This window comes from Pseudomonas sp. Soil_N_39 (assembly GCF_057655955.1).
The window spans coordinates 149830-263682 of the sequence record NZ_JBDGLI010000007.1 but is presented as its reverse complement, the minus strand read 5'-3'; the positions used below and the strand labels follow the sequence as shown (position 1 = coordinate 263682).

Genomic DNA, 113853 nt, shown 5'->3' with positions numbered 1-113853 from the left:
ATGGTCGCCGACGCCATCGGCCGCCAGCGCAGCTTACTCATCGTCTGTCAGAAGCATGCTGCGCTGGAGGTCGTGTACAAACGCCTGGTCGCCGAAGGCCTTGGCCAACGCATCGTCATGCTCAATGACGTCAACCGCGACCGCGAACCCGTCATTCGCAATATTCGCGAACAACTGGAAAGCCTGTTCACGAACGGCAGCCAGCCGCAGGGCTGGCAGCGCCAGCGCGAACAGGTCGCGGCCCGCATCGAGGCCCTGGAGGGCGAGCTCGACCGCTTCCACCAGAGTCTGCATCGCCTGGATGAAAATACCGGCCTCAGTTATCGCAGGCTGCTCGGCGAGTTGATTGAATTGGAATCCGGCCCGGCCCCGCTCGAGTTTCCGGCCCTGCGCCAACGCCTGGCCTCCCTGGACCTCGCTAGCCTGACCCGTTTGGAGGAAAGCTGCGCCCCTCTGATTCGCCTGTGGTTGCCCGCGCGCTACGAAGGCAGTCCATTGGCCCAGTTGCAGTCGTTCGCCGCCGACCGGGCGACCTTGCAGGCTTTCACCGACAATCTGCACAGCTTCACCCAAGCCGAACACAACCGTCAGGCCACGCTGCAAGCACACCCTGCCAGCTTCGAAATCGACGACCCGATGCCGTACCGTAACTGGATAGCGGCCCATGTCGCAGCCCTGCTCGACCTGAAGCAAGAGCAACGTCTGCGCCTTGCGCGGTGACTACCGCTTTTCCGCAGCCGCGAAGCGGGCCCACCCCCACGGGGAGAGTCGATTCTCGGCGAACTACAGCAACTGGACCAGCAACTCGGCCAACTGGATCAGGACCACTACGCCCCCGCCTTGTCACCGGCCCTCTGCCTGCTCGAAAACAAGGCCCTCAGGCATCTGGATCAAGACTGTACCAAGGTTATGGCTGCCCGGTCCTGGTTGGCGAACATCAATCCGCTGCATCTGCTGCGGCGCAAGCGACTGCGCAACTTCCTTCAGGACCAGGGGGAAAGCCGTGTTAGTGAAGCGCTACCAACCCTACAGGCAGCCATCCGCATTGAAAGCCAGTGGCGACCATTGCGCGCCGAGCTGAGCACCCTGCACCAGGCGTTGGAACTGGAAGCTGTGAGTCGGCAAGCCTGCCTGGAATTGATCAGCTTCGTGAAGAGCGACATCCGTCACCTGCTGGAAATCCAGGCGCTGGCCATGGCGTTGGCGCAATCGCCTCGCGCCCGGCAGGCCGACGAGGCCGCCCTCGCCGGCGACAAACAACATCTCGAGGCGTTGCTCAGCGATCTCGATGCTTCGCTGATGCGCCATGGCGTTCGCCAATCCAGCCTCGAGCAACTCAAGATCCTCGGCGACTGGCTGGGCGATGAGCTGGTGCAGCAACTGCAGCACGCCATCGAGCACAATCTGAGCAATCAACTGTCTCTTGATCGGCTGCATGAAGCGCTGCCCTTCCTGGCCGCCTACCAGGCATTCCGCGGGCGCGCCACTCAGTTGACAGCAGCCGACCTCGAGCTGCTCGCATTGCTGCGCCAACGCCAGGAACAGTTGGACAACATTGCGCCCGAGCAGCTTGAAGCCGCGGTGCGGCGCCTACTCAACCGCGAAGCTCGACTGGGTTGGAAACACCGCGTCGAGCAAACCAATCCCGAACTGCTGTTCAGCCAGGACGAAGCCCGTGCCAAAGTCGCCAGCCTCGCGCAAGCCGATGCGCAGATGCGGCTGCTCAATCGCGAGCTGCTGGCCAAAGCCATCAACCTTGATCACCTGGGTAACCGCAAACAATGGGAGGATGTCACTCGCCTGACTGGCAAACGCTCACGACGCCTGCGCGAATTCATTGAACTGGGCAGTAACTTAGGCCTGATGAGCCTACGCCCGGTGTGGTTGATGAACCCGGACGTCGCCAGCCGTGTGCTACCGCTCAAGGCAGGCCTGTTCGATACCGTTATCTACGACGAAGCCTCACAGATGCCGGTTGAGTTCGCCCTGCCAACCCTGTTCCGCGGCCAGGTCACTGTTGTCAGCGGCGACGAGAAGCAAATGCCGCCGACGGCATTCTTTTCCAGTCGCATCGAAAGCGACGAAGCCGAAGTGTTTGACGGCGACGAACCTGATGAAGATGCGGATGAGGAACAGCGCGAAGCGTTCGAAGATACTTGGAACCGTCGTGAGATCAAGGATTGCCCCGACCTGCTGCAGCTGGCGCGCAACGCCCTGCCCAGCACCACATTGCAAATCCACTACCGTTCGGCCTACCGTGAACTGATCGGATTTTCCAACGCCTCGTTCTATGGCAATCGCCTGAACGTTCCGGTCCGTCACCCGCTAGCGAGCATCCAGCGCATCAAGCCGCTGGAGCTGATCCAGGTCGGTGGGCTGTATCAGAACCAGAGTAACGCCCAAGAAGCCGAACGGGTCGTCGAGTACCTGAACGAATTGTGGCAGCAGCCTTACGACCAGCGACCCTCGGTGGGTGTCGTCACCTTCAACCGCAAGCAGGCCGACCTCATCGAGGAGCACTTGGAGCGGCGGGCTGAGCAGGATGAACTGTTCCGCGCCGCCTACACCCAGGAGCGCGAGCGCAGCGAAGACGGCGAGGACATGTCGGTGTTCGTCAAGAACGTGGAGAACGTGCAGGGGGATGAACGCGACATCATCGTCTTCTCCTCCACCTTCGGTCGCAACAGCCAAGGCACATTCCGCCGAAGTTTCGGCGTACTGGGGCAGACGGGTGGCGAACGACGCCTGAACGTGGCGGTGACCCGCGCGCGGCGTAAGGTGGTAATGATCACGTCGATGCCGATCGCCGATATCTCCGACATGCTCAACACGCACCGTGCCCCCAACAGCCCGCGAGACTATCTGCAAGGCTATCTGGAATATGCTCGCGCGCTCTCCTCGGGCGAGTTCAGCAACAGCACCAAGTTGCTGGAGCGCCTGCAGACCGACCGCAGCAGCCAGCATCGTGAGCAAGGTCAGCAACGTGATGGCTTTGTCAGGTTGGTCGGTGAATTCATTCATTCCCTGGGATGGCAGGCCGCTCCCGCCAGTGAAGGCGACGCTTTCGGTCTCGATTTCGCCATCGAGAATCCAGACACGGGCCTGTATGCAATCGGCATCGAGTGCGATGCGCCTTGCCACAATCTGCTGGAACGTGCCCGCGCCCGGGAAATTTGGCGCCCGTCCGTGCTGCACCGCGCCATCCCGCACATCCACCGTGTGTCGTCACAAGCCTGGTATCACAACGGCGACAGCGAACGCTCGCGGCTGCGTGAAGCAATCGAACACGCCATGCAAGTCGAGCAGCCGCTGCAACCCAGCCCTACTTCAGTTGATACGGAAATCTGCCAATGAGTGGTCCCAAGGTCGTTCGCATTGTTACCCGCGAAGAAATCATCGCCATTTGTGAAGGCCACCTGCAACGGCTGGAGCGCGCCGCGGACCGCTGGCAGACACAGGCTACAAGACTTGGAGAACTCAGCGAACAGGAGCGCTCCGCCTCCCTGGAGCGACACGCTCGCCTTCGCGCTCTGCTGGCGGAAGACCGATTGGCGGAACTGCAGAAGGCCGTGCCAGTAGAGATCGAGCACCTGCGCCGTGACCTGGAAGACCGCGAAGAACGCGCGATCATTCGCGCCGCTGAGCGACGCCAACGCGACCGACGCGTCCATGAAAACGCAAAAATCCTGCTTGATGCTTTGCAAGCCAACCCCGAAAGCGTCGATCAAGCCTTGCTGGAGTCCCTCTCACGATTGGCCAACGGTGCTAGTCAGGAAGATGCCGAGCGTCTGCTGGCCGAGGGTTTCGCCCACTTGAGCAAGGCAAGCGAGAAGCCAACACTGAGCGATACCCAACGCAGCCTGGCGCAGCAACTCAAGGTCGACGAACCCGAGGTTTCCCTGCGCGAATGGATTGCGGCCCGGGAACCGGATGCAACGCGCGACGTACGGCTGCTACGCATTGACCGCCACATAGTGGAGCTGCAACTGCTGCAAGGCGCTGAGTGTGCCGCGCCGTTCCTCTTGGCACTGGAAAGAGCTGAAACGGAAACCGATGCCAAGCGGCGTAACCTGCTGCTCGACAGCCTAGTACTCGACCTCGCCGCGTCCGCCCGAAACGTCCGACGCCAACGCGAGCGCCTCGAACAACTGCAGGATCTGGCTAGCGAAGTCAAAACCTACACAGGCATCGAACACGCGACCTTGCTCGGTCATATTGGCGCTTGTACAACCGACACCGAACTCTCGGTAACCACCGGACTGATCGCGCAGGGTAAAACGCTTATCGCGTCCCACTTACAGGACCAGGCCGCCCTCGCCCGCCGCGAAGCCGTGCTCGACGGCTTGGCCAGCCTCGGCTACGAAGTGCGCGAAGGCATGGCCACTGCCTGGGCAGAAAACGGCAAGGTCGTGCTGCGCAAAACAGCTATCCCCGGCTACGGAGTAGAAGTGGGTGGCAAAGCCGACAATGGCCGTCTGCAGGTTCGCGCCGTAGCCCTCAGCAGCGATCGTGACAAGGCGCGGGATCGCGACATAGAAACCATCTGGTGCGGCGAATTCCAGCGGTTACAGACCCTGTTGGAAGACAGGGGCAGCGAATTACTTATCGAGCGTGCGCTTTCGGTAGGTGAGGTCCCGCTTAAAGAAACGAACATCTCCCTGCCGGACGTGGGAACAATCACAGGTCAGCAAAAGACTCTTCATCAGTAAACCGCAAGCTGTTGTCGACGTGCTCTGCCGTTAGGCACTCAGAACCGTGTGAGCTTGCATCGGGTCTTGTAGCTACCACCTTAGGGCGTAGTTGAGCCCGCCTCATCGCTACAGATAAGTTATTTCTGAGCGCTACTTGCGTAGCACAACGACCAGAGCCAGCGGGTACGACCCTGCCGTATTCTGCGTAGCAAGTTCAACATACTGGTTTCCACATAGATCAAGCAGCACAACACCACATCTGGTGTCGATGAAAAAACATAAAGGACAACATCTAGCAACCTAAAAATAGAAATAGGGTCTTGCGAAGCCGAACGAAGCGGACTATGTTGTGCTTGCGAACGGCAAAAAACACTACATGATGTGTTTCGACCTGCCATTCCAATCCTGCATGTGTGATATACCCATATGACGTAGGAGATTTAACGATGACTGATCGACGCCCAATCAATAAAAACGTCAACGTTCCGAAGCCAGGAGGTGGAGAACAGCCTCGCTCCCGGAACCAGGATGGCCAAATCCGAGACAAGCGTAGCGACGCAGGCAAGTCTCGCAGCAAATAATCCTCTCACTTTAAGCGTCGCTTGGCTGCCTCTCTAACGTCAGGCGGCGCTCATACATGATTTCGAAGCGATGCTGAGGGATATGCGCCGTCAAAACTGCACATTGTCGATAAGAGGCCAAAAACAAGGTATCGCGTGGGACAACCTCGCGCGGCATCTCAGATTTGAGCAAGCTTGCTTTGTTCCATTGAACGAAAGGATCTGGAACGCCTTCCTGAGCGATTGAATGGGATAATTCCCCCGTACTGCTGGATATATCGACGCTTCCAAATTTCAAGCACAAAAAAAGCCACTCATCTGAGTGGCTTTTTTCTGAATCTTGGAGCGGGAAACGAGACTCGAACTCGCGACCCCGACCTTGGCAAGGTCGTGCTCTACCAACTGAGCTATTCCCGCGTCTTGGTGTGGCGCATTCTATAGATTCAGATTACGCCGTCAACCCTTTGATTCAAAAAAGTTTTATTTGGGCTCTACATCCGTCCGCAGATGCGGCCAGGCGGCGCGCAAGTATTGGACCATCGACCACAGCGTCAGCCCAGCGGAAACCAGCAGCAATGCATAGCCCAACAGCACCCAGAAGCTGAAGTCCGACGGGTTGGCCAGCAGGATCACCAGCGCCAGCATCTGCGCGGCGGTTTTCCATTTGCCCAGGTTCGACACCGCGACCTGGGCGCGGGCGCCCAGCTCGGCCATCCATTCACGGAGCGCCGAGACGACGATTTCGCGGCCGATGATCACCGCCGCCGGCAAGGTCAGCCAGAGGTTGCCGTGTTCCTGTACCAGCAGCACCAAGGCCACCGCGACCATCAGCTTGTCGGCCACCGGGTCGAGGAAGGCACCGAACGGCGTGCTCTGCTCCAGGCGTCGAGCCAGGTAACCATCCAGCCAGTCCGTCGCGGCGGCGAAGGCGAAGACCGAGGCGGAGGCCACGTAACTCCAGTGGTACGGCAAATAGAACAGCAATATGAAGATCGGAATGAGCAGGACGCGTAGAACGGTAATCAGATTTGGGATATTCATCGGCACAACTGGCTACAAGGTTGACGGGCATTCTACTCGCTGTGCAGGTTTGCATAAATCGACTCTGCGAGCTTTTTACTGATACCGGGTGCTTTGGCTATCTCCTCGATGCTGGCACGAGACAGTTCCTGCAATCCACCAAAATGTTTCAACAAGTCGCGACGGCGCGTCGGACCGACGCCTGCCACACCCTCCAGTGTAGACGTACGGCGCGTCTTGCCACGACGGGCACGGTGTCCGGTGATGGCGAAACGGTGGGCTTCGTCGCGGATCTGCTGGATCAGGTGCAGCGCCGGCGAATCGCCCTTGAGGGTGAACTCATGGGCGGCATCGTTCAGGTACAAGGTCTCGAAGCCGGCCTTGCGCGTCGCGCCCTTGGCCACGCCCAGCAGGATCAGGTCGGGGACCATCAGCTCATTGAGCACATCGCGGGCCATGGACAACTGGCCTTTGCCGCCGTCCACCAGAAGGATATCCGGCAACTTGCCCTCCCCGTCCTTCAGCTTGCCGAAGCGTCGCATCAATGCCTGGTGCATCGCCGCGTAGTCATCGCCGGGCGTGACGCCTTCGATGTTATAACGGCGGTAATCGGACTTGATCGGGCCTTCCGGACCGAACACCACGCAGGACGCCACGGTTGCCTCGCCACTGGAATGGCTGATGTCGTAGCACTCCAGCCGTTGCGGCGGCTCGTCCAGGTTAAGGACATCGGCCAGGGCATCGAACCGCGCCGCCACATGCTGACGGTTGGCCAGGCGCGCACCCAGGGCCTGTTCGGCGTTGGTCACGGCCAGTTGCTGCCAACGGGCACGGGTGCCGCGAACGCGGTGGCTGATGGTCAGTTCGCGACCGCGAAGCTTGTCGATGGCTTCGATCAGGGCCGGGAAATCTTCATGGACCACGTTGACGATCAACTCGGCAGGCAAGTCGCGTTCCGGACTGCTGATGTAGTACTGGCCCAGAAACGCCGCCATGACCTCGGCCACGTCTTCCTCGATACCCACTTGGGGGAAGAAGTTCTTGCTGCCCAACACGCGACCACCGCGCACGCTGATCAAATGCACGCAGGCGCCACCCGGGTTGATGAACGCGGCGATCACATCGACATCGCCGCTGCCACCTTCCATGCTTTGCTGGTCCTGCACCCGGCGCAGCAGGCCGATCTGGTCGCGCAGCTCGGCGGCCCGTTCAAACTCAAGGTTGACCGCCGCGTCCTCCATGGCTGCCGACAACTCGTCGGTCAGCGCATTGCTGCGCCCTTCCAGGAACATCACCGAATGACGCACGTCCTCGGCGTAGACCTGCGGCTCGACAAACCCCACGCAAGGCGCCTTGCAGCGCTTGATCTGGTACTGCAGGCAGGGCCGGGTGCGATTCTTGTAGTAGCTGTCTTCACACTGGCGAACGAAGAAGGTCTTCTGCAGCAGGCTAAGGCTTTCACGAATCGCGCCGGCGCTGGGGTAAGGGCCGAAATACCGCCCCTTGGCCTTCTTCGCCCCGCGATGAATGCTCAGGCGCGGAAAGGCCCCGTCGGACAGGAACACGTAAGGGTAGGATTTGTCGTCGCGCAGCAGGATGTTGTACGGCGGGCGCCATTCCTTGATCAGCGTCTGCTCGAGCAGCAGCGCCTCGGTTTCATTGGCGGTGATCGTCGTTTCGACTTGCGCGATGCGCCCCACCAGGGCGGCAGTCTTCGGCGCTAGGCCGGTTTTGCGGAAATAACTGGCCAGGCGTTTCTTGAGGTTCTTGGCCTTGCCGACATAAAGCAGGCGCGCGTCGCTGTCGAACATGCGGTACACGCCGGGGCGACCGCTGCAGGTGGAGAGGAACGCGCTGGGATCAAACAATTCAGTCATTTTCAGGCGCTGGCATCGACCATGCCGTGGCGCACGGCCAACAGTGTCAATTCGACGTCACTGCTGATCGAAAGCTTCTCGAAGATACGGTAACGGTAGGTGTTAACGGTTTTAGGCGACAGGCACAGCTTGTCGGAGATGATCTGCACCTTCTGGCAACCGACAATCATCAGGGCAATCTGGATTTCCCGCTCCGACAGTGCATCGAAGGGCGAATCGTTGGTCGGCTGGAACGACTTGATCGCCAATTGCTGGGCGATCTGCGGGCTGATGTAGCGTTGCCCGGCAAAAACCAGACGAATGGCCTGGACCATCTCGTTCAAGCCGGCGCCCTTGGTGAGGTAGCCCGCCGCGCCCGCTTGCAACAGCCGGGTGGGGAATGGGTCCTCTTCGCAGACGGTCACCGCAACCACCTTGATGTCCGGGTGACTGCGCAGCAGCTTGCGCGTGGCTTCAAGACCGCCGATGCCGGGCATCTTGACGTCCATCAACACCACGTCGGGTTTCAATTCACGCGCCTTGATCAGGGACTCTTCCCCGGATTCAGCCTGGCCAACTACCTGCAAGCCATCGATGTCAGCCAGCATTCGTGTAATGCCCGTACGGACGAGATCATGGTCATCGACCACTAACACCCTAATCAAGCAGACACCTCACGATTTGGTCTTATTTGGGTTGCACAACACCTTAGCAAAAAGCATCCGGCAGACCTAGCGCAAAGGGACAGATAAAAGTTACAACGCATCTTTATCGGCACGGCATCCGAGGCTTCAAGCACCGACGTCTCGCTGCATCCTCAGGAAACACTCGTCCTCGCCCACGACACGCAGCCCCATGCGTTCGTACAACGCCCTGGCCGGATTATCCTTGAACACCGTCAGGCGCAGCGCCGGCCGACGTTCCAGCGCCACCAGGTCCCAAACCTGTCCGATCGCCCAGGTCCCGGCGCCCTGCCCGCGGAACGCCTCGCTTATTTGCAACTCCCGGATATACAACGCCCGGGCATCACGACTGAGGCTCACAAAGCCCAGCGCCTGGCCTGCACGGCTGATTATCCAGTTCTGGCGAATGATCCAGGCCAGATCGAATGCTTCGTCCTGCCAGAGCAAATCATGCCTGAGGTAATAAGGAAGCATGTTGTCGCAGGTCAGTTGCCGGGCGAAGTCGATGTCCCCGTTCGTTGCAGCACGCCACTCAAAGCTCATGAGGACTTCATCCGCCGTTGGTCACCGGCACGACTTGCCCGGCCCAGCCGTTGGCGTCGCGGCGGGCAACCACCAACAGCTCGCCCGTGCCTGGCGCCGCTGCGAGCAGCGAGCCATCAGGGCCCCAGATGGCGCTGCGGCCAGCCGATTCCCAACCGCCAGTGACGCCGCCATGATTAGCCATCAGCACGGTCATGGCATGCTGTCGGGCATAGCCTTGCAACAACGTCGTATCGGCCACGTAGCCACCCTCGGTGATCAACACCCCCGCTGCATACAGCGTAGCGCCCTGCCCGGCTGCCGCGGCCGCATGGCTGGCGTGGGAAAAATCGGCACACACCGCCAGGGCGATGTGATCCTCCCCCATTGTCAGCATCGAGCCACCATGGCCCGGAGCGAAGGCGACTTCTTCCCCTGGGTGCAGATGTTGCTTGCTGTACACCCCGAGGGAGCCGTCAGCGCCGAGGACCAGCGCGCCGATCAACACCGGAGCATCGGCCGACAGTCGAATGGGCATGCCCACCACGGCGGTCAGGCCGAGTTCCCGCGCCAGGTCACGCAGCGGTTGCAGTACGGCATCCTGCGGCAGGATCGCCAGATCCGCCGCCAGGCCACGTTCGTAACCGGTGAGCGACAATTCCGGGAAGACCAGCAACTGCACGCCCTGCTCAGCGGCAGCCTGCATGAAACGCTGATGACACGCGAGGTTGGTGCGAATGTCTCCCGCGACGGAAATCGACTGGGCGGCGGCGAAGGCTGGAACGGTCATGGGTCATCCCTGGGAGGTGGTGCAAACCTGAAGTGTGTCATAAAGCCCGGCGGACTCAAGCCAGAGCGAACAATTGCATGCCCTCGATAGAATTTTCTGATTGAACCGCCGCCCCGCCCTCTAGTAAGCTCAGGGCCATTCATCGGAGACAGACCATGTTCAACGCCCTCTCACCGCTTAACACCGCCAGCGCCCCGCGCTCGGTTGCGGCTGCCCGGGCGAACAGTGTTCAAACTCCGGTCAGCTTTTATTTTGGGTATTGGTTTAGCCACTGGCGCGCCTGATACCCAACCGGCGCCCACTTTAAACGGGTCGCCTTCCAGAGTTTTCCAAACCCCCGGTCGGCCTCCCGACCGGGGGTTTTGTTTTTCCGGCCCCAGACATTCGCAACACCAGACAACTTGAGGATTGAGCCATGAACTACGCCACTTATTACCGTTACGACAGTTTTTCCGCCTGGCGATTTACCAGCCCCCGCTCGGGACAGCCTGCCGCCTCCGATCGGTCACCTACCGGTGGCAAGCCTCAATTTCGGGCCCATACGGCCAACTGTCGAACACCCCACTAGGACCGGCGCGGGAACGAACCCGCCGCCCGTCCAGGAAGCCAAAATCATGAATTCGTCCGTCTCTGCTTTGCCGCTGTCCACGCTCAACCCTGCCAACGAAGCCCTGACCCTGCGTCTGCCAAGCTCGTTGCAACTCAAGCATCAATTGCCGCTCAACACCGCGTTGAGCCACCAAGTGGACGCCCATCGCCAGGCGATCCGCGCGATCCTAGACGGTGAAGACTCCCGCCTGCTGGTCATCGTCGGCCCCTGCTCGATCCATGACCCCAAATCCGCCCTCGAATACGCCACCAACCTGGCTCGCCTGGCCCGCGAAGTGAGCGACAGCATGCTGCTGGTCATGCGCGCCTACGTGGAAAAGCCCCGCACGACTGTGGGTTGGAAAGGCCTGGCCTACGATCCAAGCCTGGATGGCAGCGACGATATGGCCGCCGGCCTGACCTTGTCCCGGGAGCTGATGCGCGAAATGCTGCAACTGGGCCTGCCCATCGCCACCGAACTGTTGCAACCCATGGCCGCCAGTTACTTCGATGACCTGCTCAGTTGGGTCGCCATTGGCGCTCGCACCACCGAATCACAGATTCACCGGGAAATGGCCAGCGGCCTGGGCATGCCGGTAGGGTTCAAGAACGGCACGGACGGCGGGGTTGGCATTGCTTGCGATGCGATGCGCTCTGCCGCCCACCCCCATCGGCATTTCGGCGTCGACAGCCAGGGACATCCGGCGATCATCCAGACACCGGGCAACCCCGACACCCACCTGGTGCTGCGCGGTGGCCATCGCGGGCCGAACTATGATCGCCAGAGCGTCACGCAGATACACAGTGACCTGACCCGCCTCAAGATACCGGCGCGGATCATGGTGGACTGCAGCCACGCCAACAGCGGCAAAGACCCGTTGCGCCAGCCGCAGGTGTTCAATGACGTGCTGGAACAACGGCTGCAAGGGAACCGCTCCCTGATCGGCATGATGCTCGAAAGCCACCTGTTCGAAGGCTGCCAGCCACTGGGTCCGTCGATGCGCTACGGCGTCTCGGTCACCGATGGCTGCCTGGGCTGGGAGTCCACCGAGCAGCTGTTGCGCGAGGCTCATCGCCGGTTGCAATTGCCCGCCTGAGTCCCGAACCCACCTTCCCCTGGGACCAGGGGTAAGCATGGGCCCCTTTGTGGGAGCGAGCTTGCTCGCGATGGCGTCAGTTCAGCCAGCATTGATGTTGCCTGACCCAATGTCATCGCGAGCAAGCTCGCTCCCACAAAGGCTGTGCAGGCCTTAGATCAGCGTCTTGGAACGCACCCGGACCGTCACCCACTCGGACCGCTGGCTGACGTCATCCAGGCGCTCGACCTGATAGAACACATTCACCGACCTGCCGCGCTGGTCCTGCCAGTAACTTGCAGGCATCACAAACACCACCGGTTTACCTGCCGTGGCCTCAGTGATTTCGCGCTCCAGGACATAAGCGGAGTTGCCGTTGCACTGCAACCAGACCAGCTCGCCCGCCTCAAGCCCGGGATCATCGATGACAATCGTTACCCCCTCTTGCAGCTCGTCGGCCTCCAGCCACCCTTCGTTCATCTCCCGAATCTGAAGGGCCTTCAGCGCAGGGCGCTGCAGCGGGCCGATATGCAACGACAAAGGCTCAGCCCGACGCACCGAGTGTCCACGCCTGACGACATAAGCCAAGGCCAGGTCGTGTCCCACATGGGGCGCGATCAGCGAATGATCGATCCAGAGCGATACCTCACGGCCAACCGCATGGGCTTCTATATCCAGTACATCGCGCCACAGCGCTTTGAAATCCTTGCTGGCAGTCAGGATCACGCGATCGCCGACCGCCATCCTGGCGTAGGGTCGAATGCTCACCCAGGTGCCTTCAGGCACCCGGTTCGGATCGAGGCTGCCTCCCACCGCATCGTTGGCAATGGCGGGCAGCAGTTGCGGCGATGCATCGCCGATCTCCAGTTGCAGGTGCTCCGAAACCAGCGCGGTCGGCAACCGCTTGCCCGTCACCTGGTAGGAGATCTCCAGCGAGCCGCCGTCCAACTCGGCGATATGCGGTTCGCGCACGACGAACACAACGTCTCGCCCCACCTGCCGCTCCGTGACGAACCCGGCCACGTCATGCCGGTAGGGTTCGCCATCGTTGTTGAGGCCATGCCAACGCAGCAACACCTCATCCCCACACGTCATCATGGGATAAGGCTTGACGGTCACCACGGTGTTGCGCCAAGCGGGGTTGATCACCCCGTCCCTGGCCGCTGCCAGGACCGGTGGCGGCAGCCTTGTTGCAGAGGTTGAACGGAATCGTTGAAGCGATGGATAGGTGATCATGTACAGGCTCCAGTCCTTGGATGAAGGCATCGTTTGCATAACGGTGCCCGGGGGAGCCATTAAAACCCGCTCGCGCCAAACCCGCTGCCAGACAAGACGACAACTGAAGTGGTCCTTGGCGTTCGAACCTGTAGCTGCAAACGACAGCGGCTATAGGAGACCTCCTACATCCTCAAGTAGCGGCGGATTACTTCGCTCTCTTCCCACTTTTTTTATGCCGGTTTCCTTGGATCAGGGCGGTTTCTTCCTACACCGCACAGGATGAGCCTGCTTTAGAGTGAAGTCGCAAACTCAAGGTGAACCTCTTCGAAAAAGGTACGAACATGCAACGGAATGCAACCACTCAATTTCCCATCCTGTTGGTCCATGGGTTGTTCGGGTTTGACAAGGTCGGCGGCGTCGAACTTTTCCATGGCATCAAACAGGCCCTACGCGCAGGCGGTGCTCGGGTGTTCATCCCGTACTTGTCGGCCATCCACTCCAACGAGGCCAGAGGCGAACAACTGCTGGCCCAGATCGATCGGGTGCTGGTCGGCACCGGCACCACCCGGGTCAACCTGATCGGCCACAGCCAGGGTGCGCTGGCCGCTCGCTATGCCGCCGCGCTGGCACCCGACAGGGTGGCCTCGGTCACGTCGGTCAGCGGCCCCAATCATGGTTCTGAACTGGCCGACTTCTTGCGCAAGGCCCTTACTCCCGGACGGCTGCCAGGGCATGTGGCGAGAGGCGTCGCCACGCTGTTCGCCGATTTCATTTCATTTTTGAACGACCAGGCGCAGCTATCGCCGGCCGCCGTCGCCGCGCTGGCGACGCTGACCACCGAGGGCGTGGGCGCCTTCAATGACAAATATCCCCAGGGCCTGCCGAAGCACTGGGGCGGGGACGGCCCGGCCAGGGTCAACGGCGTGCGCTACTACTCGTGGAGCGGCACGCTGCGAAAATCGACGGACGAAGAACAAGAGCCTTTGCAGGCTTTCTGCCGGGCCTTTTCCGAGTACTTCATCACCGAAGCCGGGCAGAACGACGGTCTGGTCGGGCGTTTCAGCTCGCACCTGGGCAAGGTCATTCGCTCCGACTATCCCATGGACCACCTGGAGGCTATCAGCCCGGGAGGCGGCAAGACATGCAAGGGGGTAGCCCCCACAGAGCTTTACCTGCGCCACGCCGAGCGCTTGCGCAAAGCCGGCCTTTGATCGCCAAGCCCAAGGTTTTGACGCAATTTTGACAACACCCCGCCAATGAATCCGGTAGGCTCAGCACCTTTAAATACATCGAAAGGAATTTGCCCCATGGCCAAAGCCACTGCCCGCCACATCCTGGTTTCCACCGAAGACAAGTGCAACGAACTCAAGGCCCAGATCGAGGCTGGCGCCGATTTCGCTGAAATTGCCAAGGCCAACTCCTCCTGCCCGTCCAGCCGTCAGGGCGGCGACCTGGGTTCGTTCGGCCCGGGCCAGATGGTCAAGGAATTCGACACCGTGGTGTTCAGCGCACCGCTCAACACCGTCCAAGGCCCGGTCAAGACTCAGTTCGGCTACCACCTGCTGGAAGTCACCAGCCGCCAGGATTGATGGTCCCTGTGGGAGCAAGGCTTGCCGCCGCGATGAACGATAACGCGGAACATCTGTTGGACCGCGGCGCAGCAATCGCGGGCAAGCCTTGCTCCTACAGGCATTGCTCCTACAGATAATCCCTCGCCACAAGGGCTGGCGATTCAGGCGCCGCTCGCGTACAAATCGTCTCATCGATCACCCGGCTCTAAGGCTGACAATGCGACTGGCGTTCCCTTCACTGCTATTGATTGCCGTGGTCCTGCTGACAGGCGCTGCCGCCGTCGATGCGGCACCGCAACATGCCCTGACCGTCTATGGCGAACCCGCCAAATATGCCGAAGGCTTCGGCCACTTCGCCTACGCCAACCCCCAGGCACCAAAGGGCGGGACCATGCGCCGCTCGGCTGTGGAGATTGGTCACTTCGACCACATCCTGCCCTACATCGACAAAGGCATCGGCGTCAGCCAGATCGACGGGATGCTGTATTCGCCCCTGGCCCAGCGCTCCCTGGACGAGCCCTATACCGTCTATGGCCTGGTGGCGCAGAAGATGGAGCGTGCCGACGATGGCCTGTCCCTGCGCTTCTACTTGAACCCCAAGGCCCGCTTCGCCGATGGCAAGCCCATCACCGCCCAGGATGTGCGCTACAGCTTCGAACTGTTGATGACCCAAGGCAGCCTGCGCTATCGCACCCAGTTCGCGGCGGTCAAGGACGTCGTGGTCGAGGACGAGCGCACCGCGCGCTTCAACTTCAAGAACAACGAAAGCCGCACCCTGCCCCTGGACATCGCCACCCTGCCGGTCTTTCCCGAACATTGGTGGAAGACCCGAGATTTCGCCAACGGCGGTGGCTACGAGGCGCCACTGGGCAGTGGCCCCTACCGGGTGAGCAAGGTGGATTCCGGGCGCAGCATCACGTTCGAGCGCAATGCCGATTGGTGGGGCAAGGACTTGCCGGTCAGTCGCGGGCTCTACAATTTCGACCACTTCAGCATCGAGTACTTTGGCGACACCGACGTCGCCCGCCAAGTGCTGCGCGGCGGCGCCTATGACTACAACCGCGAGTTTTCCGCCACCGGCTATTCCATCGGCTATGACGGCCCGGCCCTGCAGGACGGCCGTCTGCAAAAAGCCCACCTGGCCAAAGAGGCGCCCCAAACCGCCCAGGGTTTTGTCTTCAACCTGCAAAAACCGCAGTTCCAGGACCGCCGCGTGCGCCAGGCCCTGGCCATGCTCTGGGATTTCGAATGGAGCAACCGCCAGATGATGCGCAACGTCTATGTGCGTCAGCAGAGTTACTTTTCCAACACTGACCTCGCCGCCCGCAAACTGCCCGATGCCGGCGAGCTGGCAATTCTGGAGCCGTTGCGCGGGCAGATTCCCGACGAAGTCTTCACCCAGGTCTTCCAGGCCCCGAAAACCGACGGCAGCGGCGTGATCCGCGATAAGCAACTGCAAGCCCTGGCCTTGTTGGAACAGGCCGGCTGGAAACCCGACGGCGACCGTCTGGTGAATGCCGAGGGCGAACCGCTGAGCTTCACGTTCCTGAACAGCCAGAACGGTATCGACCGCCTGCTACTGCCCTACAAACGCACCCTGGCGCAAATCGGCATCGACATGAGCATCCGCCGCATCGACGCGTCCCAATACGTCAATCGCCTGATGAGTCGCGACTACGACATGATCATCACCGGCTACCCCGTCAGCACCTCGCCGGGCATGGAACTCTATAATTACTTCGGTTCGGCGGCCGCCAACGATCCGGGGGCCAACAACTACATGGCCTTGAAGAACCCGGCGGTGGACGCGCTGATCGACGGCTTGGTCAAGGCCACCACCCAAGCCGACATGCTGCGCCATGCCCATGCCCTGGACCGGGTGCTGCAATGGAATTACTACTGGATCCCCAACTATTACCCGCCGGGCAGCTCGACCGTGTGGTGGAACCGCTTCGGCATGCCAAAGGTTCAGGCCAGCAATGACGAGGCCATCGAAAGCTGGTGGGAAGTGAGCACCACACCGCTGACCAACGAGCAGATGCGCGCCGAACGCATCAGGCGCGGCACACCCGGAGGGCCGCATTGATGTGGGCTTATATCGCGCGACGCCTGTTGTTGATCATCCCCACCCTGGTAATCATCCTGCTGGTGAACTTCGTCATCGTGCAGGCCGCGCCCGGCGGGCCGGTGGAACAGGCCATCGCCCATCTGCAAGGCATCGGCGGCGGCAGTGTCGGCAGCTCGGGCAGTGAGATGAGCGGCAGTTCCCGCGCCAGTCGCGGCCTGGACCCGCAACTGATCAAGGACATCGAGAAACAGTACGGCTTCGATAAACCGGCCCACGAGCGCCTGTGGCTGATGCTCAGCAGTTACGCCCGCCTCGACTTCGGCAAGAGTTTCTTTCGCGGTGCCACGGTCACCGACCTGATCCTGGAAAAGATGCCGGTGACCATTTCCCTTGGGCTCTGGGCAACGCTGATCACCTACCTGGTGTCGATCCCCCTGGGTATCCGCAAGGCCGTGCGCCACGGCTCGGCATTCGATGTGTGGAGCAGCACGGCGATCATTATTGGCTACGCCATGCCGGCGTTCCTCTTCGCGATGTTCCTGATCGTGATGTTCGCCGGCGGCACCTCGCTGAACTGGTTTCCGGTGCGCGGGCTGGTCTCGGACAACTTCGAGTCGCTGTCGACGCTGGGCAAGATCGCCGATTACTTCTGGCACCTGGTGCTGCCGGTCACCTCGCTGGTGATCGGCGGCTTCGCCACCCTGACGATCCTGACCAAGAACTCGTTCCTCAATGAAATCACCCGCCAGTATGTGGTCACGGCGCGGGCCAAGGGCATGAGCGAACAGCGGGTGCTCTACGGTCACGTGTTCCGCAATGCGATGCTACTGGTGGTCTCTGGCATTCCCCAGGCGTTCATCAGCGTGTTCTTCGCCGGCTCCTTGCTGATCGAGGTGATCTTTTCCCTCGACGGCCTGGGACGCATGAGCTACGAGGCCGCGGTGTCCCGGGATTATCCGGTGGTGTTCGGCTCGCTGTTCATCTTCACGCTGTTCGGCCTGCTGATCAAACTCATCGGCGACCTCTGCTACACCCTGGTGGACCCGCGCATCGACTTCGCCGCGAGGAATGCCTGATGTTCAAGCTTTCTCCCTTGGGCCGTCGACGCTTCGAACGTTTCAAGAAAAACCGTCGGGGCTGGTGGTCGCTGTGGCTGTTCATCAGCCTGTTCATCCTGAGCCTGGGCGGCGAGTTGATCGCCAATGACAAGCCACTGGTGGTCAGCTATCAGGGCTCGCTGTATTTCCCGGTGTTCAAGCGCTACACCGAGCAGGAGTTTGGCGGGCAGTTGCCGTTCCAGGCCGACTACCGCAGCAGCTACGTGCAGAACCTGATTCACAAGGACGGCGGCTGGCTGTGGTTTCCACCGATCCCGTTCAGCGACGACACCCCCAACTACGACCTCAATCAACCGGCGCCGAGCCCACCCTCGACGGTGAACTGGCTGGGCACTGACGACCAGTCCCGGGATGTGCTGGCCCGGGTGATCTTCGGCGCGCGGGTGTCGATCCTGTTTGCCCTGGCCCTGACCGCCATCAGCGCGCTGATCGGTATCGCCGCCGGTGCGTTGCAGGGCTATTACGGCGGTTGGGTGGATCTGCTCGGGCAACGCCTGCTGGAAGTCTGGTCCGGACTACCGGTGCTCTACCTGTTGATCATACTGTCCGGTTTTGTGGAGCCGAATTTCTGGTGGCTGCTGGGGATCATGGCGCTGTTTTCCTGGCTGGCCCTGGTGGACGTGGTCCGCGCCGAGTTCCTGCGCGGGCGCAACCTGGAATACGTCAAAGCCGCCAGGGCTCTGGGCTTGTCCGACCGCAAGGTGATCGTGCGGCATATCCTGCCCAACGCGATGAACGCCACCTTGAGCTATCTGCCCTTCATCCTTACCGGGGCGATCTCCACCCTCACCGCCCTGGATTTTCTTGGCTTCGGCATGCCGGCCGGGAGCGCCTCTCTGGGGGAACTGATCGCCCAGGGCAAGCAAAACCTGCAAGCACCGTGGCTGGGACTGACGGCGTTTTTCACCTTGGCGCTGATTCTTTCCCTGCTGGTGTTTATCGGCGAGGCGCTGCGCGACGCCTTTGATCCACGCTCTTGAAAACAGCCATGAAGCGGAACCTTGAGATGAGCAAAAACCTGATCGAAATCCGCGACCTGAGCGTGGCCTTCAACGACCAGACGGTGGTGCGCAACCTGTGCTTGGATATCCGCCCCGGCGAATGCCTGGCCCTGGTGGGCGAGTCGGGCTCCGGCAAGTCGGTGACGGCCCATTCGATCCTGCAACTGCTACCCGAGACCGGCACCCGCACCACCGGCAGCATTCGCTATCGCGGCCAGGAACTGCTGGGCGCCGAGGCCAAGACCCTGCGGGAGTTGCGCGGCAACCGCATTGCCATGATCTTCCAGGAGCCGATGACCTCGCTGAACCCGCTGCACAGCGTCGAGAAACAGATCGGTGAAACCCTGATGCTGCACCGGGGCCTGGGCGGCAAGGCAGCGCGTCAGCGCATTCTGGAACTGCTGGCCCTGGTGGGCATCCAGAAACCCACCGAGCGACTCAAGGCTTACCCCCATCAACTGTCCGGCGGCCAGCGGCAACGGGTGATGATCGCCATGGCCCTGGCGTGCGAGCCGGAACTGTTGATTGCCGACGAACCGACCACGGCGCTGGACGTGACCGTGCAACGCAAGATCCTGCTGTTGCTCAAGTCCTTGCAGCAACGCCTCGGCATGTCCTTGCTGCTGATCAGTCACGACCTCAACCTGGTGCGCAGCATCGCCCAACGGGTGTGCGTGATGAAGGCCGGGGAAATCGTCGAGCAGGCGCCGTGCGAAACCCTGTTCAGCGCACCGAAACACCCCTACAGCTGCGAGTTGCTGCACGCCGAGCCGGAAGGCGAAGCCCTGCCCCGGGACGAACGCGAAGACGTGTTGCAGGTGCGGGACCTGCGCGTGAGCTTTGCCCTGGGTGGCGGGCTGTTCCGGCGCAAGGAATATTTGCGCGCCGTGGACGGTATCAGCCTGAGCATCCAGCGCGGCAAGACCTTGGGCATCGTCGGCGAATCCGGTTCCGGCAAGTCCACGCTCGGCCAAGCGATCCTGCGACTGATCGAGTCCGAAGGCAGCATCCACTTCCAGGGCCAAGCCCTTGAGCAGTTATCCCACAAGGCACTGCGGCCGTGGCGCAAGAAAATGCAGGTGGTGTTCCAGGACCCGTTCGGCAGCCTCAGCCCGCGCATGTCGGTGCAGCAGATCATCAGCGAGGGCCTCGAAGTCCACAGCCCGTCCAGCCCCAAGGAGTGTGAAGCACGGGTGATCCAGGCCCTTGAGGAAGTCGGCCTCGATCCGCAGAGCCGCCACCGCTACCCCCATGAATTTTCCGGTGGCCAGCGCCAACGCATCGCCATCGCCCGGGCCCTGGTACTCAAGCCGGCCCTGATCCTGTTGGACGAACCGACCTCGGCCCTGGACCGCACCGTGCAGAAACAAGTGGTCGCGCTGCTGCGCCAGCTCCAGGAAAAGCACGGCCTGACCTACCTGTTCATCAGCCATGACCTGGCGGTGGTCCGCGCCCTGGCCCACGACATGATCGTGATCAAGGACGGCAAAGTGGTCGAGCAAGGCGCCAGCCATGACGTGTTCGACGCGCCCCAGCATCCCTATACCAAGGAGTTGTTGGCGGCGGCGCAGCCGCAGTAATCCAGGGTTCGCTCAGGCGCCACGTCGTTGATCCAGCGCTTGAGCGAATTCTCCCATCACCTCCACAACCTGCTGCGCGCCTCGATGAATATCCAGAATGACAGTGCCGGCCTGGTTAGCCAGTTTCACCCCCTGCTCCGCCTTGAGCGTGCTCGATTGCATGCTGCTCACCGCTTGCCTGGCCAATTCACGGTTCTTGGCGACGACCTGAGTAATGGCCACAGTTGACTGGCTTGTACGTCGCGCCAGATTGCGCACCTCATCGGCCACCACCGCGAAGCCGCGTCCCTGCTCCCCGGCACGAGCCGCTTCGATGGCTGCATTGAGGGCAAGCAGATTGGTCTGTTCGGCGATGCCCCGGATGGCATCGACGATGCTACCGATTTCCTCGGACTGCGCGCTCAGGGCACCTATCCCGGCTGACACCTGTTGAAGCTCATCGGCGATGCTTTGCACCACCGTAACGGTTTGCTGAACCACACACGTGCCGATCCGGGTTTGCTCATCGGTCTGCCGGGACGTCTCGAAAGCAAGTCCGGCCGCTTTTGATTCACTTTGGCGCTGCTCGACTTCGCGAGTGCTGTCAGTGGCGAACTTGACCACGCCATACAAGCGCCCCCGTGCATCGTAGAGAGGGTTGTAGGTAGCCTGCAGCCAGACAGCCGCGCCTCGATTGTCGACGCGTTCGAAAAGGCCGGTCCTGTATTCACCGCGATTGAGCCCGGCCCAGAAGCCACGATAAGCCTCGCTCTGAGACTCGCTTGGTTTGCAGAAAATCCGGTGATGCTGGCCCCGAATCTCTTGCAGGCGGTACCCCATGACGTTCATGAAATTCTCGTTGGCATTCACGACCTGACCGCTCAGATCAAATTCGATAACCGCCATGGAGCGGTCGATCGCTTGCATGAAGCTGGTTTCGGCCTGGGCGCGCAACACCTGCTCATTGATATCGCGAACGATCAGGATGATGCGCTGCACCTTTGCATGTTGATCCAGCACAGGGACGTAACTTGCATGCACCCACAGCCAGCTTCCATCACGCCGCAAATGCAGAAACTGGCTGTCGGCAGAAGAGCCCTGCCCCAACTGCCGCCATAACGCCGAGCACTCGGCGCTGCGCGAATAGGCAGGCTCACAAAACATCGAATGATGCTGACCGAGGGTTTCGCTGAGTGAATACCCCATCATTTTCAAAAAAACCGGGCTGACGTCGAGCACCTCACCCGTCGGGGTGAACTCGATGATTGCCATGCATTGCTGCAAGGCCGTCCGTTCGGCTTCGAGAATAGCCTGCCTGGCCTGGATTTCGTGCAAGGCGTCCTGATGCTTGCGAGTACGAATGAACATGGGTGGCGCTCCCGGAGGCGGTGAATGCGTGGCTGTAGCCACACGAAGGCAGAGATACCCTCGCTAGATAGCCGCATTAAGCCACTACCGCAGGAAAACTTGTACAATTTTATTATTATGTATAACTATCGTCAGTCATACGGATCTCTATGGCACAGCCCAAGCCATTCAGCACCAGCCCATTTTCCAATGCTTGCTGTCGCGCAACTCGCGCCAGTCGAACACCGCTACACGAGCGCTGTACACAGCTTCAAGCTCAACCTGAATGGGTGTTCCCTCCTCATCACAGAGCAGCTTGGTGACGAGAAAATGCTTTTCCCGATCAGTCGGCGCACAGGCCGTCCATTTGGAGAGCTGCAGCTTGCGAGGGTTGAATTTATTCATGAGCGCTCTCAAAAATGTACAGAATAAGAATAACTGTACAATTTTCTCCAGCTGCCCACTACTGCGCAGACTTGCCGAGACCTCGTGTTGCCAGCGAGGCGCGCCACGCCACGGCAAAGAATGCGGGCGGAGTAGTGCTCGGCCAGCCGCTCCCGGCATAATGCCGCTCTTTGGCAACCCCTTTGATCGGAGGATGCCGGCAAATCCCACCTTCTGGAAATGCCCGATGAACCCCACCGAAAGCCTCAAGGATTACAAGCGCGTGCGCACGCTGGCGATCCGTTCGTTGTTCGAGATCATCGAGCAGTCCAGCGAAGGCACGGTGATTGTCGACCGTGACGCGAATATCGTCTGGATGAACGAACGCTACGCCCGGCGCTTCGGCCTGAACTCGGCGCAGGAAGCGATTGGTCGGGCGTGCGAGAGCGTGATTCCCGGCAGCCTGTTGCGCGAAGTGGTGCGCACCGGGCGGCCGATCCTGCTGGACATGCAGGACACCCCCAAGGAGCCGCTGGTGGTGATGCGCCTGCCGATCCACGACAGCGCGGGCGCGGTGATCGGTGCCATCGGCTTTGCCTTGTTCGATGAATTGCGCAGCCTGTCGCCGATGCTCAAGCGCTATCTGAGCATGCAGGAAGAACTGGCCTCCACCCGTTCGCTGCTGCGGGCGCGGCAAACCAAGTACAACTTTGCCCATTTCATTGGCACCAGCAACGCCGGTCTTGAGGTCAAGCGCCGTGCCCGGCGCAGCGCCAGCGCCGATTCGCCGGTGCTGCTGCTCGGCGAAACCGGCACCGGCAAGGAACTGCTGGCCCAGGCCATCCACAGCGCTTCGCCGCGGGCGCACAAGGCGTTCGTCAGCATCAACAGCGCGGCGATTCCTGAATCACTGCTGGAAGCCGAATTCTTTGGTACCGCGCCTGGGGCCTTTACCGGGGCCGACCGCAAGGGCCGCGCCGGCAAGCTGCAGATCGCCCAGGGTGGCACGCTGTTCCTCGACGAGATCGGCGACATGCCGCTGCCGCTGCAAAGCAAACTGCTGCGAGTGCTCCAAGAAAAAGAGTACGAACCGGTGGGCTCCAACGAGGTGCTGCAAAGCGACGTGCGAATCATCGCCGCCACCTCCATGGACCTGGAAGCGGCGATCAAGCGCGGAGAGTTCCGCGCCGACCTGTATTACCGCCTCAACGTACTGCCGATCCAGGTCCCGCCGCTGCGCGAACGCCTGGATGATTTGCCGGCCCTGAGCGAAGCGATCCTGGAAGAGCTGCGCAGCCAGCACGAACTGAACCCCGCCGCCCTCGACCTGCTGCGGCAACACGCCTGGCCAGGCAACATCCGCGAACTGCGCAACGTGCTGGAACGGGCCGCGCTGCTCAGCGATGACCTGATGCTCACGGCGGCGGACATTCGCGCAGCCATCGGGACCTTCATCCCGGTGACACGCCCGGCGGACGTGAGCTTCGAACCCCTGCCCCATGAAACCTTCAGCCAGGCCCGGGCGCGCTTCGACCGGCACTTGATCGAAACCACCCTCGCGCAATGCGGGGGCAAGGTGGTCGAAGCGGCCGGGCGGTTGGGGCTGGGGAGGTCGACGTTGTACAAGAAGATGGTGGCGTTGGGGATTGCGGAGTCTCAATAAAGAGATTCAATTCTCAAAATATAGACTATTGGTTTTTGGAGCGCTTTGCGCTCATCGCGAGCAAGCTCGCTCCCACAGGGGACGGGGTTCTCTTGAGCTACGCGGTCAACTGTGGGAGCGAGCTTGCTCGCGATGAGGCCAGCCCAGCCCCTAAAAATCTCCAGATAGAGACAAAACCCTCGCACCCGCCCTACAAATCAAAATAATTTCCTTATATTTCAGATAGTTATACACCTGGCACAAAACTCGCTAAAGCCCTCCCCACAGTTTCACCACAACAATAACAATCCCAGGAGACACACCATGAGTGTGATCATTGCCTTGGCAGCCCTCGCGCTGCTGATGGTTGCCGCCTACCGTGGTTACAGCGTTATCCTCTTTGCTCCCATCGCCGCCCTCGGTGCCGTCCTGCTCACCGACCCGTCCGCCGTCGCCCCTGCCTTCACCGGGGTGTTCATGGAGAAAATGGTCGGTTTCATCAAACTGTATTTCCCGGTGTTCCTGCTCGGCGCGGTGTTCGGCAAGCTGATCGAGCTGTCGGGGTTCTCTCGCTCCATCGTCGCCGCAGCGATTCGCTTGCTGGGCACACGCCAGGCCATGCTGGTGATCGTGCTGGTCTGCGCCGTGCTGACCTATGGCGGTGTGTCGCTGTTTGTCGTGGTGTTCGCGGTGTACCCGTTCGCCGCCGAGATGTTCCGCCAGAGCAATATTCCCAAGCGCCTGATCCCGGCCACCATCGCCCTCGGCGCGTTCTCGTTCACCATGGACGCCCTGCCCGGCACGCCGCAGATCCAGAACATCATCCCCAGCACGTTCTTCAACACCACCGCCTGGGCCGCACCGTGGCTGGGGGTGATCGGTACGATCTTCGTGTTCAGCCTCGGCATGCTGTTTTTGCAACGCCAGCGCAACAAGGCCCAGCGCGTGGGCGAAGGCTACGGCACCGAGTTGCGCAACGAGCCGGAAACCGCCGAAGACATCAAGCTGCCGAACCCCTGGATCGCCGTTTCGCCGCTGCTGGCGGTAGGGGTCATGAACCTGCTGTTCACCCAGTGGATTCCCCAATGGTATGGCAAGACCCACAGCCTGGCGCTGCCAGGCATGGCGACGCCAGTGACCAGCGACATCGCCAAGCTCACCGCGATCTGGGCGGTGCAGGCGGCGTTGCTGGTGGGCATCATCATGGTCCTGCTGTTCGGCTTCCGGGCCATTCGCAGCAAACTGGCCGAAGGCAGCAAGAGTGCCGTGGGCGGTGCGTTGCTGGCGGCGATGAACACCGCGTCGGAATACGGCTTCGGCGCGGTCATCGCATCCTTGCCGGGCTTCCTGGTGCTGGCCGACTGGCTCAAGAACATTCCCAACCCATTGGTCAATGAAGCGGTGACGGTCACACTGCTGGCGGGCATCACCGGCTCTGCCTCGGGTGGCATGAGCATCGCCTTGGCGGCAATGTCTGAAAGCTTCATCAGCGCCGCCCACGCCGCCAACATTCCCCTGGAAGTGCTGCACCGGGTGGCCGCCATGGCCAGCGGCGGCATGGACACCCTGCCCCACAACGGCGCGGTGATTACCCTGCTGGCGGTGACCGGGCTGACCCACCGTGAGGCCTACAAAGACATTTTCTGCATTACGCTGATCAAGACCCTCGCGGTGTTCTTCGTGATCGCTGTGTTCTACGCCACTGGCATTGTGTGAGGCTCCCCATGACAACCCCTCTTTCGGGCAAGACCGCCCTGGTCACCGGCTCTACCAGCGGCATCGGCCTGGGCATCGCCCTGAGCCTGGCCAAGGCCGGCGCCAACCTGATCCTCAACGGCTTCGGCGATGCCTCGACGGTGATCGCCGAGGTGAAACAGTTCGGCGGCAAGGTCGGTCATCATCCGGCCGATGTCAGCGACCCGGCGCAGATCGCCGACATGCTCGCCTACGCCGAGCGCGAGTTCGGTGGCGTGGACATCCTGGTGAACAACGCCGGGATCCAGCACGTGGCCGCGGTGGAGGATTTCCCGGTGGAGCGCTGGGATTCGATCATTGCCATCAACCTGTCCTCGGTGTTCCACGCCACCCGCCTGAGCCTGCCAGGCATGCGCGCCAAGGGCTGGGGGCGGATTATCAACGTCGCCTCGGTGCACGGTCAGGTCGGTTCAGTAGGCAAGGCGGCGTACGTCGCGGCCAAGCATGGGGTGATCGGCCTGACCAAGGTGGTCGGCCTGGAGACCGCCACCAGCAACGTGACCTGCAACGCCATCTGCCCGGGCTGGGTGCTGACGCCGCTGGTGCAAAAACAGATCGACGACCGCATTGCCTCCGGCGTCGACCCGCAACAGGCACAGCATGACCTGTTGGCCGAGAAGCAGCCGTCCCTGGAATTCGTCACCCCGCCGCAGTTAGGAGAACTGGTGCTGTTTCTGTGCAGCGAAGCTGGGAGCCAGGTGCGGGGTGCGGCGTGGAATATTGATGGTGGATGGTTGGCCCAGTAACTCCTTGCGATCCCTTGTGGCGTGGGGATTTATCCCCGACTTGTGGGAGCAAGGCTTGCCCGCGATGAACGAAAACGCGGTTTAGCTGTTAAACCGCGGTGTGGCCATCGCGGGCAAGCCTTGCTCCCACAGATAAATCCCCTCGCCACAAGATTGGGTCGCTCTATAGTTTGTGTGTACACAAAAAAACAAGAGGCACCCCCATGTCCGACATCCTCTGGCAACCCAGCCCCGAACGCATCGCCCAGTCGCGCATGAACGCCTTTCGTCGGTTCGTCAACGCGCGGCATCACCTGCAACTGAACGACTACCCTACCCTGCACGCCTGGAGCATCGACCAGCGCGAGGCCTTCTGGCAGGCCATTGTCGATTTCTTCGAGATTCGCTTTCACCAAGCGCCCGACGCGGTACTGGTGGAGGGCGCGCAAATGCCCAGCGCTCGGTGGTTCCCTGGCGCCACGCTGAACTTCGCCGAACACCTGCTGCATCGCCGCGATGACGCCGTCGCGGTGGTGGCGCTGGCCGAAAACGGCGGCCAGGAGCAACTGACCTGGAGCGAACTCGCCGTCCACGTTGCCGGCCTGCAAAAAAACCTGCAAGCCGCCGGCGTCACCCGGGGCGACCGGGTCGCGGCGTGCATGCCCAACACCTGGCAAACACTGGTGGGTATGCTCGCCAGCACCAGCCTGGGCGCCATCTGGTCGTGCTCGTCACCGGACTTCGGCACCCAGGGCGTCATCGACCGGTTCGGCCAGATCGAGCCCAAGGTGCTGATCACCTGCGCCGGTTATCGCTATGCCGGCAAGCTCATCGACCAGCGCGCCAAGGTCAATGAAATCCTCGAACGGCTGCCGTCGCTGCAACAACTGATCGTGTTGCCTTATGCCCAACCTGACGCCCGCGTCGAAGACTTCAAGACCCCGGCCGCGGTTGCGTTGTGGAACGACTTCTATCAACCCGGTGGCGAGCCGGAATTCGTCAGCGTTCCGTTCGACCACCCGCTGTACATCCTCTACTCCAGCGGCACCACCGGGGTCCCTAAATGCATCGTCCATGGCACCGGTGGCGTGCTGCTGCAACACGTCAAGGAACATGGCCTGCACGTCGACCTCGGCCCCGAAGATCGGCTGTTCTACTACACGACCTGCGGCTGGATGATGTGGAACTGGCTAGTGTCGGCCCTCGCCGTGGGCAGCGCGGTGGTGCTCTACGATGGCTCGCCGTTCCACCCCGGTCCCGAGCGCTTGCTGGACCTGATCGATGAGCAGCGCATCAGCGTTTTCGGCACCAGCCCAAAATTCCTCGCGGCTCTGGAAAGCGAAGGCCTCAAGCCCCGGCAGACGCATCGTTTGGGCAGCCTGAAAACCCTCCTGTCCACCGGTTCGGCACTGGCGCCCCATAGCTACGACTACGTGTACCGGGACTTCAAGCCCGACGTCTGCCTGGCCTCGATGTCCGGCGGCACCGACATTGTCTCGTGCTTCGTCAACGGCAACCCACTGTCACCGGTGCGCCGGGGCGAAATGCAAGGCAAGAGCCTGGGCATGGCCGTGCAGGTCTGGAGCGAGGCCGGCAACCCGGTCATCGCTGAAAAAGGTGAGTTGGTGTGCACCCGGCATTTCCCGGCAATGCCCATTGGTTTATGGAATGACCCTCGACAGGAAAAACTGCGCGCGTCCTACTTCGCCCAGTTCCCCGGCGTCTGGGCCCAAGGTGACTACGCCGAAGAACTGCCCCACGGCGGCCTGTTGATCCATGGACGCTCCGACGCCGTGCTCAACCCGGGTGGCGTGCGCATCGGCACGGCGGAAATCTATCGGCAGGTGGAAAAGGTCGAGCAGGTGCTGGACAGCGTCGCCATCGGCCAGCAATGGCAGGGTGATGTCCGGGTGGTGCTGTTCGTGCGCCTGCGCGATGGCGTGACGCTGGATGATGCCTTGGAACAACGGATCCGCCAGGTCATCCGCGCCAACACCACACCACGGCATGTGCCGGCGAAAATCCTCGCGGTCAGTGATATTCCGCGAACCATCAGCGGCAAGGTGGTGGAGTTGGCGGTGCGCAATGTGGTGCATGGCGAGGTGGTGAAGAACACCGATGCCCTCGCCAACCCCGGGGCGCTGGAGCAGTTTCGGGATCGGCCGGAGCTTGCGAGCTGACCGTCAGGGCCTCACCTGTGCGGAGCAAAAACCTGTGGGAGCAAAGCTTGCTCGCGATGAACGGTAACGCGGTAGGTCTGAAAAACCGCGTCGCCAGCATCGCGAGCAAGCTTTGCTCCCACAGGCTTTGCTCCCACAGTTTTGCCCCCCAGGTGTTGCTCCCACAAGTGTTGTTCTCACAGAAATTTTCAATCCATAAGCCCCCACTCCCCCGCCGCCGGATCGGCCGGTGGCGCCGCAGTCCCCGACTCGCTATGCAACTTCAAACGCAACCGCAGGTTGTTCGCCGAGTCGGCGTTTTTCAGGGCTTCCTCCTCATCGATGGCGCCTTCGACCACCAGGTTGAACAGGGCCTGGTCAAAGGTTTGCATTCCCAGTTCCTCTGACTTCTCCATGATGCCCTTGAGCTCGCCAAGTTCGTTGCGCCGGATCAGGTCGGCCACCGTCGGTGAGCCCAGCATCACCTCCACCGCCGCCCGCCGCTGGCCGGCACGGGTGCGCACCAGGCGTTGGGAAACGAACGCCTTGAGGTTGTTGCCCAGGTCGTTGAGCAGCTGCGGCCGGCGCTCTTCCGGGAAGAAATTGATCACCCGGTCCAGGGCCTGGTTGGCGTTATGGGCATGCAAGGTGGAAATCACCAGGTGCCCGGTATCGGCGAACGCCAGGGCATGCTCCATGGTTTCCCGATCGCGGATCTCGCCGATCAGCACCACATCCGGCGCCTGGCGCAGGGTGTTTTTCAGGGCCGCATGAAAACTGCGGGTGTCGACACCGACCTCCCGTTGGTTGATGATGGATTTCTTGTGCCGATGGATATACTCCACCGGATCCTCGATGGTGATGATGTGGCCGCTGCTGTTGCGATTGCGGTAATCGATCAGCGCCGCCAGGGAGGTCGACTTGCCTGAGCCGGTCGCACCGACGAACAGCATCAACCCCTGTTTCTCCATGATGCTGTCCAACAGCACCCGGGGCAGTTTCAGGTCTTCGAAGCGCGGGATGTCCAGCTTGACGTTGCGGATCACCATGGACACGTCATTGCGCTGCTTGAAGACATTGACCCGGAACCGCCCGACGCCGGCCAGGGAGATCGCCAGGTTCATTTCCAATTCCCGATCGAACTCAAGCCGCTGTTCGGCGTCCATCAAAGACTCGGCGAGCCGGGCAATGTCGCCGACCTTGAAGGCTTCGTTACCCAAGGGCTTGAGCACGCCCTCGAAACGCGCGCACGGCGGCGCCCCCGTGGACATGTAAAGGTCGGAACCATTTTGGCTCGCCAGGATTCGCAATAACGGATCGATTTCCATGGACTGAAACTTCCGCGAGACATCAATGAAACAAGTTGAGCCGAACATGAAACCCTTCAGACCCACCCGCACTTACTTTCCTCAAAGGATAGTAGACCCCGTGGTACAGACACGACAGCCAGGGATCGCGTGATGAACGTGACATCCGCCGGCAGCGATACACAGCGCCTGGTCAGCCTGGTGGACTGGGCCAAGACCCCGTTGGGCGCTGCCCGAAACTGGCCCCAGAGCTTGCACACCGCCGTGGACATCGTGCTCCATTCGCCCATGCCGATGGCCTTGCTGTGGGGACCGCAACTGTCCCATCTCTACAACGACGCCTTCGGCCGACTGGCCGGGGACAAGCACCCCCAGGCGTTCGGCCAGCCGACCCATGCAGCATGGCCCGAACTCAAAGAAACGAGCGAAGGGATTTACCACCGCGTGTTGCAAGGCCAGACGCACACCTGCCGCGATCAGCACTGGCGCGTGCCTTTCGCCGGTCGCCTCTGCGATGTCTGGCTGGACCTGACCTACAGCCCGGTGCGTGACGAAAGCGGCAGCGTCGCCGGCATCCTGGTCACCGCCATCGAGACCAGCGAACGACGCCGCCTGGCCATGGAGTTCGAACGGCGCTCCGAGGCCAGCCTCAAGGCCCAGCACGAAAGTGAAGAGCGCCTGCAACTGGCCTTGGCCGCCGCCGACGCGTTGGGTACCTGGGATTGGGACATCAGCGAAGACCGCTTCATTGCCGACGCACATTTCGCCTTGTTGCATGGCGTCGATCCGAACCTGTCGCGCCAGTTGCCCATCAGCGCCTACCTCGAAGGTGTGCATCCCGAGGACCGGGCGATGGTTGCCCGCAGCATCAAGCACTGCATCACCCACGGCACCGAATACGCCGAGGAGTACCGGCTGCTGCAACCCGACAATGAGTTGCGCTGGGTATACGTGCGTGGCCGTTGCTACAAGGACCGCCACGGCCGGCCCAAGCGCTTTCTTGGCGCGGCCCTGGACCTGACCGAACGCAAGCGCACCGAGCAAGCCCTGCGCCAGAGCCAGACCGAGCTGCAGTTGATCATCAATGCCATGCCGATCCTCATCAGCTATGTGGACCGTGAAGAGCGCTTCCGGCTGAACAACAGCGCCTACCTGAACTGGTATGGCCTGACCCCGCAGGAGCTCTATGGCAAGACCGTCCGCGAAGTGCTCGGCGAAGAGGCCTATGCCGCCCGCGCCCAACAGATCGCCGACGCCCTGGCCGGCAAGCCGTGCAGCTTCACCGTGCAGATGGACCATCGCGACGGTCGCCCGCGCCATTCACTGATCAACTACCTGCCCCGCCACGGCGCGGACGGTGCGGTGAACGGTTTCTACATCTTCGTGATCGACGAGACCGAGAGCCGGAAAACCGAGGAAGCCCTGCGCAACCTCAACGAAACACTGGAGGAACGGGTCATCGCCCGGACCCAGCAATTGGCCGAAGCCAACCAGCGCCTGCAAAGCGAGATGTTCGAACGCGAGCGCGCCGAAGAAGCCCTGCGCCATGCGCAGAAAATGGAGGCCGTGGGCCAACTCACCGGCGGCATTGCCCATGACTTCAACAACATGCTCACCGGCATCCTCGGCAGCCTCGACCTGATGCAACGCTACATCGCCGCCGGGCGCACCGCCGAGATCGGTCGCTTCACCGAGGCGGCAGTGGCCTCGGCCAACCGCGCCGCGTCCCTGACCCATCGACTGCTGGCGTTTTCCCGCCGTCAGTCCCTGGACCGCAAGCCGCTGGACGCCAACGAGCTGGTGTGCTCGCTCGAAGACCTGCTGAGCCGGACCACCGGCGATCACATCGTGCTGCGCCTGCAACTGACCCACGAGCTGTGGCCAGTCAGCACCGATGCCAGCCAGTTGGAAAACGCCCTGCTCAACCTGGTGATCAACGCCCGGGATGCGATGCCCGACGGCGGCGAGTTGGTCGTCGAAACCGCCAACGTCTACCTAGACGGCACGGACATCAACACCCTGGAACCGGTCAAGGCCGGCGACTACGTGATGATCGCCGTCAGCGACAACGGCAGCGGCATGACCCCCGCCGTGCTGGCCAAGGCCTTCGACCCGTTCTTCACCACCAAGCCCATCGGCCAGGGCACCGGTCTGGGGTTGTCGATGATCTACGGGTTTGCCCAACAGTCGGGTGGGCACCTCAACCTGGACAGCGTGCCGGGCCAGGGCACGCGGGTGCAGTTATACCTGCCGCGCCTGCACGTTTCGCCGGCTCAACAACCCGTCACGCCGGAGACGCTCGACGTACCGCCGGCCATCGCCGGGGAAACCGTATTGCTGGTGGAAGATGAACCCGCCGTGCGCATGCTGGTGCTCGACCTGTTGAAGACCTTGGGCTACACCGCCCTTGAGGCCCAGGACGCCGTGACGGCCCTGCCCATGCTGGAATCGGACCAGCGCATCGACCTATTGGTGACCGACGTCGGGCTACCGGGCATGAATGGCCGGCAACTGGCGGAAATCGCCCGTCAGCACCGGCCGGGGCTGAAAGTGCTGTTCATGACCGGTTACGCGCAGAAAGCCGCCGAACGCCAGGGGTTCCTCGACCAGGGCATGGACATGGTCGCCAAACCCTTCACCCTTGATCTGCTGGCCAACAAGATTCGGACGATGATCAACCATGGCAGCTGACTTGAGGCATAATCGCCGCCCCGTCGCACCGTTCAGGTCATCGCTGCAATGAAAGCCCAAGCCCGCCATATCCTGGTGAAAACCGCCGAAGAAGCCGAACAGCTCAAGCAACGCATCACCAAGGGCGAAGCCTTCGATGTGCTGGCCAAGAAATACTCCACCTGCCCCTCAGGCAAACGCGGCGGCGACCTGGGCGAAGTGCGGCCGGGGCAGATGGTCGGTGCGATCGACGCGGTGATCTTCAAGAAGCCCTTGCGGGTGGTGCATGGGCCGATCAAGAGCAAGTTCGGCTATCACTTGGTGCAGGTGTTCTACCGCGACTAACGATCGCCCAATCTCCCTGTGAATTCCTCTGTGGGAGCGAGCTTGCTCGCGATAGCGCCGGATCAGCCAGTATCCATGTCGACTGACCCACTGCTATCGCGAGCAAGCTCGCTCCCACAGGTTCTGTATCTCCTCTATCTAGGCATCAACGCCCCCGGCACCTGGATCACCCGGCTCGCCAATCGATGCCCCGCCTCGGCCGCCTCCACCGGGCCACCGCCCAGCAAGCGGCTCGCCAGGTAAGCGGCGCTGAAGGAATCTCCCGCCGCCGTGGTGTCGACAACACGCTCGACCCGCAGGGCAGGCACCTCATAGGACTTGCCGTCGCAACGAATCAGGCAGGCCTCGGCGCCGCGCTTGAGCACCACCTCGGGCGTGCCGAGTTGTGCATAGGCGGCGAACACCGCCTCGCTGTCGGCATGACCGAACAAGGCCTGCTCGTCCTCCACGGTCAACAGCGCCAGCTCCACGAAAGGCAGTACGCTGCGATACGCCGCCCGCGCCGCTTCGACCGAGGCCCAGAGCCTTGGCCGGTAGTTATTGTCGAACACCACCTGAGCCCCGCGCCGCCGCGCTTCGATCAGGGTTTCGATGAGTTTGCCACGCCCCTGCTCACCGAGCACCGCCAGGGTAACGCCGCTGAAATACAGCACATCGTAATCAGGCAATGCGGCCAGGATGGGCGCGGCGGCCGGGGTGGTAAAACAATCGCGCACCGCCGCCTCGTTGCGCCAGTAGAGGAATCGCCGCTCGCCCGCCGCATCGGTCTGGATGCAATACAGACCCGGCAGGCGTCCAGGCAAACGCTGGACCCGTTGCAGCCCGATGTTTTCTTCGGCCCAGCGCTCACACATGGCATCGCTGAAACTGTCGTCGCCCAGGGCGGTGACGTAATCCACCGCGCCGCTGTCGCCCAAGGCGCGGGACAGGTACACCGCGGTGTTCAGGGTGTCGCCGCCGAAGCTTTGCAGCAGGCTGCCGTCGGCGCGTTGTTGCAGTTCGATCATGCATTCGCCGATCAGGGCGATGCGGGGTTTGGGGTGGTTCATGGATGATCCTGGTGGTTCGATGGTGTCTGGCAGGCCGCCATCGCGAGCAAGCTCGCTCCCACATTTGGGCCGTTGTGAACACACAATCCGTGCCTGCCAAACATCCCTTGTGGGAGCGAGCTTGCTCGCGATAGCCGCAACTCGGTCTGAAGGCTAGAAACAAGTCTCCATGCTCTCCACCACCCGCAACTGCTCATCCACCAGACACCCCACCCGCCACTTGTCGAACGTCAGGCACGGATGAGAAGTCCCAAACGAAATAATGTCGCCCACACGCAGCTCAACCCCCGCTGCCACACTCATGAACGCATGCTGGTCCATCACCGCCGTCACCTTGCAACCGCTGACGTCGTCACCCGCCACCGCGTCCGACCCGGGCGTGTAGCGCTTGAGCGGCACCGGCAGTCCGGCGTCGTAGGCCACGTCGCGCTTGCCCAGGGCGATCACCGCGAAGCCCGGCTCCGGCAGCGATTGCACGTGGGCCCAGACTTCCAGGGCCGGGCGCAGGCCTTCGTGCAGGTCGCTGCGGCGTTCCAGTACGCAGCACTGGGCCTCTTTGTAGATGCCATGGTCATGGGCCACGTAACTGCCGGGACGCAGCACGCTGAGGAAACGCCCGTGGGCATTCTGGGCTTCGAAGGATTCGGCGATCAGGTCGTACCAGGCCGACCCCGAGGCGGTGATGATCGGCTTGTCGATGGCAAAGGCATCGGTGTCCTGCAACTGCACCGCCTGCCGGACCAACGATGCCGCGAATGCGCGGATGCCGCTGATGGCGTGGTCGCCGTGGATCACCCCTTCGTAGCCTTCGATACCGGTCAACGCCAGCGCCGGTTGACTGCGAATCGCCTCGGCCAGGGCCAACACCTCGGCCTCGGTCCGGCAGCCACACCGACCACCGACGACGCCGTACTCGATCATCACATTGAGCCGCACGCCGCGAGAAGCGAAGTAGGCACCCAGGTCGGCGACGTTGTCCGGATGATCGACCATGCAATGGAATTCGAACGTTGGGTCGGCCAGCAGATCGGCGATCAGCGCCATATTCGGCGTGCCCACCAATTGGTTGGCCATCAACACCCGGCGCACGCCATGGGCGTAGGCGGCACGGGTTTGCACGGCGGTGGCGAGGGTCAGGCCCCAGGCACCAGCCTCCAGCTGTCGGCGAAACAGCGCGGGGGTCATGCTGGTCTTGCCGTGGGGCGCCAGTTCGGCACCGCTGCGGGTGACGAAATCTTGCATCCAGCGGATGTTGTGCTCCAGGGCCGCGCGGTGCAGCACCAGCGCCGGCAGGCTGACGTCCCGTAGCAAGTGGGCGCCGACGGTGGCGGCGCCTTTTTCGACGCAGGCATTAAGGATGGCAGATGACATGTTCGAACTCCTCGCGCACGGCCACTAGTGCCGCAGCTGTCTATTCATTGATACGACGAGCCAGGTTGTTGGCGCTTTCGATCAGCACCCGGCGGTAGTCGGCGTAATTGTTCTTGGCGTCGGCCCGTGGGGCGACGATGCACAGAGTGGCGATGGCCACGCCGCCGGGGTCTTTGACCGGTGCGGCGAAGCAGTGGGTGAAGGTGTCGGCGACGCTGTCGAAAGAGAAAAAACCATCGATGCCGGCCTGGCGGATTTCCTTGAGAAATTGCTCCACGGGCAGGCGCTCGCCATCCGGCAAAATGAAGTCGTCGGGGTCGATCAGGTCGACAATCTGTTGGTCACTCAGATGCGCCAGCAGCAGGCGCCCGGACGCCGTCCACGGGATCGGCGCGTTTTCACCGATGTCCGATGAAATGCGGAAATGCCGCTCACCTTCCTTCATCAGCGCGACGGTGTATTTGCGCCCGTTGAGCAGGCACATCTGCGCCGTTTCCCGGGTCTGACTCACGATCTCCTGCAAGGCCTGGTCAGCCTCGCGGCTCAGGTCGAAATGCCGCAGGTGCGCCTGCCCGAGAAAATACAACTGGCGGCCCAGATAGACGTGACCGTCCTTGCCCACCGGCTCGAGGATGCGTCGTTCCAGCAGCGACGCCACCAATTCATAGACCGTGGACTTGGGGCTGCCGATGCCGCTGGCAATATCGTTCGGGCGCAGCGGCTGGCCGATTTCCTTGAGGAAATCGAGGATATCGAACGCCCGATCCAGTCCTCGGGCCCGGCGTTTGATGGTGTCTTCGGTCATGTTTTCGGTTCCCATTCAATTGGCCGGGAGTTTAACCAGACTGCTGCGCCGCCTGATAGATCGCTATCGCGGGCAAGCCATGCTCCCACAGCAGGATGCGTTCCCTTGTGGGAGCAAGGCTTGCCCGCGATGAGCCCCCCGTGGTTCAGGTCTTTTTCTTGTAGGCGATGCAATCGATCTCGACCTTGCAATCGACCATCATGCTGGCCTGCACGCAGGCCCTGGCCGGGGCATGTTCCGGGCTGAAGTATTCGCCGAACACCTTGTTGAAACTCCAGAAATCCCGTGGGTCTTCCAACCACACGCCGCAGCGCACCACATCTTCCAGGCCGTACCCGGCCTCTTCGAGAATGGCCACCAGGTTCTTCATGGTCTGGTGGGTCTGCTCGACGATTCCGCCGACAATGATCTCGCCGTTCACCGCCGGTACCTGGCCGGACACGTGCAGCCAGCCATCGGCCTCCACGGCGCGGGCAAATGGCCGTGGCTGGCCGCCGCCTGCGGTGCTGCCGGTGCCGTAGCGCGTAATGCTCATGGGTATCTCCTTGTTGAGTGAAGGTTAAAAACGGGTGTTCTTGAGAAATTCCGCCAGACGCGGTGATTGCGGCCGCTCGAACAGTTCTTTGGGTGGCCCTTGCTCTTCGATGCGGCCCTGGTTCATGAACACGATTTTGTCGGAGACCTCGAAGGCGAAGCGCATTTCGTGGGTCACCAGCAGCATGGTCATGCCGTCTTCGGCCAGGCCCTTGATCACGTTCAGCACCTCGCCGACCAATTCCGGGTCCAGGGCCGAGGTGACTTCGTCGAACAGCATCAGGCTGGGGTTCATGGCAATCGCCCGGGCAATCGCCACGCGCTGCTGCTGGCCGCCGGACAACTGGCCGGGAAAGTGATCGCGTCGCTCCAACAGGCCCACCCGCTCCAGCCATTTCTCGGCCAGGGCCACCGCCTCGTCCTTGGGCAGCTTTTTCACTTTGAGCAGGCCCAGGGTGACGTTCTGCAATGCGGTCAAATGCGGGAACAGGTTGAATTGCTGGAAGGCCATGCCGGTCATGGCCCGGTGCCGGGCGATGACCTTCTCGGGGTGGCGCACACGCTTGCCGTCGATGTCGTCGTAGCCGATGGACTCACCATCGAGGACGATCCGCCCACCCTGGAATTCTTCGAGCATGTTGACGCAACGCAGCAGCGTGGTCTTGCCCGAACCGCTGGAGCCGATCAGCGTGACCACGTTGCCGCGCTGCATGCTCAGGTCCACGCCCTTGAGCACTTCCAATGGGCCGTATTGTTTGCGCAGGCCGCGAATGTCCAGCAGCGGCTGGGTGTTGGAGGGCTCTGTGTTGGAGAGCTCTGTGTTGGAGAGGTTCGTATTGGGGAGATTCGAAACGTCAGTCATGGCAACGCCACCCGCTTTTCAATGTGCCGCCCGAGCAACTCGATGGCGTAATTGATGATGAAAAAGAGAAAACCGGCGAACAGGTAAAACTCCAGGGTCATGAAGGTCCGCGCAATGATCTGCTGGGTGCTGAGCAGCAGTTCCGCGACGCCTATCACCGACAACAGGGTCGAGGCCTTGACGATCTCGGTGGAGGAATTGACCCAGGTCGGCAGGATCTGCCGCAACGCCTGGGGCAACAGCACATAGCCCAGCGACTGGTAGAACGTCAGGCCTATGGCCTGGCTCGCCTCCATCTGTCCACGGGGCAATGCCTGCAAGGCCCCGCGCACGATCTCGGCCACGTGGGAGCCGCAGAACAGCGTCAGGCCCAGCACGCCGGCCTGGAACGCACCGATCTGCCAGCCCAGGGCCGGGGCCATGTAGAAGCAGGCCAGCACCAGCACAAACACCGGCGTGCCGCGGATCAGGTCGACGTAGAAGCGAAACGGCGCGCGCATCCAGGTCCGACCATAGGTCAGCACCAGGCCGGCGACCAAGCCAATCAGCGTGCCCAACACGATCGCCAACAACGAACACTGCACACTGGTCAGGAAGCCAGCCCACAGGGTATCCCGGGCGACCCATAACTCATGCAACCAACTGGGTGATTCGTACATGGCAGACTCCTAACGGCGGATCGCCAGGCGCTGCTCGAAATACCGCAGCACCATGGCAATGAGGTAACAGGCCGCGACATACAGGGCCGTGGTCACCAGCCAGGTTTCGATCACCCGGTAGCTCTCCACGTTGATCTTGCGGGCGTAATAGGTCAGCTCCGGCACGGCAATCGCCGCCGCCAGGGAGGTGTCCTTGAACAGCGAGATGAAGTTGTTCGACAAGGCCGGCAACACGTTGCGCAGCATCACCGGCACGGTGACGTAGGCCTTCACCTGCCACTCGCCCAGGCCGATGGCCAGCCCCGCTTCCCGCTGCCCCTTGTGAATGCTCAACAACCCACCGCGAAACACCTCGGTCAGGTAGGCCCCGGCATACAGCGAGAGGGTGATGACGAACGACGGCAACTTGTCCAGGCGGATGCCCAGGCCCGGCAAGGCGAAGTAGATCAACAGGATCAGCACCAGAATCGGCGTATTGCGGATCACCGTGACATACACCGACGCCAGTACCCGCAGGACCCGATGTTTGCTGAGCAGCGCGAACGCCATCGCCAGGCCGATCACGCAACCGATGGCGATCGACACCAGCGCCAGGGAAAGCCCCAGCCCCAGCCCCGCCAGCAGGGTGTCGAAATCGCGCCAGACGGCGGCAAAGTTCAACTGATAATTCATGGTCGGCAGTACCTTCGACGGAGCGCCCGCAAGAGGCGCCCCGGGCTCACAGGGTCATTTGAATTCAACGGGGAAACCGATCGCCGGCGACGGCAGCTCGACGCCGAACCACTGCTTGAAGGACGCCGCGTAGGTGGGGAATTCCACGCCGGTCATGGCTTCATGCAAGGTGGTGTTGACGAAGTTCAGCCAGTCCTGGTCGCCGCGCTTGACCGCACAGGCGTAGGTTTGCGGGCTCCACGCGTAGGCCGGGCTGCGGTAGCGCCCAGGGTTCTGCACCATCAGGTATTTGACCGAGGACTGGTCGGTGGCGGCGGCATCGGCACGGCCGGAGTTCACCGCCTGGTACATCAGGTCGACGCTGTCGTACTGGTCGACCTTGGCCTTGGGCAACGCCTGGTGCACCAATTCTTCGGCGTAGACGTTCTGCAGCACCGCCACGGTGACGTCATCGCCCGCCGCCTTGAGGTCTTCGATTTCCTTGTACTTGCTGTTGGCCGGCAGCAGCAGGCCCACGCCTTCGCGGTAGTACGGCAGGGTGAACGCCACTTGCTGGGCGCGACTGGCGGTGACGGTGATGAATTGGCAGCTCATGTCGACCTTGTCGGTCAACAGGTTGGGAATCCGTGCATCGGACGACTGCACCACGAACTCGACTTTCTCCGGGTCATTGAACAGGCCCTTGGCGACCATACGCGCGATATCGATATCGAAGCCCTGCAACTTGCCATCCGCTCCCTGGAAGTGCCACGGCGCATTGGTACTGCCCGTGCCCACGATCAATTTCCCCCGTTGCAGCACGCTGTCCAGCTTGCTGTCGGCCGCCTGAGCGACCCCCATGGCAGCCGTCGTGGCCGCAAAGAGAAAAACACACGCTTTGAACAAGGAAGGTCGGCGTTGCATGGCAAGCACTCCAGAGTGAGTTTATTCCGCTATACCGGAATATGGTATGTAACAACGGAATAGACAGCAGAAAGTGTGCCACAGGCTTGAGGGCCATGGGTGAGGAAAATGGAAAGTGAGGGAAATCAGGGGGATGGGGAAAACAGACCTGCGGACGGCGGCGTCCGTGTGCAAATGCTGTTGCTACCGTTGGCCACGACGCACGGGTAACAAGGCCCCAAACCGGGTACTCGGCGCACCGAAACGGAGCCACTTAGGAATGGTAAATGGATACCTTGTGGGAGCGAGCTTGCTCGCGATGGCGGTGAATCAGTCAGCGATGAAGCCGACCGACCTGTCGCTATCGCGAGCAAGCTCGCTCCCACAATTGTTCGGTGGTGTGCCTGGCCTACTTGCGCTTGTAGCTCTTGCTGCCGCCAGGCGTGAGGCAATAGACCCCACCCCTGGGGCCGACGCAATAATTGCCACTGCCGCATTGGCAACCGTCGGCGGACTTGAGCAACGACTGCGGCCGGGCCTCGTTCCGAAGCCCCAGCACAGCGGAACAGGACTTTTTCGAAGCACTGATGGAGCCGTCATTGCACAGGAAGGTATCCCCGTCACACCCGGCAATCCCGCCCTTGCGCCCGGAACACGGTTGATTGGCGGCAAGGGCTGAAGTGCCCAGGGTCAACAACAGGATCGCGACACAGGCGCGAAGTAAGGTGGACGGTCCGTGACAGTGCTTCATGGCAGCTTCCAGGCTGATAGATGGCCCTATGCTAGCACCGCATCAGCCACCGCGCCTAACGCCCGCAAAACCTCACCCGGGACAACATCCGCAGATCCCCCTCGCGGTAATAGTCATCGCTCCAACTGTCATCCACCGCCAGCGGCTTGACCTGCTTGAGGGCGAGTTTTTTCGCGAAGTAGCGAAAGCGGTAATGCTCATAGAAACGCAGCAGTTCCAACCCGTAGCGGTCGGCCAGGTCGGTGTCGCCCTGGATGATCAGGTAGTTCTCGTCGTTGCCGCTGCTGGCCGCGGCGCTCAGGTTATGGCTGCCGCTGAGGATGGTCGGCGTGTCGCTGGTGAAGTCGGTGACGATGGCTTTGGTGTGCACCAGCAGGTTGCCCTTCTGGCCTTTCATGTTTTCCCGTAGCCAGCCTTCCAGGCCGGTGTTGAGCAATGCGGTGGCGGCGAATTCAGCGGTGCGGTCGGCGTGAAAGCCGGTGATGCGGCTCTTGGTGTTTTGCAGGCCGTAGCGCAACACGTCGTCATTGGGTGCGCCGAGCAAGGCGTCGAGAATGCGCTCGGGCAACACAAAAGCGGTGACGAACAACAGGTCCTTGCGCGCCCCCTTGATGATGTCGACGAAGCGGTCCAGGTCGCCCTCCCCGGTGCGCGGCGAGAATCCGGCGAATAACGCCTCTTGCGGCGCCATGGCATTGTTCAGCGTCAGCCACTGGCGAGTGGCATCGACGTCTCGGGGCGTTGCCCAGATTTGCTCGAATACCTGAAGATAGCAGTGGCTAACCCGAGGGTCGTCCAACACATGCACGACGTTGGCCTGGCGGTAGATACCGTTGGCGGTGAAGTTGGTGCTGCCGCACAGCACGGCTTCAGGTTGCAATGAGCCGCCGGCCTCCACCTTGCTCAGCACAATGAATTTGTTGTGGAAAATGTTGTGGGTGACCCGTCCACGTTTGTTGGCCGCCGGCATGTGCTCGAGACTGGCCTCGTTGCGCGCCGTGGTGTCGTCTCCCGGCTCGGCGTGATACAGCACCCGCACCTGGGCGCCACGAGCGTGAGCAGCAGTCACTGCGTCGACGATCACCGGCAGCTCGTATTCATAGATGGCGACGTCCAAGGCCCAGCTGGCATCCAGCGCCCGGTCGATGAAACCGGTCAAGCGACCCAGCAAGCCGTTTTCCAACCAGCGACGCGGTGCGTCGGGCCAGTCATCGATGGACAGGTGCTTGTTGGCATCGATCAGCGCGTCCACTTCGGGAAACTTGCGCTGGAACGCCTGGCTGGCGGCTACGGCACGGTTGAAGATAACGCCCTGGTTGGCCGGCTGGCCGTCGTCGCTGGTGACGGTGACGGCCAGTGACTCGCCCAACTGCGGTGCATCGGAGCTGCCATAGGCCAGGTGCACGCGGTAGTGGATCGTCACGCCGGGGTTGACGGCGTAGTCGGCCCAGCGAAATTTCTGCAAGGGCGCCTTGTCGCTGGGGGTGGCGTGGAACTGGGGAAAGGTGTGGGCCTTGTCGGGGAAGGTCAGGCTGTTGAACAAGAACAACCAGGGCTTGTCGCCCTGCTGCTTCTCGATGGCAAAGCCCAGCAAGCCCTTGCGCCGGGATTCAGCCAGGTCCATGGCGAGCAGCACGCCATTGGTGCCGGCATAGGCCTTGACCCGAAAATCGTCCTGGGCGTTGGTGACGAGTACGCGCATGGTTCACTCCTGTGAGGGGGCTGCCTGAGCATAGTGCAGTGATGCGGGTCAAATGGGCAGTTCATTGGAATCGAGGGGATACCATCGCGAGCAAGCTCGCTCCCACAGGGGGCCGGGTGTCCATCGGTTATGTATTCACAACGAAACCCATGTGGGAGCGAGCTTGCTCGCGATAGGGCCCTGACAGTCCCAGCACCTTTCAATCAGCCTCATCGATATGCCGATACTCAGCCCCCAACCGCCCCGCCAACTGCCGGGCCCGGCCCAGGCGAATCGGGCCTCTTTCGATGTCGATCAACAGGCATGGGCAATCGAGAAGCAACGGTGAAAGCCCCTGCTTGACGCGTCCGTCGGTCATCACCAAGACCCGTTGCTGCTCCGCCGGGTAGCGCTTGCGCCGCGCCACCAGCCAGCGCCCGGCCTCGTTCAGCGCCGCCAGCAACGGCGTTCCGCCACCGGCGCCCAAGCCATCAAGCCAGTCGCGCAGACCGGCCGAGGCCTTGAGCCCTTGTACCTGCCAGTTCGGCTGCATGCCGCTGGCCGTCAACAGCGCCAGGCGGGCGCGCTGTCGGTAGGCGTCGTCGAACAGTTGCGCCAACAGGCCTTTGCCGTCACTCAAGGCGCGATGACGACGGGTCGAGGCCGACGCATCGACGATGACCAGCCACAGCTCATGGGGCGAGCGATGGCGAGCGTGCCAGCGCACGTCTTCATGGCGGCGTGGCCGGCCATTGAGCAACGTCCCCGGCCAGTTCACCGCACCGCTGGCCGCCGCTTTGCTCCGGCCCTGGCGGCCCTGGTCGAGTCGCCCGGCACGGGGTCTGGCATTCGCCCCCGCTGGCGAGCGGGGGCGAATGCCTAGGGCTTTTTTGGCCAGATCGGCACGTCACGCCGAGCCCCGGTTGGCAACGTCCGGGCCGGCAGGTCGCCCCACTGGCCCTGGCCTTCATTGGGTTCAGCGGTTTTTTCCGCCCCCGCTCCCGTCGGCGCCTGGGGCGGTGCCGGTGCCGAATGCCCCCGCCGCCGGTGACGCAAGGCAAATTCGCCGACTGCCTCGATGTCTTCATCGGCAATCGCGTCGGCACCGCGCCAGGCCGCATGGGCCCGGGCCGCCCGCAGCCAGACCAGGTCGGCGCGCAAGCCATCGACCCCGGCGGCAAAACAACGCTCGGTAATCTGCGCCAATGCCCCGTCATCCAGGGCGATCCCGGCCAAGCGGTCGCGCGCCTGCTGGCAACGTTCGCGCAGCTGCTGTTGGGCCATCTCCCACTGCCCGCAGAACGCCAGCGGATCGCTGTCGAAATCCAACCGCCGCCGGATGATCTGGCCGCGTTCAGCCGGTGCGGTGTGACCGTCAAGGGCGACGTTCAGGCCAAAACGGTCGAGCAACTGCGGACGCAGCTCGCCCTCTTCCGGGTTCATGGTGCCGATCAGCACAAAGCGCGCCGGATGCCGATGGGAAATGCCGTCGCGCTCGATCAGGTTGGTACCACTGGCGGCCACATCGAGCAGCAGATCCACCAGGTGATCGGGTAGCAGGTTCACTTCATCGACGTAAAGTACGCCACCGTCGGCCTTGGCCAGCACGCCGGGAGAAAATTGCGCGCGCCCTTCCCCCAGCGCCGCGTCCAGGTCCAGGGTGCCCACCAGCCGCTCTTCGGTGGCACCGAGGGGCAAGGTGACGAACTGACCGCTGGCCAGCAGATCCGCCAAGCCCCGAGCCAACGTGGACTTGGCTATGCCCCGCGGGCCTTCGATCAGCACGCCGCCGATTTTCGGGTCGATCGCGGCCAGACACAGGGCCAGTTTCAGGTCATCGGCACCGACCACGGCGGAGAGCGGGAAATGGGGGGTGTGGGTCATATCTAATTCTCAAGAGTGGTCGGTAACGTCAATGCGAACAGAGTACTTGTGGGAGCAAGGCTTGCCCGCGATGAACGAAAACGCGGTTTAGCTGCTAAACCGCGGCGCGACCATCGCGGGCAAGCCTTGCTCCCACAGGGTGGAGATAAATCCCTTTGCCACAGGTCAACCCATCACAGGGGTTGTGTCTCGCCTGTTGAGTAGGCACGTCAGCCATCTTCTTCTATGTCCAACAACAAATTCTCCAACGCCTCGCGATACTCCCCCGGTGCCTGCCACATCCCCCGCTGCTGCGCTTCGAGCATGCGCTCGGTCATGTCTCGCAAGGCGTCGGGGTTGTGCTGGCGGACGAAGTCCCGGGTGTCTGGGTCGAGCAGGTAGGCATCGGCCAGCAACGCGTACTGGTGGTCGTCGATCAACCGGGTGGTGGCGTCGAAGGCAAACAGGTTGTCCACCGTCGCCGCCAGCTCGAACGCGCCTTTATAGCCGTGCCGCTTCACGCCGTCGATCCACTTCGGATTCGCCGCGCGGGAGCGGATGACGCGGTTGAGCTCTTCCTTCAGGGTGCGGATCCTGGGCAAGTCCGGCTGGCTGTGATCGCCATGGTAACTGGCCGCCGCGGCGCCACCGAGGGTTTCGACCGCTGCCAGCATGCCGCCCTGGAACTGGTAATAGTCGTTGGAATCGAGCAGGTCGTGCTCGCGGTTGTCCTGGTTCTGTAGCACCGCCTGCACCTGGCTCAAGCGCCGGGAGAACTGATCGCGGGCGGCGGTGCCTTCATCGCTGGCACCGTAGGCGTAGCCACCCCAGTTCAGGTACACCTCGGCCAGATCCTCGCGGCTCTGCCACAAGCGACCGTCGATCGCGCCCTGCACGCCCGCGCCATAGGCCCCGGGCTTGGCACCGAAAATCCGCCAGCCGGCCTGGCGTGCCGCGGCATCTGGCTCAAGACCCGAGACTAGCAAGGCTTCGCGCTCACTGCGCACCTTGGCTGCCAACGGATTCATATCGTCCGGTTCATCGAGGGCGGCGACGGCCTGCACGGCGGCATCGAACAAGCGGATCAGGTTGGCAAAGGCATCCCGGAAGAACCCGGACACGCGCAAGGTGACATCGACCCGAGGCCGGTCCAGGAGGCTCAGCGGCAGGATCTCGAAGTCATCGACCCGCTGGCTGCCGGTGGCCCACACCGGACGCACACCCATCAACGCCATGGCCTGGGCGATGTCGTCGCCGCCGGTGCGCATGGTGGCGGTGCCCCACACCGACAGGCCGAGCTGGCGCAGGTGATCGCCGTGGTCCTGCAAGTGCCGCTCAAGGATCAAGTTGGCCGACTGGAAACCGATGCGCCACGCCGTGGTGGTGGGTAGGTTGCGTACGTCCACCGAGAAGAAGTTGCGCCCGGTCGGCAATACGTCCAGGCGCCCACGGCTCGGCGCGCCGCTGGGGCCGGCCGGCACGAAGCGCCCGCTCAAAGCATCGAGCAAACCGCGCATTTCCGCCGGGCCGCAGGCGTCCAGGCGCGGAGCGACGACGGATCGCAGGTTTTCAATGATGCTGCCCACCCCTTCCCAACCCGGCGCGTCGAGCTGCTCGACCGTGCCGTCCAACGCCTGCTCGATCAACTGGGCAGCGAACAGCTCCAAGCGCTCACGGGTATCGCCAGCGGTGCGCCAAGGCTCGGCGCTGACCCGGCGCAACGCTTCGGGACGATCGCCGGCCCAGGGCTCGGCCAAGGCACAATCCAGCGGATCGAAACCCAGCCCGAACGCCTTGGCCAGCGCCCGCAACAAGCTCGACTGCGCGCCTTTGCCGTCACCCCGGGGAATGCGCAGCAACGCCAGCAAGGTGTCGATGCGCAGCCGCCCGCTAGGCGATTCACCAAAAATGTGCAGGCCGTCACGGATCTGCGACTCCTTCAGATCACACAAATATGTGTCCAGGCGCGGCAGCCAGATTGCTGCGTCAGCATCGCTGTCGAGGCCGGCATCCAGTTGCAACTCGCGGTCGATGTGGGTCTCGCGCACCAGGTTGAGGATGTCCCGTTGCAGCTCCCGGGCGCGGCGCGGATCGAGCAACTGCGCCTCGTAGTACTCGTCCGCCAACAGCTCGAGGTTGCGCAGCGGTCCATAGGTTTCGGCCCGGGTCAGCGGCGGCATCAAGTGGTCGATGATCACCGCCTGGGTGCGACGCTTGGCCTGGGCACCCTCGCCCGGGTCGTTGACGATGAACGGATAGATGTTCGGCAGTGGCCCCAGCAGCACGTCCGGCCAGCAGTTCTCCGAGAGCCCGACACCTTTGCCCGGCAGCCATTCGAGGTTGCCGTGCTTGCCGACGTGGATCACCCCGTGGACGCCGTAGGTGTGGCGCAACCAGAAATAAAACGCCAGGTAACCGTGGGGCGGCACCAGGTCCGGGTCGTGGTACACCGCGCTCGGGTCGACCTGATACCCCCGCGCCGGCTGGATGCCGACGAAGGTCAGGCCCAGGCGCAGGCCGGCGATCATCAGGCGGCCGTCGCGGTACATCGGGTCTTTGTCCGGCGCACCCCAGCGTTCCAGCACCGCTTGGCGATTGGCCTCGGGCAGCGCGTCGAACATGACCTGGTAGGCATCCAGGGCCAGGCTCTGGTGACACGGACGCGCGTCGAGGCTATCCAGGTCGTTGCTGACGCCACCGAGCAATTGCTGGATCAGCGCAGTGCCGCTCTCAGGCAATTCGGCCGGCAGCGGATAACCTTCGGTTTGCATGGCGCGCAGGATATTCAGCGCCGCCGCCGGGGTATCCAGGCCGACCCCGTTACCGATACGTCCATCCCGAGTCGGGTAGTTGGCGAGGATCAGCGCCACGCGCTTTTCTGCGTTGGGCAGGCGCGCCAGGGTGGTCCAGCGCTGAGCCAGTTCGGCGACAAAATCCATGCGTTCGGGCACAGCGCGGTAGCAGACCACGTCGCTCTGGCTGCGCTCGCTGCGCCAGGCCAGGTCCTTGAAGCTGATCGGGCGGCTGATGATTCGGCCATCCAGCTCCGGCAAGGCAATGTGCATCGCCAGGTCCCGTGGTCCCAAGCCCTGTTCGCTGGCACGCCAGCCGGGTTCGTTGTCCTGGGCGCAAATGGCCTGGATCACCGGGATGTTGCGGCGAAACGGCCGCAAGTGCGGGGCTTCGGGGCTGGATTGAGCGAAGCCGGTGGTGTTGAGGATCACCCCTGCTTCCACTTCGTCCAGCCAGTCCTCTACCAGCGCCAGGCAAGCCGGTTCCTTGAGGCTGGCCACGGCAATCGGCAGCGGATTGAGCCCTGCCGCTTGCAGGCGCTGGCAGAACACGTCGATGAACGCGGTGTTCGCCGCTTGCAGGTGGGAGCGATAGAACAGCACCACCGCCACCGGTTGATCGACCTGCCAGTCGGCCTGCCAATCGCCGAGGCTGGCGTTGGTGTTTGCGGGATGATAGATCGCCGTGCGCGGCAGGGCCTGCGGCTCGGCCCACGGGTAGTCGCGGCCGAACCATTGACTGCCGAGGTTGTGAAACAAGTCCAGGGCATTGCCCAGGCCGCCCTGGCGCAAGAACTGCCAGAGCCGGTCGCGGTCCTCAATGGGTACGTTGCTCAGGTCACTGAGTTCCGGGTCGGGACGATCATCCCCCGGCACCAGGATCAACTTCACCCCGCGCCCGGCCAATTCCATCAGACGCTCGATGCCGTAGCGCCAATAGCCGATGCCGCCGTGCAGCGACAGCAGGATGACCTTGGCATGACGTAGCACGTCCTCGAAGTACAGATCCACCGAGGCGTGGTTCTGCACCTGCATCGGGTTGGCGAGGCGAAACTGCGGGTAGTCGTCCGGCAACTGCCGCGCCGCTTCGGCCAGCAGCGCCAGGCTGGAGTCGCCGCTGCACAGGATCACCAGTTCGGCGGGGGTTTGCCCCAGGTCGGCAATGTTGTCGTCCGATACAAAACCGCCGGGCTGGGTCCTGAGCAGGTGCATGGCTTAGGCGCTGAGAGCGGCGCGCAACTGCGCTTCGAGCAATGCGGCATCCAGCGCCTGGCCGATCAGCACCAGACGGGTGACCCGCACTTCGTCGGCGCCCCACTGGCGGTCGAAATGTTTGTCGAAACGCGTGCCAACGCCTTGGATCAGCAGGCGCATCGGCTTGTTCGGAATTGCCGCGAAACCCTTGACCCGCAGCACGCCGTGCTGGACCACCAGTTGCGTCAGCGCGTCCAGCAACAGGCTTTCGTCGGCCTGGGGCAGTTCGATGGAAATGGAATCGAAGGCGTCATGATCGTGGTCGTCATCGTCGCCATCGTGGTGATGGTCGTGATGACTGTGGCGGCCGTCGATGTGTTCTTCGGAACCGGCCCCCAGGCCGATCAACACGTCCAGCGGCAGGCGACCGCTGCTGGCTTCGATGACCTTGACCGCCGGTGGCAGTTCTTCGGCGACTTCCAGGCGCACCTTGGCCAGGTCTTCAGGGCTGATCAGATCGGCCTTGTTGAGGATCACCAGGTCGGCGCTTGCCAGTTGGTCGGCGAACAGTTCGTGCAGCGGCGATTCGTGATCCAGGTTCGGATCGAGTTTGCGCTGGGCATCGACCTGGTCGGGGAAGGCGGCGAAGGTACCGGCGGCCACGGCCGGGCTGTCGACCACGGTGATCACCGCATCGACGGTGCAGGCGCTGCGGATTTCCGGCCATTGGAAGGCCTGGACCAGCGGCTTGGGCAGGGCCAGGCCAGAAGTTTCGATGAGGATGTGGTCGAGGTCACCACGCCGGGCCACCAGCTCACGCATCACCGGGAAGAACTCTTCCTGCACCGTGCAGCACAGGCAACCGTTGGCCAGTTCGTAGACGCGGCCGTTGGCTTCTTCTTCGGTGCAGCCGATGGAACACTGCTTGAGGATCTCGCCGTCGATGCCCAGCTCGCCGAACTCGTTGACGATCACGGCGATACGCCGGCCCTGGGCGTTGTCGAGCATGTGCCGCAGCAAGGTGGTCTTACCCGAGCCGAGGAAGCCGGTGACGATGGTGACGGGGAGTTTGGCCAGTGTTTTCATCGGATGCCCTTTGGCAAGGTGGCGGGCAAACGGGACGACAACCGCTGGCACAAGCGCGAGCGGAAGATTTCGCCACCGGATCACCCCGCCCGGTTGTAGTGAGAATCTGTCTCGAGGCAGGTCTCCTGGCTGACGGCGGGCCAGTCTCTCGACTGGCAATTGCTGCGCCTTCCCGTGCGCCATTGGTAAAAGGGCATGCACAGTGGCCTTGCAGAAACCTCACCGTTCACAGTTGCGGGGGCAGCCGCGGCTTGGACCGCGTTCCCTTCTTAGCTTCGGCGCATGCCGAAGAACCTCGAAGGCGCAAGGCTACGCAGGGTGTGGGGGCGGGTCAATCTCCAGAGCGTTCTGCGGTGCATGGGCTGCCATCATCGCGAGCAGGCTCGCGATGGGGGTGACTCGATGCTCCTGCGAATACCTTCCGACTGACACCCCAACCTCGCCGGTAGTTTTTTGTAAACCGCACATGGGGACAGATACATCTTCCGAGCAGACTTGCATCAAGAAAACGGCAAAAATTACAAGTACTGCCAATCTGACTGGTGGAGGCAACTCAAAGCCACTCAGTCGTTTTAACAATAAAAGAATAGTCATCATTAGGAAAATAACGACAAGCCCCAACAGAACGTCCATGAACCCTACACAAAGTTCACTCCAAGAAAATGCCGCCATAGTACCTCCGTCGAATCAGGAATGGCCCTTGTATAGAAATGGCGAAAACATCTATGGCATTAAACATCACCAGCCATTCAGCCACACAAACGGATAGGCATACTCTCTGAACATATGCGCACTATGATGAAGCTCCCTCCCATGAAAGCCAGATACTTAACTGGCTGAGAAAATTCAAACCCAGCAATTTTTTTTATCAACAAACAGATACCCATCATCACAAGAAGCGCCACCCCTCCCCATATTCCACCCGTACCCAACACCATACAGAGCTCACTCCAAAAAAACGCGCCCACCCCACCTCCTCAATAATTAACTGACACCCATACCAATTTACAAAAAAAACATTCACACCAACGCAAACAAACCTGAACATCACCAAACTAAAAAAACCCAACCACGATCTTGCAGTCATCTGTTACAAGCCAACGTTCGCGATAGAAGCCCACCCCGCATTCAGCCACGCAGCCACGCAGTGCAATCTTGGACTTCCATCTGCGAATTCAAGCTAAGAAACTAGGCACCAGTATTTCCGAGCCCCCTACTTACGTACCCTCCCGCCAACCCCCCATAAAAACCTATCATCGCTGCCCCGGCTGCTTGTGCGGTGGTAGCGGGCGTAAAAAATCCAGTTACCGCGCCACCCACCATGGCCGCCCCCGCTCCTGTCCACGTGGCCGGCGAACCGCTTCCTGCCTGGGCTCCAACATACCCCGCCCCCGCTGCTGCAGCGCCAGCGACTGCCCCCAATGGACCTACAGCCCCACTGATCATCTCGATTTCAGCCAACGTCAAATCACGCATTTCCATATCTCCTTTCGGTCAATAAAGCGGTTCCAGTAAATTAGCTTACCGCCACCGCCAGCAAATCTTTAAAAAACACCAACTAAACAACCTTAATTGCCCCTTGAAAATCTAAAAGTCCCGCAGTTTCATCGAACAGTTCTTTAAACGTCCGCAACGTGCGGCACAGGGACGTTTGCGAGCCCAGTAAACCCTATCAACACCCTCCCCTCGGAAAATCTCCTTCATCCTCCCTATAGCCTCTTTTGCACCCCCGACAGGAAAACAAAAATCAATAATCCAAGTTCTACCCCCTTCGTTCCACTCCGAAGGGTGAAGCAAAAACTCTGGATCCGTGAGCAAGCGCTCCTCGGAATCAGGCGCCAGGTACGCCCAAGTCACATACCCCCTGGGCAGCCCAACACGATCAAAGAAAAACACTATCTGCCTATGATCAATTGCAGGCGACAACCAGAAATCCAATGTCAGCATCCGAAAGGTGGAATACCGCCTACACATAAACATGACCATGCTTGCGAACCCAAAAAACATTGCCTTCTCTTCAGTTATCGAACAGCGGCATTCAGTCCGCAGATCAAATTCCATCTTCACCTAGACACCTCCTAACTGCGGCTCACTAATTTCAAATGCCTTTAAAAACAGGGTCATGACTGAGTCGCCTGACTAACATCACCGCTTTGACTTGAAGTGAATTAAATATCACTTAATGCTGGATGAATACCCTACATGTGTAGGGGTAGGCGGCACCTCGCCAATTGACGCCCGCCCCCCGCCCATGCTCTCCTGTGCGCCTAGTTACGGGTGCCCTTCACAGGGTGAAACGGGAAACCGGTGAATCGTGTGCTTTACTTCAAAGCCACGTCAGTCCGGTGCTGCCCCCGCAACGGTAAGCGAGCGAAGCGTCTGAACCACTGTGTCCAAGGACATGGGAAGGTGACGCTTGCAGGCCAGGCACAAGCCCGGCCCCTCGCGAGCCCGGAGACCGGCCCATGACTCAAGCATCAACAAACCCGCGGTGGGCGGGCGCTGTTCGAACCTTGGCAGGCTTTCGCCCGAGGTCTCATTGCGCTCGCATCCCCCACGGAACAAAAACAGAGGGAAGCGCCATGTCGACCATCAGCAGCACCGCCCGCACCGCCAGCAGCACCACCACCCTGAGCCAACGCCTGAGCGCCGCGATCCTGGCTTCGATCCTGGGCGCGGGACTGGTCTATTTCGCCGGTTTCTCCCACATCGAAGCGGTGCACAACGCCGCCCACGATACCCGCCACAGCGCCGCCTTCCCGTGCCACTGAGAACTGACGACATGATCAAGCGTATCGCGCAGACCGCCGGTTTCAGTGGCTTGCTGGCGGCCCTGCTGCTGACCCTGCTGCAGAGTTTCTGGGTATCGCCGCTGATTCTCCAGGCGGAAACCTTCGAGAAAGCCCCGGCGACCGAGGTCCATGAACACGCCGACGGGGCCGCCCACAGCCATGACGCCGAAGCCTGGGAGCCGGAAGACGGCTGGCAACGCGTGCTGTCCACCACTGGCGGCAACCTGGTAGTCGCGGTGGGTTTCGCCCTGATGCTGGCGGGCCTGTACACCTTGCGCGCACCGACTCGCACCGCCCAGGGCCTGCTTTGGGGCCTGGCCGGTTACGCCACGTTCGTTCTGGCGCCGACGCTTGGTCTGCCGCCGGAACTGCCTGGCACGGCGGCGGCCGACCTGGCCCAGCGGCAGATGTGGTGGATCGGCACCGCGGCGTCCACGGCGGTGGGCATTGCCTTGATCGCCTTCGGCCGGCATTGGCTGCTCAAGGTGCTGGGTGTGGCGACGTTGCTGGTGCCCCACGTCATCGGCGCACCGCAGCCTGAAGTCCACTCGATGCTGGCGCCCGAGGCGCTGGAAAGCCAGTTCAAGATCGCCTCGCAGGTGACCAACGTCGCCTTCTGGCTGGCCCTGGGCCTGATCAGCGCCTGGCTGTTTCGCCGTGACGGTCAGGCCCGCCACGACGCATGAGCACCGAGCCGATCCTGGTGATCGGCCTGGGCTGCCAACGCGGTTGCCCGGCCAGCACGCTGCGAGCGCTGCTCGAACAGACGCTGCTGGCCCACGGCATCGGGCTTCACCAGGTGCGGGCTTTGGCCAGTATCGACCTCAAACGTGACGAGCCCGGACTGCTGGAACTGGCCGGGCAACTAGCCCTGCCGCTGACCTGCTTCAGTGCCGAACAGTTGTCGGGCTACGAGCAACGGCTCAGTCACCGCTCCGAGATCGCCTTCGAGCGAACCGGTTGCTACGGCATCGCCGAAAGCGCTGCCCTGGCCTTGGCCGACCAGTTGGGTACGCCGCCCGCAACGCTGCTGGTTCCTCGTCAGAGAGGCCCCATGAGCACGTTGGCATTGGCGGTCGTGGCGTAAATCCCGATAATCGGCGTCCAGGATCATGAGCGTTCTTCATCTGGGCGCCACTCACCCACCTTCCACAGGAGCCGGTCATGACCGTGTACTTCATCGGCGCCGGCCCCGGCGACCCGGACCTCATCACGGTCAAAGGCCAGCGACTGATCCGCCAGTGCGCGGTGATCATCTACGCCGGCTCGCTGGTGCCGACCGCCGTTCTCGAAGGGCACTGTGCCGAACAGGTGATCAACAGCGCCGAGCTGCATCTGGAACAGATCATAGAATTGATCAGGAGCGCCCACCTCAAGGGCCAGGACGTGGCCCGGGTGCACTCCGGCGACCCGAGCCTGTACGGCGCCATCGGCGAGCAGATTCGTTGTCTGCGGGAGCTGGGCATCCCTTTCGAAATCATCCCGGGCGTGACTGCGACCTCAGCCTGCGCAGCCCTGCTGGGCGCCGAACTGACCTTGCCGGACATCTCCCAGAGCCTGATCCTCACCCGTTACGCCGACAAATCCCCGATGCCTGCTGGGGAAGAACTGGGCAGTTTGGCGCAGCACGGGGCGACCATGGCGATTCACCTGGGGGTCAATCACCTGGAAAAAATCGTCGATGAACTGCTCCCCCACTACGGCGCCGACTGCCCGATTGCGGTGATTCACCGGGCGAGCTGGCCGGATCAGGATTGGGTGGTGGGGACGCTGGCTGATATCGCCGAGAAGGTGCAGGCCAAGGGTTTTCGCCGTACGGCGCTGATTCTGGTGGGGCGTGTGCTGGGTAATGAGGTGTTCAGCGAATCGTCGCTGTACCGCGCCGGGCATGCGCATCTCTACCGGCCTTGACCCGCTAGAGAATCCACCGGAATCCCCCTGTGGGAGCGAGCTTGCTCGCGATGACGGCGGCACATTCAACATCATCGCAGGCTGACCCACCGCTATCGCGAGCAAGCTCGCTCCCACAGGGGCGGCGGGTGTCCACCAATTACGAGCCGATCACTGAAGCTTTTGTGGCGAGGGAGCTTGCTCCCGCTGGACCGCGAAGCGGTCCCCAGGCAATCCCTGCATCTATCACGAGAAATGCATCAGACTACTCTGGCGATTGCTGCGCAATCGAGCAGGAGCAAGCTCCCTCGCCACAGAAGCGTTGCACCCGCTCTAACAGCGAGCGCACTCGCCACAGTGTCTTGTTCGCAGCGCACGCCTATCAGTAGTAAGCGTTTTCTTTCTGCGTATGGTCGGTCACGTCGCGCACGCCCTTGAGCTCCGGAATGCGCTCGAGCAAGGTGCGCTCGATGCCTTCCTTCAAGGTCACGTCAGCCTGGCCGCAGCCCTGGCAGCCGCCGCCGAACTGGAGCACGGCGATGCCGTCTTCCACCACGTCGATCAGCGAAACCTGGCCGCCGTGGCTGGCCAGCCCCGGGTTGATTTCGGTTTGCAGGTAATAATTGATGCGCTCGTTGACCGGGCTGTCGGCATTGACCATCGGCACCTTGGCGTTCGGCGCCTTGATGGTCAGCTGGCCGCCCATGCGGTCGGTGGCGTAGTCGACCACCGCATCGTCCAGGAAGGCTTCGCTGAACGAGTCGATGTACGCGGTGAAGCTCTTGAGCCCCAACGCAGTGTCTTCAGGTTTTTCTTCCCCCGGCTTGCAGTAGGCAATGCACGTCTCTGCGTACTGGGTGCCGGGCTGGGTAATGAAGATGCGGATCCCGATACCCGGGGTGTTCTGCTTGGACAGCAGGTCGGCCAGGTAATCGTGGGCGGCATCGGTAATGGTAATGGCGGTCATGGAAACTCCTCGCAGGCTTGCCGGCAGTTTACGCCAATCATGGCGCCGGACAAAGTCCTAGTATTTTTGTCAGGAAAGCGTCCGACGGCAGGGGGTCTGCCGCCGGACAGGCCGATCAAAGGTTCTGGTAGCGATTCATGTCCAGCACACCGCTTTCCACGGGCTCCGTCTCCAGGATGTACTGGCTCAGGTCATGGAAGTAGTACCAGAACTGCGGATGGCTGCGGCGAATCCCCCAGCGCTCGACAATCCGCTCAAACGCCGGCCCATCCTGGGCGCCTTGCATGGCTTCGACGAATGCCGGCACTTGCCCGGCCGGAATGTTGAACATGAAGTTCGGATAGCTGCTGAGCACGCCCGGGTAGACCGTCAGCGTGTCCAGCCCCGGCTGGTAGCGCCGCTCCTCACCCAGCAGAAACGCGACGTTGCTGTGGGCACGATTGCGCAGCAGGCTGTAGATCTCTCGGTGACCGCTGGCGGTTTCGATACGCAACAGGGTCGCTTCCGGCAGTTGGTCGATCACCTTGAGCCCCGCCGCCGGGCGTGACACCAGCCGACTGAGGGCCTGCTCGGCGTTTTGCAACGTCGGGTCGATGTTCGGACGCGAGCAATAGGCGCCGTCGCAACGGTTGATCGGATCGGGGCGCGCGTTCAACTCGCCATAACGGGCCAGCAATTGCTGGGTGAAATCACCCTTGGGGTCGCGCTCGTCAAGCTTGAGGGCGGTCGGCTTGTCATCGTCGATGGCCTCGTAATCGAGCCACATCTTGAATTTGCCACCGGCCTGGTACCAATCGTCAAGGTAGCCTTCCCGGGAGTCGGCCGGCATCAGGCGCAGGAAGTTCTGTTCCGCACCGTTGCGGATCAAATCGAAATACAACCGGGTCTGGGCTTGATGGGAGACGTTGCCGAACACGTCGAAATTCACCGCCAACTGATAGTAGGTCCGCTCCAGCAACGGGAAGTCGAACAACCACATCGTCTGCGGCACCTCCCCGATCAGCCCCTTGGTGACCGAAGCACTGTCGAAATGCCGGAAAATGCTCAGCAGCGCGTTGTCGTTGCCGGCCCACAGCGTCGACCAGCTCGGCGCCGGCAGCTCGGCATAGTTGTCGCGGCGCAAGGCCTCGTACTCGTTGCGTTTGTCGCGGTAGTCGAGCCACAGGCTGAGGACGCTGCCCACGTCATCGTTCTGCCCCGGCATCGCCAGCAGCGGCGTGGCCTGACCGCGGTAGTTCGGGTCGGTGATGTACAGGTCGTGTTCGGGGTCCTGGAACAGCGCCCAGAAATTGTCGCGGATCACGTCGGTAGCAATCTGGCCCCGGCACACCGGCCCGCGAATGAAGGTGCGCACGAAATATTCGGCGTTATCGAGCATGAATTGGTAGCGGGCCTGGGCCGGGATCGCTTCGAAGGTGGAAAACGGATTGGCCCGGCGCTCCGGACCGTATCCCGGCAACGCGGCGACCTGCCACTTGCCGCTGTAGAACAGGCTCTTGATCCGCGCCATCTTCGCCGCGCTCAAGCCGTAGGTGATGTGGGTCTTGTGCACGATCACCCCTTGCACCGGCCAGAGCCGATAATAGACGCGGGTGCCGGGATCATCGTTCGGGCGGCGGGTGTTGATCAGGTCGATGGGCTGGCCCGTGGGCGTGCGCGAACGCACCCATTGGAAGAAATGCCCCGGTTCGCCGTCCTTGAAATAGATGTGCGCCAGGAACCAATGTTCGAATAACCAGCGAGCCACCAGGCTTTCCCGGGCACCGGGGGCGTTGAGCAGGTTTTCCCATTGCACCACTTGCAAGGCTTCGGCGGCACTTGGGGCCAGGGCCTGCTGATCGATGGGTGCGCCGGCGGCCAGCCAGCGCTGCAGGGTCTGGTATTGCTGGTCGGTCAGGCCGGTGACGGCCAGGGGCATGCCTTCCTTGGGATGGCTGCCTGCGTATTCGTCGAATTGCCCCGGCATCGGGCAGCTATTGTCCCGGTTGAGCCCGAGCACGATGTCTTCCGGCAGCTTGGCGTTGGGCTGCAGCGGCGTGCGGTGGCCCAACTCCAGCATGCGCGCCATCAGCGCAGCCTGGCTGCCCTGGGCGTCGAGCACAGAATAGAAGCCCTTGCGTTGCCAGGCATACGGGCCAGAGGCGTCATAGAACAAGCGGGTCGGATCGGCCGCCTGGCCCCTCTCGCCGTCATACACCGACAGCTTGCTCGCGCCCCGTGCCGCACCTTCGCCGCTGCCCAGGTTCAACTGGCAGGCGGAGTCATAGCAGGCATGACAGGCCACACATTTTTCCGTGAAGATCGGCTGGATGTCGCGGGTGTAGGAGATCGCGGGAGCGGGATTCCCGGCGGCTGCGCTAAAAGACAACGACAGCAACAGACTGCCGAATAAGACGCGGTACGGCATGTCTCGGGTCCCTAAGAGATAATCCACCGATTCTACCGGGCCAGCATCGCCTTGCAAACATGAGCGATATTCATGCAAAAGTCCCTCATGATCAAATCCTACGCAGGTTTGCTATTATCCCGGCCTTCGTAATGGTCTTTTTTTCCAGGTAGTCCTATGTCCGATCGCAGCGCTCGCCTTTATCTTCTCCAGCAAGCCCTCAAGGAACGCATCCTGATCCTCGACGGCGGCATGGGCACGATGATCCAGAGCTACAAACTGGAAGAACAGGACTACCGCGGCAAGCGTTTCGCCGACTGGCCGAGCGACGTCAAAGGCAACAACGACTTGCTGGTGCTTAGCCGTCCCGACGTGATCGGTGCCATTGAAAAAGCCTACCTGGATGCCGGCGCCGACATTCTGGAAACCAACACCTTCAACGCCACCCAGGTGTCCCAGGCCGACTACGGCATGCAGGGCCTGGCCTACGAGCTGAACCTGGAAGGCGCGCGCCTGGCCCGCCAGGTAGCCGACGCCAAGACCCTGGAAACCCCGGACAAGCCGCGCTTCGTCGCTGGCGTGCTCGGCCCGACCAGCCGCACCTGCTCGCTGTCGCCGGACGTGAACAACCCCGGCTACCGCAACGTGACCTTCGACGAACTGGTGGAGAACTACACCGAGGCCACCAAAGGCCTGATCGAAGGCGGCGCCGACCTGATCCTGATCGAGACCATCTTCGACACCCTGAACGCCAAGGCGGCGATTTTTGCCGTGCAAGGCGTCTACGAAGAACTGGGCGTCGAACTGCCGATCATGATCTCCGGCACCATCACCGACGCCTCCGGCCGCACCCTCTCCGGCCAGACCACCGAAGCCTTCTGGAACTCGGTGGCCCACGCCAAGCCGATCTCCGTGGGCCTGAACTGCGCCCTCGGCGCCAGCGAATTGCGCCCGTACCTGGAAGAGCTGTCGAACAAGGCCAGCACCCACGTCTCGGCCCACCCCAACGCCGGCCTGCCCAACGAATTCGGCGAATACGACGAACTGCCGGCCGAGACGGCCAAGGTCATCGAAGAGTTTGCCCAGAGCGGTTTCCTGAACATTGTCGGCGGCTGCTGCGGCACCACCCCGGCGCACATCGAAGCCATCGCCAAGGCCGTGGCCGGCTATGCGCCACGGCAGATTCCGGAAATTCCCCGGGCTTGCCGCCTGTCGGGCCTGGAACCGTTCACCATCGATCGCAGCTCGCTGTTCGTCAACGTTGGCGAGCGGACCAACATCACCGGTTCCGCCAAGTTCGCCCGGCTGATCCGCGAGGACAACTACACCGAAGCGTTGGAAGTGGCCCTGCAACAGGTTGAGGCCGGCGCCCAGGTGATCGACATCAACATGGACGAGGGCATGCTCGATTCGAAGAAGGCCATGGTGACCTTCCTCAATCTGATTGCCGGCGAACCGGACATTTCCCGGGTGCCGATCATGATCGACTCCTCCAAATGGGAAGTGATCGAGGCGGGCCTCAAGTGCATCCAGGGCAAGGGCATCGTCAACTCCATCAGCATGAAAGAAGGCGTCGAGCAGTTCATCCATCACGCCAAGCTGTGCAAGCGCTACGGCGCCGCCGTGGTGGTGATGGCGTTCGACGAAGCCGGCCAGGCCGACACCGAGGCGCGCAAGAAGGAAATCTGCAAGCGCTCCTACGACATCCTGGTCAATGAAGTCGGCTTCCCGCCGGAAGACATCATCTTCGACCCGAACATCTTCGCCGTCGCCACCGGTATCGAAGAGCACAACAACTATGCCGTGGACTTCATCAACGCCTGCGCCTACATCCGCGACGAACTGCCGTACGCGCTGACCTCCGGCGGCGTGTCCAACGTGTCGTTCTCGTTCCGCGGCAACAACCCGGTGCGCGAGGCGATCCACTCGGTGTTCCTGCTGTATGCGATCCGCGCGGGCCTGACGATGGGCATCGTCAACGCCGGCCAACTGGAGATCTACGACCAGATCCCGGTGGAACTGCGCGACGCCGTGGAGGACGTGATCCTCAACCGCACCCCCGAAGGCACCGACGCCCTGCTCGCCATCGCCGACAAGTACAAGGGCGACGGCAGCGTCAAGGAAGCCGAAACCGAGGAATGGCGTGGCTGGGAAGTGAACAAGCGCCTGGAGCATGCGCTGGTCAAGGGCATCACCACCCACATCGTCGAAGACACCGAAGAATCGCGACTGTCGTTCGCCCGGCCGATCGAGGTCATCGAAGGCCCGCTGATGGCCGGCATGAACATCGTCGGCGACCTGTTTGGCGCCGGCAAAATGTTCCTGCCCCAAGTGGTCAAGTCCGCCCGTGTGATGAAGCAGGCCGTGGCCCACCTGATCCCGTTCATCGAGGCGGAAAAAGGCGACAAGCCGGAGGCCAAGGGCAAGATCCTGATGGCCACGGTCAAAGGCGACGTCCATGACATCGGCAAGAACATCGTCGGCGTTGTGCTCGGTTGCAACGGCTATGACATCGTCGACCTTGGCGTGATGGTGCCGGCGGAGAAGATCCTGCAGGTGGCCAAGGAGCAGAAATGCGACATCATCGGCCTGTCCGGCCTGATCACCCCGTCCCTGGATGAGATGGTGCATGTGGCGCGGGAGATGCAGCGCCAGGACTTCCATCTGCCGTTGATGATCGGTGGCGCCACCACCTCCAAGGCCCACACGGCGGTGAAGATCGAGCCCAAGTACAGCAACGACGCGGTGATCTACGTCACCGACGCCTCCCGTGCCGTGGGCGTGGCGACGCAGTTGTTGTCCAAGGAGCTCAAGCCGGCGTTCGTCGAGAAAACCCGCCAGGACTACATCGACGTACGCGAACGCACGGCCAACCGTAGCGCCCGCACCGAACGCCTGAGCTACCCCGCCGCCGTGGCCAAGAAGCCACAGTTCGACTGGAGCAGCTACCAGCCGGTCAAGCCGACTTTCACCGGTGCCAAGGTGTTGGACAACATCGACCTGAACGTCTTGGCCGAATACATCGACTGGACACCGTTCTTCATCTCCTGGGACCTGGCCGGCAAGTACCCGCGCATCCTCACCGACGAAGTGGTCGGCGAAGCGGCGACCGCACTGTACGCCGATGCCCGGGCGATGCTGCGCAAGCTGATCGACGAGAAACTCATCAGCGCCCGCGCCGTGTTCGGCTTCTGGCCGGCCAACCAGGTGCATGACGACGATCTGGAAGTCTACGGCGACGACGGCAAGCCACTGGCGCGCCTGCATCACCTGCGCCAGCAGATCATCAAGACCGACGGCAAGCCGAACTTTTCCCTGGCCGACTTCGTCGCGCCGAAGGACAGCGGCGTGACCGACTACGTTGGCGGCTTCATTACCACCGCCGGCATCGGCGCCGAAGAAGTCGCCAAGGCCTACCAGGAGGCCGGCGACGACTACAACTCGATCATGGTCAAGGCCCTGGCCGACCGCCTGGCCGAAGCCTGCGCCGAGTGGCTGCACCAACAGGTGCGCAAGGAGCATTGGGGTTATGCCCAGGAAGAGAGCCTGGACAACGAGGCGCTGATCAAGGAGCAGTACACCGGCATACGCCCTGCCCCCGGCTACCCAGCCTGCCCGGACCACACCGAGAAAGCCACCTTGTTCCGCCTGCTCGACCCCGAGGCCAGCGAACTGAAGGCCGGGCGCAGCGGCGTGTTCCTCACCGAACACTACGCGATGTTCCCGGCGGCAGCGGTCAGCGGCTGGTATTTTGCCCATCCCCAGGCGCAATACTTCGCCGTGGGCAAGATCGACAAGGACCAGGTCCAGAGCTATACCGCGCGTAAAGGTCAGGACTTGAGTGTGACGGAGCGCTGGTTGGCGCCGAATTTGGGTTACGACAACTAAGTTCGCGGGGATTGGCTATGCTCTCCACACACGACCTTGCGTATGGAGAGCATCATGGACGAACCGTCTGAAAACAAGGCGCCAACCCTCTGGCAAATGCTGCACATATGCAAGACGTATAACGTCCACTCTACCTCTTGACTGAAATTGCGATATTAATGGGTACCTTCCAGCTGGTGAGATCCGGGCTTCTGGCTTCAAGTTTCAGGAGCCCATTGTAATAACCTGCCAGTCCCGGATTATCCGCAGGGTTATATCTTATCCGAAGACTCATTGCCCGTTTGCTCTTACAATTAGTCACATTCATGTTTGTTTCGCAGACCCCTCGTACCCGCTGCCCCTGCAGTACCACGGCAACATCGCTTCCTCCCGCACTTCGCAATGGCACATTCAATCGAGTCCAGGTACTGTTTGGAATCGGTATTAATTCAACGGGCCCCACAGATGAGTTCAATGCAACGACACCCGCTGGGAACAAGGAAATATCGGGCAATGGAATGTCCAGTTCCGATATCGCTTCTGTTGGCGCCCCAGATGGACTGACAAGCATCATACGCAGCCCTGGCAGCTCTGCATTATAACCAGTCAGACGCGTGGTATTTTCCCGCCAAACTCGAGCCATATCGGCAGTTTTTGCATTACCCAATGGCAAACCATGCGCATCAAGGACATCAGGCGTCGAATAATAAAAAGCACGATCGCCATAACACAGATTGGTTTTGGTCTTGCCGTTGTCATGGCCGAAATTATAGTTGACCCCATCTTGAAGGAAGCAGTGATGCCCTCCAGCGTTGTGCCCTATTTCATGAGCGAACGTCGTGGGTGCCCACCAAGCATTAACACTTGTGTATCCTGGTCGATACGCCCTACCCGCCTCGGCGTCTGATCCGGTAATGGCGGCACTGACATCGGTTTTGTATAACGCTCTGTAAGGACTTAAAAGGCTTTGCCAATTACTCAGCCCTTCAGACGACGTGTCAAGAACCCTATTGCTGTTATCAAATACAGTAACCGCAGCAAGTCTCAGGGACACGTCGGTTATCCGAGAATTGCGTAGGCTGAGATTAACAGTTTCAGTTTGTGCTAACGCATAAGCTATCGCATCGGCGTCCAATTTTCCGAGAACGTAAGGTATGTAAGCAAAAAGAATATCGACATACCGATGCTCCCCTGCTTTTTTCGAATCGAGGCCCATTGGCTCGCCTGATTCGATTACATCATTTCCCCGGGCGTCGGCATCGGTAATTGGCTCCTCAGTAAACGTGCTTTTGCCTTGAGCATTGACCGTCAACAAACCGCGCTTGTCGGGAGAATTGACTATTACAGTCACGGAACCGCTAGGTGACCGGACCACCACCAATGAGCCAGTATCACCGTCACGAGTATATAAATTGCCGCTTTCTACCGTATAACCCTGCTCAACCTTGATCGCCGAACGCTCAAAGCGTGCGCTACCGATCACATCGGCATACACGCTGGAAGACGTTGCTTGTGGCGATTCCTCACGACTATTGGTTGTCGCGCTGACGAGGCTGGGTAGAGCGAGCGCAAACGCAAGCGCAGCCAAACGGGAAAAACCCGCTGCTGCGAACGAATTTCCAATGTTCATTGCGTAGTCCTTGTATGACAAGAACCGTGAGGCTGATCCCATTACACCTGGACAGCCACTGTCAGAAATGACAGTGGCGACGAGAGGTTCACAAGATTTGGATTCCGCTATTCACCTCGGCCGGAGCAAACACCTTGAAGGTCAACGCCAGTCGTTGACGATTGGGCTACCGCAGGCTGCGATCTTTTGTCTATGCTTGTCCCAAACACATGGCAGACGAGGGATTTATGGACGATCCAGTCGACAACAAGCCGCCAACCCTCTGGCAAATGCTCCACAGCGTGGGAGCGGCGGCCTTTGGCGTGCAAAGCGGCAAGAACCGCGCCCGCGACTTCACCCACGGCAAACCGAGTCACTTCATAGTCCTCGGCATCCTGTTTACGATGGTTTTCGGGTTGACGTTGTATGGGATCGTCAATTTGGTGCTGTACTTTGCGGGTGTATAGAACGTATCTGCACAGTATGGAACTCGGTCTCTTTCGAACCGAAACAGTCACATTGCCCGTCTCCCCTCCCGTACTGAGCCGCCGTACTAGCGACGCCCCAGCGCATCGAGCGAAAAGGCATAGCGCTCGCCATCCGGGTGGGACACCAGGCTGAAGCGCTTGAAGTCCAGGCGGTAGTCCTTGGCGGGATTCATGTTCAACCAAATGCGGGCGCGGGCCGGATCGAGGGATTGCATCAGGTCGACCTGCTGGTTGTAGCCGCCGTGGCGTGCGAGGTCGACGCCTCGGGCGTGATCATGGAGCAGCACCATGGCAAAGCCACCCAAGCTGAAATGACCGGTGAACAGAACGCTCAAGCGCCCGTCGATACGTGCCTGGAGGGCCGCCCTGGAGCTGTTCATCGCGCTGAACAACACATCCTTGCCTGGCTGGCGACCTGCCTCCTCGAACGCCTGCATGACACCCAGGGCCATTTCATCGTTGGCCGACCAGACCAGCTCGGTCCGCGGATAGCGCTTGACCAACTGGCTCGCCTGATCATGAGCCCGTTCGCGACTCCACTCGCCATAGACCAATTGACGCAGATGCACTTGCGGGTGCTCGGCCAACGCCCGGAGCAGGCCTTTCTCGCGCAGTTGCGCCGAAGGGGTGAATTTCCTCCCGGAAAAGGCCAGCAAGTCGAGCGTCTGCCCAGGCGCCAGCGGCCCGTATTGGCGCAAGAGTTCCTTGAGCATCAGGTAACCACTGCGTTCGTCGTTGGGCACCAGGCTGCCTAGCAGCTCGGGAGGCGGGTTACCGCTCTCTGCCAGCAGGCGACTCTGGTCACTGGTCAAGGTGTTGTTCACCAGGAACAGCTTGACCCCACTGCCCTGCGCCAACTGCAAGATTCGCGGGGCGACATACTGTTCGTTGACCAATACCAGGTAGTCTGGACGGTCTTTCGCCGTGACGGCTTCGCGTGCCTGGCGAATCATCGCCTGGGGATCGCGCTCGGCATATTCCACGCGCAGCCGCAAACCCAGTCCGCTTGCCGCCGCTTGCATGAATTCGGTGTAGTTGACCCAGAAGGGCTCGGTGGAGTGCCCCGGGTTAAGGAACACGACTGAAGGGGCAACCGACCCGGCGGCCAAAACCTCGGCCGAAGCAGACACCGCACTGGCGGCCTGGGCTTGAGCCCAGAATGACAGGCATAACAGCCCAAATAGCCTGCAGATAAACTTCGACATCCCGCCCGCCCCGAATAATACGCCACCCAGTATAACGACCCGGGTGGCGAACGGGCACATGAACACGAGACCTTCATGTGGCCTGCAACGGCTCGAACTTATTGATGACTGACCCAGAATACTGCGGTGCCCACCACCAGGATAATCAGGAACAAAATGGCCCAGGCATCAACAGTACTGTCGCTTTTCCTTGCTTTGGTCGGATTGCTCATTGCATCGCCTCTTGTCGGTTTTGTAGGTGATTGCATAGGGACTCGACCACAGTTAAGACGATGATTGCCCGTACGACAAATGTGGGTTAGGCAATAATCAATCTCATTAGTCGATTTGGTTCTTTACATATACTCAAACATCACTTTTGCGCATAACTCAAAACAGGTATCTTGCACCGGCTCCCCTAGGAGTGCGCGGCCGTGCGCGCAGAATTGCCGAGGCAGAACCCGATTCCAGCGAGCCAACATGCAGCTGTTTCTGATCGGCCCAAGCCTGAGACCGAGACTTATATGTACGTATATGACGAGTACGATCAGCGAATCATCGAGGACCGCGTCAAGCAGTTCCGTGATCAGACCCGACGCTATCTGGCAGGCGAGCTGAGCGAAGAAGAATTCCGCCCTCTGCGCTTGCAGAATGGCCTGTATATCCAGCGCTTCGCCCCGATGCTGCGCGTGGCTGTGCCTTACGGCCAGTTGACTTCGCGCCAGGTGCGCAAGCTGGCGCAAATTGCCCGTGACTATGACAAGGGCTATGCCCACATCAGTACCCGGCAGAACGTCCAGTACAACTGGCCGGCCCTGGAAGATGTGCCCCAGATCCTGGCCGAGCTGGCCACCGTGCAGATGCACGCGATCCAGACCAGCGGCAACTGCCTGCGCAACGTCACCACCGACCAGTTCGCCGGTGTCGCGGCCGACGAGTTGATCGACCCGCGGCCATGGTGCGAAATCGTTCGCCAGTGGACGACGTTCCACCCGGAATTCGCCTACCTGCCGCGCAAGTTCAAGATCGCCATCAACGGCTCGACCTCGGACCGTGCGGCCATCGAAGTCCATGACATCGGCCTGGAGACGGTCTACAACGCGGCCGGCGAGCTGGGCTTCCGTGTATTGGTGGGCGGCGGCCTGGGGCGTACCCCGGTGGTCGGCGCGTTCATCAACGAGTTCCTGCCGTGGCAGGACCTGCTGAGCTACCTCGATGCGATCCTGCGGGTGTACAACCGCTACGGCCGGCGCGACAACAAGTACAAGGCGCGGATCAAGATCCTGGTCAAGGCCCTGACCCCTGAGGTGTTCGCCGAGAAGGTCGAAGCCGAGATGGCTCACCTGCGTGGCGGCCAGACCACCCTGACCGAGGCCGAAGTGCATCGCGTCGCCAAACACTTCGTCGACCCGCAGTACAAAGCGCTGGGCAACCAGGACGCAGAGCTGGCGGCCCTCGACAAGGAACACCCAGGCTTCGCCCGCTGGCGCACCCGTAACACCCTGGCCCACAAGAAGCCGGGTTATGTCGCGGTGACCCTGTCCCTGAAGCCGACCGGCGTCGCGCCGGGCGACATCACCGACAAGCAACTGGACGCCGTGGCCGACCTGGCCGAGCGCTACAGCTTCGGCCAACTGCGCACCTCCCACGAGCAGAACATCATCCTGGCGGACGTTGAACAGAGTCAGTTGTTCACCTTGTGGGGCGAGCTGCGCGAGCAAGGCTTCGCCACCCCGAACATCGGCCTGCTTACCGACATGATCTGCTGCCCCGGCGGCGACTTCTGCTCGCTGGCCAACGCCAAGTCGATCCCTATCGCCGAATCGATCCAGCGTCGTTTCGACGACCTGGACTACCTGTTTGACATCGGCGAGCTGGACCTGAACATTTCCGGCTGCATGAACGCCTGTGGTCACCACCACGTCGGCCACATCGGCATCCTGGGCGTGGACAAGAAAGGCGAAGAGTTCTACCAGGTCTCCCTGGGCGGCAGCGGTAGCCGCGACGCCAGCCTGGGCAAGATCCTCGGCCCGTCGTTTGCTCAGGATGACATGCCTGACGTGATCGAGAAGCTGATCGACGTGTACATCGAGCAACGTACCGAAGACGAGCGCTTCATCGACACTTACCAACGTATTGGCATCGACCTCTTCAAGGAACGCGTCTATGCAGCGAATCATTAAGAACAACGAGGTCATCGACGAAACCTGGCACCTGCTGCCCAAGGACGCGACCTTCGATGGCATCTCCAACTGTGACGACCTGATCGTGCCCTTGGCCCTGTGGCGCGATCATGCCCACGCCCTCAAGGCCCGCGACGGCGGCCTGGGTGTGTGGCTGGACGCCGACGAGGAAGCCGAGGAGATCGGCGACGACGCCAATCAGTTGCAGGTCATCGCCCTGAACTTCCCGGCCTTCACCGACGGACGTAGCTACTCCAACGCCCGCCTGCTGCGTGACCGCTATGGCTTCAAGGGTGAACTGCGGGCGATTGGCGACGTGCTGCGTGACCAGTTGTTCTACATGCGCCGTTGCGGTTTCGACGCCTTTGCCTTGCGCGCCGACAAAGACCCTTACGAAGCCCTCGAAAGCCTCAAGGACTTCTCGGTGACCTACCAGGCTGCCACTGACGAGCCGCTGCCACTGTTCCGTCGTCGCTGAAACAGCCCCATGAAAAAGCCCTGATCCGGGTGTGCCGGTTCAGGGCTTTTTTGTTTTCGGTGTCTTGAGTCCACCACCGCCCCCTGTGGGAGCGAGCCTGCTCGCGATGGCGGTGGGTCAGCTTGCATCTCTGTTGGATGTGCCGCCGCTATCGCGAGCAAGCTCGCTCCCACAAAGAGATAGCGGTGAGCCCGGCGCTTCAGCCCACCTCAGACCCACTGTGGGAGCGAGCTTGCTCGCGATGGCGGTGGGTCAGCTTGCATCTCTGTTGGATGTGCCGCCGCTATCGCGAGCAAGCTCGCTCCCACAGGGGTTAGCGGTGAACCCGCTCCCGAATTACCAGAACCGCTGCTGGGTCAGGCGGCTCCACCAGCTGAGCAGCACGCGATCCACCGAACCACTGGCCGCCATGCCAATGCGTTCCTGCAGGCTTTTGCGTTCGGCGTAGTGCAGGTGGTACAACTCGGCGCCCTTGGCCCGTTCGGCCAGGTACTCATCGCTGGTTTTCAGCTCGTCCACCAAATGTTTGCCCAGCGCCGCGACACCCAGCCAGACTTCACCTGTCGCCACTTCATCGATGGCCAGTTGCGGGCGATAGTTGGACACGAAGTTCTTGAACAGCTCATGGGTGATGTCCAGGTCTTCCTGGAATTTCTCCCGGCCCTTCTCGGTGTTTTCGCCGAACACCGTCAACGTGCGTTTGTATTCGCCGGCCGTCAACACTTCGAAATCGATGTCATGTTTCTTCAGCAGACGGTTGACGTTGGGCAATTGCGCGACGACGCCGATGGAGCCCAGGATCGCAAAGGGCGCGCTGATGATCTTCTCGCCGATGCACGCCATCATGTAGCCGCCGCTGGCCGCGACCTTGTCGATGCAGACGGTCAGCGGCACGCCGGCCTGACGGATTCGCGCCAGTTGCGACGAGGCCAGGCCGTAGCTGTGGACCATGCCGCCGCCGCTTTCCAGGCGCAGCACCACTTCATCCTTGGGCGTTGCCAGGGTCAGCAGCGCGGTGATTTCATGACGCAGGCTCTCGGTGGCCGAGGCCTTGATGTCACCGTCGAAGTCCAACACGAACACCCGTGGCTTGGCCGCCGGCTTGTCCTTGCTTTTTTTCCCGGCCTTTTCAGCCTTGCCTTCGGCCTTGCGCAGGGCCTTGAGCTGATCCTTGTCCAGCAGCGTCTGCTCCAGGCGCTCGCGCAGCCCCTTGTAGAAATCGTTGAGTTTGCTCACCTGCAACTGGCCGGACGACTTGCGCCGCCCCTTGCTGCGCAGCGCAGCAAAACTGGCCAGCACCACCAGGATGGCGATCACCAGCGTCACGGTCTTGGCCAGGAAACCGGCGTACTCGATGAAAAACTCCACAGCAACTCCTTAAATGCAATGCGCCACTGAACGCAGGCGCGTAACGGTCCCAGCATACCCATGCGCCTGCGCCGCGACCAGCCAAGAAACCTATGGTTACCTTGACGCGAGCGAGGCAAGACAAGGCTGCAACGGACATTTCAAACAAGCGTATGTTTTTTCATTGACAGCTCACCGCCATCCCCATAACCTCGCCAAACCTTCAACGTACCGGGATGACGCGGACGTGGGCAGTATCTATCTGATTCGACATGGCCAGGCCTCCTTTGGTGCGGACGACTACGATGTCCTCTCGCCCAATGGCGTACGTCAGGCGCAAGTGCTCGGCGGCCATCTGGCCGAGCTCGGTGTCGTATTCGACCGCTGCCTCTCGGGTGACCTGCGGCGCCAACAGGATACCGCCGTCGGTGCGCTGGGCCAGATGTCCGCCGCCGGCATGCCGGTCCCCGAGCTGGAAATCGACCCGGCGTTCAACGAGTTCGATGCCGACGCGGTCATTCGCGCCCTGCTGCCGGACATGCTCCCTCAGGAGCCCGAGGCGCTGCATATCCTGCGCAACGCCGCGCAGAACCGCGCCGAATTCCAGCGCATCTTCGTGCTGATCGTCGAGCGTTGGCTCAGCGGCCGGTATGACCCACCCGGTCTCGAAAGCTGGCTGGGGTTCGTCGAGCGGGTCCAGGCGGGCCTGCAGCGCATCCTGGAGCAAGCCGACAGCACCCACAAGATCGCCGTGTTCACCTCCGGCGGCACCATCACCGCCCTGCTCCACCTGATCACCCAGATACCGGCCCGACAGGCCTTCGAACTGAACTGGCAAATCGTCAACACCTCGCTCAACCACCTGAAATTCAGGGGCCGCGAGGTGGCCCTGGCTTCCTTCAACAGCCATGCCCACCTGCAACTGCTGAAGGCCCCGGACCTCATCACCTTTCGCTGAGTCCGGATTACTGTAGACCCTTGCTGTACCACCCAAATAAGGATCGAAACCATGACCTCCGTAGCCGACGCCGTACAAGCCATGAAAGCCAAGTTCAACCCAGCCGCCGCTGCCGGCCTGGACCTGGTATTCGGTTTCAACATCACCGACGAGGACAAGCAGTACGCCCTGATCGTCAAGGACGGCACCTGCGAACTGCAGGAAGGCGAGAATGTCGATGCCAACTGCACGCTGATCATGGACAGCGAAACCCTCAAGGGCATCGTCAGCGGCGATACCGATGGTATGCAGGCATTCATGGGCGGCAAGCTGCGCGTTGAAGGCGACATGATGCTGTCGATGAAACTGTCCGAGCTGTTCCCAGCCTGAGATTGAGTTCGCCTTCCTCGCGAGCCCTTTGATTGCAAACGAATCCCGCCCCCGTGGCGGGATTCGTGTTTTTGCCCTTCCTTGATTTCGCCCCGTACACAACCTTGATCCCTGTCAGTTCCTGCGCGTCCTCCAACCGCTAACGTAGCGCTTCCATCAAGGCCAGGGACGGCTCATCGGGAGCCTGCGCCCGCTCATCTCAAGGAAGAGAGACTCATGCCCCCACTGAAGATCATTCTGCTGTCCAGCGCATTCAACGGCCTGACCCAACGTGTTTGGCTGGACCTGCGCGAGGCCGGTTATCGCCCCAGCGTGGTGCTGTTCACCGATCCGGCCTCGGTCTGCCGACAAATCGAAGAAAGCGGCGCCGACCTGGTGATCTGTCCGTTTCTCAAGGACCGCGTACCCGAGCAGTTGTGGCGCAACCCACGGCGGCCGGTGGTGATCATTCATCCGGGGATTGTCGGCGACCGCGGTGCCAGTGCCCTGGACTGGGCGATCACCCGGCAACCCGAGCGCTGGGGCGTCACCGCTTTGCAGGCGGTGGAGGAAATGGACGCCGGGCCCGTGTGGGCCACCTGCGAATTCGACTTGCCCAAAGGCCTGCGCAAATCGGAGCTGTATAACGGCCCGGTCAGCGACGCGGCCATTCGTTGCATCCGCGAGGTCGCGGAAAAATACCTTGGTGGTTTCGTCCCGGTACCGTTGGACTATGGCCGCCATGACGTGATCGGACGCCTGCAACCGAACATGACCCAGGACGATCGCAGCTTCAGCTGGCACGACAGCACCGGTTTCATCAAGCGCAGCATCGACGCCGCGGACGGTCAACCCGGTGTGCTCGCAAGCCTGGCCGGCGAACAGTTTTACCTGTACGACGCCCACCCGGACGTTCGCCACGGCCTGCCCGGCGAGCTGTTGGCCGTACGTGACGATGCGGTGCTGGTGGCAACCGGGGATGCCAGCCTGTGGATCGGCGCCCTGCGCCGCAAACCGCAGTTCGGCGAACAGACCTTCAAGCGCCCGGCGCGCCATGTACTGTCGAGCCGCCTCGAAGGCATCCCGGTGCTCGACAGCTCCCTGGCCCGTGAGCCGTTCAGCGACGAGCCCTATCAACCCATTCGCTACCGGGAATGTGGCCATGTCGGAGAGCTGACGTTCGAGTTCTATAACGGCGCGATGAGCACTGAGCAATGCCAGCGCCTGGTGGCGGCATTGCGCTGGGCCAAGTCCCGGGACACTCAGGTGCTGTTGGTTCGAGGCGGGCGCGGCAGCTTTTCCAACGGCGTGCACTTGAACGTAATCCAGGCCGCCGCCGAACCCGGCCTGGAAGCCTGGGCCAACATACAAGCCATCGACGACGTTTGCCTGGAGTTGTTCAGCGCCCGGCAACTGGTGGTCAGCGGCCTGACGGGAAGCGCCGGGGCCGGTGGTGTGATGCTGGCCCTGGCCGCCGATATCGTGCTGGCGCGCCGTGACATCGTGCTCAATCCTCATTACGCGACCATGGGCCTGTACGGCTCTGAATACTGGACCTACAGCTTGCCCCGCGCGGTCGGTCCGGACATGGCCTGGAAACTCACCCAGGACTGCCTGCCCATCAGCACGCTACAGGCGTTGCGCTACGGCATGATCCAGGAGATCGGTCCGCGTTGCCCCGACGAGTTTGGCTTGTGGTTATTGCAACGAGCCAACCGCGCGCTGCTTGATCCGACCTATGAAAGCATCCGGGTGCGCAAGGCCGAACGAAGCCTGTCGGCGATCCAGGCGTGTCGCGATGACGAACTCGCGCAGATGCGCCGCGACATGGTGGACAATCGTCACGGCTTCGCCGACAAGTGCCGTCGTTTCGTCTTCAAGCACAAGGCCTGCGGTACGCCCGAGCGCCTGGTCGCGCCCTGGGCGCGGACAAAACAGGTCCAAGCCGTCGATTAACAGCCGGTATCGAGATAATACTGTTCACTCAAGAACAACGATGCCCCCTGTGGCGAGGGGATTTATCCCCGTTGGGCTGCGCAGCAGGCCTAAAGCAGTGAACTCAATCTCCCTGGCACATCGCGCTGCCTGGTTTTGGGGCCGCTGCGCAGCCCAGCGGGGATAAATCCCCTCGCCACAATGAATCGAAAAAGCCTTGTGAACGGTACTACGGTATCGGGGAAGGCTTGGCAGCTCTTACAATGCCCGCTTCCCCCGCATCGGCCTGAACATGGACATCGACCTCGCCCGCACCTTCCTGGAAATCGTCCGCCACGGCAGCCTCGCCGCAGCGGCCGAAAAGCTGCACGTGACCCAGACAGCGATCACCGCCCGGGTCCAGAAGCTCGAAAGCCAGCTCGGCTGTGCGCTGTTCGTGCGCAACCGTGCCGGCGCGCGCTTGACCGCCGACGGCGAGGCCTTTGTGGTTTACGCCAACCAGTTGGTGCAAACCTGGGAAGCCGCCCGCCGGGACTTGCCACTGCCCGAAGGCTATCGCAACGTCCTGCATCTGGGAGGCGAGGTCAGCCTGTGCAACCCCTTGATGCTCGCCTGGGCCAGAGAACTGCGCCAGAAGATCCCCGGTCACGCCCTGCGCATGGACATCCGCGACGGCGAGAAACTGCTGCAGCAGTTGGAACTGGGCCTGCTGGATGCGGCGGTGGTCTATCAGCCTGAATACTGGCCGCGCCTGCAGGTGGAACAGCTGCTGGAAGAAAAACTCATCCTGGTGCGCCTGGCCGCCCGTCCCGAGCCCTACGTGTACATCGACTGGAGCGCGGACTTCCGGCGCCAACACGACACCGCGCTGCCAGACAAGGCCAAGGCCGCCGTGACCTTCAACCTCGGCCCCCTGGCCCTGCAATACATCCTGGAAAACGGCGGCAGCGGTTACTTCCGCACGCGGGTCGTGCAGAGCTACCTGGACAGCGGCATCCTGGAGCGGGTGCCCAAGGCACCGGAATTCAATTACCCGACCTACCTGGTCTACTCCCGCGATCGGGATTCAGCGGCATTGCAGCAGGCCTTCGAAGTGCTGCGAGAGATCGCCAAGACCGGCAGCGACTGGTCGCAGCGCTGGGATCCATTGACCTGACAGGTTGGGCGACAAGGCATGGGAACCGTTGTGGCCAGAGCTTGCCCCCGTCCGAGTGCGCAGCGCTCGCAAAACCCAGGGGCAGCTACGCAACCCAGCGGGAGCAAGCTATGGCCACAACAGCCCTTCGCGAAACGAAGGATCGGGTTCTATCGCTCGCTCTGCATGTGAGACACGATCTCGTCCTTGATCAGCAATCGCTTCTTCTTGAGCGCCTCCAGAACCTCGGCGGGCAGCGCGGCGGAGGACGGCTTCTCGGCGTCGACCACCTCGGCATCCAGTTGAGAATATTTTTGAAGTAACGAGTCGAGCCTTGGATTCTCGCTGCGTTTTTGCTGAATTTGATCTTTGGTGTAGTTGAGATCCTGGCACAAATCGTGGGACACCGGCATGGAACACCTCCTTTGATGGATCGGTGGCAGGCGTGCTTTCAACGCCCGTCGATTATCAGGATGGCCTCGTTGACGGGGTTCTGTCGACCGCCAATCCGACCAGCGGTGACCGTTCGTCGTACCGCATCGCTTGGCGATCAAACCTTTGCCTGGGCACAACCCTCCATTGATCAGAGACGACAAGAATCGCTCGTTCAACCTGTATGGAGACTCACCTATGGACACATTTATCCTGCGTCAACTCGGCCTGGCAGTGGCCCTGAGCACCAGCATGGGCATGGCCTGGGCCGCGACGTCCAACGACTTCGTCGACGAGGCGGCGGTCGGTGGCATTGCGGAAATCGAAACCAGCAAACTGGCTTTGGAAAAAAGCCAATCGGCGGACATCAAGACGTTCGCCAACACGATGATCACCGACCACACTAAGGCCAACGAAGAGCTGAAGGCGCTGGCGAAAAAACATGACATCGAAGTGCCCGACGACACCACGTTGATGAAGAAAGCCAAGGCGAAGATTCTCGAGGTGCGCGATGAGTCCTTTGACGCGGCCTTCGCAAACAATCAGGTCAAGGCTCACGAAGAAACCATCGAGCTGTTCAAGAAAGAAGCCAACACCGTTACCGACGACAAGAAAGCTGGCAACACCGAACTCAAGGCGTTCGCCCAAAAAATGCTGCCGGCCCTGCAACACCACCTGGAGGAAGCCAAGAAACTTCAGGCGGCCCATCCAAGCAAGTAACGGCTAGCCCGCCCCTTGAGCGGCCATAGGGCTCGCTCAAGAAAAAACGGCGCTTCTCCCAAGAGTGGAAGGCGCCGTTTTCGTACCCCACACTTTTATCAGGCCTCAAGCCCCTTGCGCGCAACCGCAGCGCCCGCCTGCAACGCCCTGCCAACCTGCCCTTCGAAATCCCCCAGGCTCATCACCTGCAAGGCAGCGGCCGTGACACCCCGGTAGGCCACCAAGGCGTCGATCATCTGCTGGGCGTCACGGCTCGCCAGCAACTGGCTGCTGTTGACCACGACACTTTTCGCCGCCAGCTGTGCGATGTCGCCGGGTATGCCGGCCTGCATCGCCTGATTAGCCAGCGCCGTCATCAACAGGGCCGGAAAGGCCGGGCCAGTGCCCGAAAGCGCAGAGAGGTAATCAATGAAATCTTCTTTCTCGACCTCAGCCGCAGTGCCCACACATTCGAACACCTGCTGCACGAGGCTTTTCGTCGTCGGCGCTATCGCGCCAAAGCCATACCAAGGGGTAAAGGACTGCTCGATTTCCACCGCCGCGTTGGGCATCGCCCGCACGACCGCTGAAGCCGAGGTCTGCGCAGCAATCGCCTGCGCCGTGATCCCGGCCATCAGGGAGATCACCGTTTTACCCGTCGCATCGATGCCCAGGCTGGCGAAATGCTCGGGGCGAACCGCGAGGATCACCACGTCGCTGCGATCCACCAGGTCCTGATTGTCCGTGACCAGGCAAGCACCTTGTTGAGCCAACGGATGGTTGCCCGAGCGATTGGAAATGATCAGGTTTCCCGCCGGCACCAGTCCCTTCGCCAGGACCGCCTTGGCAATCGCACCGCCCAACCAGCCAGTGCCGCCAATGATCCCCACGGTCTCAGTGATCATCGCCGTTGCTTTCGAACGTGTCGGTCAAGGGCACAAAGACCCCGGATTCTTTTTCGGCATAGCCGAACTTCCCGTAGAAACGATCCAGCTCACGCTGCTTGGGGACTTTGCCGGTGAAGATGCTCACGTAATGCGGGATGCGCTGGAAGCGCACGGTGATCAACTCAGTCGTGTTCATGGTAATGTAGCCGATCTGCGTCAGGTAGATCGTTCGGGCCCGTGTATCAGCCCCCTGGTTGTCGTAGCCAAAGCGCTTGAACATGTTCGCCAGGGCGTTCATTCGCTGCTCGTCCACCACCGCCACCTCCTGGGCCACTTCAGCGGACTGAAGCGCCCAACTGCGCACGGCGAACTCAAACTGCGAGTCGAACAGCTGCGGGTTGAGCCAGCACTCGAACACATTCAGGATCGCCTCGGAAATGCTCTCGGCATAGCTTTCACTTTGCCGTATCAACCCCCCCGTGTTGGTCTCCCGCCAACGCGACAGCAACGCAGCCAGCAGTTGCTCGCGGTCCTCGAAAAACCAGTAGAAGCTGGTGCGTGACAAACCCAGGCGCTTGGCCAGTGGCATGACCCGGACCGCATCGATGCCCGACTCCTTCAGGGCCTCGTAGGCGGCTTCCAGCCAACCCTCCGGCGAGCCTCGCCAGCCCGCGTCCTGGGCCTTACTACGGGCCTTCCCTACCTGCGGCATCGTGCGCCTCCGTCTTCGAATACGTGATAGAAATGTACCCTGATGATCTCTTAATGTACACATGAGTACATTTCATTGACCCGACAGTCCTCAGCGCTTAAAGACCAGCAGTATGGAGCCCGACCACCGTTCCAGTCGAACAAGCCGGACGCAGGCATGAAACAACATCTCCGTGAGGCGCGCTTGGTTGTATCTCCAAGAGGCAAGGACTCTAAAACAACAACGAGCCGCCATTATGATTTTTTTGCTGAACACCGCCGAAAGAACTTCGCCATCCGGCCAAAGAATGCCGGAACGACTGCCTTTGTCATACCGCTCATCTGTCATCCACTGCCCAAATCCAGATAACGGCCAACGCGAGTTCATCGTGCAGGCGCTCTGTGCCGCTTGAACCCTTGGCCCACGGATATCAACCATTTGAAGCGAGGCCATCGATGCTCGAGCCAGGACAGAACCTAGCCCCGCCAGGTAATGCATCGCCAAGCGATAACAGCACTTCAAGCCTGCCGTGCGATTGGGTCAGCCATCCAATCCCGTGCCCGGGTGGTTGCGGTTGTTGTACCTGTCGGCCGGTTCCGGCGTAACGCCCATGATGTCGATGACCCGGGCCGCCCGCGACATGGTCGGCAATCTTGACATCGTGTTTGTGCACCAATCAGACCGCGCTGTCTGCCACCAAGAAAGCCCGCCCTCCTCCTGCAGCCAGGGTGTTTGTGGCACCTGCAAGACCGTCCTGCTCCAGGGTACGGTGGAGATGAACCACAACGGCGGCATCAGGCAACGGGAAATCGACAAAGGCCTGCGCTTGCTGTGCTGCAGCAAGCCCACTTCTGATTTGGTTCTCGATCTTTAGCCTTGCCTCAAGCGTCAGCCGCTTCCGTCAGTGGCTGGGGAAACGGTCGACGCTTGATGGACCGGGCGACCTAGCCGACTTTCACGTTCATGGTGATGCGCGCCGTGAAGACCTTCACACCACCCTCGTCGAAGATCTCGACCGGGACAACCTTGTCCCCCGAGGTCTGCCAATCGATGTCGCTACCGTCGGCAATGGCGTGGATAGATGTCTTGGCCTTGGCCAGGTATTCGACGGTCATGCCCTTAGGGATCCAGCGGGCACCACTGGGGATGGACACCTCGGTCATCATGCCGCCCGCCAGTTCTGCCGCGTTGCACAGCGCGATCGCGTGAACGGACGCCAGGTGATTGGTGATTTCCTTGCGAAACGGCACCCTCACTTCACCGCGCCCGGGTGCCAACACCGAAATTTCCGGGTTGATGGTGCCGAAGTACGGTGCCATCTGGCAGGCCATATTGCTGAAGGCGGACGGACCAACGCTTTGGTACATGCTGAGAGTCTGGCTCATGGGGTATCTCGGGTCAGGTGGCTGAAGTCATGAACAGAATATTACTCTTTTACAGAATACTACTCTGTTACAGAACATTATTCTGTATATGTCCACCCTGTCAATCGCTCGTGTCGAGTCTGCGTTTCAATTACCATGGCCCCTTTTTGACTGGGCCGAAAAATGGAACCTGTCGATCTCCTCGAGCGCTGCTACCCAGGGCGTCGTGCCGAGTCCAAGCGGCACATCCTCCGATGTGCCCTGGCGCTGTTCAATCAACAGGGCATAGAAGCAACCACCATCGACATCATCCGTGCCGAAAGCCAGATGAGCGTGGGGGCCATTTATCACCATTTCGAGAACAAGGAAGGCTTGGTCGCGGCGTTATACATGACAGCCCTGGATGATCAGGCGCGGCTCAGGGACAGCTACCTTGGCGCTGTCACGTCGACCCGCGAATGGGTGCATGCCCTGGTGTTTAGCTACGTGGATTGGGTGGTCAGCCAACCCGACTGGGCACGATTCCAGTACCAGGCGCGCTTTGCAGTGGCGCGCAGCAGCTTCAACGAACGGCTCGCCGAGGCGAATCTGGCCAGGAACGCCGCACTCAAGAAATGGTTCAGCGACCCGGCCCACCAGCAGGATTTGCAGGACCTGCCTTTTGAGCTGATCCCGTCACTGATCATCGGTTCTGCGGAGAGCTACTGCCGTGCCTGGCTCTCTGCCCGCGTCAAACGCAACCCTGAAGCCTACCGGCAGCAATTGGCCGAGGCCGCCTGGCGCGCCGTTGGCGCCGGCGAGTGAGCCATTCGTCCTGCGTTTTTCCCGATCCCGCCATACTCGCCACTTATCAATAAATCTCAAAAACAGCCAAACACGGCCGATACCCAGGATAAGACCCCGCCACTGGGGCGCAGGACGGAACGGTAGGTCAGTTATGACAGAGATTTATTTGCTGATAGCGCACGGCACGGATCAGGGCGAAGCTTACGTGCTGGGCTGGTTCGATGACCGGAGCAAGGCCCGGGAAGTGGCCGAGCAGAAAGAATGGGAGGCGTACCGCGCCAGCCTGAAGGAAAAACATCCATGGTCCAGCCACAAACCATTGGCACCGGACCAGACGGACTATCGCCGCTACTGGATCAAGACCATTTCAAAATTCGAGCATGTGCCAGTGCCAAGGTCCTTTGCGGTTCATTGATCACCACGAATGAATATTCAACGAAACGAGCGTTATCGGTGGCGGTCTAGACGATTAAGCCCATCCGATGAGAGCGTGATTATGTTGAAATTCCTTGGCGGCACCGTAGGTATCATTTTCCTGATTGGCCTGATAGTGGTGATTGCGCTGTTCAAGTTCATTTTTTGAACGTGGCAGCGGCGGTCTTTGGCTCGGCTCTGTAGGAGGTGGCGAAGCCTGCGATTTTTTGATCTTTCGCTTGGGACTCAAGTGGCTAGGGAAAGATCGCAGCCTCGTTGCACTCGTCAGCTCCTACACGGCTGCTACAGGCTTAACGGGGTTTGGCTCTGTAAGTTCGCGGACCTCATCCTCACCCTTACTTTGGCCCGTAGGGATTCAAAGTAGTCGCCATTCACTGGAACAGTGGGAGCCGACTCGGCCCCGTCCAATACCAAGCCACGCTGGTGCTGCCGATTCTGATCCTTGCGAATCAGTTCCCGTACATATTCACTACGGGTACTGTAGCCTCGCTGCCTAACCTGATCGTCTATGAAGGATCTGAGAACGTCCGGCAGGGTGATGTTCGGGGTAGTCATGGCTTCGACTGCTTTTGACAAACATTTGTCGAACCTAACACCCTCGAGCCTGCCTCGCCAGGTGTCGAGTTCGCGGCAAAACTTGTAGTCCTTGGCCAACCATCAAACGCTCCGGTCGCATCGACATGACAGACAGAGACACGGCTATTGCTGACTGGGAACCGCTGCAGCTTGAATGGCATCAAGGCTTCGCGTTCATGGAAGGTCGGCTGCTGGGCGACGGGCAAGTGCCTGATGTGTACATCATGCTCAACCCTGAAGGCGCACGACCCGACGAGTTAGCCCAAGCTGCCAGCGCTGGGCATTATCCGTCCTCGCCCTTGCTGGCCGGTCAGCCGGTGTGGCGGCATCGACGAAACCCTTGGGTCCTGCGCGACGCCCTGCGTGATTACTACCTGCTTCCGGCCTACCGGGAGCGCCATGGCTACCACGCGCTTCAGGCCCTGCCGTTTCGGTTCGACAAAGGCCTGGAAAACCTCGGCCACCAGTACTGGCGTGACGCAACCGGCGCCTATTGGTTCGGCGAGTACGCGATCAGCCAAATTCCCGAGGCACGCCCCGACAGCCTGACCCTGCTGACATCGTCCCCCGCCTCGGTAACTTCAGCGTCCGCCCTGTTCAGCGACGGGGTCAATATCTTTTTGCAGGGGCAATTTATCGCCAGCGCCACGGCGCGGGTGCGGTATTGCAACCATCCGTCCTATCGAGTGATCGACGATCAGGTCTACAAGGGCTTCAAGCCCCTGCACCAGAAGGACGGCACGCCGCTGCCGGTCGCAAATCCGGACGACTTCCAGATGCTCGCCCATCGCTGGGGCACCGATGGGCAGTCGATCATCGTGCAAGCACAGCAAGGTTCGAGCATTTCCTATGAATACTTCTACCGCATCGACAATGCCGACTTGGCGACCTTCACCGTGCTTAACGAACGCTACGCCAAGGACAAGCAACGCGCCTATTACCTGACTGGCAAGACCATCCGCTACGTTGGCGATTTCCACCTGCTCAAGTGCAGGCAGCCGGCGTTCGATGAGTACGGCCGCGTGGTCAGCGCCGCTGAATACGAGGATGACTATTTTGCCGTGGACGACAGTTTCGTCTACGCCGCCGGGACCCGCTTGCGTGACGCCCATGGCCCGAGTTTTCGCCACTTGGGTTTCGACTATTACCGTGATCACCAGCACGTCTACAGGCGCCAGAAACGCCTCGATGTCGACGCGGAAAGCTTCGTCGTGACCCAGCTTTGTCGCAATGACCAGGATTACTCCCCTGTGCTGGCAGGTGACAAGCACGGCCCACTGGGCTCTGGCGGCATCATCGATGCGGCCATGCAAAAGGCGTGGGCTCCTTACTTCGAAGCCCATCCGCAGTTGGAAGGTTATTGGTGGCACCGTTTGCAGACAACGACTGAGGCCGCGCAAACGCACACGGAAACGCTGCCGTTACGGGCCATCGGTCTCGGTTTTGAACTGGGCGACCAAGTGTATTTCCATGGACGCGTGATCAACGGGCTGGACGCAGCGAGTTTCAGATTGCTCGACACGCACCTGTGCGGCGATGCCCAGGGCTTGTATCTGATCCCGTTTCATAACGCGCAAACGGAAGTGCCCGAACGGTTTTCCCAAGAACCCGCGGAGCACTTCCGCTCACTCGGGTCGCCCTACCTGACAGACGGCAAAACCGTGTTCTGCCACCGGGTTTTCTATCATCCCCCCGAACCGATTCGTAAGGCCCACGCGGCCACTTTCGAGTCCTGTGGGCATGGTTGGGCCAAGGATCGGGATGCGCTGTATTACTACGGCGAGGCGAAAAAACGGCTACCCCCCTCTGAGACCCGCATTCTCGGCACCTATGCCGTCAGCCCTACCCTGATCTTCTCGGAAGGCAAACCGTTGGATGTGGTGTTCGACCCCGATGAAGTCCGCGTGCCCCATCCCGATTTCCTGCAACTGGGCACGCGCAAGTTGTTCTGCCACCGACGCCCGCTGAGCGCCAAGCGTATCGACCTGGCCAGCTTCGAATTCCTGACGGACCGCTATGCCCGAGACAGGCACCGAATCTACCACTACGACGGTTATGCGACCCTGACCGAAGTTGATGAAGCGCATTATCGGGAATCGCTCAGAGCAAATGATCTTAAAGAATCCCCAAGGGATAACTGATGATCACACGATTCTCATCGTAATCCGCACTATTGAATCCACGGCGCACACTTGCATTTCGCCAACGCAAAGCCAGATTTTTTAGTCGACCGCTTTGCACCACATACCCAAGCTCACTCTCACGCACCCACTCCGAACCGTCCTCGACGCGTTGTAACCTGACGTCGTCGCCGTGGACATAACGGGTCATCAATGACAACCCCGGAACGCCATAACCGGCGAAATCCAGATCGTAGCGCAACTGCCAGGATCGCTCCCCCGGGTTGTCAAAGGCATGGTTGAACGTATTGTTCGCCAGGTAGATACCTCCAGTACCGGAGACTCTCATCCAGCCCGTCTCACCGCTGACCTGCTGCCAACCAAGACTGAACGTATGCTGCTCGACGCCCAGGCCGATCATCAATGACGCCGTGCGATTATCCAAACGGCCAGCCTTGGCTGCACCGTCGTCCTTGCCCCAGAAATAACCCAGGTTCGTGTTCAAGGTGACGCTTGGGGATAACGACCAGCGCTGGTTCAGACCGACATAGTGCTGCTGATAGATGTCCTTTAGCTGCCCACTCCATAGACGAAATGTGCTGTTTTTAGACGCTGAACGGTAGTCGGCCCCCAGATAGTTGAACGCGTCGCTGTGAGCGCTACCGAAAGCCAGATCCTCCATGGAGGAATCATTACGCAAGCTGGTTTTTTTGAATTGCCCGGCGAACAGCGTCCAGTACTTCACATCCTGCGAAGACAACTGCGTCCCTTCGAACGTTTGTGGCAACGCCCGGAAGTCGTCAGCGGTGATAATCGGCAGGTTGGGCATCCATTCACCCACTTTCAATTCGGTGGCGGAAATTTTCGCTTTAAGGGCGACTCCAAGCCGGCCGAAGCTACCCGCCGGATCCCCATCACCATCCTTAGGTAATAACAACGCACCGTAACGCCCGGCGCCGCCGTCCAACTTGACGGCATACTTGCCCAATACGTCGGCACCCACGCCAACGGTACCGGAGGTAAAGCCGGATCGAAGATCGAAAATAAAGCTCTGTGTCCACTCCCGTGCCTGGCCTTGTGCGGCATCAGGCGCAGTGAAATGACGTTCGAAGAAGAAGTTTCTGAGGGTCAGCGTTGCCTTGCTGTCGTCAACCAAACCCTGGGCGAACACCCGAGGCGACAGCAAGCCGACGCACAGTAAAATGCCAGCGAGACGCAGCGTTATTGTTTTCACGACCATGATTCCCCTGTTGTTGTTATTGAAGGGCACACGCGGTCTGCTCTCCCTCGGGAAACGACTTGTCGAATCGCCGGAGGGATGGAGCTGATCGAAGATTGGATCGGATATTTCAGTCGGTGCGAATGGAGCAAAAAGGGCCCCAGATCACGGAACCTTGTTCGGCCAGGCACAGCAGGAGGGGCGCCTGGTTAGCGCCCCTCCTCGGGTCAGATCAGACCAGCGGAGCGCAAGGCGTCGGCGATTTCGCGATCCGCACCTTCCGCCAGCGGCAGCAACGGCGAACGCACCGTGGCGTGGTCCAGAATGCCGCGCGCCACCAGGCCATGCTTGAGCGCCACGGTGCCTTCCATGTGGGAGCCACGGTGGTAGACGTTGCGGGTGACTGGCAGCAATTTGTCGTGGATGGCACGAGCGGCCGGATAGTCCCTGCGCTTGCCGGCGGCAATCAACTCGATCAACGGCTCAGGCGTCAGGCTGCCGTAGCCCACCAGTGCCCCGTCCACATCGAACATGGTGTGCAACAGGTACTCGTCGTGGCAGGTGAGAATCTGCAGGTCCGGAACCTCACGACGTACCACCGGGATCTCAGTGTCCCAACGGCGCATGTTGCGCACGCCGTTCTTCATGGCGAAAACCCCTGGCTGCCTGGCGATGTCCAACTGGGTTTCCAGGTCGTAGGTGGCCTTGGTCACGTCTGGATATTGGAACAGGATCAGAGGCAGACCGCTGTGCTCGTAAATCGCCCGGTAGCGATCTTGTGCGGCCCCCTTCTGGTAACCGAAACGCAACCAGCCATGGGAGGGATAAACCAGGCCCGCACTGGCACCCGCATCGACGGCGCGCTGGGCTTCCTCGGCGGCCACTTGGGTGCCTTCCCCGGTAATACCGGCGATGATCGGGATCCGCCCGCCCACCGATTCCTTAAAGCTCTGAATCACCAAGGCCTGCTCGGCCTGGGTCAGGAATGTACCCTCGCCCGCATGACCCAACACCACCAAGCCCTTGACGCCATCAAAGCTACCCAGCCAGGAACCCAACTTCTGAATCGCGTCATAGTCGACCTTGCCATCGCGGGTAAACGGAGTGACTGGAGCCGGTACCAGACCTTTGAGATCAATCGTGTTCTTAGTACTCATTTTCTTTCCTCTGGTTTACTAAGTGTCCGCAACTGACGCGTGCAGGAACGCAAGCCATACAATCAAGTATCACTTGGGGTTTATTGGAGATTACGTGTGCAGCTAATTAATCAATGATCAGGCGTAACGCTTATCAAGGCGAAAGTTCCTCCAGTATTCGCCCCTTGGTTTCAACAGCAAACAATGCAGTGACACAGCCGGTGATGATTAATATCACTGCGAATATTCCAAACACATAATGCACACCGACACTGGACACGGTGAGTCCTACCACCAACGGCCCCGTGGCGGACCCCAGGCGCAACCAGGCACTGCCCAACCCGGTACCCAACGCACGAAGGCGGGTGGGATAAAGCTCTGCCGAGTACAGATAAAGTGAGAACGTGACGGTTTGCACCATTGCGTATCCGAGGCCGGCCAGAAGCAGGATCTGCAAGGGTGATGTCGCGCCGGTCAGCGCCAGGACTGACAAGGGAATTGCAGCCAGGAACAAGGCCCCCATATACCAGCGGCGGCGACCGAACCTGTCGATCAACAAGGCGCAGATGACGGCTGCAACCACGCCGGCCCCCGACGTGATGAAACCGTAAGCCAAACTGGTGTCCAGCGGCAGATTGAAATGTTGGCGATAAAGCGTTGGCAACCAGGTGATCAAGCCATTGGCAACCATGTAGGCACCAAACCACATTGCCCAGATGACCATGGACCGTTTGAAATACATGCCATGGAATAGCTCACGCCAACCTTGAGTACCACCAGGTTTTGCGAGCTGCGGCACCTCTACGGCGGGCGCAAGTTGCTTGCCGGCTTTCAACACGCTGTTTTCCAGGCGCGTCACAATGCGATCAGCTTCTTGCAATCGACCTTTGGAGGCCAGCCAGCGTGGCGACTCGAAGAGAAAGAAGCGCAGCGGGATCAAAATCGTGGCAGGGACAAGGCCCACGGCGAACATGGCCTTCCAGCCGTAGATCGGTACCAGCAGGTAGCCAATGATGCCCGCACCGACCAGCCCGAGCAGGAACATGACTTCATAGAGCAGAAAAAACTTGCCGCGCTTTTTCGATCCGATCAGCTCATTGACATAAGCGCTGGCGACCGGCACCTCGCCTCCCGTGCCGATGCCTTGCAGAAAACGAAACAGAATCATCGACCCGGCGCTCCAGGCGAACAGACAGGCCACATCCATGGCAACGAAGAGAAGAATGGTGAACGTCAGTACCTTCATCCGCCCGATACGTTCAGCCAGCCAACCAAAGAACACCGCCCCTAACAACTGCCCCAGGTAACCGAACGATAAAATCATGCCGATCTGGGTCGCGGTCAGGTTCCATTCCTTGGCCAATACCGGCATCGCATAGGCAATCGCGATGACGGTATAACCATCAAAGAATGTGGCGGCACCAATAATATTCCTGGCCCAGAAGACCTGCCGGGTAATAGGCAAACGTTCAAGTCTCGCACTGATATTCGCTTGGCTTTTAAGCCCTTCAGCCACAGGCTCTGTTTCTAAGTTTTGCATCAACATGGCACTTCCTTCTTATTGTCAATATTGTCGGGGCGTGCAGGTGCGAGCAGTGTGAATTTCACAATGCTTGAAGTTCATTGAGATCATTAACGGGCTTTAGCGTGAACCCGTGTAATCATGACTAACGTTTAGAAGTTCGAGCCGATACTTCCATTGGCCTCCAATGCCTTACCAATGTCCTTGGCGGCTTCCAGGGTGGAACTAAGTGCACGGTTTTTAAGCTCGTCCGCCGTACACCGGACCGAAGGAGCGGCAATGCTGATCGCCCCCACCGGATATCCATCGATGTCCAGCACGGGGACCGCGAGAATTCTCAGTCCATCGGTGAACAAAGATTCGGTCAAGACGAAACCATCGTCGCGAATTTGCCCAAGCAACTCCGCCAGGGGACGTTCAAGCGCATGGGGTTTCATGATGAAGGGCGTGGTCGGCGTGAGCGCCTGGACTTTCTGGACCTGTTGCTCCGGCAGGAAGGCAAGGATCGACTGGCCGATGGCCGTCTGGGTTGCAGGCACCGTGGTGCCGATGCGGATATCCACGCCCAACCGGGTGATGCCCGCCCGTACCCGCTCCAGGTAAAGCACATCGGCGCCCTGCAGGACGGCAAAGCTGGCAGCCTCGCTGGTTTCACTGACCAGGCCTCGGAGTATAGGCCGCACAATGCTGCGCAAATCAGTCCGGGCGATGGCATGAAAGCCCAGATCCAGCACCTTGAGCGTCAACGCAAAACGACGGCTTTCCGGAATTCTGGAGACATACCCCAAATCCACCAACGTATTGAGCATGCGAAAAGTCGTACCAGGATCGAGATCGGCCGTCGCGGCGATCTGACTCAAGGTCAACTCATCGTTTTCGGCAGTGAACGACTCCAGTACGCGAAACCCCTTGGCCAAGGATTGCACGGTACTTCGAGCCTTCTTTTCATCCCAACCCTGGGTCGGGTCGGAACCGTCTTCTGACCGTTTCGGAGTCTTGATCATTTTTTTCGCTCTTTTTGATTTTTTCGGATTGCGAAATTATTTTCTTTCAATTAGGATATTATTTTGGCAGGCCCTTGTCCTATATCTATTAAGACAATTTCCTATTATTTATATATCTTTCTGATATAAAAGATGGTCGAGCCCCTCGCCTGCCTACCCTTAGGCCTGGGCAGGCAGGTGCTTTTGATAGGTGGGGCTGAGCGTTCGTCGACCTGAAATTACCGTGAAGAACGTGGCCGATCTCAGTCAGAACTGTGTCACGACCGTAACCCCTGCCGTGTCAAACCGATCCATGTTCATCAGCGCGTCAATGGACTGTTCGAGGCTGATGGTCTTGCCCACCAGTTTTTCAGGCGCCAACTTGCCGGACGCGATCATTTCCATCATCGCGCCGTAACGGTGAGCCTGCATGCCATGGCTGCCACAGATCTCCAGCTCGTAGGCAATGACCTTGCTCATTGGGATTGCCGGCGTGCTGTGATCGGCCAGCATCAAACCGACCTGGACATGCCTGCCACGACGCCTCAGATTATTGATGGAGTTGAAGCAGGTTGCTGGATGACCCAGGGCATCCAGGGGGACGTGAGCGCCGCCCTTCGTGATCTCAAGCACCGCCTCGGTGACATCCGCCACACGGCTTGCGTTGACCATCGCGACGGCACCGAGCGACTGGGCAAGCTTGAGCTTATCGTCGCAGATATCGATGGCAATAACATTCGCCCCGATAGCATGAGCAATCATCACCGCGGACAACCCCACACCACCACAGCCATGAACCGCCACCCACTGGCCCGCCGTGACCTTGCCTTGATCGACAACCGCACGAAACGACGTGACGAAGCGACAACCCAGGCTCGCCGCCGTGGCGAAGTCCATGTTTTCCGGCAGCGCAACCAGGTTCAAATCCGCCTTGTGAATCCCCACATACTCGGCGAAAGAACCCCAATGGGTGAAACCCGGCTGAAACTGGCTGTGGCACACCTGCTGGTTGCCGCTATTGCATTCCGGACACGCGCCACAGCCACCGACAAAAGGCACGGTAATGCGATCACCCACCTTCCATCGGGTGACATCCCGCCCCACCTGCGCCACGATTCCCGCCAGTTCGTGACCGGGCACATGGGGCAGCCGAATGTCAGGATCGTGACCTTTCCAGCCATGCCAGTCGCTTCGGCATACGCCCGTGCCAAGGACTTGAACCACCACACCGTGATGCTCGGGGGTCGGGTCCTCGACCGTCATTAAACGAGGGGGTTGAGAAAAGGCTTCGTAAACTACGGCTTTCATGAGGATCCCTCTACTTTAGAAAAGCGCTCTGTCTGGATACTGGTTCGCGGACCGACCTAGCCACGAAGCAACGCCAACAGTAACCACAAATCCCCCGGCACGTAAGAATCGCTGGCGCTTAGAGGTTGCAGCTGTACTGATATTCGAAGGGGAAGAATACGGTATCGACCACCCATGAAAAGGGTGGGTCCAGGTTGCTAACCTGGCTTTGGAGGCCTTTGCAGATTTTGCGCAGCCTGAAACGAAAAAGGGGACCAAGCCAGTGAATGGCTTGATCCCCTTTCAAAATATGGTCGGGACGGAGTGATTCGAACACTCGACCCCTAGCACCCCATGCTAGTGCGCTACCGGACTGCGCTACGCCCCGACTAGGCGTGAATCTTGTTCCGCTTCTCAACGGAACGCTCAGGAATATATCGCAAGCTTTTGAAAACTGGAAGATTTAAAAGCAGAAATTTATTTCTTGAGCACCACCAGCACATCTTCGAGCTCGGCGATCATCTGGCGGATCATCTGTTTGTACTGGGTTGTATCGTCCTTGGCCTCATCACCGGAGAGGCGCAAGCGCGCGCCGCCGATGGTGAACCCTTGGTCGTACAGCAGCGCGCGGATCTGCCGGATCATCAGTACGTCTTGTCGCTGATAATACCGGCGGTTTCCGCGGCGCTTGACCGGGTTGAGTTGAGGAAACTCCTGCTCCCAATAGCGCAGCACGTGCGGTTTTACCGCACACAGCTCGCTGACTTCACCAATGGTGAAGTAGCGTTTGCCCGGGATGACGGGTAGTTCGTCGTTATGACTTGGTTCCAGCATAAGCCTCAACTCGGGCCTTCAACTTCTGCCCTGGACGAAAGGTGACCACACGGCGAGCCGTGATCGGGATTTCTTCTCCCGTTTTCGGATTGCGGCCAGGCCGCTGGCGTTTGTCCCGAAGGTCGAAATTGCCGAAACCGGACAATTTGACCTGTTCGTTGTCTTCCAGAGCGTGCCTGATTTCTTCGAAAAACAGTTCGACCAATTCTTTGGCCTCCCGTTTATTCAGGCCCAGCTCCTCATACAGACGTTCCGCCATCTCAGCTTTCGTCAGAGCCCCCATACGTCACTTCCTTAACGTGGCGTTCAACCTGTTTTCGAGCGAGGTGAGGATGTTCTGCGTTGCGGTATTCACCTCATCGTCATTAAGAGTGCGCGATGGATGCTGCCAGGTCAAGCCGACTGCAAGGCTTTTTCTATGCGGATCAATGCCTTTACCCTGATACACGTCAAATAGCCTGAGGTCCGTGAGCCATTCGCCTGCATTTTCACGGATTACGTCCAGCACAGCGCTGGAAGCAACGTCGCGATCGGCCAGCAACGCCAGGTCACGCCGCACTTCAGGAAAGCGCGATAACTCCTGGAATTTCGGCATTTTCCCCTGGGCCACTTCGGCCAAGACCAGCTCGAAGACGAATACCGGACGATCAAGGCCGAGGGTTTTCGCCAGTTCAGGGTGAATAGCGCCCACATAGCCGACTTCGCGCCCGTCCCGCTCAATGCGTGCGGTCTGCCCCGGGTGCAACGCAGGATGCTTGCCCGGTACGAACGTGAACGCGTCGAGTGCGCCGGCGAAGCCCAGCACCGCTTCGACGTCAGCCTTGACGTCGAAGAAATCGACGACATCGCGACCTTGCGCCCAGCCTTCCGGCAGGCGACTGCCACAGACGACACCGGCCAGCATCGGCTCTTGCTTCAAGCCTTCCAACTGACCGACAAAACGCAGGCCGCTTTCGAACAGACGCACGCGATCCTGCTGGCGGTTCAGGTTGTGCTGGAGCGACTTGACCAGGCCCGGCCACAGGGACGAGCGCATGGCGGCCATGTCATTGGAAATCGGGTTGGCCAGCAACAGCGGCTCGACGCCCGGATTGAACAGCTCGAACTGGCGTGGATCGATGAAGCTGTAGGTGATCGCTTCCTGATACCCACGGGCCACCAGCAGGCGGCGCAGTTCAGGCAGGTCGCTACGGGCTTCAGCCTTGGCCTGTGGGGCCAGGCGCGCTTGCGGGTAGCGAACCGGTAGGCGATTGTAGCCGTACAGGCGGGCCAGTTCTTCGATCAGGTCGACTTCCAGGCTGATATCGAAGCGATGGCTTGGCACTTCGACGCGCCACTGCCCTGCCCCGTCGGCGTTGATGTTCAGGCCCAAAGCACTGAGCAGGCGTTCGACTTCGGCCGGGGCCATTTCCATGCCCAGCATCTGAGTGATGCGCTGGGCACGCAGGGTGACCGGTGCAATCTTGGGCAGGTGCTGTTCGCTGACGGTCTCGATGATCGGGCCGGCTTCACCGCCAGTGATTTCCAGCAGCAGGCCAGTGGCGCGCTCCATGGCTTCACGGGCCAGCTGCCAATCCACACCACGCTCGTAGCGGTGCGAGGCGTCGGTGTGCAAGCCATAGGAACGCGCCTTGCCAGCGACGGCGATCTGGTCGAAGAACGCGCTTTCCAGGAATACATCGCGGGTCGTGGCGGATACGCCACTGTGCTCGCCGCCCATTACGCCGGCAATCGCCAAGGCGCGGGCGTGGTCGGCAATTACCAGGGTGTCGCTGCGCAGGGTCACTTCCTGGCCGTCGAGCAGCACCAGCTTCTCACCCTCTTCGGCCATGCGTACGCGGATGCCGCCGTTGATCTCGGCGAGATCGAACGCATGCAACGGTTGACCCAGCTCCAGCATCACATAGTTGGTGATGTCCACGGCTGCGTCGATGCTGCGCACGTCGGCGCGACGCAGGCGCTCCACCATCCACAGCGGCGTCGGCTTGGACAGATCGACGTTACGGATCACACGGCCCAGGTAACGCGGGCACGCCGCCTGCGCCAGGACTTCAATCGAACGCACTTCGTCATGCACGGCCGGCACGGTCGCGACCACTGGACGCGTCACGGGGGCGGCATACAACGCGCCGACTTCACGGGCCAGGCCGGCCAGGGACAGGCAGTCGCCGCGGTTCGGCGTCAGGTCGACCTCAATGCTTGCATCGTCCAGGCCCAGGTATTCACGGATGTCTTGGCCCACCGGCGCATCAGCTGGAAGCTCCATCAAGCCATCGTTGCCTTCGCCAACCTGCAGCTCGGCCTGTGAACACAGCATGCCGTTGGACTCGACGCCACGCAGCTTGGCTTTCTTGATCTTGAAGTCGCCCGGCAGTTCAGCACCGATCATGGCGAACGGAATCTTCAGGCCCGGGCGCACGTTGGGCGCGCCGCAGACGACTTGGAAGGTTTCCGCACCATTGCTGACCTGACAAACCCGCAGTTTGTCAGCGTCCGGGTGCTGCTCGGTGCCCAGCACCTCACCCACCACCACGCCACTGAAATCACCGGCGGCCGGCGTTACGCTATCGACCTCAAGGCCGGCCATCGACAGGCGAGCAACCAGCTCGTCCCGACTTACCTGCGGGCTTACCCAGCCGCGCAGCCATTGTTCACTGAATTTCATCCTGCTCTCCTAATAGATTCGTTACGGACTAGCGACCTAGCGAAATTGCGCAAGGAATCGCAAGTCGTTGTCGAAGAACAGGCGCAAGTCATTCACACCGTAACGCAGCATGGCCAGGCGCTCGACGCCCATGCCGAAAGCAAAGCCCGAGAATTCTTCCGGATCGATCCCGGACATGCGCAGCACGTTCGGGTGAACCATGCCGCAGCCCATGACTTCCAGCCAGCCAGTCTGCTTGCAGACGCGGCAGCCTTTGCCGCTGCACATCACGCATTCCATGTCGACTTCAGCCGACGGCTCGGTGAATGGGAAGTACGAAGGACGGAAACGCACGGCCAGTTCTTTTTCGAAGAACACCCGCAGGAACTCTTCGATAGTGCCTTTCAGGTCGGCGAAATTGATGTCGCGATCAACCAGCAGGCCTTCGACCTGGTGGAACATCGGCGAGTGGGTGATATCGGAGTCGCTGCGGTACACACGGCCTGGGCAGACGATGCGGATCGGCGGCTGCTGCGATTCCATGGTGCGGACCTGTACCGGCGAGGTATGGGTGCGCAACAGCATGTTCGCATTGAAATAGAAGGTGTCGTGCATCGACCGGGCCGGGTGATGGCCTGGGATGTTGAGCGCCTCGAAGTTGTGGTAGTCGTCTTCGACCTCAGGGCCTTCGGCAATGCCGTAGCCGATGTGGGTGAAGAACTGCTCGATGCGTTCCAGGGTCCGGGTTACCGGATGCAGGCCACCGGAAGTCTGGCCACGGCCAGGCAGGGTCACGTCGATGGACTCGGCGGCGAGCTTGGCAGCCAGATCCGCCTCCTCGAACAACGCCTTGCGTGCATTGAGGACTTCTGTGACACGCTCCTTGGCAACGTTGATCAGCGCACCGACCTGCGGACGCTCTTCGGCTGGCAGGTTCCCCAGGGTCTTCATCACCTGAGTCAACTCGCCCTTCTTGCCAAGGTAGTGAACCCGGATTTGCTCCAGGGCATTGATATCTTCAGCGCTTTGCACAGCCTCTAGTGCTTGAGCGACCAGCGCGTCCAGGTTTTCCATGTACAGACTCCAGATACAAAATAGGGGAAGAGCTTTAAGGCTCTTCCCCTATTTATGACGTTTGACACCTGGGCCCACAGAGGTGAGCCCTGGTGACTGCCGGGGGTACTTAAGCCAAGGTGGCTTTAGCTTTCTCGACAATCGCAGCAAACGCCGCTTTTTCGTTCACTGCCAGATCAGCCAGAACCTTACGGTCGATCTCGATGGACGCTTTTTTCAGGCCAGCGATGAAACGGCTGTAGGACAGACCGTTAACACGAGCACCAGCGTTGATACGAGCGATCCACAGAGCGCGGAACTGACGTTTTTTCTGACGACGGTCACGGTAGGCGTATTGGCCTGCCTTGATTACCGCTTGCTTGGCAACACGGAATACGCGGGAGCGCGCGCCGTAGTAGCCTTTAGCAAGTTTCAGAATTTTCTTGTGACGCTTACGGGCAATGACGCCACGCTTTACACGAGCCATGAGTTACTTCCTCTATTCTTGATCCAAAAATTAACGAAGGCGCAGCATGCGCTCGACTTTTGCCACGTCAGACGGATGCAGCAAGCTGCTACCGCGCAGTTGACGCTTACGCTTGGTCGACATTTTGGTCAGGATGTGGCTCTTGAAAGCGTGCTTGTGCTTGATACCGTTAGCAGTTTTCAGAAACCGCTTAGCAGCACCACTTTTGGTCTTCATCTTTGGCATGTTCGGATACTCCGCATTCAGTTGATAAACATAATCGCAAGGCCTGCCGTGCCCTGGTGATTACTTCTTCTTTTTCGGGGCGATGACCATGATCAGCTGGCGTCCTTCCATCTTAGGATGCTGTTCGACCGAACCGTACTCGAGCAGGTCTTGTTCAACCCGCTTGAGGAGTTCCATCCCCAGCTCCTGGTGGGCCATCTCACGGCCGCGGAATCGCAAGGATACCTTGGCCCTGTCCCCATCACTCAGGAAACGTACCAGGTTGCGCAGTTTTACCTGGTAATCCCCTTCCTCCGTCCCTGGACGAAACTTGATTTCTTTTACCTGAATCTGCTTCTGGTTTTTCTTCGCCGCGGCAATCTGCTTCTTCTTCTCGAAGATCGACTTGCCGTAGTCCATCACCCGGCAAACCGGTGGGACTGCGTCTGCGGAAATTTCTACCAGATCAAGCTTGGCTTCTTCAGCAATACGAAGCGCTTCATCAATCGAGACGATGCCAATCTGCTCGCCGTCAGCGCCAATTAACCGAACCTCGCGTGCCGAGATATTCTCGTTGATCGGGGCTTTCGGTGCAGCTCGTTTATCTTGTCTCATTTCACGCTTAATAATAATTACTCCAAATCTGGGCGACCACGCCGGGAAACCGCTTGCGCGAGAAACTCAGCGAATTCGGCGACGGGCATCGAGCCCAGGTCAGCACCTTCACGAGTACGCACAGCGACAGTCTGCATCTCGACCTCCCGATCTCCAATAACCAAGAGAAAGGGAACCTTGAGCAAAGTATGCTCGCGGATTTTAAAGCCGATCTTTTCATTTCTCAAGTCGGACTTGGCACGAAATCCGCTTTGGTTGAGAGTTTTTTCGACTTCGGCGGCAAAATCTGCCTGTTTATCAGTGATATTCATGATCACTGCCTGGGTCGGCGCCAGCCACGCGGGGAACGCACCCTCGTAGTGTTCGATCAGAATCCCGACGAAACGCTCGAACGAACCGAGGATCGCGCGGTGAAGCATGACCGGGTGCTTGCGGCTGTTGTCTTCGGACACGTATTCGGCGCCAAGACGGATCGGCAGGTTAAAATCGAGCTGCAGGGTACCACACTGCCACACGCGACCAAGGCAATCTTTCAGCGAGAACTCGATCTTCGGCCCGTAGAAAGCCCCCTCGCCAGGCTGCAGGTCATACGCAAGGCCCGCGCTATCGAGGGCGGCGGCCAGGGCCGCTTCGGCGCGATCCCACAACTCGTCGGAGCCCACGCGTTTTTCCGGACGAGTGGACAGCTTCATCTCGACCTCGGTGAAGCCGAAGTCCCGGTAGACGTCCATGGTCAGCTTGATGAAGGCGGCGGATTCGGCCTGCATCTGCTCCTCGGTGCAGAAGATGTGCGCGTCGTCCTGGGTAAACGCACGCACGCGCATGATGCCGTGCAGCGCACCCGACGGCTCGTTGCGGTGGCAGGCACCGAACTCGGCCAGGCGCATCGGCAGCTCGCGGTAGCTTTTCAGGCCTTGGTTGAACACCTGCACGTGGCACGGGCAGTTCATCGGCTTGATGGCGTAGTCGCGGTTTTCCGACTGGGTGGTGAACATGTTGTCGGCGTAGTTGGCCCAGTGCCCGGATTTCTCCCACAGGCTGCGGTCGACCACTTGCGGCGTCTTGATCTCCAGGTAGCCGTTCTCACGCTGGACCTGGCGCATGTACTGCTCGAGCACCTGGTACAGGGTCCAGCCGTTCGGGTGCCAAAACACCATGCCCGGGGACTCTTCCTGGGTATGGAACAGGCCTAGGCGCTTGCCGATCTTGCGGTGATCGCGCTTCTCAGCTTCTTCGATACGCTGGATATATGCCGCTAGTTGCTTCTTGTCCGCCCAGGCGGTGCCATAGACGCGCTGCAACTGCTCGTTCTTCGCATCGCCACGCCAGTAGGCGCCGGACAGCTTGGTCAGCTTGAAGGATTTCAGGAAACGCGTGTTCGGCACGTGCGGGCCGCGGCACATGTCGACGTATTCTTCGTGGTAGTACAGGCCCATGGCCTGCTCGTCCGGCATGTCTTCCACCAGACGCAGTTTGTAGTCCTCGCCACGGGCCTTGAAGACTTCGATGACTTCGGCGCGCGGGGTGACTTTCTTGATGACGTCGTAATCTTTCTCGATCAACTGCTGCATGCGCTGTTCGATGGCCGCCATGTCGTCCGGCGTGAAAGGACGCTCGAAGGCGATGTCGTAATAGAAGCCTTCGTCGATGACCGGCCCGATGACCATCTTCGCGCTCGGGTACAGCTGCTTGACCGCGTGGCCAACCAAGTGGGCGCAGGAGTGGCGAATGATCTCCAGCCCCTCTTCATCCTTGGGCGTGATGATTTGCAGCGTGGCGTCGCTGTCGATGACGTCACTGGCGTCGACCAGCTTGCCGTTGACCTTGCCGGCCAGGGTGGCCTTGGCCAAGCCCGCGCCGATGGATGCGGCGACCTCGGCTACGGAAACCGGATGATCGAACGAACGTTGACTGCCGTCGGGAAGAGTAATAGTTGGCATGGCGCCTCCTCTCCTAGTGGTGACCCCTACCAAAGGTCACGTGGGTTGGGATGAGCCAGTACAAGATCCAGTCCAGGCCATTCAATGACGAACGCCTGCCTTACAGCGGCAGGAGCCTTGCGGCCAACCGGGGAAACCGAACCAGAGTGACTGGGATTCAAATCAGGGTTATTCGGGGTCTTTGCCACCGGGACGAATGATCATCCACAGCCTGGAAATAGCCGAGCCCGGCATGCTAGCACAGATGAACGGTCATCGCCGCGCGGGAATTGAAGCTGGCGTAAATCCAGGGTTTTTATGCCAGAGTGCTGAACTGAACCGAGCGCAACGCCTCAGATAACAAGACATTGACCCAAAAGGAGCATCTTCGCATGCGTCTGAACACATTGTTTGCAGTAGTCGCCCCCCTCGCCCTGCTGCTGCCACTGACCGCCCATGCCGACTGGCCCAAGGGCGAGCGCGAAAAATACATGGCCCAATGCACGCAAGCCGCAACGCCCCAGATCGGCGCGGCCGCGGCCAAGTCCCATTGCGCCTGTGGCGCCGATGCGATCAAGTCCTACCCTGCCTCGGACATCCAGGCCTTGATGGACAACAAGGCCACCCCGGAGCTGCAGCAAAAGGCACTGGGGCAGATCGCAAAATGCAAAGCCGATAACAAGGCGAAAAAGTAAGAAAACAGGCCTCCTGAACGGGCCCGACAGGGTTGAAAAACCCCGATTTCAGGCTTTTTCGAACGATTTATTCAGGTTTTACAGCTTTTTTTATCGTCTTTACTTTCGGCTCAAAGCCTTTAAAACCGGGCCTTTCAGCGGGTAAAGGCGATAAAGCAAACACGACTGATTGGCAAACAGCGCCTGCGGGGGGCTCCCAAATCGAACATTTCGACTATGATACCCGGGTGTGCCCAGTTGGCCTGAGCAGCACAGTACACTGAAAATATATGTTTCTTGGAGATACACCATGTCTAATCGCCAAACCGGCACCGTTAAATGGTTCAACGATGAAAAAGGCTTCGGCTTCATCACTCCTCAAGGTGGCGGTGACGACCTGTTCGTACACTTCAAAGCTATCGAAAGCGACGGTTTCAAAAGCCTGAAAGAAGGCCAGACCGTTTCCTTCGTGGCTGAGAAAGGCCAAAAGGGTATGCAAGCTGCACAAGTTCGCGCTGAGTAATTTCTCCGCGTACTAAAAAACCCCGTCCATGTGACGGGGTTTTTTATGGGCGATTGAAAATCATCGATCAGCCGCAGTTCACCCGGTCGACCACCATGTTGGCATCGGTATTGAGGTTCAGGCGATCGGAGCGGTATTCAAGCGTCACCATGTCGTTGGGCTTGAGGATCCGGGCATTCTGCGCGCCAGCACGGGTACGGGCCTGCTCCAGCAACTGCGGCGAAGCCTTTTTGCCAATGACAAACTCGGCGGCTTTTGCTTCGCAGCGGCTGTGACCGGTCTCGCCCGCCACAGGTTCGGGGGTCGATTCAGAGGTGCTGCTGCAACCGCTCAAGAGCATGGCGGCCAGCAAAGTACTCAATGACGCGAGCTTCCAAGGCATGAAGCCTCCTTTTTTCGATGAATAAACAGAGAGCGTGCGACAACCCAATCGGCGCTTGGTTTCAACACCGCCGCCATCAGTCTGGGGAAAGCTGGCAGTTTGCCTGAGCCCGTTCCCGCTGTTCAGGCATGAATCGTGACTGAATATGAACGACGCTCAATAAACGTCAATGTAATCAAAAGGTGGATTCGGCCAGTTGTCCTTCAGCGCATTGTAGATCTGCATGACCCAGACCTCGTCGCTGGCAGCGACCCGCCCGACGTAGCCTGAACCCTTCGCCCAGGTCTCGAGCCGAAAGCGCAAACCCTCGATGTCTACGCCACCGACCACACCCGAGGACAAATAGGCGATGCCGCCCTTGGTCACGCGCAGCTGGGTATGCTCGTCGTCACCGGCCGAGGCCAGCAATTGACGAACCGCCTCGAGGGTCAGGCCGCCAGGAGCGTTCAAATCGATCTGCACGGGCGGGGCTCCTTCTGAAAACAAAAAAACAAGTGTCGCACAGCCCTCCCCCAATGCCTAAGTCGCAGTGCCAAATCCCGGGCAAAAATGTTTAACTCAGCCTACAGACCTTCAACTCGCGAGCCCGACCATGAGCACCGTCAGCATCGAAGCCACCATCAATGCCAAATGGTCGGAGGGCCACAGTTCCTATAGCCCGGGCAGCCCGGAGGAACTGGCAATCATCTGCATAGACTTGTTGGTGAAGGAGTTGGGGACGGACGTCGCCCGCAACTTCATCCAGCAGACGTTCGAGCGCTACTCGAGCATCGTCGACGCCGTGGATTGAGGCACGCGCCCGCAGGTCCAGCCTGCGGGTGCATAGCCAGGCGGGTTACTTGAGGCGCGCCAGGCGCTCGGTCAGCAGGTCGAAGAACCCCTGGGCATCACCGTTTTCCACCCAGAACGCGTTCTTCGGCGCCTTCAGGCCGTCATACCAGTCGACGATGGTCTGCCCGAACGTCGGACCCTCGCGACTGTCCACGACGACATTGACCGAACGGCCGGTGAACAGTTGTGGCTTGAGCAGGTAGGCAATCACGGTTGCGTCATGCACCGGCCCGCCCGTCATTCCGTAGTGCTCCATATCGCCCTTGACGTATTCGTTGAGGATATCGCCCACCAACTTGCTGGCGTTGTTGTTCAGCGCCGCGATCTGCTTCAGGCGCGCTTCGCTGGTGAGGATCTTGTGGGTCACGTCCAGCGGCAGGTAGGTCAGCTTCACGCCGCTCTTGGCCACCACCTCGGCCGCCTGCGGGTCGGCGAACAGATTGAACTCAGCCACCGGCGTGATATTGCCGCCGTTGAAGTGCGCACCGCCCATGATCACCACTTCCTTGATGCCTTGGACAATGTCCGGCTCCTGGACCAACGCCAGCGCCAGGTTGGTCTGCGGCCCCAACATGGCAATGGTAATGCTGTGGGGCTTGGCCGCCTTCAGCGTGTCGATCAGGTAGTTGACGGCATTGCCCTCGGCCAGCCCCTTCTTCGGCTCGTGCACCGTGACACCCGACAGGCCTTCCTTGCCATGGATGTTTTCTGCGTAGATGGGCGTGCGCATCAACGGTTTCGGCGCACCGGCGTAGACCGGCACGTCTTCGCGCCCTGCCCACTCACGGGCCAGGCGAGCGTTGCGCGAGGTCTTGTCCAGGCGCACATTGCCGGCGACGGTGGTCAGCGCACGGATATGAAGTTCCTCGGGCGATGCCAGGGCGAACAACAGCGCCACCACGTCGTCGGCGCCTGGATCGGTGTCGATGATCAGGTCGATCTTTTCCGCCGCCTGGGCGCTCGTTGCGGTGATCAATGACAAAAGCAGCAGACTCCGGATCAGTTGGTGCATTTTCTCAGCATAGCGGTGCATGGCGCATTCCTTGTGCAGGGTTGAACAGGGTTAGAACGTCACTCCAGAGACCAGCACGATATTGCAGTACGGCGAGCATTCGCCGGTGCGAATGATCGCCCGTGCCTGTTGGCTGATGACCTTGAATTGTTCATGACTGACCAACGCCCGCTCACCCAGCGCACCCTCGGCATGCAGCGCCTCCAGGGTCGTCAGGGCCGAAGGTTGCTTCTCGAGGATCTCCTCGGCCAGGACATGGCTTTCCACCTGCATTTCGCTGAGCACCACCTTCAAGGTGCTGACAAAATCAGGAATGCCATGGGTCAGGGCCAGGTCGATCAATTCGACCTGGGGCGGCACAGGCAGGCCGGCATCACCGATGACCACCTTGTCGCCATGGCCGAGGGAAGCGATCAGTCGCGACAGTGCCACATTCAACAACGGCGTCTTTTTCATGATTTGAAAGCCTGCACTTCCAGCAACGTGGGGATTGAAGGTTGCGCGCCGGATCGGGTGACCGACAGCGCGGCGGCGACCTGACCGAAACGAATCGCATCGACCTCGCTCTTGCCGCTGGCCAAGGCTGCCGCGAAGCCGCCGACAAAGGTGTCTCCGGCCGCCGTGGTGTCCACCGCCTTGACCCGCGGGGCCGGGAAGTGTTCGAAGCTGGCGCCATTGGCGAACATCAGGCCCTGGGCGCCCAGGGTGACGATCACCTTGCCGGCACCGGCGGCGATCAGATGCGCCGCCGCGGCTTCGGCGGTTTCCAGGGAGTCCACCGCCAGCCCGCTCAGCACCGCTGCTTCACTTTCATTGGGAATCAGGTAATCGACGCAGGCATACCAGTCGGCCGGCAACGTATGGGAAGCCGGCGCCGGGTTGAGGATGACGATTTTGCCCAACTCACGGCCGCGCTTCAGGGCATGGCCGACGGTGGCATCCGGCACTTCGAGCTGGCAGATAATGACATCGGCGCTTTGCAGCACTGCATCGACACCGTCCAGGACCTCGGCAGTGAGCGCTCCGTTGGCACCGGCGACGATAACGATGGCATTCTGGCTGTTGTCATCGACAACAATCAGCGCCACGCCGCTGGAATCCTCCACCACACGCACCGCCTGGCAGTCGATGCCCTCGGCCAGCAGTGCGCCGCGCAATTGCTCGCCGTAGGCATCGTTGCCCACGCAACCGACCATCGACACCTGCGCTCCCAGGCGCGCGGCGGCCACCGCCTGGTTGGCGCCCTTGCCGCCCGGGATGGTGGCGAACGACTCGCCGATCAGTGTTTCACCGCCACGGGGCAAGCGCGGCGCCCGGGTCACCAGGTCCATGTTCAGGCTGCCTATTACCACTACTTTTGCTGGCATACATCACTACTCATCAATTCGGTTCAGCGGTATTGGGCGAATGTACCGGACAGCGGTGCAGTCGACTCACGCAAGACAATACTTGGCGTCACGATCCGCTGGTCGGTGGCAAGGCTCGGTGTCGCGATACGCAGCAGCAGCACTTCGGCCGCCATCTCGCCGAGCTGCAGGATCGACTGCCCCACCGTGGTCAACGCCGGGTAGACATAACGGCTCATCTGGATGTCGTCGAAACCAATGACCGACAGCTCGCTGGGTACGCGTATGTTGCGTTCAGCGGCGGCGCGCAGCACACCGATGCCGATCATGTCGTTGGCCGCAAAGATCGCACTCGGCGGCTGCAGTTCAAGCAATTGCGCGGCGGCGCGGTAACCGCCGGTACTGGTGAAATCGCTCTCGAGCATGCGCTCGACGGGCAACTCGATCCCGGCCTCTTTCAGTGCTCGGCAGTAACCGGCCAAACGCATCTGCGCCACGCTGGTGTTGGCCGGGCCGCCGATGAAGGCAATATCGCGGTGCCCCAGCTCCAGCAGGTGCCGGGTCGCCAGGTAGGCGCCGTATTCATGATCGATGCGCACCAGGTCTGCGTCGACGCCATCGAGCCCGCGGTCGACGATCACCATGGGCGTGCGCACGTTGGCCAGCCCCTCGGCCAGGCCGACATCACCGCCAGCGGACGCGAAGATCAGGCCATCGATGCGTTTTTCCAGCAGCACACGCAGGTAGCTGCGTTGCTTGTCCGGGTTGTCGTCAGAGTTGCACAGGATCACGCAATAGCCGTTGCGCTCACAGTAATCCTCGATGCCCCGGGCCAACTCGGCAAAGTAAGGGTTGAGGCTGTTGGGCACCAGCAGGCCGATGGTCGCCGTGGTCTTGGCCTTGAGCGACCGGGCCACGGCGCTGGGCACGTAGTCCAGGCGCTCGATGGCCGCCTCGACCTTGAGCCGCACTTCTTCGCTGACCGGCCGCGTCTTGTTCACCACGTGGGACACGGTGGTGTAGGAAATCCCCGCGAGCGCTGCTACATCCTTGATCGTCGCCATGGTTCAGCCCCGCCGACTGGCGCGCTGGCTGCGATAGGTATCGAGCACGACCGCCACCACGATCACCGCGCCGGTAATGATACGTTTGGTCGGTTCGGTAGCGCCGATCTGCGCCAGGCCCGCCGCCAGCACGGAGATGATCAGCACGCCAAAGAAGGTGCTGATGACCGAACCGCGCCCACCCATCAGGCTGGTGCCACCGATGACCACCGCAGCGATCACCTGCAGCTCCAGCCCTGAGCCGGCGTTCGGGTCCGCGGCCTCCAGGCGAGAAATCTGGAACAATGCCGCCACACCGGCCAGCAAACCCATCAGGCTGAACACCAGGATCTTGTAGGGCTTTGGGTTGATGCCGGCCAGGCGCACGGCTTCTTCATTGGTGCCGATGCCGATCAGGTAGCGACCGAACACCGTACGGGTCAGCACTGCCTGGGCAATGAAGATCACCAGCAAAGCGATGATGAACGAAGGCGAGATACCAAAGGCGATGGGGTTGGAGAGCCAGGCGAACGAGTCGCCGATGTAGGCGGTCCGCGAACCAGTCATCTGGTACGCCAGGCCCCGGGCCATTTCCAGCACGCCGAGGGAGACGATGAACGATGGAATCCGCCACGCCACGGTGATCGAACCGGTGACCGTACCCGCCAGCGCCGCCACGGCCATGCCGAGCAAGGCCGATGGCCAGACACTCCAGCCCCAGCCGAGCACGGCCACGCTGACCGTCGAAGCCGCCAGTGCCAGCACCGAGCCCACCGACAGGTCGATGCCGCCGATGATCAGAATGAACGTCATGCCGACCGCCAGCACCATGAGGTCGGGAATCTGGTTGGCCAAGGTACTGAAGGTGTCATAGGACAGGAAATGGCTGCTCAAGGCCGAGAACAGCGCGATCATGGCCAGCAGCGCGCCGGCCAGGCCCAGGTAGGTCCCGAGGCCGTAGAAGTTGCCACTCGATTTGCCGACGGCAGATGCGGTTTTCATGAAAGATCCCTAGGCGCTGCTTCGTTGAGCAACGCATCACGTTTCTGGTAGCCGGCGAATGCGGCGGCAAGCAAGTCATCCTGGGTCCAGCTGTCGCGCTCGAAGGTGTCGATCAGGCGCCCGGCGGACAGCACGCCGATCCGGTCGCAGATCAACATCAGTTCCCGCAGGTCACTGGACACCACGACCAGCGCCTTGCCCTGGCGAGTCAACTCGCCGAGCAGCGCATAAATGTCGAATTTGGCGCCGACGTCGATGCCACGGGTCGGCTCGTCGAACAGCATGACTGCGCAATCGCGTTCGAGCCAACGACCGATCACGACTTTCTGCTGGTTGCCGCCCGACAGCTCGGACACCAACTGGGTCGGGCTGGAACTGCGGATGCGCATGGCATCGACCTGCCGCTGCGCCAAGGCCAGTTCGGCGCTGCCATTGACCAGGCCGGCGCTGGAAATCTCCGGCATGTTACCCAGGGCAATGTTGGCGGCGATGGATTGAGTCAGCAGCAGGCCTTCGCCCTTGCGGTCTTCGGTGATCAAGGCGATGCCATGGGCCACCGCATCGGACGGGGAGCGAATGCTCACGACCTGGGCCGGCGAACCCAGCGCCACCGTGCCGCTGTCGGCCGGATCGGCACCGAAGATCAGCCGCAACAATTCGGTACGCCCTGCCCCGATCAGGCCGGAGATGCCGAAGATCTCGCCACTGCGGACTTCGAAGGACACGTCGCGGACCTTGTCGGAACGGGTCAGGCCTTTAACGGTCAACGCCGGCGCGCCGATCTGGCGTGGACCGAGATCAATGTGCTCGCCCAACTCCCGGCCAACCATCAGGGTCACCAGTTGCTCGCTGTCGTAGTTGGCCATCGGCTCGACGCAGACCAGGTTGCCGTCACGCAGTACCGCAATGCGTTGGGCGACCCGCGCCAGCTCTTCGAGACGATGGGAAATGTAGATGATCGACACGCCACGCGCCTGCAGACGAGTGATCTGCTCAAAGAGCATTTCAACTTCGCGGGCCGTCAGCATGGCGGTCGGCTCATCGAGAATCAGCACATGGCAATCGCCGATCAGGTTGCGGGCGATCTCGACCATCTGCTGGTGACCGATCCCCAGCTCGCCGACCAGCGTGTCAGGATCGATTGCATCAAGCCCCACCTGGGCCATGGCTTCGATGGCCGACTTGCGCAATCGCTTGCGGCTGATCCAGCCGCCATGGCTGGGCAGGTTGTCGAGGAACAGGTTCTCAGCCACGGACAGGGTCGGCAGCAGGTTGAGTTCCTGCATCACCATGCGCACGCCCAGCTCTTCTGCCTGGGTCCGGCTGCCAGGGCGATAATCCTGCCCTTGGAATTGCATCTGCCCGGTCGTCGGCGTCACCAGCCCGCCGATGATCTTGGACAGGGTGCTTTTGCCGGCGCCATTTTCACCGGTCAGCGCCAACACTTCACCGCGCATCAACGTCAGGCTGATGTCGGTCAGTACCGGCTGGGCATAGGTCTTGCCGATACCGCTGACGCACAGGACAGCGTTCGGGTCGAGAACGGACATAACAAACTCTCCAATGCGCTCGCCCGGATGGGCGAGCACCGTTGTGTCGCCAGGGTTACGGCTTGGTCACCAGCTCGACCGGAGTTTCGATAACGCCGTTGGTGCCGCTGTCGACTTTTTCGCCCTTGAGGATCTTCAGCGCCGTCTCGATCCCGAAGACAGCCTGCTTGGCGGCGAACTGGTCGGCCGTCGCCAGGACACGACCGTCCTTGAGCATCGGCTTGATGGCATTGATGTTGTCGTAGCCGACCACCTGCACCTTGCCCGCCTTGCCCGCCGCGCGCACGGCCGAGACCGCGCCGACCGCCATGCTGTCGTTACCAGCCAGCAGAGCCTTGATGTTCGGGTATTCGCTGAGCATCGACGCGGCAACCTGGTTGCCCTTGTTGATTTCCCAGTCGCCGGATTGCAGGGAGACGACCTTGACCTGCGCCGCCTCCATCGCATCCTTGAAGCCCGCGGTGCGTGCCTGGGCGTTGGTGGTGGTGGACACGCCTTCGATGATGCCGACTTCGTCACCGGCCTTGAGCTGCTTGGCCAGGTACTCACCGACCAAACGTGCACCCTTGCGGTTGTCAGGGCCTACGAACGGCACCTTGATGTTCTTGCTCTTGACCACGTCCGGATCGAGCTGGTTATCGATGTTGATCACGGTGATGCCGGCGTCGACGGCTTTCTTGATCACCGGCACCATGGCCTTGGAATCCGCTGGCGCGATGATCAGGGCATTGACCTTGGCCACGATCATCTGCTCGACAATGCGGATCTGGTTGGCGGTGTCGGTTTCATCCTTGATCCCGTTGGAGATCAGCTCGAAATCGGCGGAGTGTTCCTTCTGATAAGCCTTGGCACCGTCTTCCATGGTCAGGAAGAATTCGTTAGCCAGGGATTTCATGACCAGGGCGACCTTGGGTTTTTCTGCGGTCTGGGCAAATGCCGAGGAGATAGGCAGCGCAGCGGATGCGGCCGCGAGCATGGCAACAGCGAGAAGGCGTCCAGCGAATGGCAACTTCATGGGTTCACTCCGATCTTATGATTATTGTGAGCAAATCAATGCACGGAACGCCGCGCAAACGTTTGCGTGAAGTGAACTATGGTAAGGCTTCAAAGATTTGTCAACGTTGCGGTTTGATCCGCAACGTCGAGGCTCAAGCCGTCGTGTTGACCACCGAACCCGAACTGGCGCCCTTGGCCAGCTCCGTGACCAGGTGGCCGGTGACTTCCAGCAAGGCGCCACTGGTGTCGGCGATCTGCCCTTGGACCGCCATCACCGCCGAGGCCTTGGCCTCCTCCGTTGGATAGTTGCGCGCCTCGGCGGCAGCCAGTTGTTGTTGCTGCTCCCTGAGCTGCTGCTGAAGCTCTTGCATCCGTTTGAGCAGCACCTGGACCGCCACGCTCTGGGTGCTACCGCCCTCCTGCGCCTGGCCGGTCGCTTCAGCGCCTGCGCCCACGACTGCGCGGACCTTGCCCGAGGTTTGCGCTGTACCCAGGGCCTCATCGGCGGCCTGGGCTTCTGATTCGCTCAGGGCCTTCAGAGTGGCTGCGGATTTGCCACCGATGGTCACGGCTGCCGAATTGGGAAAGCCGATGGAAAACGACATGTCAAAACTCCATAGAGAGGGATTCCTACGAAGGACATCGCCCGCCGAAGCCGTTTCTTTAGCGCCCACTGAAATCAGTCTATAGCTTCGCCATCCTGAGCGGATGACGCCTGTTTACGCCAGCCGATAAAAAACTCCTTTTTCCCACACCAAAACGAAAAAAGCGCTGTCAGACGGTTTTCTTGAATTTTAAGCAGTTGCGTAAATGCCTACAGTTAAATACTGTATGCCCGTACAGCTTAATAAGGATAATCCTTTGGCCACCCCCTCCGCTGCAACTGCCCCCCTAGATTCCTATACGCGACTCGGTCTTCGGGTCTCGAAAATCATCAACGCCCCCACCGCGCAAAAAGCCAAGGCCGCGCTGATCTTCCGTCTGCCCGACGAGCCGGTGGATGAGTGGGAGCGCCTCCTGGAAGAAATCGACGAGAACGACAACGTAACCCTCGCCTATCGCGACGATGGTGGTGTGCAGGTTTTCTGGGTAGTGCCGAAGGAAGATTGAGCCTGATGAGTGTTCGCTGTTTAGCTTTTTTGCTTGTGTTCATCGCCTTGGGCGCACAGGCCGGTGCCCCGCGCACCTTCAACGAAGCCAAGAAAATCGCCTGGAAACTCTACGCCCCGCAATCCACCGAGTTCTACTGTGGCTGCAAATACACCGGCAACCGCGTGAACCTGGCCGCCTGCGGTTATGTACCGCGCAAGAACGCCAGCCGTGCCGCTCGCATTGAGTGGGAGCATATCGTTCCGGCGTGGCAGATCGGCCATCAGCGCCAATGCTGGCAACAAGGCGGTCGCAAGAACTGCACCCGCTATGATCCAGTCTATCAACGGGCCGAGGCCGACCTGCACAACCTGGTGCCGAGCATCGGGGAAGTGAATGGCGATCGCAGCAATTTCAGTTTCGGCTGGCTGCCAGAGCAAAAGGGCCAATACGGCTCATGCCTGACCCAAGTGGATTTCAAGGCCAAGAAGGTCATGCCCCGCCCTTCCATCCGAGGGATGATCGCCCGGACCTATTTCTACATGAGCAAGCAATATGGCCTGCGCCTCTCGAAGCAGGACCGGCGCCTGTATGAAGCCTGGGACAAGACCTACCCGGTCGAAAGCTGGGAACGCCAGCGCAACCAGAGCGTGGCGTGCGTCATGGGACGCGGGAACGAGTTCGTGGGGCCGGTGGACATGAAGGCCTGCGGTTGACCTCGCATTCGTGACCAGCACAAACCCACTGTGGGAGCGAGCTTGCTCGCGATAGGGACATGTCAGTCAACATAGATGTTGGCTGATCCACCGCTATCGCGAGCAAGCTCGCTCCCACAGATTTTACTGGCTTTTTTGCTCTACCCCGATCATTGGGCCGTCGGGTAGTCCACCACCAACGTCTCGATGTTGCGTTTCTTCGCCCGGACCAGTGCGGCCGTGACCTGTTCCTGCTTGGCTTGGGCTTCGGCCTCGGAGCTGAAAGGGCCGACCAGGACGCGCTCCTTGCCGTTTTCCCGCACCACGTTCGACATGAAACTATGCTCGATGAGCCAACCGGTCAGGTCGCTGACAGCCTGCGGTGTCTGGCCGCGAACCTCGACGGCCCACTGCGGCGCGGCAGCGACGGCCGGTGCGGAGGTCGCGGCGGGTTTGGGCTTCGGTGCTTCGACGTCACGCCCTTCACCGCATCCTGCCAACGCCAATACCGCGATAACCCAAGCCAATTTGCGCACAACGTTTCCCCTGGAAGACATGAGGTATGGATTTTAGCACCCGTGCCCGTCAAGATCGCCGCCAACAATGCTCAAAACACGAGAATCCTGCTCGGCGTCTCTGTATAGTCGCACCCTGGGAATTAATGCTGCATCTGCACGTCAGAAAGAGGCACCCACATTGTGACACTTAGCACTAATCTATAAGCAGTACCGACATCTGCACTGTCTGAATCAGGTGCCCTATAAAGCAATCAAGGAGAACACCATGCTGATACTCACCCGCAAAGTCGGTGAAAGCATAAACATTGGTGACGACATCACGATCACCATTCTGGGCGTTAGCGGCCAACAAGTACGGATCGGCATCAACGCCCCGAAAAACGTTGCGGTGCATCGTGAAGAGATCTATCAGCGTATTCAGGCCGGCCTTACCGCCCCCGACAAGCCGCAAACTCCCTGAACATTGCAGCAGTCCGCAGCCAGCCCGTTTGCATCGTCGCAATGGCTGGCTAAAGATTCTGGCCGACCGCGCCATACTTCGCCCCACCCTCGCCTTCGTTCGTCCCACCCGTGAACCGATACTAATGGCATGGCGCTGAGCATGGCTGTCAGACGTTTCGTTTTAATGATGACGAAGCAGGCGTTCGCGGCCGGTCAGCCCAGACCCACGCCGCGCGCCATGCCTGTGGCGGCGACGACCATCAAGATCAGCAATAAGGCTTCGATATGGCTGATCCGCGCAAGTCGGCCGGCTTTCGAAGGATCGATCGCCGCCCCTTTGCCCAGCGCCATCCGCCATTTGATCAGGGCGATCATCGGTACGATTTCAAGCAACAGGATCAACAGCAGCAACGTCATCTTCAGATGAAACAGCGGTTGATGCAGGTAATAGTCCGTGCCTTTTTCGTACCCGCCGAACGCTCGCATCCCACCGGTCACCAACAGCACCAGCGCCGACAGACCCCACAGATTGTCAGCCACCAAGACACTCCGCACCGCGTCCACACCGCCCGCCAGGCGTCGTAGTGCCGTGCCGCGCGTCAGCACCGCCCAGAACCCGAGGGCGAACGCCAGTAGATGAATTGCCGCAAGCGACCAATGAGCCAACATGGAAGAGCCCTGTCATAGAACGTCGAATCGACCTGACAGTACTAGCTCATAAAGGGATGATTGCCAGGCTGAGCACAAAAAATTGTGGGAGCGAGCTTGCTCGCGATGGCGGTGTATCAGTCGACAAACATGTTGTCTGACACTCCGCTATCGCGAGCAAGCTCGCTCCCACAGGAATTGGAGGCGGGCAAAAATTGGGGACCACAGCAGATCCAATGTGGGAGCGGGCTTGCTCGCGAATGCAGTGTGTCAGTCAACAAATCACTAACTGATGCACCGCCATCGCGAGCAAGCCCGCTCCCACAAGGGGAATTGTGCGCGCTAAGAAATCTTAGTCCGCCAACCGCCAGGTCGTCCCACCCTTCCCGTCTTCCAGCACCACGCCCATGGCGGTGAGCTGGTCGCGGATGCGGTCGGATTCGGCCCAGTCCTTGTTCGCCCGCGCAGTCAGGCGCGCCTGGATCAAGGCCTCGACCTGCGCGGCGTCCACGCGACCTTCGGCGCCGGCCTGCAGGAAATCATCGGCTTCGAGCTGCAACACACCCAGCACGCTGGCCAGTTCTTTCAGGCGGGCCGCCAGGCCAGCCGCTGCATTGAGATCGCTCTCGCGCAGGCGGTTGATCTCGCGCACCATCTCGAACAGCACCGCGCAGGCTTCCGGCGTGCCGAAGTCGTCGTTCATCACCTCGGTAAAGCGTGCAACGAACGCTTCGCCGCCGGCCGCCGGCACATTCGGCAAGCCTTTCAACGCATGGTAGAAACGTTCCAGGGCACCCTTGGCGTCCTTGAGGTTGTCTTCCGAGTAGTTGATGGCGCTGCGGTAATGACTCGACACCAGCAGGTAACGAATGACTTCCGGGTGGTACTTTTCCAGCACGTCACGGATGGTGAAGAAGTTGTTCAAGGACTTGGACATCTTCTCGCCGTTGATCCGGATCATGCCGCAATGCATCCACGCGTTGGCGTAGGTCTTGCCGGTGGCGGCTTCGCTCTGGGCGATTTCGTTTTCGTGGTGCGGGAATTCCAGGTCGCTGCCGCCCCCATGAATGTCGAACGTCTCGCCCAGGCAGCAGGTGGACATCACCGAGCATTCGATGTGCCAGCCCGGACGCCCGGCGCCCCATGGGGATTCCCAGCTCGGCTCACCCGGCTTGGCCGCCTTCCACAGGACGAAGTCCAGCGGGTCCTGCTTCGACTCGTCGACTTCGATGCGCGCGCCGATGCGCAGGTCTTCGATCTTCTTGCGCGACAGCTTGCCGTAGCCCATGAACTTGGCGACGCGGTAGTACACGTCGCCATTGCCCGGCGCGTAGGCATAGCCCTTGTCGATCAAGGTCTGGATCATGCTCAGCATGCCCGGGATGTGGTCCGTGGCACGAGGCTCCAAGTCCGGCTTGAGGATATTGAGGCGCGCCTCGTCCTCGTGCATGGCCTTGATCATGCGCTCGGTCAGCGCATCGTAAGGCTCGCCGTTTTCACGGGCACGGTTGATGATCTTGTCTTCGATGTCAGTGATGTTGCGCACGTAGGTCAGGTCATAACCGCTGAACCGCAGCCAGCGGGTCACCAGGTCGAAGGCGACCATGCTGCGACCATGACCGATGTGGCAGTAGTCGTACACGGTCATGCCGCAGACGTACATGCGGACCTTGTTGCCATCCAGCGGCTTGAAGACTTCTTTGCTCTTGGTGAGCGTGTTGTAGATCGTAAGCACAGGGTTTCCCTTAAGACTTGATCACTGACCCCAGGAATCGCGCAAGGTCACGGTACGGTTGAATACCGGAGCACCGGGTTTCGAGTCCTTGATATCCGCGCAGAAATAACCTTCGCGCTCGAACTGGAAACGGTCTTCCGGCTGTGCGTTGCCCAACGAAGGCTCGGCACGACAACCCGTGAGTACTTGCAGGGAGTCAGGGTTGATGTTGTCCAGGAAGCTGGCGCTGTCTTCAGCCTTTTCCGGATTCGGCGAACGGAACAGGCGATCGTACAGGCGCACTTCGCACTCGACGCTGGCGGCGGCCGGCACCCAGTGGATCACGCCCTTGACCTTGCGACCTTCCGGGTTCTTGCCCAGGGTGTCGGGGTCATAGGAGCAACGCAGTTCGACGATGTTGCCGTCGGCGTCCTTGATCGCTTCGTCGGCGCGGATCACGTAGCTGCCGCGCAGGCGCACTTCGCCGGCCGGCTCCAGGCGCTTGTAGCCTTTTGGCGGCTCTTCCATGAAGTCATCGCGATCGATGTAGATTTCCCGGGCGAACGGCAGGACGCGCACGCCCATGTCTTCTTTCGGGTGACGCGGCAGCTCGAGGTTCTCGACCTGGCCTTCCGGGTAATTGGTGATCACGACTTTCAGCGGACGCAGCACGCACATGGCACGCGGAGCGCTGTGGTCCAGGTCATCGCGGATGCTGAATTCCAGCATGCCGAAGTCCACCACACCGTCGGAACGGTTGGTGCCGACCATCTCGCAGAAGTTGCGGATCGACTTTGGCGTGTAACCACGACGACGGAAGCCCGACAGCGTCGACATGCGCGGGTCATCCCAACCGTTGACGTGCTTCTCGTCCACCAGTTGCTTGAGCTTGCGCTTGCTGGTGATGGTGTAGTTCAGGTTCAAGCGGCTGAATTCGTACTGGCGCGGGGTGGCCGGCACGGGCAGGTGCTCGAGGAACCACTCGTACAACGGGCGATGGCTTTCGAACTCCAGGGTGCAGATCGAATGGGTGATGCCTTCGATGGCGTCCGACTGACCATGGGTGAAGTCATAGTTGGGGTAGATGCACCATTTGTCGCCGGTCTGGTGGTGATGGGCGTGACGGATGCGGTACATGATCGGGTCGCGCAGGTTCATGTTCGGCGAGGCCATGTCGATCTTGGCGCGCAGCACCCGTGCACCGTCCGGGAATTCACCGGCGCGCATGCGGGCGAACAGGTCCAGGTTCTCTTCCACGCTGCGTTCCCGGAACGGGCTGTTCTTGCCTGGCTCGGTCAGGCTGCCGCGGTATTCCTTGGCCTGCTCGGGGGTCAGGTCGCACACGTAGGCGTTGCCAGCCTTGATCAGTTCCACCGCCCAGTCGTGCAACTGGTCGAAATATTGCGAGGCGTAGCGCACCTCACCGGACCATTCGAAACCCAGCCACTTGACGTCGCTTTCGATCGCGTCGATGTATTCCTGGTCTTCCTTGGCCGGGTTGGTGTCGTCGAAACGCAGGTGCGTGACGCCGCCGAACTCCTGGGCCAGGCCGAAATTCACGCAGATCGACTTGGCATGGCCGATGTGCAGGTAGCCGTTGGGCTCCGGCGGGAAACGAGTGACGATCTGTGTGTGCTTACCCGAGTCCAGGTCCGCCTGGATGATCGGGCGCAGGAAATTGACCGGCACGGCCGGGCCGGTCTTGGAATTCGAGGTAGGGTCGACAGTGGGCTTGCTCATAGGATCCTTGAACGTACAAGTGCGCGGCCGGGTGCGGCCTGATAAATCAAAGCCCGTATCATAGCCGATGCTGTCAAGTACCTGACAGGCCAGGCCGGCAAACGATTGAATTTAATCGACGGCCAGATGAAAAACAGCCTCGAAATTCGTGCCCGGCGCGCTAAACTGCCCAGCCTGGCCCATTACAGCCAGACCGGTTGCGGGCATCACAGCCCCGAAACCCACGAATTCCTTGAAAGAGTACCGACCATGAGCAAAGTCAAACTGTCCACCAACCACGGCGACATCGTCCTGGAACTGAACGCTGAGAAAGCGCCGCTGACCGTGGCCAACTTCATCGAATACGTCAACACCGGCCACTACGAAAACACCGTTTTCCACCGCGTCATCGGCAACTTCATGATCCAGGGCGGCGGTTTCGAGCCAGGCATGAAAGAAAAGAAAGACAAGCGCCCAAGCATCCAGAACGAAGCCGACAACGGCCTGCCGAACGAAAAGTACACCGTTGCCATGGCCCGTACCATGGAGCCGCATTCGGCTTCCGCGCAGTTTTTCATCAACGTGGCGGACAACAGCTTCCTGAACCACAGCAGCAAGACCACCCAGGGCTGGGGCTACGCAGTATTCGGCAAAGTGGTTGAAGGCACCGATGTGGTCGACAAGATCAAAGGCGTTTCCACCACTTCCAAGGCCGGCCACCAGGACGTGCCAGCAGAAGACGTGATCATCGAGAAAGCCGAGATCATTGAGTGATACTGCTGATTTCAGATTTGCATCTGGAAGAGGAGCGCCCGGACATTACCCGGGCGTTTCTGGATTTGATCGCCACACGCGCCCGCTCGGCGCAAGCGTTGTACATTCTGGGCGATTTTTTTGAAGCCTGGATCGGCGACGATGCCATGACGCCGTTCCAGCGTTCCATCTGCCAGGCCCTGCGCGAATTGAGCGACAGCGGCACGGCCATTTTCCTGATGCACGGCAATCGCGACTTCATGCTGGGGCAGGCCTTTTGCAAAGCGGCTGGCTGCACCCTGCTCAAGGACCCGAGTGTCGTGCAGCTCAACGGCGAGCCGGTGCTGCTGATGCACGGCGACAGCCTCTGCACCCGCGACGAAGGCTACATGAAACTGCGGCGCTGGCTGCGCAACCCGGTCACGCTGTTCATCCTGCGCCACCTGCCGCTGGGCAGCCGCCAGAAACTGGCGCGCAAACTGCGCAGCGAAAGCCGCACGCAGACACGCATGAAAGCCAATGACATCGTCGACGTCACGCCCGAAGAGATCCCGCGGATCATGCAGCAATACGGCGTGAGGACCTTGGTCCACGGCCATACCCACCGCCCCGCCATCCACAAGCTGCAACTGGGCGAACACGCAGCGAGACGCATCGTGCTGGGGGATTGGGACAAACAAGGCTGGGCATTGCAGGTGGATGAACAGGGGTTCGCGTTGGCGCCGTTTGGTTTTGGTAATGCGCAGTTGGCGTTGCCAAGCACTTGAAGCCCGCAGATCTTCTTTGTGGGCGCGAGCCTGTGGGAGCAAGGCTTGCTCGCGATGAACGATGACACGGTCTTGCAGTTGAACCGTGTCGCCTGCATCGCGGGCAAGCCTTGCTCCCACAGGCTCGCTCCCACATTGGATTGCATTTCACGTCTGAATCAATGCCCTGCCGACGCAGGCCCCGCCTTCGCCGCAAACGGCGGTTTGGCCAGCCATACCAGCACGATCAACCCCATGAACGCCCACCCCAGCAGCGTGAAGTAATCCACGGTGGAGAGCATGTACGCCTGGCTGTTGAGGACCTGCTCAAGCCGGGCATAGGCCGGTGCGCTCGCACCGCCAAGCTGGTTGAGCGCCTCGCGGGTGGCCGGCTCGAAGGTGCTGATGCTTTCGCTCAGGTAGGCATGATGCTGGTCGGCCCGGCGGATCCAGATCCAGGTGGTCAATGACGCGGCAAAGCTGCCGCCCAGGGTCCGCAAGAACGTTGCCAGCCCCGCGCCGTCGGCAATCTGGTGCGGCGGCAGGTCCGACATCAGGATGCTCAGGGTCGGCATGAAGAACAGCGCCACGCCGATGCCCATGAACAACTGCACCAGCGCAATGTGCTGGAAATCCACCTCGTTGGTGAACCCGGCGCGCATGAAGCAGCTCAGGCCGATGGCCAGGAACGCCAGCCCCGCCAGCAAGCGCAAATCGAACTTGTGGGCGTACTTGCCGACGAAGGGCGACATCAACACCGGCAGGATGCCGATGGGCGCCACCGCCAGCCCGGCCCAGGTCGCGGTGTAGCCCATCTGTGTCTGCAACCACTGCGGCAGGATCAGGTTGATGCCGAAGAACCCGGCATAGCCGCCCACCAACACAATGGTGCCGATGCGGAAATTGCGATAGGCGAACAGGCGCAGGTTGACCACCGGATGGCGATCGGTCATTTCCCAGATCACGAACACCGCCAGGGCAATGACTGAAATCAGCGCGCCAATGATGATGAAATTCGACTCGAACCAGTCCAGGTCGTTGCCCTTGTCGAGAATCACCTGGAGCGCACCGACACCGATGATCAGCGTGATCAACCCCACGTAATCCATCGGTTGGCGACTGGTGACCACCTCTCGCGCCTTGAGCTGCTGACGCACCACCATCACCGCGAAAATCCCGATGGGCACGTTGATGAAGAAAATCCACGGCCAGCTGTAGCTATCGGTGATCCAGCCGCCGAGGATCGGCCCGGCAATCGGCGCCACCACCGTGACCATCGCCAGCAACGCCAGGGCCATACCGCGCCTGGCCGGCGGGTAGACGGCAATCAGCAAGGTCTGGGTCATCGGGTACAACGGCCCGGCCACCAGCCCCTGAACCACGCGGAAACCAATCAGCTCCGGCATTGAGGTGGAAATGCCACACAAGAACGAAGCGAGCACGAACAGCATCGTCGCCCACAAAAACAGCTTCACCTCACCAAACCGACGGCTGAGCCAACCGGTGAGCGGCAGGGCGATGGCATTGCTCACCGCGAACGAAGTGATCACCCAGGTGCCCTGCTCCGAGCTGACGCCCAGGTTGCCGGAAATGGTCGGCAAGGCGACGTTGGCAATGGTGGTGTCGAGCACTTGCATGAACGTCGCCAGCGACAGCCCGATGGTGCTGAGCAACAGGCTGGGCGGCGTGAAGGACGCGTTATTGCTCATTGCGAAATCCTATGAAGCAGAGGTGGCGAAATCCCTTAGGGCAAGACACAACCCTGTGGGAGCAAGATCCTTAGGGCAAGACACAACCCTGTGGGAGCAAGATCCTTAGGGCAAGACACAACCCTGTGGGAGCAAGATCCTTAGGG

The 113853-nt window shown here is 60.7% G+C and carries 101 protein-coding genes, 2 tRNA genes, 2 pseudogenes and 2 riboswitches (1 of these 107 only partly in view); of the genes and pseudogenes, 41 read left to right on the top strand and 64 right to left on the bottom strand.

The window, feature by feature from the left end:
• Positions 1–3354: pseudogene (locus AC3A5O_RS13385) on the top strand (AAA domain-containing protein); it begins 2955 nt to the left of the window's first position.
• Positions 3351–4709, top strand: coding sequence for a coiled-coil domain-containing protein (locus tag AC3A5O_RS13380; protein ID WP_305470522.1), 1359 nt, complete (start codon positions 3351–3353; stop codon positions 4707–4709). The pseudogene AC3A5O_RS13385 and the gene AC3A5O_RS13380 overlap by 4 nt, the downstream one beginning before the upstream one ends.
• An 883-nt stretch (positions 4710–5592) precedes the next feature.
• On the opposite strand, the gene AC3A5O_RS13375 is transcribed toward AC3A5O_RS13380, so the two are convergent.
• The 6 genes from AC3A5O_RS13375 to AC3A5O_RS13350 all read right to left on the bottom strand — a co-directional run bounded on the left by AC3A5O_RS13375 (position 5593) and on the right by AC3A5O_RS13350 (position 10122).
• Positions 5593–5668, bottom strand: a tRNA-Gly gene (locus tag AC3A5O_RS13375).
• A 63-nt stretch (positions 5669–5731) separates the two neighbouring features.
• Positions 5732–6292: a CDP-diacylglycerol--glycerol-3-phosphate 3-phosphatidyltransferase gene (pgsA, locus tag AC3A5O_RS13370; protein WP_018608070.1), complete on the bottom strand. Its 561-nt coding sequence runs from the start codon at positions 6290–6292 to the stop codon at positions 5732–5734.
• Between the two features lie 32 nt (positions 6293–6324).
• A complete protein-coding gene (uvrC, locus tag AC3A5O_RS13365) occupies positions 6325–8148 on the bottom strand; it encodes an excinuclease ABC subunit UvrC (RefSeq protein ID WP_122568227.1) in 1824 nt (607 codons plus the stop codon).
• 2 nt (positions 8149–8150) lie between these two features.
• On the bottom strand, positions 8151–8792 hold the full coding sequence (gene gacA, locus AC3A5O_RS13360) for a response regulator transcription factor GacA (RefSeq protein ID WP_003200277.1): 642 nt from the start codon (positions 8790–8792) through the stop codon (positions 8151–8153).
• Between the two features lie 126 nt (positions 8793–8918).
• Complete coding sequence (locus tag AC3A5O_RS13355; protein WP_122568226.1) at positions 8919–9353, bottom strand: GNAT family N-acetyltransferase; 435 nt, start codon at positions 9351–9353, stop codon at positions 8919–8921.
• 7 nt (positions 9354–9360) lie between these two features.
• Positions 9361–10122, bottom strand: coding sequence for a carbon-nitrogen hydrolase family protein (locus AC3A5O_RS13350; RefSeq protein WP_305470521.1), 762 nt, complete (start codon positions 10120–10122; stop codon positions 9361–9363).
• A gap of 614 nt (positions 10123–10736) precedes the next feature.
• On the opposite strand from AC3A5O_RS13350, the gene AC3A5O_RS13345 reads away from it, so the two are divergent.
• Positions 10737–11807, top strand: coding sequence for a 3-deoxy-7-phosphoheptulonate synthase (locus AC3A5O_RS13345; RefSeq protein ID WP_487753275.1), 1071 nt, complete (start codon positions 10737–10739; stop codon positions 11805–11807).
• A 153-nt stretch (positions 11808–11960) separates the two neighbouring features.
• On the opposite strand, the gene AC3A5O_RS13340 is transcribed toward AC3A5O_RS13345, so the two are convergent.
• Positions 11961–13022 carry a hypothetical protein gene (locus AC3A5O_RS13340; RefSeq protein WP_240998510.1) on the bottom strand — a complete coding sequence of 354 codons (1062 nt, stop codon included), beginning with the start codon at positions 13020–13022 and terminating at the stop codon, positions 11961–11963.
• Positions 13023–13345: 323 nt separating this feature from the next.
• Here AC3A5O_RS13340 and AC3A5O_RS13335 point away from each other — a divergent pair, with 323 nt between their 5' ends.
• From AC3A5O_RS13335 to AC3A5O_RS13310, 6 genes are all read left to right on the top strand, one after another.
• Positions 13346–14215 (top strand): esterase/lipase family protein, encoded by an 870-nt coding sequence (locus AC3A5O_RS13335; RefSeq protein ID WP_487753274.1) that lies wholly within the window; start codon positions 13346–13348, stop codon positions 14213–14215.
• Positions 14216–14311: 96 nt separating this feature from the next.
• Complete coding sequence (locus AC3A5O_RS13330) at positions 14312–14593, top strand: peptidylprolyl isomerase (protein WP_122568222.1); 282 nt, start codon at positions 14312–14314, stop codon at positions 14591–14593.
• A gap of 199 nt (positions 14594–14792) precedes the next feature.
• Entirely contained in the window at positions 14793–16661 is a 1869-nt protein-coding gene (locus AC3A5O_RS13325; RefSeq protein WP_487753273.1) for an extracellular solute-binding protein, read from the top strand.
• Positions 16661–17719 (top strand): microcin C ABC transporter permease YejB, encoded by a 1059-nt coding sequence (locus tag AC3A5O_RS13320; RefSeq protein ID WP_122568220.1) that lies wholly within the window; start codon positions 16661–16663, stop codon positions 17717–17719. Before AC3A5O_RS13325 ends, AC3A5O_RS13320 begins: the two co-directional genes overlap by 1 nt.
• Complete coding sequence (locus AC3A5O_RS13315; protein ID WP_122568219.1) at positions 17719–18741, top strand: ABC transporter permease; 1023 nt, start codon at positions 17719–17721, stop codon at positions 18739–18741. Before AC3A5O_RS13320 ends, AC3A5O_RS13315 begins: the two co-directional genes overlap by 1 nt.
• A gap of 26 nt (positions 18742–18767) precedes the next feature.
• Entirely contained in the window at positions 18768–20342 is a 1575-nt protein-coding gene (locus AC3A5O_RS13310) for an ABC transporter ATP-binding protein (protein WP_487753280.1), read from the top strand.
• A gap of 12 nt (positions 20343–20354) precedes the next feature.
• Here the strand turns inward: AC3A5O_RS13310 and AC3A5O_RS13305 are convergent, their stop codons facing one another.
• Complete coding sequence (locus tag AC3A5O_RS13305) at positions 20355–21689, bottom strand: methyl-accepting chemotaxis protein (RefSeq protein WP_487753272.1); 1335 nt, start codon at positions 21687–21689, stop codon at positions 20355–20357.
• A 168-nt stretch (positions 21690–21857) separates the two neighbouring features.
• Positions 21858–22073, bottom strand: coding sequence for a TIGR02450 family Trp-rich protein (locus AC3A5O_RS13300; protein WP_305470515.1), 216 nt, complete (start codon positions 22071–22073; stop codon positions 21858–21860).
• 226 nt (positions 22074–22299) lie between these two features.
• Between AC3A5O_RS13300 and AC3A5O_RS13295 the strand changes: the two genes are divergently transcribed.
• The 4 genes from AC3A5O_RS13295 to AC3A5O_RS13280 all read left to right on the top strand — a co-directional run bounded on the left by AC3A5O_RS13295 (position 22300) and on the right by AC3A5O_RS13280 (position 28354).
• On the top strand, positions 22300–23715 hold the full coding sequence (locus AC3A5O_RS13295) for a sigma-54 interaction domain-containing protein (RefSeq protein ID WP_354336906.1): 1416 nt from the start codon (positions 22300–22302) through the stop codon (positions 23713–23715).
• A 303-nt stretch (positions 23716–24018) separates the two neighbouring features.
• Entirely contained in the window at positions 24019–25410 is a 1392-nt protein-coding gene (locus AC3A5O_RS13290) for a GntP family permease (protein WP_305470513.1), read from the top strand.
• A gap of 8 nt (positions 25411–25418) precedes the next feature.
• Complete coding sequence (locus tag AC3A5O_RS13285; protein ID WP_305470512.1) at positions 25419–26195, top strand: 3-hydroxybutyrate dehydrogenase; 777 nt, start codon at positions 25419–25421, stop codon at positions 26193–26195.
• 203 nt (positions 26196–26398) lie between these two features.
• Positions 26399–28354, top strand: a complete 1956-nt coding sequence (locus AC3A5O_RS13280) for an acetoacetate--CoA ligase (protein WP_487753271.1) — start codon at positions 26399–26401, stop codon at positions 28352–28354.
• A 188-nt stretch (positions 28355–28542) separates the two neighbouring features.
• On the opposite strand, the gene AC3A5O_RS13275 is transcribed toward AC3A5O_RS13280, so the two are convergent.
• Positions 28543–29661 carry a PilT/PilU family type 4a pilus ATPase gene (locus AC3A5O_RS13275; protein WP_122568414.1) on the bottom strand — a complete coding sequence of 373 codons (1119 nt, stop codon included), beginning with the start codon at positions 29659–29661 and terminating at the stop codon, positions 28543–28545.
• A gap of 132 nt (positions 29662–29793) precedes the next feature.
• Between AC3A5O_RS13275 and AC3A5O_RS13270 the strand changes: the two genes are divergently transcribed.
• Together AC3A5O_RS13270 and AC3A5O_RS13265 are read left to right on the top strand one after the other, a co-directional pair.
• Positions 29794–32331 (top strand): hybrid sensor histidine kinase/response regulator, encoded by a 2538-nt coding sequence (locus tag AC3A5O_RS13270; RefSeq protein WP_305470510.1) that lies wholly within the window; start codon positions 29794–29796, stop codon positions 32329–32331.
• Positions 32332–32379: 48 nt separating this feature from the next.
• Complete coding sequence (locus tag AC3A5O_RS13265; protein WP_305470509.1) at positions 32380–32655, top strand: peptidylprolyl isomerase; 276 nt, start codon at positions 32380–32382, stop codon at positions 32653–32655.
• Between the two features lie 134 nt (positions 32656–32789).
• Here AC3A5O_RS13265 and AC3A5O_RS13260 read toward each other — a convergent pair whose 3' ends face one another.
• The 15 genes from AC3A5O_RS13260 to AC3A5O_RS13190 all read right to left on the bottom strand — a co-directional run bounded on the left by AC3A5O_RS13260 (position 32790) and on the right by AC3A5O_RS13190 (position 50863).
• The gene (locus AC3A5O_RS13260) at positions 32790–33704 is read right to left on the bottom strand and encodes a sugar kinase (protein WP_305470508.1); all 915 of its coding nucleotides are present in this window, start codon (positions 33702–33704) and stop codon (positions 32790–32792) included.
• Positions 33705–33857: 153 nt separating this feature from the next.
• The gene (locus AC3A5O_RS13255) at positions 33858–35075 is read right to left on the bottom strand and encodes an amino acid deaminase (protein WP_487753270.1); all 1218 of its coding nucleotides are present in this window, start codon (positions 35073–35075) and stop codon (positions 33858–33860) included.
• Between the two features lie 40 nt (positions 35076–35115).
• On the bottom strand, positions 35116–35880 hold the full coding sequence (locus tag AC3A5O_RS13250; RefSeq protein ID WP_122568413.1) for an IclR family transcriptional regulator: 765 nt from the start codon (positions 35878–35880) through the stop codon (positions 35116–35118).
• Between the two features lie 145 nt (positions 35881–36025).
• Positions 36026–36415: a RidA family protein gene (locus AC3A5O_RS13245; RefSeq protein WP_122568209.1), complete on the bottom strand. Its 390-nt coding sequence runs from the start codon at positions 36413–36415 to the stop codon at positions 36026–36028.
• 24 nt (positions 36416–36439) lie between these two features.
• Positions 36440–37276: an amino acid ABC transporter ATP-binding protein gene (locus AC3A5O_RS13240; protein WP_305470505.1), complete on the bottom strand. Its 837-nt coding sequence runs from the start codon at positions 37274–37276 to the stop codon at positions 36440–36442.
• On the bottom strand, positions 37273–37935 hold the full coding sequence (locus AC3A5O_RS13235) for an amino acid ABC transporter permease (protein WP_028236639.1): 663 nt from the start codon (positions 37933–37935) through the stop codon (positions 37273–37275). Before AC3A5O_RS13235 ends, AC3A5O_RS13240 begins: the two co-directional genes overlap by 4 nt.
• 9 nt (positions 37936–37944) lie before the next feature.
• Positions 37945–38607 carry an amino acid ABC transporter permease gene (locus AC3A5O_RS13230; protein WP_122568207.1) on the bottom strand — a complete coding sequence of 221 codons (663 nt, stop codon included), beginning with the start codon at positions 38605–38607 and terminating at the stop codon, positions 37945–37947.
• Positions 38608–38661: 54 nt separating this feature from the next.
• Positions 38662–39510: a transporter substrate-binding protein gene (locus AC3A5O_RS13225; protein ID WP_060738109.1), complete on the bottom strand. Its 849-nt coding sequence runs from the start codon at positions 39508–39510 to the stop codon at positions 38662–38664.
• A gap of 388 nt (positions 39511–39898) precedes the next feature.
• The gene (locus AC3A5O_RS13220) at positions 39899–40240 is read right to left on the bottom strand and encodes a YdcA family protein (RefSeq protein WP_305470504.1); all 342 of its coding nucleotides are present in this window, start codon (positions 40238–40240) and stop codon (positions 39899–39901) included.
• A gap of 55 nt (positions 40241–40295) precedes the next feature.
• The gene (locus AC3A5O_RS13215) at positions 40296–41942 is read right to left on the bottom strand and encodes a phospholipase D-like domain-containing protein (protein WP_305470503.1); all 1647 of its coding nucleotides are present in this window, start codon (positions 41940–41942) and stop codon (positions 40296–40298) included.
• 199 nt (positions 41943–42141) lie between these two features.
• On the bottom strand, positions 42142–42699 hold the full coding sequence (locus AC3A5O_RS13210; RefSeq protein ID WP_487753269.1) for a vWA domain-containing protein: 558 nt from the start codon (positions 42697–42699) through the stop codon (positions 42142–42144).
• Positions 42700–42800: 101 nt separating this feature from the next.
• A complete protein-coding gene (locus AC3A5O_RS13205) occupies positions 42801–43805 on the bottom strand; it encodes a magnesium chelatase ATPase subunit I (RefSeq protein WP_487753268.1) in 1005 nt (334 codons plus the stop codon).
• 209 nt (positions 43806–44014) lie between these two features.
• Positions 44015–47788 (bottom strand): cobaltochelatase subunit CobN, encoded by a 3774-nt coding sequence (cobN, locus tag AC3A5O_RS13200; protein WP_487753267.1) that lies wholly within the window; start codon positions 47786–47788, stop codon positions 44015–44017.
• 3 nt (positions 47789–47791) lie between these two features.
• Entirely contained in the window at positions 47792–48856 is a 1065-nt protein-coding gene (gene cobW / locus AC3A5O_RS13195) for a cobalamin biosynthesis protein CobW (protein WP_487753266.1), read from the bottom strand.
• Positions 48857–48954: 98 nt separating this feature from the next.
• Positions 48955–49169, bottom strand: a riboswitch (cobalamin riboswitch).
• Between the two features lie 1274 nt (positions 49170–50443).
• Positions 50444–50863: a toxin-activating lysine-acyltransferase gene (locus AC3A5O_RS13190; protein ID WP_487753279.1), complete on the bottom strand. Its 420-nt coding sequence runs from the start codon at positions 50861–50863 to the stop codon at positions 50444–50446.
• A gap of 251 nt (positions 50864–51114) precedes the next feature.
• Positions 51115–51337: riboswitch (cobalamin riboswitch) on the top strand.
• Between the two features lie 101 nt (positions 51338–51438).
• Here AC3A5O_RS13190 and AC3A5O_RS13185 point away from each other — a divergent pair.
• From AC3A5O_RS13185 to cobM, 4 genes are all read left to right on the top strand, one after another.
• Positions 51439–51627 (top strand): CbtB domain-containing protein, encoded by a 189-nt coding sequence (locus tag AC3A5O_RS13185; protein ID WP_014338677.1) that lies wholly within the window; start codon positions 51439–51441, stop codon positions 51625–51627.
• Positions 51628–51638: 11 nt separating this feature from the next.
• A complete protein-coding gene (locus AC3A5O_RS13180; RefSeq protein ID WP_305481343.1) occupies positions 51639–52334 on the top strand; it encodes a CbtA family protein in 696 nt (231 codons plus the stop codon).
• Positions 52331–52735: a cobalamin biosynthesis protein gene (locus AC3A5O_RS13175; RefSeq protein WP_122568197.1), complete on the top strand. Its 405-nt coding sequence runs from the start codon at positions 52331–52333 to the stop codon at positions 52733–52735. Before AC3A5O_RS13180 ends, AC3A5O_RS13175 begins: the two co-directional genes overlap by 4 nt.
• A 77-nt stretch (positions 52736–52812) precedes the next feature.
• Entirely contained in the window at positions 52813–53559 is a 747-nt protein-coding gene (gene cobM / locus AC3A5O_RS13170; protein WP_122568196.1) for a precorrin-4 C(11)-methyltransferase, read from the top strand.
• A 361-nt stretch (positions 53560–53920) separates the two neighbouring features.
• Here cobM and nfuA read toward each other — a convergent pair whose 3' ends face one another.
• Together nfuA and AC3A5O_RS13160 are read right to left on the bottom strand one after the other, a co-directional pair.
• Complete coding sequence (nfuA, locus tag AC3A5O_RS13165) at positions 53921–54505, bottom strand: Fe-S biogenesis protein NfuA (protein WP_003182850.1); 585 nt, start codon at positions 54503–54505, stop codon at positions 53921–53923.
• A gap of 115 nt (positions 54506–54620) precedes the next feature.
• Entirely contained in the window at positions 54621–56912 is a 2292-nt protein-coding gene (locus AC3A5O_RS13160) for a fatty acid cis/trans isomerase (protein WP_487753265.1), read from the bottom strand.
• 156 nt (positions 56913–57068) lie between these two features.
• On the opposite strand from AC3A5O_RS13160, the gene metH reads away from it, so the two are divergent.
• Positions 57069–60779: a methionine synthase gene (gene metH / locus AC3A5O_RS13155; protein WP_354336888.1), complete on the top strand. Its 3711-nt coding sequence runs from the start codon at positions 57069–57071 to the stop codon at positions 60777–60779.
• Positions 60780–60909: 130 nt separating this feature from the next.
• Here the strand turns inward: metH and AC3A5O_RS13150 are convergent, their stop codons facing one another.
• Positions 60910–62388 (bottom strand): hypothetical protein, encoded by a 1479-nt coding sequence (locus AC3A5O_RS13150; protein WP_487753264.1) that lies wholly within the window; start codon positions 62386–62388, stop codon positions 60910–60912.
• A 227-nt stretch (positions 62389–62615) separates the two neighbouring features.
• Here AC3A5O_RS13150 and AC3A5O_RS13145 point away from each other — a divergent pair, with 227 nt between their 5' ends.
• A complete protein-coding gene (locus AC3A5O_RS13145; protein WP_487753263.1) occupies positions 62616–62834 on the top strand; it encodes a DUF2970 domain-containing protein in 219 nt (72 codons plus the stop codon).
• Between the two features lie 86 nt (positions 62835–62920).
• On the opposite strand, the gene AC3A5O_RS13140 is transcribed toward AC3A5O_RS13145, so the two are convergent.
• Positions 62921–64060, bottom strand: coding sequence for an ABC transporter substrate-binding protein (locus AC3A5O_RS13140; RefSeq protein ID WP_487753262.1), 1140 nt, complete (start codon positions 64058–64060; stop codon positions 62921–62923).
• Positions 64061–64563: 503 nt separating this feature from the next.
• Here AC3A5O_RS13140 and AC3A5O_RS13135 point away from each other — a divergent pair.
• Both AC3A5O_RS13135 and AC3A5O_RS13130 read left to right on the top strand, forming a co-directional pair.
• Positions 64564–66222, top strand: a complete 1659-nt coding sequence (locus AC3A5O_RS13135) for a nitrite/sulfite reductase (protein ID WP_122568191.1) — start codon at positions 64564–64566, stop codon at positions 66220–66222.
• Positions 66206–66700, top strand: a complete 495-nt coding sequence (locus tag AC3A5O_RS13130) for a DUF934 domain-containing protein (RefSeq protein ID WP_053121484.1) — start codon at positions 66206–66208, stop codon at positions 66698–66700. The genes AC3A5O_RS13135 and AC3A5O_RS13130 overlap by 17 nt, the downstream gene beginning before the upstream one ends.
• A 336-nt stretch (positions 66701–67036) precedes the next feature.
• Here AC3A5O_RS13130 and sohB read toward each other — a convergent pair whose 3' ends face one another.
• On the bottom strand, positions 67037–68068 hold the full coding sequence (sohB, locus tag AC3A5O_RS13125; protein ID WP_122568189.1) for a protease SohB: 1032 nt from the start codon (positions 68066–68068) through the stop codon (positions 67037–67039).
• Positions 68069–68294: 226 nt separating this feature from the next.
• Between sohB and AC3A5O_RS13120 the strand changes: the two genes are divergently transcribed.
• The 4 genes from AC3A5O_RS13120 (at position 68295) to AC3A5O_RS13105 (ending at position 72444) form a co-directional block, all read left to right on the top strand.
• Positions 68295–69005, top strand: a complete 711-nt coding sequence (locus AC3A5O_RS13120) for a histidine phosphatase family protein (protein WP_305470495.1) — start codon at positions 68295–68297, stop codon at positions 69003–69005.
• 51 nt (positions 69006–69056) lie between these two features.
• A complete protein-coding gene (locus AC3A5O_RS13115) occupies positions 69057–69374 on the top strand; it encodes an SCP2 sterol-binding domain-containing protein (protein ID WP_122568187.1) in 318 nt (105 codons plus the stop codon).
• 216 nt (positions 69375–69590) lie between these two features.
• A complete protein-coding gene (locus AC3A5O_RS13110; protein WP_487753261.1) occupies positions 69591–71309 on the top strand; it encodes a hydrogenase maturation protein in 1719 nt (572 codons plus the stop codon).
• Between the two features lie 271 nt (positions 71310–71580).
• Complete coding sequence (locus AC3A5O_RS13105; RefSeq protein ID WP_305470493.1) at positions 71581–72444, top strand: LysR family transcriptional regulator; 864 nt, start codon at positions 71581–71583, stop codon at positions 72442–72444.
• A gap of 149 nt (positions 72445–72593) precedes the next feature.
• Here the strand turns inward: AC3A5O_RS13105 and AC3A5O_RS13100 are convergent, their stop codons facing one another.
• Positions 72594–72836: an HP1242/YdcH family protein gene (locus AC3A5O_RS13100; RefSeq protein WP_122568184.1), complete on the bottom strand. Its 243-nt coding sequence runs from the start codon at positions 72834–72836 to the stop codon at positions 72594–72596.
• Positions 72837–73053: 217 nt separating this feature from the next.
• On the opposite strand from AC3A5O_RS13100, the gene AC3A5O_RS13095 reads away from it, so the two are divergent.
• A complete protein-coding gene (locus AC3A5O_RS13095) occupies positions 73054–73575 on the top strand; it encodes a DUF4142 domain-containing protein (RefSeq protein WP_305481332.1) in 522 nt (173 codons plus the stop codon).
• A gap of 98 nt (positions 73576–73673) precedes the next feature.
• Here the strand turns inward: AC3A5O_RS13095 and AC3A5O_RS13090 are convergent, their stop codons facing one another.
• Positions 73674–74459 (bottom strand): pyrroline-5-carboxylate reductase family protein, encoded by a 786-nt coding sequence (locus AC3A5O_RS13090; protein ID WP_305470491.1) that lies wholly within the window; start codon positions 74457–74459, stop codon positions 73674–73676.
• Positions 74449–75153, bottom strand: a complete 705-nt coding sequence (locus AC3A5O_RS13085; protein ID WP_122568181.1) for a TetR/AcrR family transcriptional regulator — start codon at positions 75151–75153, stop codon at positions 74449–74451. Before AC3A5O_RS13085 ends, AC3A5O_RS13090 begins: the two co-directional genes overlap by 11 nt.
• Positions 75154–75806: 653 nt before the next feature.
• On the opposite strand from AC3A5O_RS13085, the pseudogene AC3A5O_RS13080 reads away from it, so the two are divergent.
• Positions 75807–76006, top strand: a pseudogene (locus tag AC3A5O_RS13080) (2Fe-2S iron-sulfur cluster-binding protein); the annotation flags it as partial.
• A 70-nt stretch (positions 76007–76076) separates the two neighbouring features.
• On the opposite strand, the gene AC3A5O_RS13075 reads toward AC3A5O_RS13080, so the two are convergent.
• Positions 76077–76517, bottom strand: coding sequence for a hotdog fold domain-containing protein (locus AC3A5O_RS13075; protein ID WP_122568180.1), 441 nt, complete (start codon positions 76515–76517; stop codon positions 76077–76079).
• A gap of 162 nt (positions 76518–76679) precedes the next feature.
• Between AC3A5O_RS13075 and AC3A5O_RS13070 the strand changes: the two genes are divergently transcribed.
• The 3 genes from AC3A5O_RS13070 to AC3A5O_RS13060 all read left to right on the top strand — a co-directional run bounded on the left by AC3A5O_RS13070 (position 76680) and on the right by AC3A5O_RS13060 (position 77865).
• Entirely contained in the window at positions 76680–77300 is a 621-nt protein-coding gene (locus tag AC3A5O_RS13070; protein WP_122568179.1) for a TetR/AcrR family transcriptional regulator, read from the top strand.
• 133 nt (positions 77301–77433) lie between these two features.
• Complete coding sequence (locus tag AC3A5O_RS13065) at positions 77434–77697, top strand: hypothetical protein (RefSeq protein WP_003203536.1); 264 nt, start codon at positions 77434–77436, stop codon at positions 77695–77697.
• A gap of 9 nt (positions 77698–77706) precedes the next feature.
• Entirely contained in the window at positions 77707–77865 is a 159-nt protein-coding gene (locus AC3A5O_RS13060) for a small membrane protein YohP (protein ID WP_487753260.1), read from the top strand.
• Positions 77866–77999: 134 nt separating this feature from the next.
• Here the strand turns inward: AC3A5O_RS13060 and AC3A5O_RS13055 are convergent, their stop codons facing one another.
• Complete coding sequence (locus tag AC3A5O_RS13055) at positions 78000–78272, bottom strand: ribbon-helix-helix domain-containing protein (protein ID WP_122568411.1); 273 nt, start codon at positions 78270–78272, stop codon at positions 78000–78002.
• A 125-nt stretch (positions 78273–78397) separates the two neighbouring features.
• Here AC3A5O_RS13055 and AC3A5O_RS13050 point away from each other — a divergent pair, with 125 nt between their 5' ends.
• Positions 78398–80434: a DKNYY domain-containing protein gene (locus AC3A5O_RS13050; RefSeq protein WP_487753259.1), complete on the top strand. Its 2037-nt coding sequence runs from the start codon at positions 78398–78400 to the stop codon at positions 80432–80434.
• On the opposite strand, the gene AC3A5O_RS13045 is transcribed toward AC3A5O_RS13050, so the two are convergent.
• From AC3A5O_RS13045 to thrS, 14 genes are all read right to left on the bottom strand, one after another.
• Positions 80409–81653: an OprD family porin gene (locus AC3A5O_RS13045; RefSeq protein WP_305483175.1), complete on the bottom strand. Its 1245-nt coding sequence runs from the start codon at positions 81651–81653 to the stop codon at positions 80409–80411. The genes AC3A5O_RS13050 and AC3A5O_RS13045 overlap by 26 nt on opposite strands.
• Before the next feature lie 206 nt (positions 81654–81859).
• On the bottom strand, positions 81860–82789 hold the full coding sequence (locus AC3A5O_RS13040) for a dihydrodipicolinate synthase family protein (protein WP_122568177.1): 930 nt from the start codon (positions 82787–82789) through the stop codon (positions 81860–81862).
• 133 nt (positions 82790–82922) lie between these two features.
• A complete protein-coding gene (locus AC3A5O_RS13035; protein ID WP_305481328.1) occupies positions 82923–84314 on the bottom strand; it encodes an MFS transporter in 1392 nt (463 codons plus the stop codon).
• A gap of 128 nt (positions 84315–84442) precedes the next feature.
• Entirely contained in the window at positions 84443–85294 is an 852-nt protein-coding gene (locus tag AC3A5O_RS13030) for an IclR family transcriptional regulator (RefSeq protein WP_122568175.1), read from the bottom strand.
• A 246-nt stretch (positions 85295–85540) separates the two neighbouring features.
• Positions 85541–86581, bottom strand: a complete 1041-nt coding sequence (locus AC3A5O_RS13025; RefSeq protein ID WP_487753258.1) for a zinc-dependent alcohol dehydrogenase family protein — start codon at positions 86579–86581, stop codon at positions 85541–85543.
• 290 nt (positions 86582–86871) lie between these two features.
• Positions 86872–86948: transfer RNA gene (locus AC3A5O_RS13020), tRNA-Pro, on the bottom strand.
• An 89-nt stretch (positions 86949–87037) separates the two neighbouring features.
• On the bottom strand, positions 87038–87394 hold the full coding sequence (locus tag AC3A5O_RS13015; RefSeq protein WP_003179985.1) for a MerR family transcriptional regulator: 357 nt from the start codon (positions 87392–87394) through the stop codon (positions 87038–87040).
• The gene (gene ihfA, locus AC3A5O_RS13010) at positions 87375–87677 is read right to left on the bottom strand and encodes an integration host factor subunit alpha (protein WP_002553164.1); all 303 of its coding nucleotides are present in this window, start codon (positions 87675–87677) and stop codon (positions 87375–87377) included. Before ihfA ends, AC3A5O_RS13015 begins: the two co-directional genes overlap by 20 nt.
• A gap of 3 nt (positions 87678–87680) precedes the next feature.
• Positions 87681–90059 carry a phenylalanine--tRNA ligase subunit beta gene (gene pheT / locus AC3A5O_RS13005; RefSeq protein WP_487753257.1) on the bottom strand — a complete coding sequence of 793 codons (2379 nt, stop codon included), beginning with the start codon at positions 90057–90059 and terminating at the stop codon, positions 87681–87683.
• Positions 90060–90095: 36 nt separating this feature from the next.
• Positions 90096–91112: a phenylalanine--tRNA ligase subunit alpha gene (pheS, locus tag AC3A5O_RS13000; protein WP_003203624.1), complete on the bottom strand. Its 1017-nt coding sequence runs from the start codon at positions 91110–91112 to the stop codon at positions 90096–90098.
• A 109-nt stretch (positions 91113–91221) separates the two neighbouring features.
• Positions 91222–91578, bottom strand: a complete 357-nt coding sequence (gene rplT / locus AC3A5O_RS12995; RefSeq protein ID WP_002553161.1) for a 50S ribosomal protein L20 — start codon at positions 91576–91578, stop codon at positions 91222–91224.
• Positions 91579–91608: 30 nt separating this feature from the next.
• Positions 91609–91803 (bottom strand): 50S ribosomal protein L35, encoded by a 195-nt coding sequence (gene rpmI, locus AC3A5O_RS12990; RefSeq protein ID WP_002553160.1) that lies wholly within the window; start codon positions 91801–91803, stop codon positions 91609–91611.
• A 60-nt stretch (positions 91804–91863) separates the two neighbouring features.
• Positions 91864–92415, bottom strand: coding sequence for a translation initiation factor IF-3 (gene infC, locus AC3A5O_RS12985; protein ID WP_169432615.1), 552 nt, complete (start codon positions 92413–92415; stop codon positions 91864–91866).
• On the bottom strand, positions 92415–94337 hold the full coding sequence (thrS, locus tag AC3A5O_RS12980) for a threonine--tRNA ligase (RefSeq protein ID WP_014337550.1): 1923 nt from the start codon (positions 94335–94337) through the stop codon (positions 92415–92417). The genes infC and thrS overlap by 1 nt, the downstream gene beginning before the upstream one ends.
• Positions 94338–94708: 371 nt before the next feature.
• Between thrS and AC3A5O_RS12975 the strand changes: the two genes are divergently transcribed.
• Together AC3A5O_RS12975 and AC3A5O_RS12970 are read left to right on the top strand one after the other, a co-directional pair.
• A complete protein-coding gene (locus tag AC3A5O_RS12975) occupies positions 94709–95011 on the top strand; it encodes a hypothetical protein (protein ID WP_122568172.1) in 303 nt (100 codons plus the stop codon).
• Between the two features lie 289 nt (positions 95012–95300).
• The gene (locus AC3A5O_RS12970) at positions 95301–95513 is read left to right on the top strand and encodes a cold-shock protein (protein ID WP_007905882.1); all 213 of its coding nucleotides are present in this window, start codon (positions 95301–95303) and stop codon (positions 95511–95513) included.
• Between the two features lie 67 nt (positions 95514–95580).
• Here the strand turns inward: AC3A5O_RS12970 and AC3A5O_RS12965 are convergent, their stop codons facing one another.
• A complete protein-coding gene (locus AC3A5O_RS12965) occupies positions 95581–95895 on the bottom strand; it encodes an I78 family peptidase inhibitor (protein ID WP_122568171.1) in 315 nt (104 codons plus the stop codon).
• A 156-nt stretch (positions 95896–96051) separates the two neighbouring features.
• Complete coding sequence (locus AC3A5O_RS12960) at positions 96052–96357, bottom strand: hypothetical protein (protein ID WP_122568170.1); 306 nt, start codon at positions 96355–96357, stop codon at positions 96052–96054.
• A 130-nt stretch (positions 96358–96487) separates the two neighbouring features.
• Between AC3A5O_RS12960 and AC3A5O_RS12955 the strand changes: the two genes are divergently transcribed.
• A complete protein-coding gene (locus tag AC3A5O_RS12955; protein WP_122568169.1) occupies positions 96488–96685 on the top strand; it encodes a hypothetical protein in 198 nt (65 codons plus the stop codon).
• Positions 96686–96730: 45 nt separating this feature from the next.
• Here AC3A5O_RS12955 and AC3A5O_RS12950 read toward each other — a convergent pair whose 3' ends face one another.
• The 8 genes from AC3A5O_RS12950 to AC3A5O_RS12915 all read right to left on the bottom strand — a co-directional run bounded on the left by AC3A5O_RS12950 (position 96731) and on the right by AC3A5O_RS12915 (position 104280).
• Complete coding sequence (locus AC3A5O_RS12950; protein WP_072339745.1) at positions 96731–97759, bottom strand: nucleoside hydrolase; 1029 nt, start codon at positions 97757–97759, stop codon at positions 96731–96733.
• A gap of 30 nt (positions 97760–97789) precedes the next feature.
• On the bottom strand, positions 97790–98194 hold the full coding sequence (gene rbsD / locus AC3A5O_RS12945) for a D-ribose pyranase (protein WP_487753256.1): 405 nt from the start codon (positions 98192–98194) through the stop codon (positions 97790–97792).
• Positions 98191–99105 (bottom strand): ribokinase, encoded by a 915-nt coding sequence (gene rbsK, locus AC3A5O_RS12940; protein ID WP_305470483.1) that lies wholly within the window; start codon positions 99103–99105, stop codon positions 98191–98193. Before rbsK ends, rbsD begins: the two co-directional genes overlap by 4 nt.
• A gap of 23 nt (positions 99106–99128) precedes the next feature.
• On the bottom strand, positions 99129–100148 hold the full coding sequence (locus AC3A5O_RS12935; protein WP_122568166.1) for a LacI family DNA-binding transcriptional regulator: 1020 nt from the start codon (positions 100146–100148) through the stop codon (positions 99129–99131).
• Positions 100149–100151: 3 nt separating this feature from the next.
• Positions 100152–101129 (bottom strand): ABC transporter permease, encoded by a 978-nt coding sequence (locus AC3A5O_RS12930; RefSeq protein ID WP_018608928.1) that lies wholly within the window; start codon positions 101127–101129, stop codon positions 100152–100154.
• Positions 101126–102679 (bottom strand): sugar ABC transporter ATP-binding protein, encoded by a 1554-nt coding sequence (locus AC3A5O_RS12925; RefSeq protein ID WP_487753255.1) that lies wholly within the window; start codon positions 102677–102679, stop codon positions 101126–101128. The genes AC3A5O_RS12930 and AC3A5O_RS12925 overlap by 4 nt, the downstream gene beginning before the upstream one ends.
• A 55-nt stretch (positions 102680–102734) precedes the next feature.
• On the bottom strand, positions 102735–103694 hold the full coding sequence (locus tag AC3A5O_RS12920) for a sugar ABC transporter substrate-binding protein (RefSeq protein WP_122568164.1): 960 nt from the start codon (positions 103692–103694) through the stop codon (positions 102735–102737).
• A gap of 133 nt (positions 103695–103827) precedes the next feature.
• Complete coding sequence (locus AC3A5O_RS12915; RefSeq protein WP_354336873.1) at positions 103828–104280, bottom strand: hypothetical protein; 453 nt, start codon at positions 104278–104280, stop codon at positions 103828–103830.
• A gap of 205 nt (positions 104281–104485) precedes the next feature.
• On the opposite strand from AC3A5O_RS12915, the gene AC3A5O_RS12910 reads away from it, so the two are divergent.
• Together AC3A5O_RS12910 and AC3A5O_RS12905 are read left to right on the top strand one after the other, a co-directional pair.
• Positions 104486–104785, top strand: coding sequence for a DUF1654 domain-containing protein (locus AC3A5O_RS12910; protein WP_122568162.1), 300 nt, complete (start codon positions 104486–104488; stop codon positions 104783–104785).
• 5 nt (positions 104786–104790) lie between these two features.
• A complete protein-coding gene (locus tag AC3A5O_RS12905) occupies positions 104791–105480 on the top strand; it encodes an endonuclease (RefSeq protein WP_122568161.1) in 690 nt (229 codons plus the stop codon).
• A 149-nt stretch (positions 105481–105629) separates the two neighbouring features.
• Here AC3A5O_RS12905 and AC3A5O_RS12900 read toward each other — a convergent pair whose 3' ends face one another.
• Positions 105630–105995, bottom strand: a complete 366-nt coding sequence (locus tag AC3A5O_RS12900) for an SPOR domain-containing protein (protein WP_305470480.1) — start codon at positions 105993–105995, stop codon at positions 105630–105632.
• Positions 105996–106242: 247 nt separating this feature from the next.
• On the opposite strand from AC3A5O_RS12900, the gene csrA reads away from it, so the two are divergent.
• Positions 106243–106437, top strand: coding sequence for a carbon storage regulator CsrA (gene csrA / locus AC3A5O_RS12895; protein ID WP_003179932.1), 195 nt, complete (start codon positions 106243–106245; stop codon positions 106435–106437).
• Between the two features lie 194 nt (positions 106438–106631).
• Here the strand turns inward: csrA and AC3A5O_RS12890 are convergent, their stop codons facing one another.
• From AC3A5O_RS12890 to AC3A5O_RS12880, 3 genes are all read right to left on the bottom strand, one after another.
• Positions 106632–107087 carry a DUF2214 family protein gene (locus tag AC3A5O_RS12890; protein ID WP_354336869.1) on the bottom strand — a complete coding sequence of 152 codons (456 nt, stop codon included), beginning with the start codon at positions 107085–107087 and terminating at the stop codon, positions 106632–106634.
• A 331-nt stretch (positions 107088–107418) separates the two neighbouring features.
• Positions 107419–108801, bottom strand: coding sequence for a cysteine--tRNA ligase (gene cysS, locus AC3A5O_RS12885; protein ID WP_487753254.1), 1383 nt, complete (start codon positions 108799–108801; stop codon positions 107419–107421).
• Positions 108802–108822: 21 nt separating this feature from the next.
• On the bottom strand, positions 108823–110520 hold the full coding sequence (locus AC3A5O_RS12880) for a glutamine--tRNA ligase/YqeY domain fusion protein (protein ID WP_122568157.1): 1698 nt from the start codon (positions 110518–110520) through the stop codon (positions 108823–108825).
• Between the two features lie 249 nt (positions 110521–110769).
• On the opposite strand from AC3A5O_RS12880, the gene AC3A5O_RS12875 reads away from it, so the two are divergent.
• Together AC3A5O_RS12875 and lpxH are read left to right on the top strand one after the other, a co-directional pair.
• Positions 110770–111273, top strand: a complete 504-nt coding sequence (locus AC3A5O_RS12875; protein ID WP_487753278.1) for a peptidylprolyl isomerase — start codon at positions 110770–110772, stop codon at positions 111271–111273.
• Positions 111270–112019, top strand: a complete 750-nt coding sequence (gene lpxH, locus AC3A5O_RS12870; RefSeq protein WP_487753253.1) for a UDP-2,3-diacylglucosamine diphosphatase — start codon at positions 111270–111272, stop codon at positions 112017–112019. The genes AC3A5O_RS12875 and lpxH overlap by 4 nt, the downstream gene beginning before the upstream one ends.
• Positions 112020–112177: 158 nt before the next feature.
• Here the strand turns inward: lpxH and AC3A5O_RS12865 are convergent, their stop codons facing one another.
• Positions 112178–113707, bottom strand: a complete 1530-nt coding sequence (locus AC3A5O_RS12865; RefSeq protein WP_305470476.1) for a DHA2 family efflux MFS transporter permease subunit — start codon at positions 113705–113707, stop codon at positions 112178–112180.
• Positions 113708–113853 lie beyond the last annotated feature (146 nt).

What these genes read in the sequence shown, in the direction of transcription:
- AC3A5O_RS13380 (WP_305470522.1), top strand. Translation starts at nt 3,351, where the DNA reads ATGAGTGGTCCCAAGGTCGTTCGCATTGTTACCCGCGAAGAAATCATC.
- pgsA (WP_018608070.1), bottom strand. Translation starts at nt 6,292, where the DNA reads ATGAATATCCCAAATCTGATTACCGTTCTACGCGTCCTGCTCATTCCG.
- uvrC (WP_122568227.1), bottom strand. Translation starts at nt 8,148, where the DNA reads ATGACTGAATTGTTTGATCCCAGCGCGTTCCTCTCCACCTGCAGCGGT.
- AC3A5O_RS13355 (WP_122568226.1), bottom strand. Translation starts at nt 9,353, where the DNA reads ATGAGCTTTGAGTGGCGTGCTGCAACGAACGGGGACATCGACTTCGCC.
- AC3A5O_RS13350 (WP_305470521.1), bottom strand. Translation starts at nt 10,122, where the DNA reads ATGACCGTTCCAGCCTTCGCCGCCGCCCAGTCGATTTCCGTCGCGGGA.
- AC3A5O_RS13345 (WP_487753275.1), top strand. Translation starts at nt 10,737, where the DNA reads ATGAATTCGTCCGTCTCTGCTTTGCCGCTGTCCACGCTCAACCCTGCC.
- AC3A5O_RS13340 (WP_240998510.1), bottom strand. Translation starts at nt 13,022, where the DNA reads ATGATCACCTATCCATCGCTTCAACGATTCCGTTCAACCTCTGCAACA.
- AC3A5O_RS13335 (WP_487753274.1), top strand. Translation starts at nt 13,346, where the DNA reads ATGCAACGGAATGCAACCACTCAATTTCCCATCCTGTTGGTCCATGGG.
- AC3A5O_RS13330 (WP_122568222.1), top strand. Translation starts at nt 14,312, where the DNA reads ATGGCCAAAGCCACTGCCCGCCACATCCTGGTTTCCACCGAAGACAAG.
- AC3A5O_RS13325 (WP_487753273.1), top strand. Translation starts at nt 14,793, where the DNA reads ATGCGACTGGCGTTCCCTTCACTGCTATTGATTGCCGTGGTCCTGCTG.
- AC3A5O_RS13320 (WP_122568220.1), top strand. Translation starts at nt 16,661, where the DNA reads ATGTGGGCTTATATCGCGCGACGCCTGTTGTTGATCATCCCCACCCTG.
- AC3A5O_RS13315 (WP_122568219.1), top strand. Translation starts at nt 17,719, where the DNA reads ATGTTCAAGCTTTCTCCCTTGGGCCGTCGACGCTTCGAACGTTTCAAG.
- AC3A5O_RS13310 (WP_487753280.1), top strand. Translation starts at nt 18,768, where the DNA reads ATGAGCAAAAACCTGATCGAAATCCGCGACCTGAGCGTGGCCTTCAAC.
- AC3A5O_RS13305 (WP_487753272.1), bottom strand. Translation starts at nt 21,689, where the DNA reads ATGTTCATTCGTACTCGCAAGCATCAGGACGCCTTGCACGAAATCCAG.
- AC3A5O_RS13300 (WP_305470515.1), bottom strand. Translation starts at nt 22,073, where the DNA reads ATGAATAAATTCAACCCTCGCAAGCTGCAGCTCTCCAAATGGACGGCC.
- AC3A5O_RS13295 (WP_354336906.1), top strand. Translation starts at nt 22,300, where the DNA reads ATGAACCCCACCGAAAGCCTCAAGGATTACAAGCGCGTGCGCACGCTG.
- AC3A5O_RS13290 (WP_305470513.1), top strand. Translation starts at nt 24,019, where the DNA reads ATGAGTGTGATCATTGCCTTGGCAGCCCTCGCGCTGCTGATGGTTGCC.
- AC3A5O_RS13285 (WP_305470512.1), top strand. Translation starts at nt 25,419, where the DNA reads ATGACAACCCCTCTTTCGGGCAAGACCGCCCTGGTCACCGGCTCTACC.
- AC3A5O_RS13280 (WP_487753271.1), top strand. Translation starts at nt 26,399, where the DNA reads ATGTCCGACATCCTCTGGCAACCCAGCCCCGAACGCATCGCCCAGTCG.
- AC3A5O_RS13275 (WP_122568414.1), bottom strand. Translation starts at nt 29,661, where the DNA reads ATGGAAATCGATCCGTTATTGCGAATCCTGGCGAGCCAAAATGGTTCC.
- AC3A5O_RS13270 (WP_305470510.1), top strand. Translation starts at nt 29,794, where the DNA reads ATGAACGTGACATCCGCCGGCAGCGATACACAGCGCCTGGTCAGCCTG.
- AC3A5O_RS13265 (WP_305470509.1), top strand. Translation starts at nt 32,380, where the DNA reads ATGAAAGCCCAAGCCCGCCATATCCTGGTGAAAACCGCCGAAGAAGCC.
- AC3A5O_RS13260 (WP_305470508.1), bottom strand. Translation starts at nt 33,704, where the DNA reads ATGAACCACCCCAAACCCCGCATCGCCCTGATCGGCGAATGCATGATC.
- AC3A5O_RS13255 (WP_487753270.1), bottom strand. Translation starts at nt 35,075, where the DNA reads ATGTCATCTGCCATCCTTAATGCCTGCGTCGAAAAAGGCGCCGCCACC.
- AC3A5O_RS13250 (WP_122568413.1), bottom strand. Translation starts at nt 35,880, where the DNA reads ATGACCGAAGACACCATCAAACGCCGGGCCCGAGGACTGGATCGGGCG.
- AC3A5O_RS13245 (WP_122568209.1), bottom strand. Translation starts at nt 36,415, where the DNA reads ATGAGCATTACGCGCTACGGCACCGGCAGCACCGCAGGCGGCGGCCAG.
- AC3A5O_RS13240 (WP_305470505.1), bottom strand. Translation starts at nt 37,276, where the DNA reads ATGACTGACGTTTCGAATCTCCCCAATACGAACCTCTCCAACACAGAG.
- AC3A5O_RS13235 (WP_028236639.1), bottom strand. Translation starts at nt 37,935, where the DNA reads ATGTACGAATCACCCAGTTGGTTGCATGAGTTATGGGTCGCCCGGGAT.
- AC3A5O_RS13230 (WP_122568207.1), bottom strand. Translation starts at nt 38,607, where the DNA reads ATGAATTATCAGTTGAACTTTGCCGCCGTCTGGCGCGATTTCGACACC.
- AC3A5O_RS13225 (WP_060738109.1), bottom strand. Translation starts at nt 39,510, where the DNA reads ATGCAACGCCGACCTTCCTTGTTCAAAGCGTGTGTTTTTCTCTTTGCG.
- AC3A5O_RS13220 (WP_305470504.1), bottom strand. Translation starts at nt 40,240, where the DNA reads ATGAAGCACTGTCACGGACCGTCCACCTTACTTCGCGCCTGTGTCGCG.
- AC3A5O_RS13215 (WP_305470503.1), bottom strand. Translation starts at nt 41,942, where the DNA reads ATGCGCGTACTCGTCACCAACGCCCAGGACGATTTTCGGGTCAAGGCC.
- AC3A5O_RS13205 (WP_487753268.1), bottom strand. Translation starts at nt 43,805, where the DNA reads ATGACCCACACCCCCCATTTCCCGCTCTCCGCCGTGGTCGGTGCCGAT.
- cobN (WP_487753267.1), bottom strand. Translation starts at nt 47,788, where the DNA reads ATGCACCTGCTCAGGACCCAGCCCGGCGGTTTTGTATCGGACGACAAC.
- cobW (WP_487753266.1), bottom strand. Translation starts at nt 48,856, where the DNA reads ATGAAAACACTGGCCAAACTCCCCGTCACCATCGTCACCGGCTTCCTC.
- AC3A5O_RS13190 (WP_487753279.1), bottom strand. Translation starts at nt 50,863, where the DNA reads ATGTTTTTTGGGTTCGCAAGCATGGTCATGTTTATGTGTAGGCGGTAT.
- AC3A5O_RS13185 (WP_014338677.1), top strand. Translation starts at nt 51,439, where the DNA reads ATGTCGACCATCAGCAGCACCGCCCGCACCGCCAGCAGCACCACCACC.
- AC3A5O_RS13180 (WP_305481343.1), top strand. Translation starts at nt 51,639, where the DNA reads ATGATCAAGCGTATCGCGCAGACCGCCGGTTTCAGTGGCTTGCTGGCG.
- AC3A5O_RS13175 (WP_122568197.1), top strand. Translation starts at nt 52,331, where the DNA reads ATGAGCACCGAGCCGATCCTGGTGATCGGCCTGGGCTGCCAACGCGGT.
- cobM (WP_122568196.1), top strand. Translation starts at nt 52,813, where the DNA reads ATGACCGTGTACTTCATCGGCGCCGGCCCCGGCGACCCGGACCTCATC.
- nfuA (WP_003182850.1), bottom strand. Translation starts at nt 54,505, where the DNA reads ATGACCGCCATTACCATTACCGATGCCGCCCACGATTACCTGGCCGAC.
- AC3A5O_RS13160 (WP_487753265.1), bottom strand. Translation starts at nt 56,912, where the DNA reads ATGCCGTACCGCGTCTTATTCGGCAGTCTGTTGCTGTCGTTGTCTTTT.
- metH (WP_354336888.1), top strand. Translation starts at nt 57,069, where the DNA reads ATGTCCGATCGCAGCGCTCGCCTTTATCTTCTCCAGCAAGCCCTCAAG.
- AC3A5O_RS13150 (WP_487753264.1), bottom strand. Translation starts at nt 62,388, where the DNA reads ATGAACATTGGAAATTCGTTCGCAGCAGCGGGTTTTTCCCGTTTGGCT.
- AC3A5O_RS13145 (WP_487753263.1), top strand. Translation starts at nt 62,616, where the DNA reads ATGGACGATCCAGTCGACAACAAGCCGCCAACCCTCTGGCAAATGCTC.
- AC3A5O_RS13140 (WP_487753262.1), bottom strand. Translation starts at nt 64,060, where the DNA reads ATGTCGAAGTTTATCTGCAGGCTATTTGGGCTGTTATGCCTGTCATTC.
- AC3A5O_RS13135 (WP_122568191.1), top strand. Translation starts at nt 64,564, where the DNA reads ATGTACGTATATGACGAGTACGATCAGCGAATCATCGAGGACCGCGTC.
- AC3A5O_RS13130 (WP_053121484.1), top strand. Translation starts at nt 66,206, where the DNA reads ATGCAGCGAATCATTAAGAACAACGAGGTCATCGACGAAACCTGGCAC.
- AC3A5O_RS13115 (WP_122568187.1), top strand. Translation starts at nt 69,057, where the DNA reads ATGACCTCCGTAGCCGACGCCGTACAAGCCATGAAAGCCAAGTTCAAC.
- AC3A5O_RS13110 (WP_487753261.1), top strand. Translation starts at nt 69,591, where the DNA reads ATGCCCCCACTGAAGATCATTCTGCTGTCCAGCGCATTCAACGGCCTG.
- AC3A5O_RS13105 (WP_305470493.1), top strand. Translation starts at nt 71,581, where the DNA reads ATGGACATCGACCTCGCCCGCACCTTCCTGGAAATCGTCCGCCACGGC.
- AC3A5O_RS13100 (WP_122568184.1), bottom strand. Translation starts at nt 72,836, where the DNA reads ATGCCGGTGTCCCACGATTTGTGCCAGGATCTCAACTACACCAAAGAT.
- AC3A5O_RS13095 (WP_305481332.1), top strand. Translation starts at nt 73,054, where the DNA reads ATGGACACATTTATCCTGCGTCAACTCGGCCTGGCAGTGGCCCTGAGC.
- AC3A5O_RS13090 (WP_305470491.1), bottom strand. Translation starts at nt 74,459, where the DNA reads ATGATCACTGAGACCGTGGGGATCATTGGCGGCACTGGCTGGTTGGGC.
- AC3A5O_RS13085 (WP_122568181.1), bottom strand. Translation starts at nt 75,153, where the DNA reads ATGCCGCAGGTAGGGAAGGCCCGTAGTAAGGCCCAGGACGCGGGCTGG.
- AC3A5O_RS13075 (WP_122568180.1), bottom strand. Translation starts at nt 76,517, where the DNA reads ATGAGCCAGACTCTCAGCATGTACCAAAGCGTTGGTCCGTCCGCCTTC.
- AC3A5O_RS13070 (WP_122568179.1), top strand. Translation starts at nt 76,680, where the DNA reads ATGGAACCTGTCGATCTCCTCGAGCGCTGCTACCCAGGGCGTCGTGCC.
- AC3A5O_RS13065 (WP_003203536.1), top strand. Translation starts at nt 77,434, where the DNA reads ATGACAGAGATTTATTTGCTGATAGCGCACGGCACGGATCAGGGCGAA.
- AC3A5O_RS13060 (WP_487753260.1), top strand. Translation starts at nt 77,707, where the DNA reads ATGAATATTCAACGAAACGAGCGTTATCGGTGGCGGTCTAGACGATTA.
- AC3A5O_RS13055 (WP_122568411.1), bottom strand. Translation starts at nt 78,272, where the DNA reads ATGACTACCCCGAACATCACCCTGCCGGACGTTCTCAGATCCTTCATA.
- AC3A5O_RS13050 (WP_487753259.1), top strand. Translation starts at nt 78,398, where the DNA reads ATGACAGACAGAGACACGGCTATTGCTGACTGGGAACCGCTGCAGCTT.
- AC3A5O_RS13045 (WP_305483175.1), bottom strand. Translation starts at nt 81,653, where the DNA reads ATGGTCGTGAAAACAATAACGCTGCGTCTCGCTGGCATTTTACTGTGC.
- AC3A5O_RS13040 (WP_122568177.1), bottom strand. Translation starts at nt 82,789, where the DNA reads ATGAGTACTAAGAACACGATTGATCTCAAAGGTCTGGTACCGGCTCCA.
- AC3A5O_RS13035 (WP_305481328.1), bottom strand. Translation starts at nt 84,314, where the DNA reads ATGTTGATGCAAAACTTAGAAACAGAGCCTGTGGCTGAAGGGCTTAAA.
- AC3A5O_RS13030 (WP_122568175.1), bottom strand. Translation starts at nt 85,294, where the DNA reads ATGATCAAGACTCCGAAACGGTCAGAAGACGGTTCCGACCCGACCCAG.
- AC3A5O_RS13025 (WP_487753258.1), bottom strand. Translation starts at nt 86,581, where the DNA reads ATGAAAGCCGTAGTTTACGAAGCCTTTTCTCAACCCCCTCGTTTAATG.
- AC3A5O_RS13015 (WP_003179985.1), bottom strand. Translation starts at nt 87,394, where the DNA reads ATGCTGGAACCAAGTCATAACGACGAACTACCCGTCATCCCGGGCAAA.
- ihfA (WP_002553164.1), bottom strand. Translation starts at nt 87,677, where the DNA reads ATGGGGGCTCTGACGAAAGCTGAGATGGCGGAACGTCTGTATGAGGAG.
- pheT (WP_487753257.1), bottom strand. Translation starts at nt 90,059, where the DNA reads ATGAAATTCAGTGAACAATGGCTGCGCGGCTGGGTAAGCCCGCAGGTA.
- pheS (WP_003203624.1), bottom strand. Translation starts at nt 91,112, where the DNA reads ATGGAAAACCTGGACGCGCTGGTCGCTCAAGCACTAGAGGCTGTGCAA.
- rplT (WP_002553161.1), bottom strand. Translation starts at nt 91,578, where the DNA reads ATGGCTCGTGTAAAGCGTGGCGTCATTGCCCGTAAGCGTCACAAGAAA.
- rpmI (WP_002553160.1), bottom strand. Translation starts at nt 91,803, where the DNA reads ATGCCAAAGATGAAGACCAAAAGTGGTGCTGCTAAGCGGTTTCTGAAA.
- thrS (WP_014337550.1), bottom strand. Translation starts at nt 94,337, where the DNA reads ATGCCAACTATTACTCTTCCCGACGGCAGTCAACGTTCGTTCGATCAT.
- AC3A5O_RS12975 (WP_122568172.1), top strand. Translation starts at nt 94,709, where the DNA reads ATGCGTCTGAACACATTGTTTGCAGTAGTCGCCCCCCTCGCCCTGCTG.
- AC3A5O_RS12970 (WP_007905882.1), top strand. Translation starts at nt 95,301, where the DNA reads ATGTCTAATCGCCAAACCGGCACCGTTAAATGGTTCAACGATGAAAAA.
- AC3A5O_RS12965 (WP_122568171.1), bottom strand. Translation starts at nt 95,895, where the DNA reads ATGCCTTGGAAGCTCGCGTCATTGAGTACTTTGCTGGCCGCCATGCTC.
- AC3A5O_RS12955 (WP_122568169.1), top strand. Translation starts at nt 96,488, where the DNA reads ATGAGCACCGTCAGCATCGAAGCCACCATCAATGCCAAATGGTCGGAG.
- AC3A5O_RS12950 (WP_072339745.1), bottom strand. Translation starts at nt 97,759, where the DNA reads ATGCACCGCTATGCTGAGAAAATGCACCAACTGATCCGGAGTCTGCTG.
- rbsD (WP_487753256.1), bottom strand. Translation starts at nt 98,194, where the DNA reads ATGAAAAAGACGCCGTTGTTGAATGTGGCACTGTCGCGACTGATCGCT.
- rbsK (WP_305470483.1), bottom strand. Translation starts at nt 99,105, where the DNA reads ATGCCAGCAAAAGTAGTGGTAATAGGCAGCCTGAACATGGACCTGGTG.
- AC3A5O_RS12935 (WP_122568166.1), bottom strand. Translation starts at nt 100,148, where the DNA reads ATGGCGACGATCAAGGATGTAGCAGCGCTCGCGGGGATTTCCTACACC.
- AC3A5O_RS12930 (WP_018608928.1), bottom strand. Translation starts at nt 101,129, where the DNA reads ATGAAAACCGCATCTGCCGTCGGCAAATCGAGTGGCAACTTCTACGGC.
- AC3A5O_RS12925 (WP_487753255.1), bottom strand. Translation starts at nt 102,679, where the DNA reads ATGTCCGTTCTCGACCCGAACGCTGTCCTGTGCGTCAGCGGTATCGGC.
- AC3A5O_RS12920 (WP_122568164.1), bottom strand. Translation starts at nt 103,694, where the DNA reads ATGAAGTTGCCATTCGCTGGACGCCTTCTCGCTGTTGCCATGCTCGCG.
- AC3A5O_RS12915 (WP_354336873.1), bottom strand. Translation starts at nt 104,280, where the DNA reads ATGTCGTTTTCCATCGGCTTTCCCAATTCGGCAGCCGTGACCATCGGT.
- AC3A5O_RS12910 (WP_122568162.1), top strand. Translation starts at nt 104,486, where the DNA reads ATGCCTACAGTTAAATACTGTATGCCCGTACAGCTTAATAAGGATAAT.
- AC3A5O_RS12905 (WP_122568161.1), top strand. Translation starts at nt 104,791, where the DNA reads ATGAGTGTTCGCTGTTTAGCTTTTTTGCTTGTGTTCATCGCCTTGGGC.
- csrA (WP_003179932.1), top strand. Translation starts at nt 106,243, where the DNA reads ATGCTGATACTCACCCGCAAAGTCGGTGAAAGCATAAACATTGGTGAC.
- AC3A5O_RS12890 (WP_354336869.1), bottom strand. Translation starts at nt 107,087, where the DNA reads ATGTTGGCTCATTGGTCGCTTGCGGCAATTCATCTACTGGCGTTCGCC.
- AC3A5O_RS12880 (WP_122568157.1), bottom strand. Translation starts at nt 110,520, where the DNA reads ATGAGCAAGCCCACTGTCGACCCTACCTCGAATTCCAAGACCGGCCCG.
- AC3A5O_RS12875 (WP_487753278.1), top strand. Translation starts at nt 110,770, where the DNA reads ATGAGCAAAGTCAAACTGTCCACCAACCACGGCGACATCGTCCTGGAA.
- AC3A5O_RS12865 (WP_305470476.1), bottom strand. Translation starts at nt 113,707, where the DNA reads ATGAGCAATAACGCGTCCTTCACGCCGCCCAGCCTGTTGCTCAGCACC.